The sequence below is a fragment of the Paenibacillus sp. CF384 genome, from assembly GCF_900106745.1.
Classification (GTDB): Bacteria; Bacillota; Bacilli; order Paenibacillales; family Paenibacillaceae; genus Paenibacillus_Z.
Window position 1 is genome coordinate 1 of the sequence record NZ_FNNV01000004.1, and the last position, 115,343, is coordinate 115,343.

Consider the following 115,343-nt stretch of genomic DNA (forward strand, 5'->3'; position numbering starts at 1 on the left):
CGTGCCAACCGTCGCTCGCATATTTGCCCCCGCGCCTAGTGTTTCCATGGTGCAAATACGTTGGGTTTGACAAAAACGTTCATAGCAACGGTTGTGACAGGCGTTATTTGCAGCAAATGGTTCGATTCCAGGTGGAAAACGTGCAAATAGGTTCGCTGGCAACCGTTAGAAAATACATATGGCTTTTTTAGGCTAAATAACCATTCTCACAACCGTTAGTGGTGGCATGCGACAGAGCACACGTTCATCATCGCGGTGTAATTATTGAAAATCAATAAAACAGCATTTGCTATACTAGTTGTGAAAGAGAGGGGCGGTTGCAGATATGATCGTAAATGAGCAAATTAAAGCATCCGAGGTTCTGTTAACGGGGTTAAATGGCGAGTCGCTGGGCGTTGTCTCTCGCGAGGAAGCGCTGGCGCTTGCAAGAGAGTATAAAGTTGATTTAGTCTGCACCTCTCTGATGAGCAGCCCTCCGCCTTGCACGCTGATTAGTCGCGGCGCAGCCAAGGAATCCGCGGCTGCGGCGAAACGTGAAGAGCGGAAGAAGGACCAGCCGCTTAAGGCGAAGGAAATTCGCCTGACGCCGCATATTGAAGAGCATGATTACGACACGAAGCTGCGCCAGTGCGAGAAGCTGCTCGCATCCGGCAACGCTGTTGATCTTGTTGTCCGCGTTCAAGGGAAGGAAGGACCTAAGGCGAAGGAGCTGCTGGAGCAGCTGTTGAAGGATCTTTCCGGAAGCGGGAAGAAGGAAACCGGCATTCAACTGAGCGGAAAACAAGCGGCAGTACGCGTACTGCCGCTGTAAACAATAGGGGGGCATCCGATTGGTTGGCGGATACCCCTCTATTGTGCGAGTGGTCCAATTCGGACCGCCGCCGTTAAAATTGTTGCAGAAAATGCAGCATTTACCCCACAGAGAGGTGTGGATGCGACCTATTGTTGCATAAAAGGCAACATTTGCTCGAGGAATGGCCGTTATCTCGTTATTGGAGCTGAGATTGTTGCATAATCAGCAACATTTTCTCGGTGAGAGCTCTTTTCCCAAAGAAATGTTGCAGAAAATGCAGCATTTCACAATTCTCTGCACCTGAAGCAGCTATAGCTTGCCAAATTTCAGGTTAGAACGAGTGTCCGTCTGAATGGCTGGAATAACGCTGCTCATCATTATTATCCGCGCCATCGAAGGCATGCTGGACGTTGTCGACGATTTCTTCAATGGCATGGCTGATCATGTCCAGAGGACTGGTGTCTTGATGGTCTAACGGCGTATTGATACCTGCCGCCGTGTTGGAGGTGCGGTTGTATGCTTCGTTGTCTTGGTACTGATCTCGGTTTCGCATTGCTTAGGCCCACCTTTGTTTGGAGTGTACATGTCACAGATCACTCCTATTGTGCCCCGCGATTCCTGGATACAACCAAAATAAGAAACAAGTTCCAGCTTATCGAAGAGCGATGTCATGGAACCGGTTATGGACCGTTTCTCGCATGAACTGCTTGATGAGCGTAATCGCTTCTTGCTCGTGGTCTCGCGCTTCTCGAAGCAGAGAGACTAGGCGGTTCGCATAGAAGGAGGCGCATGCACCGGCGCTGGCTTCAGCGCCAGCATCGTCTCCAGCTTCCCGGCCAGTGTTAGAAACATTACCGCCTCCACCACCGTTAGCAAGAGCGTCATCGCTGCTTCCACCGCTCCCAGAACCAGTATCATCACCGCCTCCCCCGCCATCAACCCCGTCGATTTTACTTGCCAACGCCTCCGACAGCTGCTTGAATATTTCACTTACCTTGCCATAACAAACGGCGATCGGCTGACAGCCGGGCCAGATAAGTCCGAGCGCGTCCGTATATGCTGCGATATCTTGCTTGGCTGCGGCATACGTGCGGATCACCGCCATTGCTTCGGCTGTATCGTATTCACCATACTCCAGCAACTCAATCAGCGCGAGGTAAGCCTGCTCACCGCAGGCATATTCGTTTGCCGGTAGCAAAGCATCATGCGACTCCCAGTAGTGTATCGCTTGCATGAGCGACTCCCGGTAAACCTCAAGCGTATCGAGCGCGATGTGGTTTTCGATGAGTTGATAGTACCAGTAAGGGGAGTGGCCGCTGCGGCCGAAATCCGCATAAGGCAGCCGACTAAGCTCTCCATCTTCTTCGGAGCCATCGGCAACCAGCAGAACTTGGGCATCATCGTCGTACCCGGCGGCGATGACGAAGGCATCCTTCCAGAAGATTACTCCTGCGCCGCGATTAATGCTCTCTTTAATAGCCCGGAGTGTATGCTTCTGATAGAGAGGGAAGGCATGATCAAAGTTGAAGCCCGCGTGCTGGGAGCTGGTCATCCCAATGAAATCGGCAGCGAGAAAATGCTCCGCGAGCCAGTTGTAAGCGGTAGTGGAGGGAGCGGCCAGCCTGCGATGGACCGTAAACCGAAATCCCATCGAGGTCATTCCTGCCAGCATCGACTTGGATAGTGCAAAAAAACCTTGATGGACGAGTACAGCGTGCATCGCATCTATGTAGGAATGCGATTGCCGAATGAGCTGTAAATGTGCAAGTTGTCTTGTCGGCGTCATGTGCAGCGACACCTCCTTCCTTAATTATCGCGGCGTGGCAACGCCCCACCTGCGAATCGTGGAACGGCTCAAATCCGGATAGCGCTCCGAGATGGCACGGAATATCGTGACGGCACGCTCCTCAAGCTCCTCAGCTTCACGCAGCAGAGCGCATAAGAGATCACGGCTCAAAGGATCAATATGTCTGCCTTTGATGCCATTCTCCACGATACAGGACTTCATGCCGGGAACTAGCAGAAGTAACGCCTCGTAAGCGGCGGAAGCCTCCTCCAGCCCGCTGAACTCACCGGAGACATCGCGCAGATAAGAGGCGATTTCTTCTCGCGTGTACATATAGTTATCCATGATATAGACGGCGCCGCCCTCATCGTAATCTCCACTTTGCAGCCCATTTCGCAGGAAGGTGTAAGCGAGCTTCCCTGAAGCGATATCGGTATTTGGCAAGGTCTTATAGGGCGTATCCCAGTCGTGAATGGCTAGTCGAAGCGATTCCAGCACCATATCAGCGAGTGAGGGCTCCATCCTTTCGCCAAATATCTGACAGTACCAGAAGCCGGTGAAGTTTAAGCCAAGATTATCGTACAGCACGATTGTATAGTCGGAGGAGTGTCCGTCTTGGATATAAAATACGGCATCTTCATCATCGTAACCGCAGATGACGCCAAACTCTGGAATCCAGTAGATGACCCCAATCCCAACGTCAAGCGATTGTTTGATCCAGTTGACAGCATCCTGCTGATAATAAGCAAAGGTAGGGTGGCGGGTACGACCTGCGTCCCAAACGGTATAGAGACCGAGATTGCGAATAGCCGGGGAATGCTCGTCGCCCCATTGTCCATACGCGGATACCGATAATGGCAGCAGCCGCTCATGGACCGTGAATTTAAAAGCCATTCCGGTGAGGCCGGCAAGCCTATATTTAGGGCCTTCAAACAACCTCGCCGCCGATAATATCGCATGCAGGCTGTCGATGTAGGACTTGGATTGGCGTTTCATAGTGATGGCTTCCAGCAATACACGTGTCATGTTTTCGCTGCGCCTCCTTCTCCTAATCGTTCCAGTGTACGTGTGCAAAGAGCATCCAGCTGTTCTCGAAGCCATCGCGGTGCGAGCAGCGCCTCCCAATCGGACACCATCAAATGATGCAGGAATGATTCAATTTCATGAAATTCCACGGTGTATAAGGCCTGTTCAGGCGTAGAGGAGCGTATCCGATACCCGTGCCAAGAATCCGACGAGGCAAGGGGTTGAGCCAGCTTCACTTGGGCGGTGTAAGGCTTGCGCTGGGGCGATCCCGCAGATGTACCGCCTGCACCCCATTCCAGCGTTTCTGCATCCATAGGCTCGAACTTAGCAGTAGTCACATCCACACTGTTGATGCTGCCAAGTCTCAATAAGCGCTGCTTGTCAGCTTCTTCGCAATAGGCAATGACATAATCGCTGTTGTATTGACTCATCAGCTTGAGCGGGCGTATGGATAACTGCAGCAGCCCCGATTCATCCCGATAGGTGATCCGTACGACCAAAAGCTGCGAGATCGCATAAGAAAGTCGCTCAAAGACGTGAATGAGCTGCGGATTCGTTTCAAAGATGGGAAGTCGCTGCCCCAGCTCTTCGGTCTCCTCCTCCGAGAAGCGTTCAAGCAAATGCGCGACACGGTTGACCGATGCCGCATTATCATAATTGTACTGGCGGTAGCGGTAGGCTAAATATTTTAACACCTTCTTCTCCTCGTCGGTCATATAGAGCAAGGGAAGCGCGTATGTTTTATTCTCGTAGCAATATCCGCGGTATTTAGCGACATAAAGCAAGGGGGCTGAGAGCGAGTAGGTCAAATACTCGATATCGCGCTGCGCCTGGCGCTTCGAGATTTCGAATTGCTGAGCCAGCTGCGTGCTGCTCGGGTACTTGCCCTCTCTGATCTGACTATCGAACCACCTGATTCGGTGCATGTTGCTCAAGTCGTACCCTCCTTTAATCCAAGCGTGCGTATGCTGCATCTGTATGTATTACATCATCCGGGGCCTTCGACTGACAAGCACTGTTTGCGTCCTCAGTAGCGCCCGTTCCCCTGCTTGGAGAACGGGCAGCTCGCTAGCCGGTAATGCGGTCGACGGATTCCTGTGGAGAATGGATGCATTGTTTGCATACTTTTACGGTAGATCCGTCTGTTTTAGCCCGAGGATAGAGAAGTTTGATGCGTGTTCTGCTGCAGACCGGACAAGTGCCGCGGCCGCGAGACGGTAGGCTCCACAGCGCACGCCCGCGTTTTGTTTTTGCCATTGGTAATGACCCTCTTTCGAAAACTGAAGTGAATACAGGATTAAGTATAAAATAACTGCTGCGACATAAAATGTCGTATCAGTATGAGGTGCAAGTTTTGTCTTGCTCAGCTGCTGTGGTATAATCACAGCAAATATTACCGTTTCCCGGAGGCGATTATGCTCAGTTTTGACCAGAAGCTTTCTATTTTGGAGTCCTTTCCTGAGCTCAAGCGGAAGGACGTGTCACTCGGCCGTGTGAATTATCAGTATGACGAAAGTTTGTACGATAAGAAAAATGTGGCGTTCCACCTGCACCCGAACGGGAATGGTTTCGTGTATGCCGGACATTTGCGTGGCTATGATACGGATGAGAAGGGGTTTGTGAACATCCGCGGCTATGAAGCCGATGCGTTCCGTCAGTTGGTAGAGGAATCGATTCGCTCTCTATCTTACCGTGCGCCGGAGCCGACTTCGAAGAGCGCCAAGGCTGCTGCTGCCCCGCGCGGTGAGGTACATGCCTCGACTTGGTTCGGACCTGAGAAGCAGTCGCTGATTCTGAAGCATGAGGATGACCTGTGGTACGTGTATGCCGGACCGAACCTCGAAATGGTGCTCGAAACCTATGAAGAGGCTGAACAATATCTACAGGAAGAAGGCTTCTTCCTGCTATAATTGCCGCAAAGAGAACCGTCAGCTGTGGAGGCTGGCGGTTTTTTGATTTGTGCGCTGACTGTGGGCGACGTGGCTCGCGGCGCGCGATCGTTTTATTTTTGTGAAGTGGCGCTTCGCTATTTACATAACGGAAGCCGTTCGACTACGATCAGGGTAATGGGAATGGGGGAGATTCGATGTCGTCATCGACAATACGGGCAATTGTATTTGATTTCGATGGTACGCTGGTGGATACGGAGTCCTGCGAGTATGAGGTGTTTTGCAAGATTTATGAGGAGCATGGTCATGTGCTGGAGCTGGAGAAATGGGCAGTCTGCGTAGGTACAATAGGCGGACCATTCAATCCGTATGATGATTTGCAGGAGTTAACGGGGAAAGTGCTTGATAGGAATGCACTTAGGGAGCGCTTCAAAGTTCTGCATGAAGAATCGCTTCGCGAAGTAAAGCTCCGCCTTGGTGTGCTGGGGCTTCTGGATGAAGCGAAGCAGCTCGGGCTGCGGATCGGTCTTGCTTCGAGCTCCGATCGGAAATGGATCGACAGACATCTGAGGGAACAGGGCATCGCTGATTATTTCGAGGCGATTTATACAAGAGACGATGTCGAGCTTGTGAAGCCTGATCCGACGCTTTACCGGTTGGCCGTTGAAGCGCTTGGTGTGCAGCCGTTTGAGGCTGTTGCGGTGGAGGATTCTCTTAACGGATTGAAGGCGGCGAAAGCTGCAGGGATGAAGGCAATCGCGGTTCCGAATCCGATCACCTCGCACATGGACTTATCTCAGGCGGATATTCAGATTACGGGTTATGAGAATCTGACATTGGCGGGGCTGCTTGAGCGATTGTAGTCGCCATCAACTTGCCGCAACGCAAAAAGGAACCTGTCCCCTGAGTGTAGGGAGGTTCCTTTTTTGCGTGCGACTGCCTTACTCCGTTGGCAGCTTTCTGCGCAGCTGTTCCATTTGTTCATTGATCAGCGCATCCTTAGCAGGTATGCCTGTTGTACCCGCAGCAGGCGATGCACCGTAAGAATCGCTGTAGCCTGCTCCGTATGGTTGGCGGGACATGGCCACATGGGCTTCCCATTGCGCGATTTTCTCTTCGATCCGTTGGAAGCCGCGTGATGCGGATCCGCCTTCTAGACTGGCACGGCCAACGCTGAAGCTCGGCATACCGGAGCGGGACTTCGCTGCTGTTTGTTGAATGCGTGCAAGCAGCTCTTCACGTTTCTTAAGCAGCAGAGGGAGCTCTGCGCGGGCTTTCTCCAGCCGCTGTGTCAGCTCAGCGATAGTAAGCTTCGCCTTCTCGATCCACTGCGAATATTCCTGTACTTTATCGGTGTAATGCAGCTTCGCGGTCAGTGCCTCGCGTGCCGTTGCTTCATTGCCGGCTCTCATGGCATCCAGCGCTTTGGTTTCGCTGTGTTCTGCCATTACAGCAGCTTCGCTTGCTTGCTGCTGCAGCCCTTTAATCATGGCTTCTTGTTTGAACAGCTCTTGTTGTGCATTGGCGATCTCATCTTGCATGCCGCGTACATATTGGCCCAGCATCATGGCCGGATCTTCCAGCTTGTCGAGCAATTCGTTGGCAGCTGCCTGTGTAATGTTGAAAATTCGGTTTAACAATCCCATTGTTGAACATCTCCTAGTTTTGGTTTTTTATGAATTAGGCGTGAAAACGGAAGTGGCTGTCTGGGGACAATACCTCGAATGGTGCTTTCGGTACAAGTAAACTTGCGATAATGTACACGAGCAGTGTGGTACCGAGGCTAAACACACCGGATACGATCAGAACAAGTCGGATGATGGTCGGATCAACGCCGAGCCAATCGCCAATCCCGCCGGACAGCCCCGTTAATTTGCGGTTCAAAGTGGATCGGTAAAGCTTCTTCATGTGATTACATCTCCTTTAGGTTTGTGTTTGTTGTAGTGGTAAGTCATTGCCGTCTATTGTGAAGTGATGTGTTGTGCTGGCGTATGGTGATGTCGTTTAACTGATATCCTTAGTTTAAAAGAGGACGGCCTTCCTCGAAACCGTCTGGCGGCTGTTCTTGATGCTGGCCTTAAGGCGGGGGACGCCTCCGACCTTAGGCGGCATAGACGACAAATAAGCACTCCTCATCCAGCTGGGCGCAAGGCCGAAACTGTAATCAGAGTGCTTATAATCATCGTATTGCTACTGCTACATCATCAGCGATGCTAAGGCAGCAATTTAACGACATTAAAATTATCTTCGATTAACAACCAGTTCTGCGGGAAGCTAAGACCGAGCTTCCAATAACTAATGCCGCGCAGATGAAGTTGTTTCAGCAGATTGAATTTCGCTTGAATAGAACGGGCATCCTCAAACCATACCTTATGCTCCTTGCCATTTGCATCCCAATAAGAGAAATTCGGTGCCTGAGCGGTGTTGTCGTATAAAATTTCAGCGTTGTATTGTCGCGCGAGAGCGATAGCCGCTTGCGGACTGATAGCCCTGGCATAGGCGCCGCCTGGCACATAAGGCAGTGTCCAGTCATAGCCGTATAAATTTTGCCCCATGACGATTTTGTTCGCCGGAATCTCCGTGAGGGCGTACTCCAGCACCGTTCGAACCGGACCAATCGGTGAGACGGGCATTGGGGGTCCACCGCTGTAGCCCCACTCATAGGTCATGATAATGACAAAATCGGCGATCTCCCCGTGAGCCTTATAATCATGGCCGGAATACCATGCGCCTTGCTGGGTAGCGCTTGTTTTGGGAGCGAGCGCCGTGGACATTGTGAGTCCTGCCTTGTGGATCGGGACGACAGCTTTGCGCAGAAATCGGTTATAGGCTTCCTTATCTTCCGGGCGGAGATGCTCCAGATCGAAGTGGATGTCCTTGAAATTCAGGCGTTTCGCTGTGTCCAGAATGTTGGCAATCAGCTTATCCTGCAGCGCTTTATCGTTTAGAATGAGCTGGCCGAGCTCTGCGCTGAACTGATCGCCTTCCAAATTGGTGATCGTCATCATCATCGCCGTGCGGTTACGCCTTGCAATGGATTCGAGATCGCCGAGCGGAGGCGGGACGAGTGTACCGTCACGCTGGATGCGAAAGCTTGATGGTGCCAGATACGTAAGGAGTGGAGCTGCACTTCTGGCCGCTTCCGTTAAGGCTGGGGAGACTGTCGTCCCACGCGGATCAATATAGGCGTTGATTAAAGCGTTTCGCTTCGGAATAGGCGGGATATAGAGGCGATGGCCTACCTGTAATGGACTATTGATCCCGATGTCGTTAATTGAAGCGAGCGTGGCAGCAGTAGTACCGAATTTACTCGCGATAGTAGTTAGTGTGTCCCCCGGAAGCACCCAATAATATTGCCCGACAATCGGAATGACAAGTGCCTGTCCGATAACCAGTGTATCGTTAGGTGAAATCTCGTTAGCGGAAGTGATATCAGAAACGGGTATCCCGTACGCCTGTGACAGTCGGTAAAGTGTTTGTCCCGCCTGCACGACATGAATTTGCATTGTTTCCCCTCCTCAAGTTCAACGCTAAGAAAGCAGAAGCCGGAACTCTCCTCTTACAATGCTATTCCCTTCTATTGTCGCGCATGTCAGGAGCGCAGTCGTTATTTGGCCGGAATTTCGGCGTTCGTTGCACGGGTAATTTCGGAAATGCGCGCTTCAAACGTACTGACTCGCTGTTTCTGCTCCACAATGGTGCGAGTAATGGATACGAGCGTGGTCAGCGATTGCAGCGTACCCTCATAGGAGTTAGCTTTTATCGTCTCGTTAAGGGTTTTGACGACGGGGGATATGTTCTTCTTCGTGCCGGAAATAACCGATTGGACCGATGTAATCTGGCTGCGCAGCGGGTCTGTTTCGGCGAGTTTCCCACGCAAATGCTTAATCGTGGCAGAAGTAGCTGCCTTTGCATTCTTAAGGAGCTCTTCTTTGATGCGAATTTCAGTGCGGGCAAGCTGGGTGGAAGGCTTCAGCAGATCCGCTTGAATTTGGAGCAAGGCAGCCAAATTCTTCAGCTTGAGGAATTTGGCGTCTTTAATTTGCGTATTTAACGACGCGTACATCGCGAAGAGCGGTTTATATCGTTCTTTGGTCTGAGCTACGTCCTGCGTAAGCTTGGCGATCTTCGCAGCATCAATCTGGGTGATTCGCGCGCGTAGCGCGGTCATTGCATTGCCATTGTAATAGTGGAGGGAAGCGATCGATGTATCGAGTGTGTCTTCCTTCTGCTGGAGAGTCCTTAGGCTCAGCAATTGAGCGGTGAGATTCTGCTTCATGGCATAATTGGCAGTGGATATTTGCTTGGATAGCTTGGTTTGGGCAGATTCGGTCAGCTTGACGGATGACGCGGAGACGGCGGAAGGCATGGAGATCAATAGTGCGAGCAGAGCAAGTAATACGGCTGAAATCGGCTTTCTCATCATAGAATGTAGCATAGTGATAAACTCCTCCTTGGACGGGTTCCCTTTGTAAACGCAAAAACACCCGCAAGAAAGGCATGATTGCCTTTGCTTACGGGTGCTTCCAACGTAAGAGAACTTATTTGTTTGTTTTGTAAAATGTATCCTATTCGCCAAAAAAAGTCAATGATATTGTGAAGTCGACGATTGCTGGATTTTAATGGTTTAAGCTATAATGGAATAACAGATTCAAAGCCTGAAGTTTTCGCCCTGCTAGACCCGAACGGATAGACCAATCCATGAGTTCAGGAGGCTGTGACGATGAGTGAACAGAAGGATCGAGAGCTGATTTTCGTTTTTACGGGACCGGATGGCTCCGGACGCAAGACAGTAGCAGATAGTGTAGGCACAACGCTCGGTATTACCAAAGTAATCTCGTATGCGACACGCAGACCGCGTCCGGGTGAAGTGAACGGTCAGGATTACCACTTCATCACCCCTGAGCTGTATGATCAGTTCGATGCCGACGGCGATTTTATTGAAAGCGTTACCGTCAATGGGAATCGCTACGGGTTACGGGGCAAAGACATTGCGTATAGTTTGAAGAAGGGCGGCAGCATCTATCTGATTCTGAATCACGAAGGTGCTCATGCGCTGAAGGATATGTATGGGGAACAGGTAGTTCGGCTGTTCATTTATGCAGATCGGCGTACCGTTCAGGATAGGCAAACCCAAGAGGGAATAGACCCCGATATTATAAAATCTAATTTGGATCAATATGAAACGGCGATCCGCTATCAATCACGGTGCGAGCACGCTTTCGAGAATTATGATCTTGCACATACCGTATTTGAAATCTCCAATGCGCTCGAGAGCTACCTGGAGCGGAATTTGGAAGAGCGTGATTAATAGATGAACGATGGTTGAGCTCGTCCCTTCACTTGAAGGGGCGGGCTTTTATAGATTAAAGAGGCTGCAAAAGTTAAATATTATCTCAGTTGAAGATCAATTCACCGGAGGTTCATCAGCGATTTTCCCGCCGAGATCAACTGATAGTCTCGTATCTAGAGGAAATGTTGCTTGTTAGGCAGCATTTCTAACGAAAAAGGAGGCTATTGGAGGAAATATTGCGCTTAAATCAACATTTTCTCCGAAACTAGCCTCCTGACTATCGTTACATAGCTAAATGTTGCATAACGCGCAATATTGGGCTGTTTTTGCTCGTGCTGAGGGGTAAATGTTGCCTATTAGGCAGTATTTGTTCGAAGTTTCCCGCGTTTGCGCCGAGGTATCCCTCTCATGTCCTCCTCTTCCCACAATCCAAACAAGAAGCTGCCAACACAGTCATACTTGTTGGACAGCCCCTTTTATTCATCTCGTTACCTCATCCGGGAACGATAGGTCGACGGTGCCGTATCCGCCAGCTTCTTGAACAGACGGGAAAAGTAGAACATGTCCGCGTAGCCCAGAAGCGACGCGATTTCCATGACGGTTTTGTCGGTGTTGAGGAGCAGCTTCTTGGCTTCGGCTACTTTAAGCCGGTGAACGAATTCGCCGAGCGGATATCCCGTATAGTCATGCACGATTCGTCTTAGCGTCGGAATCGAGATATGATGTCGTGCTGCAAGCGCGGTGCTGTCGAGCGGCTGGTAGACCGTGCCGGACAAATCGTCCAGCAGGCTATGCACGAACAAGGCGCGGCTGCTTGTCTGCGTCTGATTGAAGCGCAGCGACATGTCGAAGAGCAGCGATTCCAGCGCGAGTGCGGCCCGGTCTTGATTGGCGGGAACGGCGCTGTCCATGAGCTGGAAGATGAGCTCGATTTTGCTCAGGAAGCTCTCGTCGGTTCCGACGAATTTCACGAGCTCCGGATGCTCGTACCAGTTCGCGAGCCATTCCTCTACCCGTTCTCCATCGAGCGCAAAATAATACTCGTCCCAGTATCCATCCGTCTCCGGTCCATACTGAAATACCGCGCCGGGATACAAGCAGAACAGCGATCCCGCCTCGACAATTTGCCGATCCCCGGAGTCGGTTTGGTAGTATCCTCGACCTGCTCCGATATATACGAATGACCAACTGTCGAATTCGGCGTCTTCCCGCCTAGAAGTGCGTCCGGGCAAATGACCGGCATTCGTGATCATCAACGACTTCACGCGAAGCTTCTTCACATCAACCATGCAGTCGAACAGCCGAAATGGAAGTGGACTGATCATATTGTCCATGTAGGTTGGCATGGTGTGCATTCTCCCATCCTTCATCACAAGGTAAACTCATTATAACGAAACCGATTACAGAAGGGAAAGGTTGATCAAATCATGACAACAACGGAAAAGAAATTAAACATAGGTGTTATTGGTGCAGGTTCGATTTCGGGTGCGCATCTGGGGGCTTACGCTACCAATAAGGATGCTGTTCTTGTAGCGATTTGCGATAAGAATGAAGAGCGCGCTCAAGCGGCGGCGGAGAAGTATGGTGCTGCTAAGATTTACACCGATTATCGTGAATTGCTTGCTGATCCCAGCATCGATGCTGTAAGTATCTGTACTTGGAATAACACGCATGCTGAAATTACGATTGCTGCGCTGGAAGCGGGCAAGAACGTCCTGTGCGAGAAGCCGCTTTGCAAAACAGTCGAAGAAGCGGAACGTGTTCAAGCCGCGGTTGAAGCGACAGGCAAGTTGCTGCAGGTTGGTTTTGTGCGTCGTTATGCTTCGAGCATTGAGGTTCTAAAGCGTTTCATCGATGCAGGCGATCTTGGCGAAATCTATTATGCCAAAGCAACATGCCTGCGCAGACTCGGCAATCCGGGCGGCTGGTTCTCCGATATCGAGCGCTCCGGTGGCGGTCCGCTGATCGATCTTGGCGTTCATATTATTGATATTTGCTGGTACCTCATGGGCAAACCGAAGGTGAAATCAGTAAGTGGCAATACGTACCGCAAGCTGGGCAACCGTTCGCATATTAAGAATCTGGGCTTCTATAAAGCAGCCGATTATGATGCGGAGAAGAACGATGTGGAAGATCTGGCGAATGCGATTATCCGTTTCGAGAACGGCGCTTCCTTGATGGTCGATGTCAGCTTCGCGCTGCATGCGCAGAAGGATGAGCTGTCCGTGAAGCTGTATGGCGATCAAGGCGGAGTAGAAGTGGAGCCGGCGCTTGTTATTATGGGCGAGAAACACGATACGATCGTGAATATGACGCCGCAGGTTGATCACACTACGTTTGATTTCAACGATGCGTTCGGACGCGAAATCGGACATTTCATCAACAGCTGCCTCGGCCGTACAGAGACGCTGAGCCCTGTTCAAGATGGCGTAGAAGTGACACGCATGCTGTGCGCGATCTATGAGTCGGCGGCAAAAGGAACCGAAATTCATTTTTAATCAGAAAGGTTGATTTAATCAATGACGATTCATTTATCCAATAAAATAGGCGTTATCGTGGACAGCTTCGGTATTGGCGTTCGCGAAGGATTGTTGAAGGCCAAAGAAGTCGGCGCGGAAGGCGTACAAATCTATGCGGTATCCGGTGAGATGGACCCTGCGAATATGAATGCATCTGCAAGACGCGAGATGCGTTCGTATATCGACGGACTAGGGCTGGATATCTCTGCGCTATGCGGCGATTTGGGCGGACATGGCTTCCAGGATGGGGCTGCCAATGCGGAGAAAGTTGAGCAATCCAAGCGCATTCTTGATTTGGCTGTCGAGCTCGGCACCAACATCGTGACGACTCATATCGGTATTGTGCCTGATGATAAGAACGGCGCAATCTATGCGGCGATGCAGCAGGCCTGCGAGGAGCTTGGCCAATATGCGAAGAGTTTGAATGCTTATTTTGCGATCGAGACTGGCCCGGAACCCGCGGCTCACTTAAAGAGCTTCCTTGATACGCTGAGCACGAACGGCGTTTCCGTCAACTTCGATCCTGCCAATATGGTTATGGTAACAGGCGATGATCCGGTACAAGGCGTCATTACGCTAAAGGATTATATCGTGCATACCCATGTGAAGGATGGTCGCAGGCTGCGAGTTGTCGATCCGCGCCAAGTGTACGGGTTCCTCGGCTATCAGAAAATGACGCATGAGCATATTGCGGAGATGGCTGCCGGCGGATTGGATTTTGAAGAGGTTCCGCTTGGTGAAGGCGCTGTTGATTTTGACGCTTATTTCGCTGCCCTGCAGTCCATTGGGTATACAGGTTATCTAACGATCGAACGTGAAGTCGGCGCGAAGCCGGAGCTGGATATTCGCAGAGCCGTGGAGTTTATTAAACAGTACCGCTAGGGTGCTGATTGGAGGATTTTTTAGGATGAAAATCGCGATTAGTGTATGGAGCTGCCATAAATATTTGTACGATGGATCATGGAAAAATGCGGACTTTATCGATTACGCGGCTTCGGTAGGCGCGCAAGGCGTCGAACTGCTCAGCGTGTTCTGGAATAAGGAGAGCGACGTGCCTGCGGTTCACGAGGCTTTGGCTCGTACGGGCATCAAGCTGGCGTGCTTCGGGGCTTGCAATGATTTTGTGAAAACGACGGCTGAAGAGCGTGAAGTGCAGCTGCAGGATATCATCTTGGCTGTTGATATGGCAGTCGAGTTCGGCGCAGAGGTTGTTCGCGTGTTTGCGGGCGATCGCAAAGAAGGCATCAGCTACGAGGAAGCAAAAGGCTGGATCGTGGAAGGGCTGGCGAAAGGCGCTGCTTATGCAGAGAGCAAAGGTGTTGTGCTCTGCTTGGAGAACCACGGCATCTTCGCTGGCAAATCGGAGCAGGTGCAGGATATCATCACTTTGGTCGGTTCGCCGGCACTGCGCAGCACCTTCGACATGGGCAATTTCTTGCTCGTCGACGATGTGCCGGCGCAAGCTTTCGAAGCGCTGCATCCGCTCATCCGTCACGTGCATGCCAAAGACTTCGCGCGTGTGGGCGAAGAGCAGAAGGATGGCGTGTATCGTTCGCTTAACGGTCAGCCGTTCATCGGCGCGGTACCGACCGAAGGCGACGTTGGCGCTGCCTCGATCGTCGCTAAGCTGGCGGGCATTGGCTACGACGGCTGGATGAGCGTCGAGTACGAAGGTCTGGAAGAGCAGAAGAGCGGCACAGCCAGAGCGGTAGAGAAGCTGGCGCAAGCGGTCGAAGCTGCTGCTGTGAAGTAAGATTGAAGCCCCGGGTTACCATGCATGGTTGTGCATGGGGCTCGGGGCTTTTTTGTTGTTGGTCGCATAGCTGCTCCATCGTGGGCTGGCTTGCCAGCTCCGATGCGGTTTTGCTGAGAGTTCCAAAATGGAACTCTCAGCCCGAAATCGGAGCCGAGAAGAGGCTGAGAGTGCGGGAATGGAACTCTCGGGCTTGCGAATGGACGTAGAACACATCAGCAAGAAAGTGGCGCAATTGGTGGAAAGAGTAGCCCTAGGGGCAACACACCGGCGAGAAAGTGGCAGGATTGGAGGAAGAGTAGCACTGGGGGCAACACATCGGCGGAAAGATGGCAGAATTGATGGAAGAGTAGCTCTAGGGGCAACACATCAGCGAGAAAGTGGCAGATTAGGAGGAAGAGTAGCACTGGGGGCAACACATCAGCGAGAAAGTGGCAGAAATGGTGGAAGAGTAGCACTAGGGGCAACACATCGGCGAGAAAGTGGCAGGATTGGAGGAAGAGTAGCACTGGGGGCAACACATCGGCGAGAAAGTGGCAGGATTGGAGGAAGAGTAGCTTTGGGAGCAACATAGCGACGGAGCAGTAGCGGCAGCTGCCCCTCCGCTCGACTTAGTCAACGACGTTAATAATCGCGGCGTAGCTGCAGTTGCCTACCGACCATTTGCCGCCTGCGACGAGGATGTATTGGCCCGGTTCAGATGGAAGGAGGAACTTGCCGTCTTGTTTCGTTAATGGGGTGAAATTCTGATTGACCCATAACCCCGCCCAGGTTTCCGTAGGCTCTGGCCCGCTGCGAAACGAAATCGAAAATGCCGCATGAGATTTAACGGTATAAACCTTCGAATCCCGCACCAGCATGTCGGGAGTTGGAGCATCCGCAATGGCAATGTTCCATTGGTAGGAGCCTTTAATGAGTGCAATCTCCGCTTGAGCAACAATCCATTAGGGGGTTCAGACGAGTTCTCTTCTGAAATCGACGCTCCACCTCCTTTTGAGCAGCCGACACTAAACATGGACATAAGCAGCAAGCAAACGACCAGCAAACCCCGCGTTTTCTTCATCGCACTCACCTCTATCCCTATAACGCGCTACACCTGCTTATTGTTGCCACTCAAATCCAGCACGAAAAAAAACCGTAACCCCCGCGCTGATCAACATCCCAGCGGTGGTTACGGCTCCTTCATCATTCCATTAATTAATCAGCTTTGCCTCACGCAGCAGGCTGTAAATTACACTTGCCGCAGTTTCGCGAGTGACGGATACAGTTGGCTGGAAGTTAGCCACGCCATTCACATTAATGCCCTTCATCAGACCGTTGTTCGTCACGAGGTCAATGCTATCCGATGCATACGCAGCGATATCGGCTTTATCGTGATACGCAACATGCGGTGGAAGTGTCGGCGCTGCTACTTGAAGCAGCTTCAACGCGCGAGCTAGGATGACAGACAAATCCTGTCTGCTTATAGGAGCGTTCGGCTGGAACAGTCCTTGGCTGTCGCCCTTGACCAATCCAGCTTCAACAGCCGCGGCTACTCCGCCCGCATACCAAGCATCCTGAGACACATCGGCAAAAGCAGCTTTCGCGTCAGACGATTGCAGGCCAAGCGCCCGAGCGAGCATAACGGCAAATTCGGCTCGCGTTACTTGCTGCTTCGGCGCAAAGGTTGTAGGTGTCGTGCCATTGAGCAGGAACGTATCCGCGAGTGCTTGAATGGCCGATTGGGCCCATGAGAACTTAATATCCGCAAATGCGGTGTTCCGGTAGGCAGCCGCGTAAGTGGATAGACCAGGGCGGCTCACTACAACTGTAACAGTGCCGTCGGTATGCTTCTCAGAGGCGGCCGGAGCAGGGAAGAAGCTGCCATTCTCTTCGAATAATACGCCTAGTCGATTGACGGAATTGCTGCCAGTCACGGTAAAGCTGCGTTTAATCGTCGTCGTGATCGGTACCGAGAGTGGTGTCGCTCCTTTATTTGTTACGATATCCACTTCGAAGGAAATCGGCGTTCCTACCACAACGGCGCCAGAATTCTCTGCCTTGAAGGCATCTGCAGCAGTTCCGTCCGCTGCGATTGTCACGCGAACGGAAGCATCTGCTGAGAGATTCGAGAACAGGGATACCGGAAGCGAAATCGACGATGACCCTGTCGTCAAAATAACGGTGCTGCCCGCAGGTGCGCCAGCCAGCAGCTTCAATTGTGCAGGTGTTAACTCCAGCACCGCCTGCTGCTTCTCATCGACGTTCACTTTTAGAACGAGTGCGGCAGGAGCAGGGGAGGCTTCTTGCAACGCTTTTTTCAGCCCATCATCCGTAATGGTTACTTTCACCGTTGTTCCTGTCTGCGAGGAAGAAGCATTAAGGAAGGAGGCATGTTGTCCTTGCTCCAGTAATTTCGTGATCGATGGGCTATCATTTGGAATCGTTGGGGTGCTAGGAATGAACCCGCCGCCACTTCCGTAATAGGGTCTGTCAAGCTCAATGGATACAGTCTTACTGGTGTTAACTTCAGGCATGATCTCGGAAGCAATCGTGACGGTAAGATCCACTGTCTTCAGCGAGTCAGGCAGTGCCTTAAGAACGCCAGCATCGTCAATGAGTGTAGTGTCACTGCTCTTCGTAACCTGGTAGGTAACGCCTTCCGTTACCGGGAAAGTCAGAACAGCTTGATTCAAGACAGTCTTGTTGGAGGCAGTAGCCGCAAAATTGCCCTCAGCTGCTTGAACGAGAGCTCCGTAGGCGTGAACCGCGAAGGTCGTGACCGTGGAGTAGGCATAACCTATATTGTTCTCGTCCACGAGCGGTTTTCCATCTTTGCCCAGCACCGGCGCAGCAATTTCTAAACGATAAGTACCGTCGGCAAGCTGACCGAAGACCGGTTCGTCTTGATCATCGAACTTGATATTGCCTTTTTCATCGACGGCCAAATAGGTTGTAGTCAAATCCGTAACCTCATAGAGGTCGGGTTCAAGGGGAACCAAATTACCTGCTTCGTCGGCATTAGTGTACAGCATGAGGTAGCCGATGAATTGCTCGTCCAAATTGTACACGCGGACATCGATTCCGTAAGCATCAGGCGCACGCAAGTCAAAGCTAAGCTTCATCGTTTCAGGTACACCGTTAATTCCCTCGAAGGGAGGGGAGATGACTTTAGGCGAAAGCTCGACATCTTGTACGCCATACCCATTATCCGGTGTTTGCTCGCCTACATGTACCACAAAAGGAAGATGCATGGTAGGCAGTCCAGCGCTTTCAAGCACTACTTCGCCTTCATAAATCCCTTCCGCAGCATCCGCATGAGGTGCGAGGGTGAGCGCAAAAGGCGTCGCAGAATTAGCAGACGCAGTTACCACTTCGTCTGTCAATCCTGTTAGTTGAACATCAATAGCGCTTGGGTCAGGCGTATCGAGATACGAGTCCACTTCATGCATCTTAATCGAAGCATGGTAAGTCACTTCTGCATTTGAGGTGTTCTTCAACTGCAATTGTTCAGTCGCAGCTTCATCCCCGGCCTGCATCAAACCGAAGCTTGCAGAGTCCCCGTAGTTTGTCACTTGGACAGGCTGCAGGTTCTTGTCATAGATCGTCAGCTCGTCAATGGTCTGCAGCAAAGCAGGCGTTTCGATCGCTTTTGCGACATTAACGCGGCCCGCGCCTTGCGTGTACACGTCATATTGCGCGCCATCCTGATCGTAGAGCGTATCTGCCGTATTAGCCAGTGCAGAGCGCACATCGAAAGGAGTCCAATCCGGATGCTTCTGCAGAAGCAGCAGCGCGAGGCCCGCTACATGCGGGGTCGCCATACTAGTTCCGGAGATTCGGTTGTAAGCTTCCTCATAGGAAGCATCCGGGTCATACTTGGCATATTCCGGCCATGTAGACATAATGCTGTTGCCTGGTGCGGCAAAGTCCGGTTTAATACCGTACATGCCGTCTGAATTCGGACCTCTGGAGCTGAAGGACACCATGTGGTCACCGCTTGCCATAGCACTTTCAAATCCGCTGAAGGTCAGCGTAAGCTGCGTAGCGCCGTTATCGGCTAGAATGGCACGGGCAAGTGCGCGGCCCTCCGCCCCGGACATATCGTAGGTCGGGATGAAGTCGAAGCTGTCTCCAAGGAAGCCATCTTCACCAATATATCCGTCACGATCCGTAATAGATTCCGAGAGATCCGCCACAGTGTCGTCATCTTCTGTGGCAATGCCATTAAATATAACGGCTGCTTTAGCACCATGACTCTTGGCAATCGCGATTTTGTCCACGAATGCAAGTGTGCCTCGGGAAATCACAACTACTTTGCCGGTGACATCCTTGCCAGAATAATCTCCATCAGCACCAAGGCCGACATAAACCGCATCTAGCGGTCCAGCGCCAAGGGTCACGTCGAAGTTCTCTTCGGCTGTCCGCCAGCTCATGGCATGCAGTTCATAGGATGTGCTGCTCAGCGAGCTTACAGCGTCTGCCGCAAAACGGCTTCCCGGGCTGTCCGCCGCACCGACAGAGATGCCCAGCTGTGAGGAGGCAGGCGTACCCATGGTGTAATAGCCGTAATCACCGGCGTTGCCGTTTGCGATAACGACTACGATGCCAGCGAGGACAGCGTTGTTAACCGCAATGGCATCCGGTGAATTCGGATCCAAGTCGCCATCGGCCCCCAAAGACATGTTAATAACGTCCATACCATCCTTAACAGCATGTTCGATGCCGTCAATAACGGTTGCTGTTGAACCAGTGGCATTGCCGCTGGCATCAGCCGATAATACTTTATAGACATACAGATCTGATTCGTACGCAATCCCCTTCTGCACAACACTTGAGGTTGTATTGGCCGCTCTACCGACTATCGTGCCGGATACATGCGTTCCATGCTCCGATGCTACTAAACCATTATCTTCGTAATCCTCATAAGGATCATCGTCCCCATTGGCGGAGTCATAACCGCCTTTATAGGCTCCGGCTAAATCCGGATGTAAATAATCTACACCGGTGTCGATAACACCGACTTTAAGTCCTTTACCGGTTAGTTCCTTCGCCCATGCTGCATCAGCACCGATCTGATGGATCGGGTTGATGTCATAAGGCGTTGCTTCTTCAGCTGCCTCCGGCTCCATCACCGGAATGCTTGTATACGTACGATTCTCGAAAACGGACAGTACGCCAGGCAGCTTGGCCAGCTGTGGAATTTGATTAGCAGGCACGGATACTTCCATTCCGTTCAATACCGTAGTAAAGCGGTAGTTTACCTTAAGGTTGATGCCTTTGCTAAGCGCAGTACTGATAAAACCGGATTGCTCAGCGCGAAGCGAGCTTTCTGACGATTCGGCGGCCAGTGAGTTGTTGCCTGACTTTGCAGCGAATTGACCTGCTGCAGTAGGTTGACTGCTAAGCTGAACGATGACGCGAGTGACTGCAGATGAATTGGTTTGTAATTTAGGAGAAATGAATGCAGGTTTGAGGGCAGTTGACTTAGGTGAGAGGGTTGCGGGCAGGATGCTTGACTGGCTGTTGAAGTGAATGAGATTGGGGTTAATTGTTGTGGCTGATAACGATTGTGCAGATGCAACTTGTTGTAAGAGTAGAGTGGCGAGAAGTGTTGAGCATAAGCTGACTGAAGTCGTTTTGATCAGTCTCTTGAATGACAAATAGCGTCTCTCCTTCATAATCTCGTATACAAAATGTATCGTATCAAGATTCTAGCACGACTCTATCAGGATGCCTATTCAAATTTTCCTAAATTGTAGTAGATTAGGAGAATAGGCAAAATACTCGTATGAACGGAAACGGGGTTTGTTGAGCGTGCAAAGAGAAGCGCTGGGGAGCTATATTTCGAACCTGCAAATGCATATATCAGAGGCGGCATTCTTCACCTGCACCTCAAGCTGGTACCATATGGACGTGTTATCGGACTTCAATCGACTCTATTATTTTTTGGGAGACGGGGGCCATGTTCGAATTGGCGATGAGGAGCTGTATCCGAATCGCGGACAGCTGGTCATTCTGCCAGCCGGAACGATGCTGTCGGTACGAACACTGGAGGATCGAATATTTAGCAAATTCTATTGCCACTTCAATGCAAAAGCCGGAGATCAGGAGCTCTTTCAACTGCTGGATGCACCAAGCTGCGTCGATGTTCCGGATCAGGCAGCGACATCGGAACGTTTCGGCGAGCTCGTGCGCCATTACCACAACCGGGAGAATGGACTGACCTCGATGCTTCGGGCCAAGCTGTTGCTGCAGGAGACACTGTGCGAGTTTCTGGAGCAGGGTGGCGAAGTGCGCCTACGGCAATCCGAGGCTGGCGGTTCACTGGATAAAGTCAGTCAGGTGCTCGCTTATTTGGATCATCATTTGGCCGATGACGTGAGGCTGGATCAGCTGGCGGAGCTTGTCCATTTTCACCCGAACTATTTCATACGCGTGTTTAAGTCGGTAACCGGCTGCTCTCCGATTCAGTACCTGAACCAGCGGCGGATGGAGAAAGCGAAGCAGTGGATGCAGTCCACGGACATGTCCGTCTCCGAAGCGGCGGAGCGGATTGGCAGCTCGTTATATCAATTCTCCAAAATGTTCAAGCAGCACACCGGCGTCAGCTCGAGCGATTACCGCAAAGTGATGCGTGAGCAGTCGCAGCAGCTGTAACCAAGCAAAAAGCCCTCTACGATCGCCGAACCAGCGACGGTGGAGGGCTTTCGTTTAATAATCGGTTACTTCGCTGCCCACCTGATTCCAAGCAGTTCCGAACGGTCGATACGTTCCGGACTTCGAGAGCGGCTGATGGCGCTTCGGCAAACGATAAGTCGCAGGCTCGCACCGTACCAACTCCTTGCGCTCGCCGCATACCATGAGACCCGTGTCGTTGAACAAGTTATCCGCCAGCTGATAGGCATCATCGGCCCGGTATGAAATCACGATGCCTCTGCGTTCCTTACCGGATAGATTGACAGGCGAACCGTGCAGCGTCAAACAATGATGAATGCTGATGCCTCCCGCCTTCGGCGTAATTTGCACGGTCTGCTCCGCCGATGCATGCTCCCAATACTGCGGCTCCTGGCAGCCGGCGACAAAATAACCATCCATCGAATGATCGAGCAGCCCGAGCCTATGGCTTCCTTTGACCATTTGCATGCATCCGTTCTCCGGCGTCGCATCGTCCAGCATGATCATAACCGACAGCAGATCCGTGTTGGTATGCGGGTAGAAAGCGAAATCCTGATGCCATGGAAATTCGCCGAGTCCCTTAGCAGGCGGCTTCGTAGCCAGCTTCGAATGCTGAATTTGAATGTCCGGGCCGAGCAGCGGGATGATTTTGGATACAATGGCAGGATGTCTTGCCAAATCCAGCAGCGCGGGATGCATCGTCGTTAAGCCGAGCAGATGAACCGTTTCTTGCTTATACATCGATTGCGAGCGGTTGGATACAACGGCATCACTTGCACAAATCGTCCGGTAGAGCTCGACCTCTTCCGCCGTAAGCGCATCGTCATACACTAGAAATCCATCCTCCCAATATTGCCGTACCTCATCTTCAGTAAGACCGTCACGCCATGCACTCATGCCCGCTGCACTCCTTCTCAATACTATTAAGTGGTTGTATAATGAGCTTCGAATACATTAAATGTAAACGGAATACGCGACCACAGCGATAATCAAACGGTTCTTTTCTAGCACGAAATGGTTATGAGGGAGGTGGGGCGAGCATGCAGTGTCAATTCGACTTTTTGTTCTATGCCACGCATAAGCAGGGTACTTACGTGGACTTGCATAAGCATAATTGCTACGAGCTCGTTTATTATGTAAGCGGCTCCGGTATGATGAATTTGAACGGCGAATGGTACCCGTATAGCGCCAACACGATTACGTTAACGAGACCGGATCATCTGCATGACGAACGGCATGATACGGAGACGGAAGTGATTTTTATCGGATTTACGTATGATGACTATCCGGTTCCGCTCGCCAATGGCATTTATATGGATGATGAGCATAAGACCCTATTAACGCTGCTGCTGCAGATGAAGCATGAAATGCTGGAGAAGAAGCCGCTGTTCAGCGTCAAACTGGATGTCCTCACGCAGCTTGTCATTATCGAATTAGAGCGCACTGGCAAAAGAGTTTCTGCATTGCCGGACAGCGAGAAGCTGCTGCATTCCAGGTTGTATATCGACGAGAACTACAGCCAGAAGCTGAATATGGCGCAATTGGCGCAAATCTCCGGATACAGCTACGATTATTTCCGGCATTTGTTCAAGCGCAGCACGGGGCTTTCGCCGGTGCAATATTTGATCCAGCGCCGTGTTAATCAAGCGAAGCTTGCGCTCGTCAATACCGACAAGAAGCTCGCTGCCATCGCGATGGATTGCGGGTTCTCGACAACGTCGCAGTTCAGCAAATTGTTCAGGGAGCTAACCGGTGAGCAGCCCGCCCTGTATCGGAAACGGACGAAAAGCCTTGTCGCGCAAGAATCGACTCCATGATAAAAGCCCTCTCTTTCGCCGATAAGCGAAAGTAGAGGGCTTCGTTTGTTTAAAGCTAGCTGGACGCTAACTGCCAGATGCTAGATGCCCATGCGAGTCAGCGCACCTTCGAAGGACACATCGACAGTGTCGTCGCCGGTTACATAACGCCATAATTTAGCCCGCTGCATATGATCGAGGCGGTCTTCGTTGCCCTGCCAGCGTTGGTAGCCCTGCTGGATAATACGGCCCACTTCCGGATCGCGGTAGCCTTCGAGATTGAACAGACCGCGCTGTTCTTGACCCGGACGCAAGCGGAGCTTGAAGACGTAGCGGGTCTTGTCCGTATAGTTAGGCTGCGCGCAATGCCAGATGCCGTGGTGAAGAATGGCGAGCGAACCGGCATTGCCTGCGAGCTGCCGTTGACCGGTAATATTTTTGTACCTTGCGAGACTGAAGGTGTTGATCTTGCGCAAATGGGAGCCCGGCAGAATGAGGGTCGGCCCCATCTCCGGCGGAGCGTCGTGGGAGAAGTAGAACAGCTGGATATCGAAGGCATGCGGGCGGACATCGATGATGGAATCCCCATGCCAATCCTGCGCGATCGGGTAGTTTGCAGGCACGATATGCTGAAAAGAATGGTCGTACACCGGCTCGAGTCCGACCAAACTTTGAATAATGCCTTGTACCTCTGGCAATTCGAACACGCTGCGGATATGCTCGGATTCGTTCCAGAACTTATGGCCTTGGCTGTGCTGAATTTGCTCTTGATAAACCAACTCATTCAGATGCTGGGGGATGAAGGCATCCAGGAGCAGGAATCCGTCCGTGACGAACTTCGCCATTTGCGCAGCAGTGAGCAGATGTTTCGGATCTGCCGGTGTCATGTTTAAGCTACTCATGTACGGGCACCTTCCTCTCAAGTACATATTCGTAAGGCAGATGGCCGGTATCATGCTCCTGGCCTGCGGGATAGTGCGGAAGCGTTGGGACTTGAATGACATTCCAGCCATCTCTCATGGCATGAAGAACGGATTTGTAAGGCGGTTCGTTGGAGTCTCCTGTATTCATAGGCAGTGCATCCTCGGGCGCTGCGCCGTCGTACAGGGACCAGGCGATCGTGGGGGATTTTAAATCCGGAGTAGTTAAATTCAGAAACAAGATCTGTTGTCTCATGGCAACCAAGTGTGACGCCTCCTTCAATGGGTTCGGGCTCTGATTTCATTGTATGGATTTGAAAGTTTGATGAGGATATGCAGAATTAAGAACGATTTGTGCAATATTAATAAGGATGGGAAAACATGCTTTTCAAACGCCGATAAATTGTTTACAATAATATTGTATAAAATATAAAAGAGGTGACGTGGCATGAACGTATACGACTTTAAGGTGCAAACGGTTAAGGGCGAGGAGAAATCATTGTCCGATTACCGCGGCCAAGTGCTGCTTATCGTAAATACAGCGACCAAATGCGGGCTGGCGCCTCAGTTCAAAGAGCTGCAGCGACTGCACGAAACGTATAAGGATTCGGGTCTGACGGTGCTGGGTTTCCCTTGTAATCAATTCCAGAATCAAGAGCCTGTGAAGAATGCCGACATGGAAGAAACCTGCCAAATTAATTTTGGCGTCACGTTCCCGCTGCTTGGCAAAATCGACGTGAACGGGCCGAACGCCGACCCGTTATATAAATATTTGAAGAAGGAAGCATCAGGGATGTTCGGCTCCGGGATCAAGTGGAATTTCACGAAGTTTCTGGTGGATGCGGAGGGGCGCGTCGTGAAGCGTTACTCGCCGACGACCAAACCGCTGAAGTTTGAGGCGAATATTAAGAAGCTGTTGGAGAAAGCGAAGGCTCCAGTACATTAGAGGGATTTGCGGAATACGGCTGATTAAAGATAGTTTAGCGAGGGAGCAGCTCGATGAAATGTTGCATGTTGTGCAACACTTCTTGGGGAAAACGGACCAACTAGAGTAGATGTTGCTGTTTATGCAACAATTTCTCCTCGAAAAGTCCTTTTGCAGCCTGTTCGCTTAGAAATGTTGCACATCATGCAACAAAAGGCAGTAATAGGCCAACCAGAGAGGTAAAATGTTGCCTATTCTGCAACTTTCCGTTTTGAGCTAAATAAAAGCTGCTTCAAAAAGCGTTGTCAGCGCTTTTGAGGCAGCTTTTGTTGTATAGGGGGAGTTGCCGCTTCTCTGTTACTCCACAATCCGATGACCGTGTGTATACACGTTCATTTCATGGCCGCGGATAAACCCGACGCATGTGATGCCCAGATCCTCGGCGAGCTTGAGCGCGAGGTCGGTCGGTGCTGACTTCGAGAGCAGGATGCCGACGCCGATCTTGGCCGCCTTTAGCACGACCTCGGAAGAGAGTCGACCGCTGAAGGCGATAATTTTATCGGTGATTGCAACACGCTGCTGGAGGGAGTAGCCGAACAGCTTATCGAGCGCATTATGGCGGCCGATGTCGGTCCGTACGGCAAGCAGCTCCGTAGCGGTGCACAGGGCTGCATTGTGCACGCCGCCGGTCAGCTTGAATTCTCCGGAGCTATTTTGCAGTAATCGAATAAGTGCGCTGCACTGGGCCGGCGATATGGTCATGCGGCTCATCGACGTACGTGCGGTACGGGCATCGTTGTGAAAATAAAACTGGCGGCTCTTCCCGCAGCAGGAGCCGATGAATCGTTTGGAAACCTCGTCTTTACTAGTCGAGTGTTTATTAAAGAGCTCGACGTAGACGAAACCGCGCTCCTCGTCGATACGAAGCGATTCGATCTCGGCCGCTTGTCTGATGACCCCTTCGGAGGCCAAGAAGCCGATGATCATTTCCTCCAGATCGGTCGGCGAACAGACGATGGTGGCGAATTCTTCGCCATCCAGCCGCACCGTCAGCGGATACTCCGTCGCGATGTCGTCCTCCTGCAGGGAGGCTGCGCCGCAGCTGTATTTGCGAATGCGCCACTTGGCTGTGATGCTTGGCAGCATGTATTGTTCCTCCCTATCGTAAGAGACTTCTTCGAGCCATTATTACTCCTCATCCGCGATTTCCTGATCCAACTCCGCGATGCGTTTCTCCACGTATCTCGTATCCTTCAGCGCATGATACGTTTCCGCTCGCTCCATCACGACTGCTGTATTGTACTCCGGTATCCCGGCATAAGGTTCATAGACTTTCTTCGGCAGCAGTGCATTGCACTCCGGCCAGTAAAGCTCCAGATTGCCGGAGGCGATGTCGGCGAACTTCGCTCGACCATGGAAGCTGCCGCTGCTGTTGTAGAGGACGACAGCCTCGCCTTCCGTAATGCCATGCTTCGCCGCATCGCTCTTGCTCAGCAGGACATCGTACCGATCAGCAGCATTGAACGGGTCTTTGTTGCTGTAGATCATGGAGTTGAACTGCTTGCCGCGGCGCGACGTGATATAGAAATGTCCTTCCGGCTTGCGCAGCTCCGGCAGTTCAACCGGGATGAGTCGTCCGCGACCATCCTTGGTCGGGCAGACGCCGTCCTCGCACAGCCACGCGCCGCCCCACTGGAACACGTCGCCCTTGTTCTTCAGATGCTGGACGCCGTCGTAATTCGGGGAAGCTTTGGCGATTTCGGCGCGCAGGGCATGCGCGTCCTTGAATTGCACGAGCGCGGCGCGCTCCGGATCTACGCGTGCCGCAAGATCGCAATAGATCTGCCACTCCGTGCGCGCTTCCTCGATGCGAGGACCGGCGATTTCCGGCGAGAAATACACCATCCGCTCCGTCGAGGTGGATGTACCGCCGCCAGGCTGCTCATAGCGTGTCATTGCCGGCAGGACGATGACAGCTTCCTCCGCATCAGCCAGCGTGGAGGTGTTGAGCACGATATCCTGATGGACACGGATCTGAATGGATTCCAAACAATCGCGGACAAAATCCGGCTCCGGCATCGTTTCCAGGAAGTTGCCGCCGGACGTATAGAACAGCTTCAGCTTCCGCTCATGATCCTCGGGAAGCAGTGCGTTCTCCAGCGTGACACCGACGATGTCGCCTTGCCACGTTGGCAGCTTAAAGCCCCATACATGCTCGACGCGAGGAATGTCGTCGCCCTTGAATTCGCCGCCAGGCAAGCTGAAGGGGTCGGCGCCCATTTCGCCGGAACCCTGTACGCCGCTATGCCCGCGAATCGGCATCAGACCGCAGTATTCGCGGCCCAGAAAACCGCGCAGCAGGGCAAGATTAGCCACCTGCGAAATGTTGTCCGTGCCGAAGCGGTGCTGCGTGAGTCCCATACTCCAGACGAATACGCCGGACTTCGAAGCAGCGAGCAGCTCCGCGAATTCTTCCATCCGCTGACGCGAGATACCGGAGGAACGCTCCAGCTGTGCCCAGTCTTGGCTCTTGACGTGCTGCCTCAGCTCCTCGTAGCCATTCACATGCTCATTGACGAATTTGCGGTCGATGGCTGAGCCTGGTTTCTCCATCTCCATGGCGAACCAATGCTTCATTACGCCGTGCATGAAGGCGATATCGCCGCCGATGTTCACTTGATAGAAATCATCGGCGAGCTTCGTGCCAAACAGCGCGGATTCCGCGATGGAAGGGACCCAGTACCCGTCCATGGCCGGCTCGCGATAAGGATTAATGACGATAATTTTCGTCCCTTTGCGTTTGGCCGCGTACATATATTTGGTCGATACCGGCTGATTGTTAGCGGCAACGCTGCCCCAGAAGACGAGCACATCGGTCCCGATCCAATCCTTATAATTGCAGCTCGATGCACCTATGCCGACGGAACGCTTAAGCGCCGTCTTGGAAGGGGAGTGGCAGATGCGCGAGGCATTGTCGATGTTATTCGTTCCGAGGAAGCGAGCGACCTTGGCTGCGGCGTAGTAGGATTCGTTCGTAATGCCGCGCGCCGTTAAATAGAACGCCAACTGCTTCGGATCGATTTGGCGGATTCGCTCCGCGATCATGTCGAGTGCGGCATCCCAGGACAAGCGGCTGAACTTGCGCTCGCCTTTACGCCTTATTAGCGGATAAGGCAGCCGGCCTAGCTTGCGCAGCTCGGTGCTGTCCATCTTACGCAGCTCGTCAATGTCGGCGTGCAGCACATTAGGCTTGATCGCCGGCATCGTGTTGAGCCGCAGCAGGTTGAGTCTGGTCGTGCAGACATGCGGTCCCGCGAGCGTCTGATCGTAGAGCCCGGAAACGCCTAGCGCGCAGCCATCGCACACGCCTTGTGTCAAGATTCTCATCGCATACGGGAGATTGTCCCGGTTATCGGCCATCACTTTAATCGTGTCGCGAATATGCTTCGGCTTTACTTTGCCGAGCCCGAAGGGGACTTTACTCACCCATAGCTTCGGATCGGGTTTGCCGGGGAGCTTGATTGGCCCGGTGTGTTTGGTTTTACCCATTAGTGGTGCCTCCTTAGAAATAAAAAAACCGCGCCGAGTCCGACATTTTCTTTTCCAAGAAAAATCGTCTCTTCGCGGTTAGTCTCTTGCAGGTTCGCTGCCAAGCGCCAACACGTATCGTTAACGGCTGCTGCCGAATTTGCGTTCAATGTCTTGATCGAACACAAATACGGACATGCCGAAATCCTTGTCAATATCGATATCTACATATAACTCCAGGTATCGTGCGCCGAGCAGCTGCTCCATCTCCGTTGGGGGATGGTTGCGGTAAATATCCTTTACCCACTGCGTTCGCGCTTCGCGCAGCATCTGTTTGCCGTCGCTCGCGGAGGCGATAAATTTCTCGACCGGCGATAGATTGCCTTCCATTTCGCAAATGGCCCAGTGCTTGCAGAAGGTCGTCGAGATGCGGCCGGGTCCTTTGCCCATATGCCGTTTGCGGTACGCTTTGACCAGATTGCTGAATTCCGCTTCCGTTTGATTCATAATTACTTACCCCTCTTTTACCCGCTTAATCGGTGGCAGGATCGCTGCTCCGTACCGAGCGGAACAAGGTGAAACGGCTGTTGCTTCTGCTATTATCTTAGCAAGAAAGCGTACTCATGGCAATGCTGATATGGCTTATCATGCGTTTCGGTGGCAGTTATGGTACTCTTTTCTCATATAGAGTGCACTAAGGGGGAAAAGGTTTCATGAATACATTGTCATACGGACTGCTCGGCATGCTGGCACGCAAGTCTTGCACGGGGTATGAGCTGACAAAGATGCTCAAATTGTTCTGGCAGGCCAAGCACAGCCAGATCTATCCGCTGCTCGCGATGCTGGAGCAGGAGAAGCTGGTAACCTGCGAATTGATCGGGCAGACGGGGAAGCCCGACAAGAAGCTGTACACCATCACCGAGGATGGCGCTGCGGTGCTGCGCTGCTGGATCGACGACGCACCGGCAGGAGAGAGCATCGAGCGCGATGAGTTTCTGCTCAAAGTGTATGCGATCGGTCTAGTGGAACCAGCCATCGCAAGCAGGTTGTTTCAAGAGCGGACAGCGGCGCTCATGGAACGATTGCAGCGAGTGGAGGCGGAACTCGAGATCATGGAGGCCGACCCCACAATTGTGAAGGACCCAACCTCCAAGCAATTCGGCCGTTACCTGCTGTACCGGCGCAAGGTGGGTTTATTGAGGGAAGAGCTGTCCTGGATCGAATGGGTAATTCCACTTATTAATGTGAATGCGGAAGTGTGAGTGGTGGAGGCTCGCGGTGGTGGTTTGCTAAAAGCGGATAAAGGCGGCGTGTCGGGGAAGGTGTAAGAGGATATGCCGCTTACAAGTGCCAATCGGAGGCGAAAAGGGAAGTGTAAGCGGCATATCCGCTAAAAGTGTGTCGAGAGTGCCGAATTTGTCAGGTAAAGGCTCGTAGCGGAAGGTGTAAGCGGATATTTCGCTTACAGGTGCCAATCGGAGGCGAAAAGGGAAGCATAAGCGGCATATCCGCTAAAGTGTGTCGAGAGTGCCGAAATAGCAGATATACAGGGTTCTCCCACCTGACTAATTTGTGCTTCATGGACTCTCGTCGCCAAAACCACCTCTAATAAAGACTGTGAGACGAGAAATCCGCCTCTTAATAACCAAACTAACTAATCCGAACCCACACTTGGGACTGAGCGTTCAAAAAACGGACTCTCAGCTCCAAAACAACCCCAATAAAAGGCTGAGAGTCGAGAAATCGAACTCTCAGCCTTTTAACTAACCAATTCGAACCTTCCCGAGAAGCTGAGAGTAGGAAAACCCGACTCTCAGCGCCAAAACACCCCGAAAAAAGGCCGAGAGTCGCGAAATCCGACTCTCAGCCTCCAAACTAACCAATCTAGACCTTCCCGAGAAGCTGAGAGTAGGAAAACGCGACTCTCAGCGCCAAAACCAGCCCGAAAAAAGGCCGAGAGTCGTGAAATCCGCCTCTCAGCCTCCAAACGAACCAATCTAGACCTTCCCGAGAAGCTGAGAGTAGGAAAACGCGACTCTCAGCGCCAAAACCACCTCGAAAAAAGGCTGAGAGTCGAAATATCCGACTCTCAGCCTCAAAACTAACCATTCCAGGCCTTCCCGAGAAGCTAAGAGTAGGAAAACGCGACTCTCAGCGCCAAAACCACCTCGAAAAAAGGCCGAGAGTCGCGAAACCCGCGTCTCAGCCCCAACCAGCCTAACCAATCACCGTAAGTTCCTTCGGGAACGTCGTCAATACCTCGACGCCTCCATCCGTGACGAGGACGTCGTCCTCGATTCGCACCCCGCCGATGCCCGGCACGTAGATGCCCGGCTCGATCGTGAAGACCATGCCGCTGCGCAGCACGTCCTGGTTCTGCCCATGCACGGATGGATACTCGTGCACGTCCATCCCAAGGCCATGGCCGAGCCGGTGCATAAAGTACGGCCCATATCCGGCCGACTCAATATGCTCGCGGGCCGCGCGGTCGAGACTCGCAAGCGTAGCACCGGGGCGCGTGGCTTCGATCCCGCGCAGGTTCGCCGCCAGCACCGTGTTGTAGATCTTCGTTTGCTCCGCCGAGATGTCGCCAACCGCGAACGTCCGCGTAATGTCCGATGCATACCCGTCGGCATAGACGCCAAGGTCGAACAACAGCAGCTCACCTTCGCGCACCACGCGCGAACCCGGCACGCCGTGCGGCAGAGCAGAATTCTCGCCGGCCAGCACCATCGTGGAGAAGGAAGGGCCGCTCGCACCGAGCTTCTTCATCTGGTATTCCAGCTCGGCCACGAGTTCGATTTCGCTGACGCCCGGTTTCACTTGCGAGATACCAGCGCGCAGCACGTCCTCGATAATGCGGACGGCATGCTTCATGCGCACCACTTCGTCCGGCGTCTTAATGACGCGCATGTCGCGGAGCGGCTCGTCGATATCCGCATAGACGCTCGCGCCGACGGCACGGCTGATCGCCTCGAAACGGCTGACCGTCATATAGTCCTTCTCCAGCCCAAGCGACTGAACGCCTGCGGGCATAAGCTTAGTTAACACCTCATACGGATTGTCGGTGTCCGTATGCGTATAAATGCTCTTCACAGACGATGCGGCCTGCGCGGCTTCCAGATCAAGAGCCGGCACGATCAACAGCGGCTCCGCCTGCCGAGGAATCAACAGACCGAGAAACCGCTCATGCGGATCGGTCGCAAAACCGGTCAAGTAATAGACATGCTTCGGCATGGTGATCAGTACGGCGTCAATGGCATGCTGCTCCATATAGGCAACCAGCTGCTCAATACGATGATTCATAACATTAATCGTCCTTTCTTCTTCAACTTCGTCTATCGCGACTCCGTCTACTTCGTCTTCATCGTCATTTAAGGATAGTAAATAATCGCATCATAACGCACGATGTCTTCACCGGGATTACGATACAAATGCGGCTGATCCGCCGCGTAGCGAACAGCGCTGCCTGCGCCTACTGTATAGGAAGTATTCTGAATTTCGATGATGAGCGTCCCTGTGGAAACAAGAATATATTCTTCCACGCCGGGGCTGTGCGCCTCGGATTCGTGCGTGCAGCCGGCATCCATTTCGACCGAATAGACCTCGAATTTCTTCGTCGGCTCGAACGGAAACATCGGATAGACGCGATAGTGGCCGTCTGCTTCGAGCAGTGGGTCCAAGTCTTCTTTTGTAATGACCGCAACCTCAGAGGGAGGCTCCTCAATTAACGTGGTAAAAGAAAGCCGAAGCCCATTGGCAATCTTCCAAATGATCGAGATGGTCGGGCTTGTCTCCCCGCGTTCAATCTGACCGAGCATCGCTTTGCTGACGCCTGTAAGCTCGGCAACCTTGTCTAGGCTGAGTCCCCTCGTTTGACGGATCATTTTCAAATTCCGCCCCAGTTTGATATGAATCTGTTCCATATAAAGCCTCCTGCTTCGCTCTCCTATTTAACCTATTGTAGCCCATGCGCGAATAAAAGTCGAAGACACGTCGTGCGTTATAACATACAAAACTATTGTGCGTGATAACATACATATGTATAATATAAGCAAATGGATGTCTAAACCAATTGAGATGGGGATGCCGACTATGTCTAGTTCATCATTGACCGCTTATCTGCAGCGTAATTTGGAAGAAATGAAGAAGAACGGGTTATTTAACGAGATTAACGTCCTGCAAGGCGGCAACGGTCCGCTTATTCATATTAACAACCGAGCACTGATCAATCTTTCCTCCAACAACTACTTAGGTTTGGCAGGCGATGAAAGACTCATTCAAGCGGCAGAGGCTGCCCTTCGCAAATACGGCGTAGGCGCCGGTGCCGTGCGTACGATCAACGGAACGATGGACATTCACGAAGAATTAGAGACGAAATTAGCGCGTTTCAAGCAAACCGAGGCCGCTATAGCGTACCAATCCGGTTTCAACTGTAATATGGCAGCGATTTCAGCGGTAATGGAGGCAGGGGATGCGATTCTCTCCGATGAGCTCAACCATGCTTCTATTATTGACGGCTGCCGGTTAACCAAAGCGAAGGTCATTCGCTTTAAGCATTCGGATATGGAAGACCTGGAGAAACAGGCGAAGGAAGCAAGAGAGTCCGGTCATTATAACAAAATCATGGTCATCACGGATGGCGTGTTCTCGATGGATGGCGACATTGCGAAGCTTCCGGAAATCGTGGAGATTGCGGAACGATACGACCTTATCACCTATGTCGATGACGCGCACGGCTCAGGGGTACTTGGCAAAGGGGCAGGCACGGTTAAACATTTCGGATTGTCGGATCGGGTTGATTTTCAGATCGGTACGTTGTCCAAAGCGATCGGTGTCGTTGGCGGATACGTGGCCGGCAAACGCGAGCTCATCGAATGGCTGAAAGTTAGAAGCCGTCCGTTCTTGTTCTCAACAGCAACACCGCCGGCAATTGCCGCTGCATGCAGCGCTGCACTGGATATCCTATCCGATAGCGCAGAATTACAGGAGAAGCTGTGGAGCAATGCCGCATATTTCCGCAATGGCTTGCAGCAGCTCGGCTTCGATACCGGACACACGGAAACGCCGATTATTCCATGCATTATTGGTGACGAAGTGAAGACGCAGCAGTTCAGCAAAGCGCTGTTCGAAGCCGGTGTATATGCCAAAGCGATCGTATTCCCGACTGTTGCCAAAGGCGCAGGGCGAGTCCGCAACATGCCGACGGCAGCGCATACGACCGAGATGCTCGATCAGGCACTTGCCATCTATGAGAATGTAAAGAAGCAGCTCGGCGTGTAGGGACAGCTCATCTTAGGATTCGGAGGCGAAACGGATATGAAGAAGATACTAGTAACCGGTTCATCGGGCCAAATCGGCAGTGAGCTTGTCGCCGCGCTGCGCGCCCGTTATGGAGTAGATCAAGTCATTGCGACCGATATTAAACCAAGCCATGCTCCTGCAGCGGCAGACGGACCTTTCGAGCTGCTCGATGTGAACAATCGGCAAGACTTCCTCGATATCGCGCGCAAATATAATGTAGATACCGTAATCCACCTCGCCGCACTTCTGTCAGCGACGGCCGAGGCAAACCCGCTGTTCGCCTGGGAGCTGAACATGGGTGGACTCTTGAATGCGCTTGAAGTAGCCAGAGAACTGAAATGTCAGTTCTTTACTCCAAGCTCAATCGGCGTGTTTGGACCGGATTCTCCGAAGGATCTCACGCCGCAACTGACCATACAGCGTCCCATCACCATGTATGGCATTAACAAAGTAGCGGGCGAGCTGCTGTGCGACTATTATTATCGCAAATTTGGCGTGGATACACGTGGTTTGCGGTTCCCCGGATTGATATCGTACCTCACGCCTCCTGGCGGCGGAACGACCGATTATGCAGTAGCGATGTTCTTCGAAGCCATTCGCAGCGGCGAATACAGCTCTTATATCGATAAGGGAACATTCATGGATATGATGTATATGCCTGATGCCATCGACGCCATCATCCAACTGATGGAGGCCGATTCCGCTAAGCTGATCCATCGTAACGCCTACAATGTTTCTGCGATGAGCATAGATCCGGAGCAGTTGGCTGCCGAAATCAGAAAGCTGCTGCCCTCGTTCAAGCTTACTTATCAGATTGATCCGATCAGAGAGGGAATCGCCCAGAGCTGGCCGAACTCCCTCGATACGTCTGCCGCCCGGAACGAGTGGGGCTTCAAGCCGCGCTACACGCTGGAGACGATGGCACAGGATATGCTGTTCCAAATTGCCGCCCGCAATCTCGAATCAAGTAGTGATTCACCCCTAAGCAGCATTATGAAAGTCTCCTAAACGTAAACGAGTGCAGCCACTAGCAAAAACGTTCCTTCGCCGTAAATGTGCGGCTGAGGAACGTTTTTTTGTTTCATCATTTAGCAACCGGATATCGCAAAATCGTCCGAAGCGACTCCGCCGCCGTCTTCCGGAAGTCAGACAAATAAATCTCATGATGCTTTCCGCTGATTGCGAGTCCTTGCTGTTCTATGTACGCATACATGATCGCCAGTGTTTCCGGCTCCGTGCTGAACGGGCCGACATGCAGCATTTGCACGCATGTTCCTTCTGAGAGCGTGCCGAAGCTTACGCTGCTCACCGGTATGAGCGGTTTTTTGTTCACGGCAATCCGCAAGCCCTCTGCAGCAATAGCCTCTGTAACATAATCCGGCTGACGGATAAGAAGCGTCCACTGCCACAGCTCGCGCGGCGTTTCGAGCGGATCCAGACTCATGTCCTCCACCCACCATTGTCCTTCCAGCTTGGCAACCGTAAAGTCCTGCCCCGCTTGCTTGCACAGCGCCTTAATGCTGTAAGCCGCCGTATACATCGCCTCGATCGCTGCCTTAAAAGACTCGCTTTCAGGAGCGCCGAAACCTGTAATCTGCAAATAAGGCAAGTCAGGCAATGTAATCAACTCTGGCTTCTTACGGGCGCCATAATAGATTTTGTCTGATTTCGTTAAGTCGAGTTTATCCAAATTACTTACCTCCCGAACGTTTCACTACGGACATTATACCCCAGACAAGCGGGAGCGCCGATTATTTTTTTGTTGTATTTCAACCCTAAATCCGTCAAACTGTTGGCAATGGAAACTTACGGGAATGGGGCTCGAATAAGCTAATGAAGCAAGATCGCAAATGGATGTTTTACCTCGGCTTGGTGCTGGTTTCGGCGATCTGGGGGGCTAATTTCGGCGTATCGCGCAAAGCGATGGAGACCTTTGATCCGATTCTGTTCGCTTTTCTGCGTTTCTCCATCGCTACGCCGTTCTTCTTCCTCTTGCTCTATCTGAAGGAAGGCAGCGTTCGAGTACCGATCAAGGCAGCGTTACAGTTGGCGGCAATCGGCTTGGTGGGCGTAACGGGACTTGAAATTGCCGTGATGTACTCGATTAAATTAACGACGCTCGCTAATGCATCGCTGCTCAATGTGGCACCTTGGCCGATTTTCGCAGCATTGCTTGGACCGTTATTTATGCGGGAGCGGATGTCGGCTCGTCTGATCGTTGGCGGCGTGGCGGCTATGGCGGGGGTTTGCTTAGTTATTCTGGGCGGATCGGAGGGTTTTGACCTCTCCTCTGATAATATGGTAGGCAATATGCTGGCTCTTGGCGTTAGCGTCATCGGTGCTTTGTATAACCTCGCGTGTATGCCGCTGATGAAGACGTATTCGGCCTTGCGCGTCAGCACATGGTACATCGCCTTCGGCATGCTGTTTATGTTCCCGTTCACGTTAGGCTCGTGGAGCAAGGTAGAATGGGGCTCGCTAACGTCCAGCTCGTATACGGCTATCGCTTTTAACGTCCTGGTTTGTACGATATTCTCGTTCATGGTGTGGAATGCGAGCATGTTCAGGATCGGCGCGACACGGGCGAATTTCTTCCGTTATGTCGTACCGGCTTCTGCGGTTGCGGTAGGTTACTTCTTCTTCAATGAGCAAATCAGCGGCTGGCAGCTGGGCGGTACGGTGTTCATGATTGCCGGATTGGTGTGGATTAGCTTGGAGAAGAAACCGAACTTGGTCCCGATTAGTTAAATTAGGCTTAGAAATTGGACGACCCCCGCTTCATGATAGAAGCGAGGGTCTTTTTGGTTTGAAGAGACGTACAACGCGCTTAATGCGGCATCATTCGTTCCTTCTTGTATAGTTCACTATGTGCAGGCGTCCGTAACTTGGCGCCGCAAAATATGATAAGCGTAACCGCTAATGTCTTCCTACTTTCAATTAAAAAACGTGCACGAAAGCAACGAAAGCCCTAACCTCTCTAACGTCCTTGCGGTTCCTCGACCGCGCCAGTGTGAATCCGTGTTCCTTAAAGCAGCCGTGAATAAAAGGAATTTGAATGTGTGGTGATTTGAAGGGTAATCACAACGAATACGAGGAAAAAACCAGAGGTTACACTTGATACAATTCCTAATTATACACAGAACCCAGATGGAAAACAAGTCCCATTCATTGCTTTTCTTTGGAAACTACAACGATATGACATTTGTCATGCGAAACAGATTACATTCATGAATGTCGGATAGGTCCTGCATTCGGTACACTAAGGACATCAGAGAAAGCGATATGAGGAGTGAACGATCATGAAAGCTGCAATACAGTTAACCGGCGTCAGCAAGGTGTACAAAGACAAAACGGCCGTAAGCGATTTGACGTTATCCATTGCGGAGGGAACCGTCGTGGCACTGCTCGGTCCGAACGGTGCCGGCAAAACAACGACCGTATCGATGATTCTTGGCATGCACAAGCCCACCAAAGGGACAGTGAAGCTGCTTGGCGGCGATCCCCGCGATCAGCAAGTGCGGGATCGAATCGGTGCGATGCTGCAGGATGTCAGCGTGATTGATGGACTGAAGGTAGGCGAGAGCATCGAATTGTTCCGCAGCTACTACAAGAAGCCGCTGCCGCTCGATTACCTATTGAAGGTTTCCAACCTGACAGAAGAGAAGAACAAGTTCGCAACCGCGTTGTCGGGCGGGCAGCAGAGAAGGCTGGGATTTGCGCTGGCGCTTGCCGGCGATCCGGATGTTATTTTTCTCGATGAACCGACTGTGGGGATGGACGTCACTTCGCGCCAGCTGTTCTGGGATACGGTCAAAGCGATGGCAGGCCAGGGCAAAACAATTGTGCTCACGACGCATTATCTAGACGAAGCTGACAGTGTTGCGGACCGCATTATCGTGATCAATAACGGCAAGCTGATCGCCGACGGCACGCCAAGCGAAATTAAAGCCGAGACGACAGGACGGGTAATCTCGTTCATCGCAGGTGACAGTGTTACTACGGAATCGCTGCTTGCCCTGCCGGATGTGACGGATGTGGAATGGAGCGGTCGCAAAGTGAAGCTGTACAGCTCTGACACGGACCGACTTATTGTAGCGTTAGTTGAGAAACGTTTTGATATGCGCGACATCGAAATTCAAACCGGCGGGCTCGAAGATGCATTCCAAGCGCTCGTGCTGCAGTCGTCGAATTAGTCAAATAACCCCTGAGCAATCGGGATAAACTAGTGGGAGTGAAAATAATGAATGGAACTATGGTTAGGGCGACACTTGCCCAGTGTAAGGCGGAGCTGCTGCGTACGGTCCGCAATAAACGATTTTTTATCTTCTCGATTGTCATGCCGATTATCTTCTACTTCCTGTTCTCCAACATCGTTGGCGACAATAAGGTTGTCGGCGGCGTGGACTGGTCGGCTTATTACCTCATGTCGATGACCTGCTACGGTATTATCGGGGCCAGCTTCTCGACCTACAGCATCCGTTTGGCGCGAGAACGCTCGCAAGGATGGATTCGCATGCTGCGCATTACCCCGCTCCCATCATGGGCCTATATCGTATCGAAAATCGCATCCCAAGCCATCATTAATCTCTTCATCGTTGTTATGATGTTTCTGATTGGCGGTATCGCTAAGGGGATCGACTTGCCGGCTTCGACCTGGATCGCCAGCGGAGCATGGATCTGGCTTGGCGGGTTGTCTTTTATGACGCTTGGCACCTTGTTCGGCACGATGCGCAATCCGGATGCCGTACAGGTATTGAGTACGGTGGCTTATATGGGGCTGTCTGTTGTGGGCGGTCTGTGGATGCCATTTGAAACGATGTCCTCCACCATGCAGAAAGTAGCGGAGGTAACGCCAACCTATCGGCTCGGGCAGGGCGCTTGGAACATTATCGGCGGCCAAGGCTTGAATTGGAACGGAATCGGCATTCTGGCGATTTACGTAGTCGTTCTAATGGTGGTATCATCATGGATAATGAAAAAGCAGGAAGCGGTGTAACGTTATGCGGAACATGATGAAGCGGCCTCAAGCCGGACCACCTGTGTTATTTGCAATGATATGGTTAGTCTATCTTGTGTTCCCGCTTTATCATTTATTCAATCAGCCGCCAGTCAGGGTTGTGATGGGGTTGACGGCTGTTCTCGTATTTATCGCCTTATATGTGTACAGCTACGCATACGAGCGTGGGCGACTGTACTGTATACTTGGCATGCTGCTCATCGTAGGCCTGTTCTGTTACAGCGATGAAGCATCCGTTTATATGGCGTTCTATCCGGCGCCGGTTATCGGGATGCTGAAAGGCCGCAGGCAGTTTGGAATTGCGATTGGCGGACTTGCGGCGCTGTTTGTCTCGACAATATGGTATTGGTCGCTCTATGACGATACCGATGCGCTGTTGCAGTTTATCCCGGCTATGGTTGTCATGTTATTTATCCCATTCGCTTTAATCGTTGGTCGAAGGTCGAAGGAGCTGCGGCAAAAGCTGAACCTTGCTAACGAAGAAATCTCACGGTTGTCCAAGAACGAGGAGCGCCAGCGCATCTCTCGCGATTTGCACGATACGCTCGGTCACACGCTTTCGCTTATTACGCTCAAGAGTGAGCTCGCAGAGAAACTCATTCTCAAGCAGCCGGAGCGGGCCGTGCAGGAGGTACGGGATATTCAGGCAACCTCGCGTGCTGCGCTGCGTCAGGTAAGGGAGCTGGTGTCGGGGATGAGCGCGGTGAAGCTGCGCGACGAGGTCGATCAGGCGAAGCGCATCTTGGCTGCTGCGGGTATCGTATTGGAGCGCGGGGAGAGCGATTGGGAACGGGAGCTGCCGTCGCCGCTGCTCGATAATATTCTGGGGATGTGCTTGCGGGAATCGGTGACCAACATCGTCAAGCACAGTCGTGCGCGTGTATGTACCGTTCGACTGGAATGGGAACCGGGCAAGCTGAAGCTGATTGTGATGGATGACGGGATCGGAGTGAGCAAGAGCAGTGAGGCTGCTGGTCCGAGGCCGCCTGATATAGGAGATGGATTAGTTGGCGGCAATGGTTTGCGCGGCATGAGAGAGCGTCTTAAGTTAATCGATGGCGATCTTGTCTTGGAGTCAGTAGGCAGAGGCACGGTGCTGACGTTTACGGTTCCGCTGGTGGAGAAGTCGGGCAGCAAGGGAGTAGGATGAGCGGTGAAAATTGTAGTAGCTGAAGATCAAGGCATGCTGCGCGGCGCGCTGAGTGCGTTACTGGACATGGAGGATGACATCGAAGTAATCGGTCAAGCGGAGAATGGCAAACAAGCGCTGGCTATGATTCGCGAGCTGTCTCCCGATCTGTGCGTCATGGACATCGAGATGCCGGAGATGAGCGGCCTTGATGTAGCGGAGAAGCTGAAGGAGCTAGCTCATCCTTGCCGGGTGGTCATCCTGACGACCTTCTCTCGCTCGGGGTATTTCCAGCGGGCGATGAAGGCGGGAGCGCGCGGATTCCTGCTCAAGGATTCGCCGATCGACGAGCTTGGCGCCGCTCTTCGCACCGTGTCGCAAGGCGGCCGCGCGGTTAGTCCGGAGCTTGCGCTGACGTTCTGGGAAGCGGAGAATCCGCTCACGGAACGGGAGCAGGAGGTACTGCGGCTTGCGGCTTCGGGTCTAACCGCAAGCGACATCGCAGGGCGGTTATTCCTCTCCGCGGGAACGGTCCGCAATTACTTGTCCGAAGCGATCCAAAAGCTTGCGGCGAAGAACCGCATCGACGCGATTGGGATCGCGGAGAAGAATGGGTGGATCTGAGAAGTGGTCCACCCAATCCTCCTATCCATCCCGTTCCCGGTGCCAATTATTTCGCCGGATGAGGGTTGGCGTCAGACCGGTATAGTTTTTGATGGATCTGGCAAAATGGTAGGAGGTTTTAAATCCCACGCGGTACGCAATTTCCCCGATTGATAAACCCGAATGACGAAGCAGCTCGATTCCTCTCTCAAGCCGATAATTCCATAAGTATTGCATAGGCGTAATGCCGAGTTCCCGACGAAACAGTCGAATCAAGTGATCCTTGGATAGGTTGGTCGTGAAGGCGAGGTCTGCGATGGTCAGATCTCTCTCATATTGATCCTTAATGGTCGCTTTGGCTATTAGTATAGCTGGGTGTGTGCTGCGGGAAGCATCATGGTGCGCGCATTCGGCTGCATAGAGGTCCAGAGCGGTGAGACCAAGCTTACGAAGTGCGCCGTTGAATTCTGATTTCTGAATCTGTTTGATGGCAATCGCGAGGTCGGTTAATTGGGTCATTTCTTGGGAGAGAGGAAGGTAGAGCGGCAGCGCATGCAGCCGGTCGAGCAGCTCCGGCACGGGGAACTCCGGCGTTAAGGTGATCCAGCGATGCCAGGTGTCCTGATCTTCTGCGAAGCGGAAGGTTTCCCAGTGGCCGGGCTTGAGCAGAACGACATGCCCCGGCGGAATCACTTGCAGATGTTGATCGAGAAGAAGGTCGATGCTGCCGGAATGCAGCATAACGAGCTGGTAATCGGTTTGATAGCGGGGTCCGAATTGGCTGCCCGGCGGGTATACAATGGAGCCTGCGCTTACTCTTGTCACTTGCAATGCCGGAAGCAATTCGGGTCCCACAAGCGCATCCATCCGAGCATCCTCCTAAGCCCTTAGATTAGAGCTGGAAATATCGTTCTCAGACACAAGATGATCGACTACAGAAATTTATTTTATCACGAGTTGCACTATAATGGTGGGGTGAAATGAAAGCGCTCTATATTATAAAGGAGGCATCGTGATGTTAAAGGGATTGCTGTTGAAGGGAATGGCGATTTCGCTCGTTTTATCACTGCTGATTGTAGGGTTGTTTGGTGGTGTGTATGTGCCTTCGGCCCACGCGGCGGTGCAGTACACGTTCTATGCTTCGCCTTCAGGAAGCGGAACGACCTGCTCGCTGGCGTCTCCGTGTTCGCTTACCGGAGCAAGGGATAAAGTTCGTACGGTCAATAGCGGCATGTCGGGCGACATCGAGGTGATTTTAAGGGGAGGCAAATATTATTTGTCTTCCACGCTGACGTTTAACGAGAATGATTCAGGGAAGAACGGCTACCGCGTCTATTGGAAGAATTACACCGGTGAAACACCGGATCTCATCGGCGGGCAGCTTATAACTGGGTGGACACTTGATTCTGGCAACGTATACAAAGCTAATGTCGGCACGAGCCTGAACTTCCATACGTTGTTCGAGAACGGCGTACGGGCGAACAAAGCTCGCTATCCCAACACCGGCTACTTACAGGATGAGAACGGCAGCGGGGGTATTGGTGAAGCCACTTATTTGGATGCCTGGCTCACCTTCAAGAGCGGAGATATCCCGAACTGGAGCGACATCGTCGGCGGTGAAGTGAACATATGGGGGTATTGGGACTGGCACAATTCTACCTTGCCAATTACGGGATTCAACTACTCCACTCGCAAAATCACCCTGTCCAGACCGCCGATGTGGGGAACGGTCAATCCGAACACGACGCCCTACGGCTTCAAGCAAAATAATTATGACCGCTACTTTATTCAAGGCGTGAAGTCTGCTTTGGATACGGCCGGCGAGTTCTATCTGAACACCTCTACCGGTTATTTGTACTATTACCCGAGAAATACCCCGATTGCCAGTCAAGAGATTATCGCGCCTACAGTGAAAAACATCATCGAATTCATAGGTTCATCCACGACGAGCTTGGTTCAAAACATCCAATTTCAAGGCATTAAAGTGAGAGTGTCGGATTTCACGAATACCCTGGACCCTTGGGCAGATCCGGCCAATCCGATGGTGAGAGGCGCCGGAGGAGCGGGAGCTCAGTATGAGAATAATGAGCCGCTTGCCAATCGTTACGGCAACATCTACATGCGCAATGCTGCGAATATTACGCTCCACACCTTGGATATCTCAAACAGCGGTTATAACGGGGTTATGCTGGATCGTTATGTCCAGAAGGTCGCGGTATTTAATTCGCAAATCCATGATATCGGGTATACGGGCGTATTCCTATCGGGAGGCACCAATAACCTGACAGACACGCTAATCAGCCGGGATAACCTCATCCAGAACAATCATATTTACGACATCGGCAAGCTTGCCGGCAACGGTGTCGGGGTTTCCATCGAACAAAGCGCCTACAACAACGTCAATCATAACGAGATTCATAACGGGCCGCGCCATGGCATTAATATTTTGGGCTCTTATGACAATTCCTCCTCCGTCAACCTGGCCTCCAACAATCTCATCAATTACAACCGCTTATACAATCTCAACAACGACAGCTCGGATACCGGCAATGTCTATCAATTCGCGGCGGGCAAATACAACGTCTACGACCATAATTTCTCGTACGACAGCAACTCGATCCACTCCGTTAATGCGGTTTACTATCTCGATAATCATACCGATTACGCGACATTGTCCAATAACATCGGCTACGACCCGGCGATTATTAACCGCAACGACAACTTTCCGACAATAACGCTCATGAACAATGTGCTGAGCAGCAACTCGGCAGACTGGACTGCGGCCGGCCTCGACAGCTCTCAGATGGGCATCGTGACGATGGCGAATCCGGTATGGCCGGCAGTTCCTGTAAACTTACCTTATACGGATGATTTTGAAAACGGAACGATCGGTCAGACTGCTGCTAATTGGACGACGGCATACGGGACTTGGCAGATCGTATCAGGCAAAGCTTATTACAGCTCCGGCGGCGTGGGTGCAGGGGGACTTACGACGGTAGGAGACGCCACGTGGTCGAACTATACCGCGAAAGCGAAAGTGAAGGTCGCCTCCTGGAATACGACCAGTTATCGCAGCGTCGGCATTCTGGGCCGTTATCAGGATGCGTCGAACTATTATTATTTTCAGTATTACAACAACGACGGCAAGCTCTATCTGTCAAAGTTCGTGAACGGGGTTTGGACGCACCTTGGCAGCACGCCGTTCACCTTCAATACGAATCAATATTACGAATTTAAGCTGGACCTGAACGGATCGAGCATCAAAGCTTCCGTAGACGGCACGCAAATTTTCTCGGTCACGGACAGCCAGTTCAGCGCAGGCAAATTCGGCATGCTTGCCAACGAGAACGCCGCAACGTTCGATGATGTCGGCATCAGCGCGATCTCGCTGCCGTTCAGCGATGATTTCGAAGGCGAAACGGTCGGCACGATAGCCTCGAAATGGAGTAATGTGTTCGGCAGCTGGCAAGTGATTGCGGGCAAGGCTTATAACTCGACAGGAGGCGTAGGGGTAGGCGGGCAAACGGTAGTGGGCGATTCGACTTGGAGCAACTACACGGCGGAAGCCAAGGTGAAGGTAGCCTCTTGGAACACGACCAGCTATAGGAGCGTGGGTCTGCTAACCCGTTACCAGGACAGCAGCAACTATTATTATTTCCAGTACTACAACAACGACGGCAAGCTGTATATCTCCAAGTTTGTGAATGGCGTTTGGACGCATCTGAACAGCGTGGCGTTCACGTTCAACACCAACCAATACTACACGTTCAAGGTTGTGTTAAGTGGCTCCAGCATTCAATGCTACGTGGATGGCACCTTGAAGTTCAGCGTGACGGACAGCCAATTTGCCTCCGGGAAGGTCGGCTTGCACGCGAACGAGAACGCCGCGATCTTCGATGATGTGAGCATTTATTGATGCTTGGCCATCGGATGCTGATGCTGATGCTGAAATTTCTAACGAACCACAGAGCCCTTATTTCAGCGAAAAGAAGGGGTGTGAAATTCTAACGAACCCTACGGGTGCTATTGCGTGTTGAGTGCTCAATTTGGAGCCGGTTTTGCCGAAATAAGACCTATACGGTTCGTTAGATTCGCAGAACCGAGAAATTCGGAGCAATAAGACCTCCAAGGTTCGTTAGCGGCGGTCGGCGGCAGCCGAGAACAAAAAAAAGCCGAGTCCTATTAATGGGGACTCGGCTTCTTTCTTTTCTAGGCTTCGTCCATCTCCGCTTTCGCCACGGTAAAGTAGAACTCTACGCCGCTGCCGTGGTTGCGCACGCCGAAGGTGCTGCCGTGCAGCAGCAAAATATGCTTCACGATGGCGAGCCCGATGCCGGTACCGCCGAGCTCGCGGCTGCGGGAATGGTCGGTGCGGTAGAACTGCTCCCAGATGCGCTTCAGCTCGGCTTCCGGAATGGCTTCGCCTTCATTCCAGAGCGAGAGCAGCCAGCGGTCCGGCTCCGCGACAATGCGCAGCTCGATCGCTCCGCCTTGCACGGTATGGCGGATGGCGTTGCTCATGAGGTTCGCCAGCACCTGCTCCAGCCGGAAACGGTCACCGTACGCCGGCATCTCAGCCGGTTCCTCCGGCAGCAGGGCATTCAACGCAATCGCCTTGCGCTCCAGCGGCTCCGCGTGACGCTGCAAGAAAGCATGCGCGCAAGCGCGCAGATCGAAGCTGCCGCTTACGAGCCGGTATTTGCCGGATTCCAGCTGCGCCAAATCCAGCATATCGTTGACGAGACCGGACATCCGGCTGGTCTCGTCCATGATAACGCCGAGATACTGCTCGCGTTTCTCGGCGCCTCCGATCCCATCGCGCAAGCCCTCGGCATACCCGCTAATGAGACTGATCGGCGTCTTGAGCTCATGCGAAACACCTGCCACGAATTCACGCCGCATCGCTTCCAGCTGTTTTTCTTTCTCGAATTCTTCCTTGAGCTGTACATTCGCCGCCTGCAGCTCGCCAAGCGCGTGCTGAAGATTATCCGATAGAAAATCAAACGTTCGCGACAAACTCCCAATCTCATCATTACGCTTAATCCCGCTCTTAACCGAGAAATCCAGCTTCGAGAGACGAAGCGCTACCTGATTCAGCCTCCGCAGTGGCTTCGTAATCATGCCGGAGTAGAGGAAGGACAGCAGCAGGATGAGCACAACCGCAAGTCCGTAGAAATACATATAGAAATCCTTGAACACATACCCTGCATCACTGACCGGCTGAAGCGAAGACACCGCGAACAGCACCTGTCTGGCACCATCCGCTGAAGGTAGCGCAGCTACTGCGATGAGCTGATTGTTGCCGACCTTCTCCGGACCGAAGCCCGGAGCGCGATACACGACCGTTTCTCCGCCGGTAAACACCCGCTCAACCTGCGCCGAATCCTGCAGCCACTGCGCAACACCGGTCATTAAATTATCGACCTGCTCCTGCGAGAGCGGATTTTGAATCATGCGCAGCACATCGCCCCCGAGCTGGTCGATGCTGATAAAGATGCGCTTCTGCTTCTGGCCGGCCCCGATGGCGATTGCCCTGATGCCTTGATCGTCGAATTCGAACTTAGCGGTTAACGCAAAGTAGCGGCTCTCAAACGGTGCAAAATAGAGCGGCAGTCCGCTGCCCATCGTCGTCGTCTCGCCTTGCAGCTGTCCCGGCAACGGGATGGTGAAATCCCCGATAAACGGCTGGCGATTCACGCTTTCATCGCCTTCGAGAAGTGGAGTTGCGGGAGAAGTGGAAGGCGAAGTCTCCTTGGCCATATTGCCGGTATCCGCCTGCGATTCCGACCCGCTTTTGACGCGAAGAACCGCGCCGCCTTCGACCGTCTGCCCCTCGGCCGAGCCATCCGTTCCCGGGACGGGCCTCGACATCCCCGCCCTCGTTCCGGTCCCTGCACCTGATGGCATCGTATCGCCAACCACCATATACTTGTCCCGCAGCTCCGTAAACTCCTGCTTGATCGCTTTGATTTTCTGCTTCTCATAATAGCTCTCGAAGAAGGTTAGCTGCAGCACCATCATGAGGGTTGTGAAGGCGATGAACACCACGGCCGTGACGGTAAACAGCTTAAAAGCAACGCTCCGCCCGCGCTTCATCGTTTCACCTTGAGCTGATAACCGTTGCCGCGCACGGTACAGATCAGCTCCGCCTTGCTGCCGAGCTTCTGCCGCAGACGCTTAATATGAGTATCGACCGTTCGCGCATCACCGAAATAATCGAAGCCCCATACATGATTGAGCAGCATGTCCCGCGTTAACACGATGTTCCGGTTGCGGTACATATACAGCAGCAAATCGTATTCCTTCGGCGACAGCGTCAGCTCCTCGCCATCGACCTTCACCTCGTGCGAGGCCTCTTTGATCGTCAGCCCATCCAACGTGATCAGGCTGGCATCCGAACCATCTCCGGCCTTCGAGGTCGAAGCCGAAGCAGCCGCGGCCAAGAGTTCTACCCGTTTCAGCAGCGCCTTCACCTTCGCAGTCAGCTCCTTCGGACTGAACGGCTTCGTCATGTAATCATCCGCGCCCAGATCGTAGCCAAGAAGCTTGTCGTCCTCGGCTGACCGGGCCGTCAGCATAATAATCATCACATCGGACCGTTCTCGAATCGAACGGCAGACGCTATAGCCGTCCAGCTTCGGCATCATAATGTCCAAAATGACCAGTGCGACCGGTTCTGCAGCGAACCGGAGCAGTGCTTCCTCGCCGTTGGCCGCCTCGATAACCGTAATATTTTCCCCATGCAAGTAATCGACAATGAGCTGCCGCATAAGGGGCTCATCCTCGACAAGTAGTACATTTCCGCTCACAATACCGTTTCCTCCTTCATTGTCACACAGCTGTCACATCGCGCTTTTACAGTTACAAGTGAGAAGAAACGGTTCATGCCGTTCTTTAGCTGGGCGTTGCAGAGAAGGATCCCCAAATCGATTATCTGCACGTCCGAAGCAAAAGCATTCGCTCTCACTATCGTATAGGAGGTCGTTATGAAATTCAATCGCTTGCTGCAGCGAGACAGCAGTGCGGCGGTCATGTTCCTGCTGCCGAGTCTGATCGGCTTCGGGCTGTTCTTCCTGATTCCGTTTGCGGCAGGAGGCTACTATTCGCTGGTGGACAGTCCGGTGAACGGCAGCTTCGTCGGCCTCTCCAATTACGTGGAGCTGCTGGAGAGCAGCTCATTTCGCAAGGCGGCGTCGAACACCGCGTTGTTCACGGCCGTAAGCGTCCCGCTGCTGATGGTCATTTCGTTATTGCTGGCGCTTCTGCTCATGCGCGATGTGTATGCCCGAAACTGGATACGCACGTTCTATGTCATGCCGCTGGTCGTTCCGGTCGCTTCAATCGTGATGCTGTGGCAGATTTTGTTCGATGGCAACGGTTTTCTGAATGCATTCCTGCAGGAGCAGGGGCTGGCAACGAAGGACTGGATGGGCTCGGGAACGGCAAGAGCCGTTGTATTGCTGATTTTCCTGTGGAAGAACACGGGCTATAACATGGTGCTTTATCTGGCAGGTTTGCAAAATATTCCGGAGGACTATTACGAAGCCGCTTCTGTGGAAGGTGCAGGCTGGTGGTGGAAGCTGCGCCATATTACGCTTGTTTATTTAACGCCGACGGCGTTCTTCGTCTTCGTCATGTCGGTTATCGGTTCGTTCAAGGTGTTCCGCGAGACGTATCTGATTGCAGGGGAGTATCCCGATGAGAGCATCTACATGCTGCAGCATTATATGAACAATATGTTTCTGTCCTTGGATTACCAGAAGCTGACCTCGGCCGCGTATGTGATGGCGCTCGTCATCACGGTGTTTGTTGCGGTGGTGTTCAGGCTGGAGCGGGCGCTGAGGAGGCGGATGGAATGAGGGACAAGCCGCGAGCTTTGGCCAAAATCATGCTTACGTTCATGCTTGCCCTATTCGCTGCAGGTATGCTGTTTCCGCTTGTATTCACGATCAGTAATTCCTTCATGTCGGAGGATGAAATTACGGCAGCCTATGGCATTTTGTCGCCGAGTGCAGAAGGTGATTCCGGTGGCTTGTCCGAATCGAAGGCGGATCAGTTCGCCGTGCTCAAGCTGATTCCGGACAAGGTGACGCTTGAACAGTACGGGGAAGCGCTCTACCGAAAACCGCAGTTTCTGGCCATGTTCTGGAATGCGGTTGTGATGACGGCGCCGATTATTGCCGGGCAGACCCTCGTTGCCGCACTGGCGGCTTATGCGCTTGGGAAGCTGCAATTTGCGGGACGGGACAAGCTGTTCTTCATCTATCTCATTACGATGCTCATGCCGTTCCAAGTCACGCTCGTGCCGAATTACATGATGGCAGACCGGCTTGGGCTGCTCAATAGCTTCGGTGCGATCGTATGGCCCGGCATCTTCGCGGCATTCGGCGTCTTCTTATTGCGACAGTTTATGCTGCAGATTCCGACGGCTTACGTGGAAGCAGGCAAAATGGACGGTGCAGGCCATATGCAGCTGTTCTTGCGTATCGTACTCCCTATGTGCAAGCCGGGACTTGCTGCGCTGGTAATTCTGCTCTTCATCGACAACTGGAACATGGTCGAGCAGCCGCTCATCCTGCTGACCGATGCGGTGAAGCAGCCGCTGTCGGTCTATCTGTCCCGGATTCGGGAAGGGGAACAGGGCATCGCTTTTGCCGTTTCCGTGCTCTATATGGCGCCGATGCTGTTTATTTTTCTCTATGGCGAGAACGATCTCATAGCCGGCATTCAGCTATCCGGGCTGAAGGGGTAGGCCGGGTCGGGCCGGCGCGGCACGCAAAAAGTACATAACAGTTTAGGAGTGAAGAGGATGTCCACGATGCTGGACGATAATCGCTTGAAGCGGCGCAAACGGCTCATGGGCACAGTGCTGATACTCTTCTTCGGCGCGCTAGCCGTGCTCACGTTCTTCTCGAACACGATCGCGGGCATGGCGCTGCCGAAGGTGACGGTGACGAAGCCTGATTTTGGACAGTTGGAACGTACCGTTTCCGGTGAAGGCGAGCTGGAGGCGGAGAAATCGGAGGAGCTGTACGCCGAAGGCGACGGTAATGTGACGAAGATCTATGTCGAAGAAGGCGACGCCGTTAAGAAGGGGCAGACGCTGATTTCCTATGATACGACGGAGGCCAAGCGGAATCTTACGGATGAAGAGACGCGATATGCGCAGGCGAAGCTGCGGATGGAGAAGCAGCGGGAAGGGATCGTCGATGCGCTGCGGCAGGGTAACGAGTCGTCGGTGCGTGATCTCAAACGCGACTTGAAAATTGCCGAGTACGATCTGGATATACAGCGTCGAAAGCTGGAGACGATGCGCGAAGACATTGCGAGCAGCAGCGCGGTTCGGGCGCCGTTCGACGGCATCGTTACCAAGCTGCAGGCGACGGAGGGGCTCCCTTCTTCGCGTGGGCAGGCTGTGGTGGAACTGGCGGATGTGAGCGAAGGGCTTATTTTCACCTTTACCGATGACGCAGACGATGCGGATAAGCTTCGCATCGGTGAAACGGTGTCGTTGTCGGCCTATATCGGCGAGAAGCGGAAGATGGTGAAAGGCACGGTCGACGATATCGAGGACGCAACAGACAGCGGAGCTCTCGGCGGTGGCGGATCGGGCGATGCCGATGATGAACAGAAGAAAATTACAGTGAAGCTCACCGGTCAGGAGCTGCAGCTTGGCGACCAAGTGAAGCTTTCCGTGAAGAAGACCGGGCGGATCGGCGGCATCATTCTAGCCAGCGATACGGTACAGCAGGGTTCAGAAGGGTACTACGTTTGGGTGGTGAAGGAGAAGAAGGGACCGCTCGGCAGTATCTATACGGCAGTGAAAGCAGCGGTCACGATCGGAGATTCGGATGAGACCAATACGGAAATTGTGGACGGGATTATGCCGGATGAAAAGGTCGTTGATGAGATGAGCGAGCCGCTAAGCGAGGACCAGCGCGTGCGTTTGAACTAATAGAATAGATAATTTATTCCAAGGAGTGTGTGTTCAGAATGAAGAGGAAAGCGAAATCTGCGATTACAACGGGCTGTGTCAGCCTTGCGCTCATGACGGCGATAACAGCGTGCTCAAGTGGAGGCGGCAACGGCGGGAACGCAAATGCGGGAGAGCAGCCGCCGGCCCAAACAAAGGATGGCAAGACGGTAGTGACCGTATCCGTTCTGGAGAATGACCGTTTCTTGCAGACGGCGGAAGCGAATTTCGAGAAGGCGCATCCGGATATCGATATTCAGATTACTGCTGCGATTGCCACACCGGAAATGGGCAAGAAGGTAGTCAGAAGAGCGGGCGGCCAGGACGAAAACTCGGCGGACAAGGAGAAGTTTGTGAGCACCGTCAACACCGAGCTGATGTCGGGCAAAGGCGCGGATCTTATAGCGGTGCAGGATCTGCCATTCAATAAATATGCGGAGAAAGGATTGCTTACGGATCTTCGGTCTGTGATGAAGGACGATAAAGATTTTAACCTTCAAGATTACTATGAGGGCATTATGGATGGGGTGACGGTCGAAGGCAAGCAGGCAGCGCTGCCGATTCGATTCTCGCTTGATGTGCTGCTCGCGAATACAGAGGAGCTTGCTGGGGCAGGTATTACTGTCGACGATAGCATGTGGACATGGAAAGATTTCACGGATATTGCCCATAAGCTCGTGAAAGATGAAGACGGTGACGGCAAGCCGGACAAATATACGATGAGCGGGATGTCGAAGGATCAGATGCTTCGGTTGATGGTGGAATCCAGCTATGAGCATTACGTGGATGCGGCTGCGAAGAAGGCGTCCTTTGACCAAGGTGATTTTGCGGCGATGCTGGAAAACTTGAAGGGACTCTACGACGACGGCTTGGTTAGCGATGGGATGCCGGCTCCCGGTCAACAATCATTCGGTCATATGAATCTGATGATGCCGATGGATCTGGTTATGCTCCCGGAGATGATGTTCCAGGGCAAAGGTCAAGTATTCCAGACGCCATCCGGCGGCGAGGCGAAAGGCATGACTTACGACAGTGATCTTATGCTTGCTCTGAACGAGAAGTCCGGCGCGAAGAAGGAAGCATGGGCGTTCATGAAATACTTGTTGTCCGCCGAGGCACAGGGAACACCGGGCATAATGGGCTTCTCCGTGCGCAAGGATATGACGGCGAAACAAGTGCAAGAGTCGATGAAAATGCTGGAGAGCGGCAAGATCAAGATAGCGGGACCGGAGGGTGAAATTTCGCCGCCAACGGTAACGGAGGAAGATGTCAAAGCGATCGTCAATACGATTCCGCGCATCAAGCGATTTAGCGGCGATGACAGCGCCATTATGGACATGGTGAAGGAAGAGGCTACGGCGTTCTTCGAGGGCCGCAAGTCGGCGGACGAAGCGGCAAAGCAGCTGCAGAACCGGGCAACGATTTATTTGAACGAATAGCGAGACAGCGCGAGAGAACCTCTTTGGGAGGCCGTCGGAGCCACGGCATCCCAAAGAGGTTCTTTTTGTCACTTCTTGGTGTCAGAATATAGTTTTTTATTCCTTCCATTGTCGAAATGATCAAAAAGTCCTATTAAAATAATAGAAGTGTAAACGATATGTAAACTAAAATATGGTATGATAGTACTAAATTAATCCAACGGAGGGATCAAACGTGAATGTTTTAATCACAGGTGGCTGTGGATTTATAGGTTCTTTTGTCGCGGAGCGCTTTCACAAGGAAGGCCATGCCATATATATAATCGACAATTTATCCACTGGCCAGAGATCGAATGTCACTGTACCGCACAAGTTTTATGAAATAAGTGTCGAAGATCGTAAATGCGAATCGATTTTTCAAAGTATTGCCCCAGACATTGTTATCCATCTGGCAGCGCAGGTTGACGTCGTGACATCGGTAGAGCGTCCGCATATAGACACACAATCCAATATACTTGGGCTCGTAAATATTTTACGCTGTGCGCAGCATGCAGGCGCATCGAAGCTGATTTTTGCATCCTCGGCCGCTACATACGGTCCTTATGACCAAATTTCCCTTACTGAAGATCTTCCTACTAACCCGGTTTCGCCATATGGGATTAACAAGAAGCTCGGTGAATACTACTGCGAGAAGTGGAAAGAACTCTACAACCTAGATACCCTTTGTTTCCGATTCTCAAACGTATATGGTCCTCGTCAAGGCAGCGTCGGAGAAGGCGGCGTTGTCTCCATTTTTATGGAACGGCTTCGGGACGGCAAAGAATTATCCCTATTCGGCGATGGTGGACAAACACGCGATTTTATTTATGTAAAAGATCTGGTGGATGCAATTTATCGCGGTTCCAATAGCAGCGTGACAGGCGTCTACAATCTATCGACGAATACGGAGACGAGTGTAAACCGTTTGATTGAAGTGCTGGGCAGCAAGACGGGAGAGATGAAAGTAACTCATTTGCCGCCGCGCGATGGTGATATCTATCGTTCGAGTCTGGACAACACGCGGATTAAACGCGATCTGGATTGGGTGCCCATATACAGCCTTGAAGAAGGCTTAGACGAGACCTACAATTGGTTCTTGCAGTCGAAGAATGAGAACCAGAAGATCGTTAAGAAACAAGAACGTAAGATGCAGTCCAAATTATGGAGAATGTTAAAGCCGTTTGGAGAGAATCTGCTTGCTTTTGCACTTGTTGCCGTCATCACCTTAAACAGCTCGGAGTTGCTGTTGCACACGGGCATGGATTTTAAACTAATCTATGTTATCGTTCTTGGCATCATATACGGAACAAAACAGTCTTCACTTGCAGCCGTGCTTGCTTCAACCTTGTACTACTATGAAAGTTTAAAAGACGGACGTGACTGGGTGTCCCTACTTTATGATCCGGATGCACTTTTTGTTATTGCTATGTATCTGTTTTTCGGTCTGATTATTGGTTATGTTTCGGACAAAGCTCGCCGAGACAATAAGCGTATTAGCGCGGAGCTTAAGGGTGTAGAGAATAACTATCAATTTCTTAAAGACGTTTATGCGGATACGCGAAAAGTGAAAGAAGAGCTGCAGCGTCAATTAATCAATAGCAAGGACAGCATTGGCCGGATCTATAGTATTATCAAAAAGCTTGAGAGCATGGAACCGGAAGAAATCGTTAACTCTTCGGTCGGTGTGCTGACAACGTTGCTGGAATCGGATAGGATTTCCGTATATTCCGTTAATAATTCGGATTTCATTCGCCTGATGATTAAATCGAATGCACCGCAGTTTGATCTGCCGAAGACGATGCGATTGTCCGAATATCCTTCAATACAGGAAGTCGTGCGCACTGGGAAAATGTTCGTGAACAAAACGATGGATGCATCGCTGCCTATGTTAATTGCTCCAATTGTGCATGATGGACAAATTGTAGCTTTAGTCTCTGTATATGATATTGCTTTCGAACGTATGAATTTGAATGTGGAGAACTTGTTCCGGGTGAGTGTGGATCTTATTTCGGGCTCCTTATCTCGTGCTTTTAAATATGTAGGTGTTACCAAAGGTGATCGTTTCATCGACGATACGGCTGTATTGAAAACAGAGGTATTCTTACAGCTGTTGGAAACGAAATCAAGTGCGAAGCTTCAACATAATGCGGAATATGTGTTGCTAGATGTGGAAACCAACAATCTCCCAGTTAAATCCATATCGGAACGACTCGCTTCTTCGTTACGAGACTCTGATTATGTAGGCTTAATTCGTGAAAAAATCGTACTGTTGCTCTCCAATTCGAATTTGAAGGAAGCGGATTTTGTTATGCAACGGTTGAGCAAAAACGGTATCACTACTCGCATAATAAGTGAGGACGAGGTCTATGGTTAATTTTATAATCGGGTATTATGTGGTCTCGGCGATATACCTTGCAATAACCATGAAGAGGCGATTACGTGACGGTTGGTATACGCTGATACTTGTGACATGTCTTCCGTTTTTTGGGCTGCTGTTCTCCTTGCTGCAGGATGCCGCTGCATTTATGAAGACCAAAGGCGGAGACGATAGATTTAAAGAATTGACGGATATGAATGTACAGGAGGATCGAATCTATCAACGTGTCAACGTTGATAAAGAGACGAACCTGTTGCCGCTTGAAGAAGCGCTGGTTGTCAATGACAACACAACACGAAGAAGGCTGCTTCTCGATATACTCAAGGAAGATATGGATGAGAAGATGATCCCGCTTCTTGAGCAAGCCGTCAACAATGAAGATACGGAGACGTCTCATTACGCCGTAACCGCGGTAATGGAGATTAAACGCAAACTACTCTTATCGATCCAAAAATGGTCTGTCCGGCACGAGGACGATAAAGAAAATCCGCAAGTATTGCTCGCCTATGCGAATGCAATCAAGAACTATTCGACAAGCGGATTTATGGACAAGCGGACGCAGATGACTTATAAGCTCACTTATGTGAACTTACTACGCCAACTGCTTCAGACGGATGCTGCCAGCGTAATGCTCTACCAGGAAATTATAGAAAGCGAGAAGGCGCTGGAGCGTTATGATGAAGCACTTCGCAACTGCGATCAATTCTTGGAGAAGTACCCCCAGAGTGAGCAAGCTTATCTTTCTGCGCTCGATCTTTATTACACGCTTAAGATGAGAGAGCCGTTCTACGCTATATTGGAAGATTTGAAAGCCTCAAAAATAAGTGTGTCCAATCGAGGGTTAAATATCATTCGATTCTGGTCCGTAAAAGGTGCTTAAATAGTGAAAAAGTTTAAATTGAATCGCCAGGTTTACGTGATTCTATTATTCGTATTTATTTTGACGATCGGGCTGCAGCTCACGCGTTCTCAGTCGATTCTGTCCATGGGCGGCAAGCTTAATGTTATCGAGGAATCCGCAGAAACGGTAGACGCGCTCAGCGCGGATGAAGTTTCTGCTCTGCATGAGGGAAAGACATTGATTCTCTACGATGCAGACTCTAACCCGGAAGCGCTATCCAGTCAAGCTATCAAGTACAATACCGAACAAACCTTGCAATATATGAAGAAGCCATTCACTACATACGCGGTTCAGAAGTATACTGGTCACGGCGAAGGGTATAAGAGTGTCATCGTGACATTAAGTGGACTGAACAAAATCAAAAATGCAAATTGGTTGACCGATTTTGTGGAGAGCGGCGGTAAGATCCTGTTCGCCGAAACGCCAAATATTGATGATGTTTTGAATACCATCTACCGTAAACTCGGCATCAATGAGCTAGGTGAGTATACAACGTCTGAAGGCATGACGCTCAAAACGAATATTCTTATTCATAGCGGTGGAGAGTCCTTTGAAAAGGAACTCATCGAGAATACGTCGCTGCAGGTGCATCTTGCGGATCAAGCAAGCATACACGCAGTTGATTCCAATGGCATGCCTTTGCTCTGGGAGATGCCTTATGGCAAAGGGAAGTTTGTTGTTTTCAATGGAAACATTATGCAAGAGAAGGCTAGCCGAGGGATACTTTCCGGTTCGATCAACTTATTGCAAGAGGACGATATTTATCCGATCATCAACACGAAGTTGATGTTTATCGATGACTTTCCTGCCCCGATGCCTACTGGATTTACGAAGGAACTGTTCAACATTTACAAACGAAGCCTGCCTCGGTTCTTTAAAGAAGTCTGGTGGCCTGACATGCTGATGCTTCAAAGCAAATATAACCTGAAGTACACAGGCATGGTTATTGAGTCGTACGATGACAGAGTCACTGCTCCATTTACGCATGCTCGTGAGGCGGATCCCGTAAACCTTGTCACATTCGGCCGCGAATTGATTAAACGTGGTGGAGAAATTGGTATTCACGGTTATAATCACCAATCGCTGACAATGGACCCTGCTATAAGTAAAGTGTACAGCTACAAAACGTGGAAGTCTTCTGCAGATATGATCGCATCGATTGAAGCGGTGCGTGCGTTTATTCAAACGTCATTCCCAAATTACAGTCTGCACAATTACGTTCCGCCTTCAAATGCTCTGACTGCCGATGGCAGAGAAGCACTGAAGAAGGGATGGCCGGATCTGAAGTCAATATCAGCCGTATATCTGGAGGATCCATTACACGCGAGCTATGAGCAGGAATTCTCCTTATCCGCAGATGGAATCGTAGAAATGCCTCGTATTACCTCAGGATTTAAGAAAGACCGGTTTTCAGAATGGACTATGATGAATGCCGCTACATCAATTGGTGTATTCTCGCACTTCGTCCATCCTGATGATATTTTGGACCGAAATCGAAGCTTCCCTTTTACATGGTCGGAACTAGTCATGATGACAGATGATTTTTTATCTATGGTTCAGGATAAATACAGTTGGCTGCGCAATATGACTGCAACGGAAGGCAGCATAGCAACGGAACGGTTTCTACTCAGCGAGCCGCATTTCGTGCATAAGCCGGATCGCATAGACGGATTCATTAATCACTTCTATGAGGGCTCCAAATTATACTATATCGTTCGGACGGACAAGAAGATTACCAAAGAGCAGAATTGTACAGTTAAGCGGATTGATGACAATGTGTACCTCGTTGAAGTGCGCAGTGAAAAATTCTCGATCGGATTGGAGGCATAGCAGGTGAGGATTTGTTTAGTAGCCGAGGGCTCCTACCCCTATATTACCGGCGGTGTATCAAGCTGGATTCATGCACTTATTCGGAATATGCCGGAGCATGAATTTGTCATCTATGCTATCGCTGCGGAACGCAAGCAGAAAGGAAAGTTCAAATACGAGCTGCCAAGCAATCTTGTGGAGGTTCATGAAGGCTTTCTTGATGATTTCCTACGGATTGATGGCGAGTGGGGGCATCGTGTTCGTTTAGATAAAGAGGAGAAAGCAGCACTGAAATCACTGATTGGCGGCGACGAGCATATCGATTGGAAGCCGGTGTTAAGCGTACTTGGCGATCCGAAGCTGAAGAATGCTGCGGATTTCCTCATGAGCAAAGACTACTTTGATATTATGAGCGAGCTTTGCTTAGAGAAATACAGGCAAATTCCGTTTACGGAGATGTTCTGGACAGTTCGGTCTATGATTCTACCGCTATTGCTAACCGTGAGAGCGACGCTTCCTGAGGCCGATATCTATCATTCCGTATCGACTGGATATGCCGGCGTCATCGCAAGTTTAGGGAAGCACAAATACCAGAAGCCGATGATTCTTACGGAACATGGGATTTACTCCAGGGAGCGCGAGGAAGAAATTATTAAGGCGGATTGGGTGAAGGGCTACTTCAAGGACGTATGGATTGAATATTTCTATACGCTTTCCGCATGCGCCTATCAGTACGCGGATCAAGTGATTACGCTCTTCAATAGGAATAAAGAGATTCAAATTGAGCTTGGCTGCGCGGAAGAAAAGATTCAAATCATGCCAAACGGCGTGGGGGTGGACGATTTCAATTCTCTCCCAACGAAGCCGGAAGGTGAGCCGATGTGGATTGGCGGTCTTGTCCGTGTTGTTCCGATCAAAGATATTAAGACAATGATTCAAAGCTTCCAGATCGTGAAGTACGAAGTGCCGGATGCGAAGTTTTTTATCATGGGGCCGTATGAGGAAGACCTTGAGTATTATCAAGAATGTCTTAGTCTAGTCGAGTCGCTGCAGTTGAAGGATGTCATCTTTACAGGCAGCGTCAATATTAAAGACTATATCGGCAAAATGGATGTTCTGGTCCTCTCGAGTATCAGTGAAGGTCAGCCGCTTGCAGTTCTTGAGGGAATGGCTGCAGGGAAGCCTTTCGTGACGACCGACGTTGGCAGTTGCAAAGAATTGTTATTCGGTGTAGATGATGATTACGGCAGTGCGGGTTATGTAGTGCCGGTTATGAATTATGAGCAGATTGGACAAGCGGTAATCACTCTTTGCCGAAGTGAGCGTCAACGCAGGGAGATGGGAGCGAATGGACTCGAGCGTGTCCGTAATCGCTATACGAATGCAGCATTCATTAATAACTACAAGAATCTATATCGATCCTATGGGGAGGAGAAACGATAATGGCTGGTATTGGATTTGAATTGAAAAGACTGTTTGATAAAGACGGTCTCGTTAATAAGTTTAAAGCCTTCTCGTACTCCTCCTTAGTGACGATTGGGCCTATGCTTGCCTGTATTATGCTCGTGCTTGTCGTTCAAGTCATCATGATCAAGAAAAATATTGATTTTATGGATCGTGAGCTGTTTATTGCTTGCACCGTATATGCCTTTACTTTTTCTTATATCTTTTCTAATTTATTGACGATGTTCATTACGCGCACAGTTTCCGATTTCATTTATATGGGTTATATCGACGCGTTGCTGCCATCATTTTATGGAAGTATTATCGTGAACTATGCGGTCGGCGGCATTCCTGCAATTTTGTTCTTATGGATGATCGGGTTGCCGTTTGCCTTGAAAGTCGCGTTGTTCATTCTGTTTATGATTCTGGTCACGATTTGGAATATGAACATATTCATCTCTGCAATGAAAAACTTCCGTTTTATCAGCTACGCTTTTGTGACGGGTTCCATTGTGGCGGTGCTTCTCGTTATGGCCGTCGTGTATTTCATGGACTACGAAGATATCATTACTAAAATCATCTTTGCTATGGATATCGGCTTCGCCGTTACAGCAGGAATGCTACTGGTACAGATCGAACGATTCTTCCGAACAGGTAGAGCAATGCCTAGCTTCTCGTTCTTCGCTTATCTGCGCAAATACCCTTCGCTTATTGTCATTGGTACCTTGAATGCAATCGGGCTTTACTCGCATCAATTTGTGCAATGGTATGGCTCAGCAGGTGAATGGGTGGGCGGATACTTCAGAATGGCGCCAGAGTATGACATTGCGGTATTCTACAGCTTTATTTCGGCGCTGCCAACCATGATTCTGTTTACGGTTGCACTGGAGACGGCGTTTTATCCACAATTTAAAGCCTATTATTCGGCAATTCTTTCACGTGGCTCAATGCTGGAAATCGACAACTCCAAGCGGAGTATTTATCAGGTAATCGCGCAGCAATTGTCAATTATAATGGGTGTGCAATTGTTTTTCTCCCTCATGGCGATCGCAATGGGAATTCGGTTTCTTCCGATTATCGGTTTTTCTTCCGCGCAAATCGATGTGTATAACATCCTTGTAATGGGCTTCTATACGTACATTATTTTTAACGTTATTATGCTAATTCTATTGTACTTTGACGATCGTAAAGGCGTGCTGGCACTTTCAGCAGCATTTCTGGTTCTGAACACGTTCTTGACAATTATTTCGGTGGCACTCAGTGAACAAGGGTTCTCCTTCTTCATAGCTTCATTTATTACACTCTTGCTTGCGTTGGCAAGATTGATTTATTTGCTTCGTAATTTGAATTATTATACATTCAGCGCGCAGCCGCTAATTGCCAAAGAGTATGACAACCGTTATACGCGTATGCTGGAGCGCAGCCGCGAAGACTAATTTCTGCGGCTGTGCTCTGTTGACGGAAAACGGGTAGGAGGACGACATGAAAAGAAGGAATACAGGCATATTCGGCGGTGCGGCCTTGGCCGTGCTGCTTGCTGTACTTAGTGGCTGTACAGATGCAGGAGATAACGACTCCATCGAGCAGTCCGCCGCAAGTAAAATTGAGCTTTCGGCAGCGTACAGCACAAAACTAGTTGAGGATCGTTCGGTGTACAAGGATGATCAGCCTAATTCAGTTGTGGATTTCTATATTACGGTTTCTGCTTCAAACAAGACGGCAGAACATCCGATGACCTGGACGCAGATGAACAGTATTATGAATAAAGCCGAAGTTACCAATGAGAGTTCGATGGAAATCATCATGCAGGAAGGTGATGAGCAATCACCTAAATCCGGTATGTTTGGTTATGGAGCCATCCACGCTAATGCACAGATCAGTTTGCGAGGTAATTCATCCATCGCAGCAAGGTCTGATCAGAAAAATTATAAAGTACAGCTCTTTGAGAAGGCTGGACTTTGGCGTAACCAGCGAACCATTAATCTGATTAAGCACTCTTATGATTTTTCTCGACTGCGGAATAAAATTTCGTTCGATCTGTTCAAGAATATCCCTGATTTTACTAGCCTGCGGACCCAGTACGTTCGGTTGCATGTCAAAGATTTGACAGGTGGCGTGAGCAACTATCAGGATTATGGACTCTATGAACAAATTGAACAGCCGAATAAAGCTTTTCTTCGGTCGCACGGTCTTGATCCGAACGGCCATCTTTACAAAGCGACTAACTTCGAGTTTCAGCGTAGCGAGGAAGCGTTGAAGTTGAAGGATGATCCAACCTACGACGACGCCAAGTTTCAATCTATACTGGAGGTCAAAGGGAACGACGATCATACGAAGCTGCTTAACATGCTGACGGATTTGAATAATCTATCGTTGGACATCGATGATGTTGTGGATAAATATTTTGACCGAGACAATTTTCTAACCTGGCTTGGCATCAATATACTCGTTGATAACAACGATACGAACTCGCAGAACTTTTTTCTATATTCGCCATTGAATGCGGAGAAGTGGTTTTTCTTGCCGTGGGATTATGACGGTGCATGGGGCTATGATAGCTTCAAAGGTGCTGAAAGTAAGACTCGACCCCCATGGCAGCATGGCATTTCCAACTATTGGGGCGTGAAGCTGGAGAATCGTTTCTTCAAGAAACCTGAGAACGTGGAGGAGCTTAAAGCCAAAATCAAGGACTTGAGGAAATATATTAATACAGAAGAAGCAACGAAACTGATTGACATATACAAGCCGATCGTCAGCCAGTTTGTCAGCCGACCACCGGATCTTTCATCCTTGAGGTATCCATACTCGGACTGGGTTTCGGAGCTGGAACGTATGAAGAAACTGCCTGATGAGAACGAGAAAAAGTTCATTGAATATCTGGAGAGACCGATGCCTTTCTTTATGGGAGATCCTGTGCTGAAGGACGGGAAACGAGATTTTGATTGGGATATTTCTTATGATCTGCAAGGTGACGACATTACGTACACGTTCCAGATTGCGAAGGAACCGTCATTTGCGCATCCCATTTTGAAAAAGGAGCAAATCACATCCAATTCGGTAACAATAGAGGAACTTCCACAGGGCCATTATTATTACAATGTTATCGTGCGTGACAGCAAAGGCAATACTGCTCCCGCTTTTGATACCTTCACAGATGTCGATAGTAATAACTACTTTGGTGTAAAAGAATTTTATGTGGATTAAGAAGAATCCGATTGCCGCAGTGACTCTCATGCTTGCCTTTGTCGCAGTTGTTCTATTGGGCTACAGATTGGCGGGGCAGCAGAACAGCCCAAAGGCGAAGTTAAATGAGCCTCAGCTGGATGTAGTTGGCGCTGCGGATTCTGCACCGCCAAGCTTTTCCTTGCAACCAGGCTGGTACGACGCGGGAACGACGCTTTCAATTGAGGGAAGCGGACCAAGTGGAGCACATGCTAAACTGGTCTATACGCTCGACGGATCTGAGCCAACAATAGATGCAGCGCTGTATCGCTCACCGATTTCGCTTAACAAAACAGGGCTTGTACGCGCTAAGGAATTCTATGACGATGGTACGGCAGGGGCGGAAGCAGTGGGGTTCTTCGGCTCGGGGGTAAAGCCCGCCTTGCCTGTAGTCGTTGTTATAGCCAATCCTGATCTGCTCTGGTCTGACGAGTCAGGCATTATGGTGATCGGAAAGCATGGAAACCAAGAGCCGCCGTATAATGGGGCAAACTTTTGGGGGGATACGGAAATTCCGGCTCGCTTCCAGTGGTTTGACCAAAGCGGGAAGCTTTCCTTTGAGAGCGGTGCGGGCATGGAACTGTTTGGCGGCGAGTCACGAATGCAACCTCAGAAGTCTCTGGAGCTAAAGGCGAAGAAGAAGTTTGGTGAGAAGAACTTTCAATTCCGATTCTTTGAGCAGCAAAAGCGTGAGGTCTACAACTCCATCATCCTCCGAAATGGCGGTCAGGATTTTCCGCTTACACACATGCGCGATAGCGTTTCTTCGCTTATTGCTAAACCGATATTGGAGGATGTACAAGCCTATCGACCCGTTGCTGTCTACTTGAATGACCGTTATTTCGGTATTTATGATTTGCGAGAGAAAATGGACGAGAAACTATTGGCTGATCGTCATGACATTAATGCAAAATCAATTGATTTATTGGAATCAGACGGAGAAGTGAAGGCAGGCGGCAATAAAAGATTTAAGCAGCTGTTGGAAGCTCTGCATGAAGCACAGTCCTCATCCAAACCGGATGTTGGGAAGCTGGAAATGATGGTTGATACGCAGAGTCTTTTCGACTATATGATTGTTGAGGCTTACATCGGTAATACGGATTGGCCGGATCATAATATTCGATATTGGCGCTCTGATGAACAAGATGGCAAATTCCGATGGCTCTTATATGACGCTGACCTCAGCTTCGGAGAGGCAGCTGAGCCGTCTCTCAGTAGACTGTTATCTTCTAAGCTAGCGAAGCATCCTTCCGTAGGTTTGCTGCAAACCTTGTTGAAGGATTCGAGTTTGCGCGAGCAATTTCTGAGCCGATTCGGCTTGCTGCTGAACGGTCCGCTCAGCCCGGAGTCAGTTACTGCTGCCATTGTTCAGGCACGAACTGCGCTCGAGCCCGAGATGGCTAAACATCAAGAGCGATGGGAAGGTTCTATGAGCAGGTGGCATGCCGAGACGGATAAGCTGCTTGACTTCGCATCCAACCGCCCGGCAGCACTAGCGGAACAACTGCAGCAGATGTTCCAGTTGACGGACAAGGATATGAGCGTATTGAGACTGAAGTGAGACCGGATAAGAAAGGCAGGACAAGTTCATGCAATTTGCTGGAAAAAAACTGAGACATGAGATGAAATATTATATCCATTACCATGAATACTTAGGGCTTCGTGAACGACTGGCTTCTGTGCTTAAGATGGACAAGAATTCTATCGGCCGTGAAGGCTATCATATTCGCAGCCTGTATTTTGATAATGTACAAGAGAGCGCGCTTATTGATAAGAATGATGGCGTGTTTCAGCGGAAGAAGTACCGAATTCGTGTCTATAACAAGAGCGATGCGGTTATCAATCTTGAACGGAAGAGCAAGTTTAATGAGTTCATTGCGAAAGAATCGGTTAGCATGACCAGGGAGCAATTTGATCGGCTTGTTGCAGGAGACGCGGAATTTCTGCTGCAGTTGGATCATCCGCTGGCTAGAGATTTCTATTTTGACTATAAGCATGGTTTTCTTAAGCCGGTTGTTGTCGTGGACTATGTACGGGAAGCGTACGTCTATCCGGTTAGCGATGTCAGAATAACATTTGATAAGCGCTTGAAGGCGAGTGTACAATCGTTGGATATTTTCGACGTGGACCTACCGATGGTTGAGTCAATTGAAGGTCCCAAGACCATTCTGGAGGTCAAATATAATCAATTCCTTCCGGATTTCGTATATGGACTTTTGCAAATGTCGGCCGCGAACAGGTCTACAATTTCGAAATATGTAATTTGCCGTGAACGAAGAAAGAGTTTTGCAGAATAGCTTGAGGGGGAAAAGGGTTTACATGGGAGATACAATTAATTTTCAAGAAGTGTTAAAAAAAAGCGTTTTAGAGCTTGAGGCGTTTAAGCAGGTATCGATAACAGAGATCATCATCGGCTTGCTTATCTCTTATCTGCTCGGGATGTTCATTTACTGGACATACTACAAGACGTTCCGGGGCGTAGTCTATAGTCACAACTACAATCTGACGTTTGTTATTATGACCATGTTGACGACGATCGTTATTATGACGATTAGCACCAATATCGTGCTATCGCTGGGGATGGTAGGCGCGCTCAGTATCGTTCGTTTCAGAACAGCTGTCAAAGATCCACTCGATATTATGTTTATGTTCTGGGCCATTACGGTGGGGATAGCAACAGGGGCGAAAATTTACCCGATTGCGATTATAGGTTCCATTGCGGTCAGTGCGGTTCTATTTATGCTGGCAAAGAGTAAGAGGAAGGATTCACCATATCTCCTGATTGTTAACTTTGAGGAGCGGGCGAGCGATCAAGTTAAAACTGCGCTTCGCAAAATGAATCATGTTTTGAAATCAAAAACTGTACGCAAGGATATGACAGAAATGACGGTTGAAATTCGTTTGCGTGATGATAACACTGCCTTCGTCAGCGAAATCTCTAACTTTGATGGTGTTAAAGATGCTGTACTTATTAGTTACAATGGTGACTATGCGCCGTAACATCACGAAAGAACTCTTCTGATTAGTCAAAGCACCCGGATTATTCAAGGGTGCTTTTTTTATATGAATTATAGGAGCTGCAGCAAAAAAAAACCCTCTAATGTGAACGGTAAGAGCGGTGCTCTTCTCTGTCTACTTAGAGGGGGTATCTATCAAATTAGGCTGCCATCACTGGTTGACATCGATTATAGCTGACGATAATTCCACCAGTGGGAGGATGGCTCATTATGAAGCTTGAATCCGGCACGAGCGAATTCGGTTTGTGCTGTATTAGCGGTATATCCGGGAAATTTGGAAAGCAGATTGTTGTAGTTAGTGTTGTAGGCGTGATCGCGGACGATAAAGCGATTCGCTCCACTTGCACTGTAGTAAGAGCCAGTCACGCCGTATCCGTCTAAACCGAAGATTAGCGAACCGACCTCAGCCATTTGAAAAAATTTAGCAATTTGATCATTCGTGTAAACCGAATAGTCAACAATGTTGATAGCTAGCATTTTGACACCAAGCTGCTTTTTGTATTGAATAACCTTGTCTCCACGCTGCTTCATCGCTGAGCTTAGAGCATATCCGCCATTAGACTTGTAGGCTGTGTTGGAAGTAGCTGTATTAACTACAAAGCTCTCAAGTAAATAGAAGTCGTTTCTGCCCATATGCGTCGGCGCTCCGGTTGGGTTCATCGAGGTGACTGCACTGCCCAGGACATCATCTGGCTTCCATGCATTTACAAATCCACTTAATTGATTATTATGGATAAAATCCAATGTAGTATTCAACCGTTCACGGGGAGTCAGGAAGTCGTAACCTGAGTCATCAAGGAAGATACCATTAACACCCATTTGTTTCCACTGCATGATTTTTGTTTGTAGTACTCCGGTAGGGAAATTGTTAGTTGACACGCCAAGGTCAACATAACCGAAAATTTTTGTGGATGGATTAAGCGAGTGAATGAGCTGAATAATGTTTTGTGTCGAAACATGATAAGAATGGGTTGGGCTATCTAGACCTGCACCGAATACAACGTAATCGTATTTGGCGAAAACGGCTGCAGCTGCAGCGTCGTTGCCCAGATTGTTAACCAGCTTCGGGGTTGCATAGTAGATGAGTAGTTTATTTCCAGACTGCGTAGAGGTTGCAGTGTCTTGTGCGAATGCGGATAAGGGAAGTGTGAGTGAGAGAAACATTGCGAGTACCAAAATGCACCAACTGCGGTTCCGTTTTTTCATAACCTGGCACCTTCTTCTATAGTGTTATAGAAAGAGAAACAGATCCCGGAAGTGTCCAGGATCTGCTGAGTGCAGGTCTCGTGTAACGACTTCGGTAACTGGCTGACCTTGCCTTATAAGGCGGAGGTCCCTGTAGTTTTGCGTCGCTGGATTTCTCCAGTTTTGCCTTTTCGATTTCTATAGGATTAATATAGTATAACTACTAGAGTTGTGACATAGGCATAAAGAACTCCATAGACACAAAATAGGCACATATTTACTAGTTACAAAGACTCATCTTTACATCTTTTTACTTGAATCTACTTTTGTTTACAAATTTTCACTTGTCATATATGTTCACTGTACCTAGAGGATACCTACCGTCGTCACGTTTTTCGTTAATCGCCATTTGGACACCTGGCAACCCTGTCTCTGGATCTAATATGGCTGCGGTCACGCGGTAGCTTCCTTCTGGTAAATTAGTAGGGATAGGTAGTTCGGCAAATACTTGTGATCTACCGGGCAGCCAAGAACGAATATCAATATTCGTTGTAACAGAGGTGCGGACAGTTCCCGTCTCGTCCACTAAACCAAGCTCCAGCGGCCATTTGAAGTAGAATGGAGCTATACCGCGATTGTTCACCGTTAATTGGACGTGCAGCGGCTGGCCTGCACTCATCTCTTCTTCATGTGACTCCTCAGTAATAACGAATCGGTAGCCGATGGTATTCAAGAATCGATTGATGTTGTTTTGCATTGGCCCACCCACAGGCTCTGATAATGGAGCATAAGGCCCCATCCAGGATACATGTGTCAATTTGGCCTCGAGTAGGGCTTCTTCAATATTTTGGTCAGACAGCAGGGTGCTGCTGCTGGAAAACTCTCCGCCGCTAGGTGCCTTAGTCCAGAAGTTAGGCATCGCAGGTTCCTCTTCTTGCGTCAGCCAATTCGTATAGCCATTGGTAAACCAGTCCAAAAACCCATTAATAGTTTCCGATCGCTCGGCGAATGCATCATTGAACAAGCCCATTCCATGCTCCTTAGCGATGGCATGCGGTCTGCGCATCATAAGCGGCTTCTTCGTGAAGAAATCAATGTAAGGCTGGACATACTGGTCAGCGATCACACGTTTTGGAAAAGGAATATGTTTCTTCGTTTCTTCACCGTCATATGTATGCCATTCTCCCCAATGTCCTAGGCTCCCAAGCTCGACAAAGGCAACGGTAGAATCATTATTGTAACGCTCAGCGAGCTTCTTAATGAGCTGACGGTGATATTGAATCAACAGAGGATTGTTGTAATCAGGACTAAAGCCCTTTCCATAGCTGGTGTTGTAAATCGTCCCTTTCTTGCCGATCTCCTCGTACAGCCATTTCGGGATATCCTTATGGGCTTCGTCACTCGGATAATCCAATATAACGCGAATGACAAGCTTGACGTTACGCTGCTTCCAAAGAGAATAATTAAACGTCTGCTCTACTTCTTCGAAGGCATAGTTGCCCTTCGTTGGTTCCAAGTCTGCCCATTTTAAGTTGACATGCGCGAGTCGGAAAGGCTGAGTCGCATCGTCGTATCTAGCGTCAGTTACGAACCCCGTATAAGGGTTGTCCAGCACCTGTTCATTTGTTTCGACAGGAATGAACGATACGCGCTGCGGTTCTGAGGAGGCGAATAATTGCTTCCAGGTGAAGAAGGATAGTACGAGTACACCTGCTAAGATGATTACGAGAATTAAGGGTCGATATGTCAAGGGATAGCCTCCGCTTCAATAGATTCGTTGAGAGGTATGAGTTTATGAAATGATTTGAATGGCTGCTATAGGGCTTTCCCATATGACGATTGCGCCAAGCGATTCACTGATGAAACGGAGCGGCACAAAGGTGGTTCCGTTTATAATGATCGGCGCTTTACTCAGCGTAATAAGTTCATTGCCGACTGTAGCTTGTTTGCTGCCCACGACAATCTTAATCGTCTTACCTGATTTGCTAGCCTTGATCGAATGATTAGTTTCGTCCCATTTGACAGCTGCGCCGAGCTGCTCGAATATGCCACGCAGCGGTACAAGTGTTGTGCCATTCAGAATCAACGGTTTCTGCGCATAGAATTGCTCCAAGCCATTAATAAAGACACGTGGAGCTGTGGTTCGCTCGCGGATGCCGATCATGCCAATCAGCTTCGATGCGCATATCGCATCGCCGGAAGGCGCAACCCTGCAGCGAATGAAGTCGCTGTCTGCGCCGGGCTCGGTTGAATCCAGCTGCAACATATACCGTATTTTTCCCGTTTCATAGTTCAAAGCGTACCATCCGCCGTGATCGTCATGGATGTACAAGTGGCCGGCTAGATCCGTCTGGAGGGAGTCCGGGAGAAAGCTCTTTCCTTCGGGAGGGCTATAGGTCCAGGAGCGTTTCGATAAGGAAGATGAAATCCTGCTGCCTTCGGCTTGGATGCCGGGAGGGATCGGAAGGTGAACCTCTTGAGCATTCGCACGAGGTTTGGTTATTTCGCCTGACGGAAGAATGGCGACTCTACTTCCTGCTTGTTTGTAGTAAAATGTGCTGTCAGTAGCTGCGTATAAATTGCTGGGCCATTCTCCGCCATCTATATGCCAAGAGATGTCAAAGTGCTCAGAGCCTGTTAGCGAAGCATGGATTGTACGATCGGCACTCGGAAATTGAATTGATTTTACCTGTAGGGAAAGTCCTTCTTCCCTAGCTGTTGCAGGTGAGGCCTGCAGCAGCAGAACGGGTAATGCTAGTAGTAGAAACAATTGTTTTTGTCGCAACCGGATGCCTTCCTTCAGTAAATAATCTAATATCATATATCTTCTACTTTATCACATCAATAGGTAAAAAGAACCGATTCGACAATTCGGAATTTAAGAATTAAGTACATTTAAGAAGAATTTAAGAGTTGAAATTTGTAAATCGCAACCATATTTATGATAATATTAGAGTCTGGTTTCGCTAGTGTATTGAATCCATAGATTTCTAATCGCAGGAGGGTTAATAGAGTAGTATGAGAAGATTCTATTATATTGCACTCATCATTGTCATAAGTATTGGAGCAAGCCAGATTGGGTTTGGTTCAAGCCGAGCGAATGCAGCAACAGCAGCAGTAACCGGTTCACCGAGCGAGTGGGCGAAGCAAGAAATTCAAGATGCAATTACGAGCGGACTTATCCCCTATGGGTTAACGAATAGCTACCGATTGGCATTGACGCGGCAGGAGTTTTGCGAGATGGCCGTTCAGCTCTACGAAGTGCTGACGAATACGAAACCGGCGGAGCCGAAGCAGAATCCGTTCCGGGATACGACGAATTATCGAATTGGCCAAGCTTACGAGCTCGGCATTATTAAAGGGACAAGCCCGAACACTTTCTCGCCTAAGGCGAATGTGACGCGTGAGCAGCTCGCGCTGATGCTCTATAACACGCTGACCAAAGCGGGCTTCCAAACGAAGCTCCAAGAGGGCAAAGGAACGCCGCAGAAATTCGCGGACGACAAGCAGCTTGCCCAGTGGTCACGCGATGCGATCAGCATGCTGTCCGGTAACGGCATCATGAAAGGCAATGTGAGCGGCAGCCAACTGCGATTCCAGCCGCGTGTGACGACGACACGGGAGCAGGCTATCGTATTGGTGTACCGGATTTTCTCGCGGTTCGGGACTTATTTTGTGAACGACGAGGAAGATCTGCTGAGGGCGGCCAAACAATCGCTTCCCGTCGTCATCAAGGATGAGCAGCTCCAAGAAATCGACACCCGAGCGAGAGCGGTGCTTGCGGAGATCATTCGACCTGGGATGACCGAATATGAGCGCGAGCTGGCGATTCATGATTATATTTTGCAGCATACCGCCTATGATTACGAGAATTACAAGAATGACACCGTTCCGCCGGAATCGTACTCCGTGTACGGGGTGCTGGTGAATGGCGTTGCAGTATGTCAAGGCTATGCGGGAACCGCTGATCTGCTGTTAAGCATGGCGGGCATTGAATCGCATATCGTGATCGGTACGGCAGACGGCGGCAGCCATGCGTGGAACAAAGTGAAGATAAACGGAGCGTATTACAACCTCGATGTCACATGGGACGATCCTGTTCCGGATGTGGCCGGGCGATTGAACTACGGCTATTTCAACGTGACGGACGATGCGCTTCGAGAGGATCATGCGTGGAAGGACGATCTTCCGGTAGCTGCGGCCAATACGTTTAATTACTACGTAATCAACGGGCTCACGGTGAACAATCAAGCAGAGTTCGAAGCGAGAATCGGCAGCGCCGTTGAAGCGCGATTGTCATCCATCACCATTAAACGCACCTATAAGGACGAGCAAGGACCGAGCGGCTGGGAAGCGCTGCTGAAGAACTATGGCGATTTTCTCGCCTCCTACTCCTACACGATGGATAATAGCGGTGTGGTGAGCTTCAAGTTCAAGTACCGTTAATGCTACAATAAGAACAAAAATACGGACGGAGCCTCATGATCCATGATTCGAATTCTTGCCATTACGAACGATCACCATATCAGGCAGTTGAACAAACTGGAGGATTTAAGCGGCGTAGCGCATCTAAAATGGTACTGGGTTGATTTCTGCGAGCCGACAGGAGAAGAAGCGAAGCTGCTGGATGATTATTTTCATTTTCACCCGCTGGCTATCGAAGATTGTCTCTTGTACTTGCAGCGTCCCAAAATGGACCACTACGACGATGTGCATTTCTTCGTGCTTCACGCGATTCACGAGCAGACGCTTGAGGCGTCTGAGGTGGATTTGTTTGTCGGTCCGAATTTCTTGGTGACTTACCATCAACTGCAGCTTCAGGAGGTCGACCGAGCCTGGGAGAAAATCATCCGCAAACCGCACACGGAAGCCCATGGCAGTCTGCATGCCGCTTATACCGTGATGGATGAGCTGGTGGATCAATATTTCCCGGCGCTGCAGGCGATCGAGGATCAGCTGCTGGAATTAGGCGGCTCCGATCAAGGATTCCGAACGGACCTCAGCCATGTGTTCGAAATTCGAAATAAGCTGCTCCGGCTACGCAAAACAATCGTCCCTATGCGAGACTTATTGTATCGGATCCTCAATACGCAAAGGATCGAGGCTCTAAAGCATTACCTTCACTTCTTCACCGATATCTACGATCATCTGCTGAAGCTGGCGGAGATGGTCGATTCCAATCGCGATATGACCTCGGATCTGCGCGATCACTATATGTCGCTGAACTCCAATCGGATGAATACCATCATGAAAACACTGACGGTCATAACCGTCATCTTCATGCCGCTGACGTTTATTGCGGGTATTTATGGCATGAATTTCTCCAATATGCCCGAGCTCGGGTGGCATGCGGGCTACTATATCGTGCTGGTGTTTATGGTGCTGCTTGCGGCGGGCATGTTTGCTTGGTTTAAGCTCAAGGGTTGGTTTGAATGATGCATGAATAGAGAAATTATCCTTAGGGAACGGTAAGGGATACGACTCACCCCTAAGGAGGCGGCACAAAGAATGGCAAGAAGAAGTCGGAGAAAACATCTGGTACCGGGCGCCGAGGCTCAGATGAGTGCATTTAAGGCAGAAGTGATGCGCAGGGAAGGCTTTGTCGTGAACCCGAGCAGGCCGGATGATGTCAAATATGAAGTAGCCAAGTCACTCGGCATTCCACTGGAACACGGTTACAACGGCGAACTATCCACGGAATCGGCCGGTCAGATTGGCGGCCAAATCGGCGGAGCAATGGTCAAAGAGCTTGTACGGATGGCGCAGGAGAAGCTGGCACGCCAGAATACGGACCATTAATGAAGGCCATCAATGATAAACGTGCTTAACGAAACCATCAGCAGGACGCTGGTGGTTTTTTTGCATTGCACTAACGGTTTTCAGTATTTTTTTAGAAATGATTCATACTGTTTTCATCTTCATCGGTTAAGCTGGACGTAACATGCTTAAGTAGGATGGAGGATTGGACGATGCCTGCTGCAATATTGGTCATCGAAGACGATTATTATATACAAGAGCTCATCGCTGAGTTTCTACGGGCACAACAATATGAGGTGGATGTAGCGGGGGACGGATTGGAAGGCTGGGAGAAATTTCAGCAATCGTCGTATGACCTCGTCATCTTGGATTTGATGCTGCCTTCCATGCATGGCTACGAGATATGCCGCAGCATTCGCGAGCGTTCCGATACGCCGGTTATCGTACTGACGGCACTGGGCGAGGAGAAGGATCAGCTGCGCGCGTTCGAGGAAGAAGCGGATGATTACGTGACGAAGCCGTTCTCGTTCCACGTATTGATGAAACGGGTGGAAGCGGTCCTTCGGCGCACGCGAAGCGGGCTGTCGGGGGAGCAACTGTTCGACGGTAGGCTTAGGCTGGATGCCGATGCTTACAAAATCTACGTCGACGGCAAGCTCATAGATACGACGACGAAGGAATTCGATATTCTGCATACGCTCGTACATAACGCCGGACGGATTATGACACGCGACATGCTGCTGGACAAAGTGTGGGGCTACGACTTCTACGGCGATTCCCGGATCGTCGATGCTCATATTAAGAATATTCGCAAGAAGCTCGGCATCTCCGTCATTCGCACGGTAAAAGGAGTCGGCTACTCGCTGGAGTCTGAGCTGGCATTGGTGGAAGGATGATTCGGCGCAAGGGAATACGGTTCAAAATCTTCATGGTTACGGCGGCGCTGCTGGTCGTATCGGCCTTGCTCATCTATCTAACCCTTTACTTCATGCTGCCCGGTTATTACAAGACCATCAAGCAATCCCGCCTGGAGAGCAGCTTCAGCGAGCTAGTGAAACAGATCGACGGCGAAAGTGCAGCGGATGCCATTCCGCTGATGGCGAAATTTGGTCAAGAGCATAATGCGGCTCTCATGATTCGTGATAAGGAGGGGCAGGGGTATTATATCCCGCCGAGTTATCGGGGCATGAACGGCTGGCTGTCCCGGAATGCGAGTTACCTGGGCATGCGCAAGCAGCTTGAAGCTGGGCGGGTGATCGATGGCCGTGAGATTACGAAAGGGCCGGGCGACGGCAATGGCGGCGGCCCGAACATGCAAATGCTGAGCGTCGATAAGACGATTAAATTCGCGGAAAGCGATGATCCTTATACGCTGTCCGTGGATGCCCCGCTGCAGCCGATCGGGGAGGCGGCAGATGTGATCTTGCTGTTCCTGCCATACATGCTAATCCCGATTCTATTGATTGCGGTCGGCGGAGCGCTTATCTATTCCCGGCTAATCGCGCGGCCGCTTCTCTCGCTTAATCGAGTGGCCAAACGGCTGGCCAAGCTCGACTTCTCCGTTACGAAGCCTGCGCTGAACACGAAGGACGAGTTGGGCGAGCTGTCGTTTAGCCTCAGCAAATTGGCGGTTAATTTGCAGCTGACGATGGGGGAATTGCAGGATGCGAATGCGCAGCTCAAGAGTGATATCGAGCAGGAACGCGAGCAGGAAGCGAAGCGTCGAGAATTTGTGGCGACGATTTCCCACGAGCTCAAGACGCCGATTACGGCAGTGAGCGGTCAATTGGAAGCGATGATTGCCAATGTGGGCTCTTATCGCGATCGGGACAGATATTTGCGCCAATCCTATACGATTATGCAGGATATGGATAAGCTTGTTCACGAGATCCTGGAGCTGTCGAAGCTGGAGAGCCGGGATTTCCGGCCGCTTATGCGGAAGGTGGATCTGTCCGAGTTGATTCGGGAATCGATGAATAATATGAGCTACTTGGCAGATGTCAAACATATGCAGCTGGAGGTCGAGCTGCCGGAGGAAGCGATGATTACGGCCGATGAACGACTCATGTCGAAGGCTGTGGCGAACATTATTACGAATGCCGTTCAATATTCCGGGGATGCGGAGCGGGTCGTTGTGCGATTAACGGAAGAATATTGCGCTGAAGATACAGGGAACGAGCAGCCGGAACAATCGCTTCATCCATGGTATAGACTCGAAGTGCTGAACACCGGCGTGCAGGTAGAGGAATCGAAGCTGCCTCGCTTGTTCGAGCCCTTCTACCGGGCAGAGCAGTCACGCAGCCGCTCAACCGGCGGCAGCGGACTTGGTCTCTATATTGTCAGCAAAGTACTGGATGCACATGGCGCTGAATATAGCATTGCCAATACGGCTGAAGGAGTGCGCTTCAGCGTAAGGTTGCAAGGAGCAGCTTGATAGTTGAAAGATAGCGGGAACCGGACATTAGATTCTGTCGCGAACGACAGCTAATGTCCGGTTTTTGAGTTGTTCAATTTCGGCGATAAGGGCGGTCCGTTTCGCTGCATAATGAGCCTTAATCCCTTCATCCTTCAGCGCTGCTAAATTGATTTCTACCGTTAAGAGCGCAGATTGCGCGGCGGCTTCAAGCAGCAAAGCGCCGATTCCCAGGTCTGAGATGACATGCGCATTCGTGCAGGAAGCGATACTTAGCGTCGACTGCAGCGCCGCACCGCATACCTCCATCAGCCGAAGAGGCACTTCGATCGAGGCGATAGTTGCGTTATGGATGGCTTCATGGCGAAACGAACGCTCAGCTTCTTCCTGCTTGGGCAGCTTCAGTGCACGCATATAACCGTCAAAGGCCGAAATGTCGGAGGCGAGCAACGCCTCGCACGCGGTAGATAGCCGGCTCATTTCGTTCAAAGCCGCGTTAATTTCAAGCTGAGCATCCGCGTACTTCTCCCCTTGCGAGAGATGGGCTGCCATTGCCGTCATGGCTGTGCCGAGCGCTGCGGCAAGGGCGGCGGCGCTTCCGCCGCCCGGCGTCGGGTCGCTGCTTGCCGCCTTCTCTAAGAAGCGGCGAATGGAATCATCCCACGTGACAGTAGACATTATTACACATCCCCTTTCAGAGTCATCTGGATATCGATTGCTTTCATCAGATTGCGATACAAGATCGCCGTCGTTAAGGTGCCAACGCCGCCGGGAACCGGCGAGACGGCCGCTGCCGCATCACCTAGATCAGCCGCTGCATCACCGGTGATCTTGCCATCGGCAAGCTCGTTAATACCTGCGTCGATGACCGTTAAGCCCGGATGCACCATGTCCTTCGTGATCATGGCAGGCTTGCCAACCGCAACGATGGCGATTTCCGCATGCTTCAAATGAGCGCCTAGATCGGGCGTCCTGGAATGACAAACGGTGACGGTAGCGTTCTCGCGTTGAAGAAGATGGAACAGCGGAAGTCCGACCGTCTGCCCTCGGCCTACTAAAACCACGTTACGTCCTTCCAGAATATAACCATAATGCTTAAGAAGTTCGATGCATGCTTGAGGAGTAGCGGGATAGAGTCCTTCCCCCTTGCCGGTGTAAACCGCAAGTTTATTCGACGGTGTGACGCCGTCGATATCCTTGGCAGGAGCTATGCAAGCCTCGATTGCGGCTGCCGATAGATGCGCAGGCAGAGGGAGCTCCAGCATGATTCCGTGAACAGTGTCATCTGCATTAAGCTCCGTAATAACGCGCTGCAGCTCCTCTTCCGAGACATCGCTCCCGAAAGAACGGAGCCGAAATGCTATGCCCAGCCTCTCGGCAATCTTCTGCTTGGAGCGCGCATAGTAAGCTGAAGCAGGATCTCCCTCGACTAGCAGTATCGCCAGAGACGGCTGCTTTCCTTCCTTCTTCCATTCCTCTACGCGGGCCGCTATTTCCGAATACACAAGCTCCGCCGCTTCTTTTGCTTTCAAGACAATGGCCATAGAGATCTTCTCCTTCACCTTGGAATTGAGTGACCTGCATATACGAAAAAAAGCATTCGCGGGCAGGCTCGTCGCAAGACATAGCCAGCCGCAAATACTTCTCCCCAGGCGAACGGTGTGTTTCGATCCGCATGCTCCCTCGTGGTTCATTCCACTGATTTCGCCAGTTGCATGCAGCGTTATTTTCCTAAAGTGTAGCATGCAGAGGTGTCTTTGAACAGGGCTGTGCTATAATGTTGCTGGATATTGGGAACAGGCGAAGGGAGCAAAGCAACTGTGCAGATAAAGGGGTTCTATCCCAATTGGCTGCGGAATCAAGTGATTCGCAACAAAATCATCGCTATTTATATTCCGCTTATCATTGTGCCGCTGCTTGTGCTGGGCTTTGCGTCCAACAGCATTTATACGAATGCCATCGTCGATAAGACGATCAGCAACGTGAGCGACAACTCCTCGCTGATCATCACGCGAATGAACGGCATTCTCACGAATGCGGAGAGCTGCGCGAATATCTTGACGATCAACTTAAACCGCGTCATTCAAGACCACAACAAAGGCGAAATCGGCCCGGAACGCTCTTTGCAGCTGTCGACTCTGATTACCAATCAGCTTAGTTTTGCGCTGCTCGTCTTCCCGGATGTGGAGAGCGCTGCATTCATTGATACCTATGGCACGATCTATGGCACCTCGGCTGCGATTGAGAATGCGGGAGAGCTGCAGCCGCAGCCGGACACACTGCTGCAAACCGCGATGCTCAAGCGCATTGGGGAAACGACCGGTCAGAACATCTGGTTTCCGATGGACAAGAGAGACTTTCTTACGCTCGGGGCAGACGAGCCGGTCCTTACGGTGGGGAAGAAAATCAACAACATCTACACCGGACAGGAACTTGGTCTGTTGGTGCTTAATGTGAAGGAGCAATCGCTCTCGGCGATTTACAACAACATCGGTACAGACCTGAGCGGCAGTTACATGCTGACCGATCAAGCCGGAACGATCGTCTCCTCGACAGACAAGGAACAGCTGCTGAAGCCGGTTGGAGACGAAGCGCTGCGGCAGTGGATCAATGAGACGAACAGCGGCTCGACAATCGATCGATTCCAAGGGGACAAGCTGCTTGTGATCAGCTCGGAGATGCCGAAGTTCGGCTGGAAGCTGATCTCCATGGAGCCGTTTAACGCGCTGACAGCAGATAATCGCAAGATCACGGCGCTCATTATGACGATCGGCTTCTTCTGCTTCTTGTTCGCGCTGATGGGTGCCGGCATTCTGAATCGCCTCATTGCCAGGCCCATCGTGCTGCTGACCAAGTATATGAAGCTGGTGAAAGAAGGGAATCTGACCATCCAGCTGCCGGTCAAATCCAATGATGAGCTTGGGCTGCTCGCATCCGGCTTTAATACGATGCTTACTCGCATTAATCAGTTACTGGATAATGTGCGATTCGAACAGAAGAAGAAGCGGGAGTATGAGCTTGCCCTGATTCAATCTCAAATCAAGCCCCATTTCTTATACAATACGCTGGATGTCATCTATACCCTCTCGGAGATCGGGCGGGTCAAGGATGTGCAGCGCACAACCAAATCGCTTGCCGACTATTACCGGATTGTCTTAAGCCAAGGCAGGGAGGCGATTCCCCTTCAGGATGAGCTGCAGGGGCTGCGCGATTATTTGGCCATTCAGCGGATTCGATACGCCGATGTGTTCGATTACCAAATCGACGTGCAGCCGGAAGTGCTCTCCTGCACGGTGTTGAAATTGACGCTGCAGCCGCTCGTGGAGAACGCCATCTATCACGGCCTGAAGACGAAAGGGGAGTTTGGCCACCTTGTCGTGACGGGCCGGATTGAAGGGCAGAACCTGCTGCTCACCGTGCAGGACGACGGGGTCGGTATCCCGCCGGAACGGCTGGAGACGCTGCTGCAGCCAAGCGAGAATACCGCCGCCGCGAAGACATTGCCTGTCGCGCCGCTGTCCGCTGCTGGCAATACCGGTAGCTCATTCGGGTTGCGGAGTGTAGACAGCCGAATTAAGCTTTATTTTGGCGAGGGGTATGGACTGACGCTGGTAAGTAGGCTCGGCGTGGGAACAGAGATACAAGTACGATTGCCAATGGAGCAGCATGAAGAGACAGGAGGCGGCAGACATGTTGAATTTACTGATCGCGGATGACGAGTCGATCTTCCGGGAGTATTTGCGCACGGTTCTGGACTGGGAGTTATATGGCTATCGAATCATTGGTGAAGCGAAGAACGGGCTTGAAGCGCTCGAAATCGCGCAGAAGATAACGCCGGACATCGCGCTTGTCGATATTACGATGCCGTTCATGGACGGGCTGGAGCTGGCGCAGCGGCTCAAGGAAGACTACCCCGGCATCAGCATCGTGCTGATCACGGGACATAATGAATTCGATTACGCGAGGCGCGCGCTCAAGATCGGTGTCGAAGACTATATCTTAAAGCCATTCTCCAAAGATGAGCTGACATTAACGCTGCTGAAGCTGCAGGAGCAGCACCGCAAGCAGCGGGAGGAGCAGTCGACGCATCTGAAAAATTTGCAGATGATGAAGGAGAGCGTGCTGAACCGACTGGTCAGCGGAGAATTAGCTGAACATGAGGATGTGCTGCTGCAGCGGCTGGGCTCTTATCAACTGCGGCTGGATGCCAAGGCTTACGCGGTCGCTTGTATCGAAATTGATGAGATTGATCGCAAGTGGGGCGAGGTCAGCGAACGGTTGCTATGGAAATATGCCGTGACCAACATTCTGGCCGAAGCGATGGAGGATTCCGGCGGGAAGCCGGTTATCTTCAATGGACCGGAAGGGCGAATTATCTGCTTGTATGGCTTGGCGCACGGCGCCGGGGCTGCTGGAGCTACTTCGCCATCGCCGCAGCCGGAGCTTCCGAAGCTGGAGCCGTTCGAGAAGCTGTGCATGCTAATCAAGCGATATTTGAAATTAACGATTACGATCGGCGTCGGCCAAATCTATAGCGGGATTAGCGGCATTCGCTGCTCTTACGATGAGGCGCTAACGGCGCTGCAGAACAAGTTCGTGCTGGGCAATGATCGCGTCATCGCCTTCGGGCAGCATATCTCGAAGGAAGGAACAGGCGTGCAATATCCGCCTGAGCTTGGCGATGAGCTGCAGCTGCTGCTGCGTGCGCAAGATGATGTGAGAATCGAGGCTAAGCTGAGCGAGCTGTTCCGGCTAATTCGGGAGCAGAAGCTGTCAATCGATTACACCTACGTGATCTGCATGAGTCTTGTATCCGTCTGTCTCGGTTATGTCAGTGAAGCGGGTCAGCCGATTGAAGATTGCTTCGGTGAGCATTTCTTCCCCTATCACGAAATCCGCGAGCTGGCTTCCATAGACGAAGCAGAGCGGTGGATGAAGGAGCTGTTCACCAAGGCCGTTCACTATACGAGGCGGTACAAGAAGACGCGGTCGTCCATTATTGCGCAGGCGGCCAAAACCTTCATCGAAGAGCAATACGGCGATGCCGAGCTTGGCGTAGAGAAGGTAGCCCAGCATGTGTTCATCAACGCCAGCTACTTGCGCGCCGTATTTAAGAAAGAGAACGGGATGACCGTCACGGATTACATTACGCATATTCGAATGAATAAAGCGAAGGAGCTGCTCGGAGCAGGCAACCGCAAGCTGTCGGATATCGCGGAGAGTATCGGATTCAGCGATGGCAGCTACTTCAGCAAGAGTTTCAAGAAGTTCTTCGGTTGGTCGCCAAGTGAATACGAGAATCGGATAAAAGGGAATGAAACGATGCGCGGATAATACAAAACGCCATCGTTTTTTCCATTATCGGGGGTGAAAGGGCATTTTATAATGAGAAACGTAAGGGATGCACACAGTATTAGGGGAGGGTATTAAAGATGAAAAAATGGACACTAATGCTTATTTCAGCTGTGATGGTAACAAGTTTGGCAGCCTGTGGCTCGAATAACGACGACTCGGTGAAGAACGCCAATACGGGCGGCAACAACAAGCCGGCAGAAGAAGGTACAAACGCGCCAGCCGAGAATACAGAGCCGGTTAAGCTGCGGATTTACGCGCAATATGCGGATGACGATACGAAGAAGCCTTACGATTATGCAGTTGCTGAACTGAAGAAGGAAATGCCGAATGTGGAGCTGGAGCTCGACGTGCAGGCGCAAGATGACGGACAGAAGCTCAAAACGTATGCAGCGACAGGCAATCTGCCGGATATTTTCCAAGCGGGTCTCGATATTATCAATACGATGAAGAAATCAGGCAACATTCTGGAGCTTGACCAATATGCCGACAAGTTCGGTTTCAAGGACAAAATGCAGCCTAGCGCCATGAATACGCTGGTCACGGAAGACGGCCATATCTACGCCTTCCCATATGCCGGCAATGAGCTTGCGCTGATGTTCTACAACAAGGAGCTCTTCGAGGCGAATAACGTGAAGGTGCCGACAACCTACGATGAGCTGATGACGGCAGTTAAAGCGTTCAATGACAAAGGCATTACGCCGCTCTCCCTATTCGCCAAAGAGAAATGGCCGACCGTTGCCCTGTTCGATATGTTCGCGACTCGCACGGAGGCGGCAGGCATTACGAAGCTGGACAAAGGTGAGGCCAAAGCAAGCGATCCGGCGTTCAAGCAAGCAGCGGAGCAAATCGTAACACTAGTACGTGCAGGCTTGCTGCCGAAGGGCGCAACGAACCTCAACTATGACCAAGCGGCAGCGCTGTTCCATGAAGGAAAAGCGGCGATGTTCGTCAACGGTCAGTGGGAAATCGACGCTTCGACCAAAGCGCTTGGCGACAAGCTGGGCTACATGTACATCCCTGGAGCAGATGCAGCTGCGTATGAAGGCGCGAAGCTGAACTTCAGCGGCGGCGGCGGTCCTGGCGGCTACGCGGTCAGCTCGGCAACGAAGGATCCGGAGCTTGCGGCAAAAGTAGCGGCGTTCATCTCGGAGAAGTATGCGGAGTACAAGTACACCGAGCGCGGTACGCCGTTCGTGGCAACGAAGGTCGACAAAGCGGTCATCAATAAATTCCCGCCGATCATGGAGCAGCTGGCTAAAGATATTCCGAACATGAAAACAACCTCGTTCGCATGGGGTCTGAGCAATCCGAAGTTCAAAGCAGCCATTGAGGATGCTTCGCAGAATCTAATGACAGGCAACTATACGGCAGATCAGTTCGTGCAAGACGTTGACAGTGCAATCGAAGCTTCGAAGTAAGGAACAAGCATGAGGTTTGAGGCGCCGTCCGATAGCGGCGCGTAAGCTTAACCGGAAAAACCCATGCCGGCCTCCCGGTATGGGTTTTTCTTCTCTAAACGGATGATTTCATAACAAAGGAAGTGGCGGCATGCGAAAATACCTGGGCAACAAGACGGCAATTCTACTGTTTATTTTACCGGCCCTTTTACTATATACCGTTGTTGTGTTCTATCCTGTCGTGCAGGTCTTCTACCGAAGCTTGCTGGATTGGGACGGTTTGACCCAAGGGAAGTTCATCTTCCTCGACAACTATAAGCGATTGTTCCATGACCGCATATTCCGAACTTCCGTGTATAACGGTGCGATGTTCGCGGTAGTCATTGCGGTTGTGCAAATTGTGATCGGTACACTGCTTGCTTTCGCCGTAGCGGAAATCGCAATGCGCGGCCGTAAATTCGTGCGGATCAGCGTCTTTATTCCCGTCGTGCTGTCCATCACGGTAGTTTGTCAGCTGTGGCTTGCGATGTACAACGGCGAATACGGCTTGCTGAACAAGCTGTTCGAGGCGCTTGGCCTCTTGTATCGACAGGATTGGCTGACCAATGAGAAGACGGCAATCTTTGCACTGGCGGCCGTAAACGCTTGGCAGTATATGGGGTATCACTTTGCGCTGCTGCTCGCGGCAGTCAAATCCGTACCGGAGCATTACATGGAAGCGGCGCGGATCGATGGGGCCAACAAGCTGCAGGCTCATGCCCGCATTACGATTCCGCTGCTCTCTGAAACTTATAAATTCTGTCTGGTGCTGGCGCTCACAGGGGGCTTGAATGCTTTTGCCAACATGTTCATCATGACTGGCGGCGGTCCGGGTACGACTACGTATACGCTCACCTACATGATGTATCGTTCGGCGTTCCGAGTTGGCGAGTTTGGCTACGGAAGTGCTTCGGCGGCGTTTCTCGTCATTGAATGTTTGGTCATTACGCTGCTGATTAACCGGCTTATCGCGCGCGATCCTATCGTATACTAGGAAGGAGATGTCACCTATGAGAATGTTCAAACTGAAGCACCCCGTATCCAATCTGATGATTTGGCTCTACGCCTTGCTCTCTATCTATCCCTTGTTCTGGATGATCGCGTACTCGCTCAAAGACAATAATGAAATCTTCGTCACCAATCCGTTCGGATTCCCGACGCATTTCCGTTTCGAGAATTATGTGACCGCTTGGCGAAGCTTCAATGTCCCGCAGTACTTTACGAATAGCGTCATTGTATCGATCGCTACGGTTGTCGGAAGTTTATCGCTTGCGGTGCTGTTCGCGTATGCGGTGGCGCGCATGAAATGGCGGTTTAGCGGAGCAGCCAGAGTCTATATGACGATCGGGATGTTCGTGCCGGTGCAGGTCATCATGATTCCGCTCGCGATTCTGATGCGCGACTTTCATCTGGCGAACTCTTATGCCACGCTGATCGTTCCTTATATTGCGTTCAATCTTTCTTTTGCCACCTTGGTGTTCTACGGTTTCTTCCGCAGTATTCCGGTTGAGCTCGAAGAATCGGCTTGCATCGACGGGGCATCGATCTATCGGGCGTTCTTCAGCATTATGCTGCCGATCATTCGGCCCGCGGTCGCGACGATGATTATCTTCGTATTTCTGGCTGCGTGGAATGAATTTCCTATTGCGCTTATACTGATAACTAAAGAGTCTTTGAAAACATTGCCGCTTGGCTTGCTCTTCTTCCAAGGTCAATTCACGACGGACTGGGGTGCGATGGGCGCGGCGATGACGATTGCCAGCTTGCCGACATTGCTGATGTATATGCTCTTTAGCGAACAGGTGGAAAATGCGCTTACGGTCGGTTCGGCGGTTAAAGGGTAATAATATGAGGATGGATGTACGGTAAAGGAGGAATGAACGGCATGGGCGAATCTTTCTCGGTGGAGCACCGGGCAGCGCGTCTAGAGCGAATGTCATCGGAGCTGCTCGATGTGCTGATCATCGGGGGCGGCATTACAGGGGCCGGGATTGCGTGGGATGCATCGCGGCGCGGCCTTCGGACAGGTCTTGTGGAGATGGGCGATTTTGCGCAGGGTACGAGCAGCCGCTCGACCAAGCTGGTGCATGGCGGACTGCGATATTTGAAGCAAGGTGAAGTCAAGCTGGTTGCCGAGGTAGGTCGCGAACGGGCGCTGCTGCACAAGCATGCGCCTCATGTCGTGACGCCGACACCGATGCTGATGCCGGTTTATAAAGGCGGCACCTACGGGTATTTGGCATCTTCCATTGGCTTGTATATTTATGACAGACTTGCAGGCGTTAAGCGTGCGGAGCGGCGTAAAATGTATGGGCGCGAGCAGACGGAAGCGCTGGAGCCGCTGCTGAAGCGGGAGGGACTGCGAGGTTCGGGCTACTATTATGAGTACCGGACCGACGATGCGAGGCTGACGCTTGAGGTGATGAAGACCGCTCATCGGCATGGCGCGGAGATCGTGAACTATGCCAAAGTGGAAGAGATGCTGTACCGAGACGGTGTCGTGTGCGGCGCTCGAATTGCGGACGTGCGCAGCGGCAAGCATTATGACGTCTATGCGCGGAAGATCGTGAATGCAGCTGGACCGTGGGTTGATCATGTGCGCAAGCTGGACGGCGAAGTGACGGGCAAAAGGCTGCTGCTGACGAAAGGCGTACATTTGGTTGTGGATGGCAAGCGGCTTCCGGTGCAGCAGGCCGTCTATATCGATGTGCCGGATGGCCGGATGATCTTCATCATTCCACGGGATGGCAAAACCTATATCGGAACGACGGATACGTTCTATCACGGCGAACCCGGTTCTGTTGTGACGACGCGCGCGGACCGCGATTATCTATTGCATGCGGCGAATGCCGCTTTTCCTACGGCGAAGCTTACGGAAGCGGATGTAGAGTCATGCTGGGCAGGAGTTCGGCCGCTCATTCACGAAGATGGAAAGAGCCCCTCGGAAATTTCCCGGAAGGACGAAATGTTCATTTCGGAGAAAGGGCTCATCACGATCGCAGGCGGCAAGCTGACAGGCTTCCGCAAAATGGCCGAGAAGGTCGTGGATCTCGTCGCAGACGAGATTAAACGCGGTACCGGACGGAAGTTTGGCCGCTGCACGACAGGGGATGAAATGCTCTCCGGCGGCGATTATGGCGGCTATCGTTCGTTTGACGAGCTTCGTGCGGAACTGATGAGCCAAGGATTGAAGTTAGGTGTGCCGCTGGAGGATTTGAAGCTCTGGATTGCGCGATATGGCAGCAATGCAGCGCATTTATTGGCGCGTTATGCCGCGCTTCGGGAAGCGGAAAGCGGAGACTCCGGCGTTGCTGCGGGTTCGGCGGCTGCTAAAGCGGTGGCCGGACGCATTACGGTGGCGGTTGGCACTGCAGGCTCGGCTGCTTCCATGCATGGAGGGGTATCTGCTGCGCCGAATTGGGATCGTACTTTACGGGCGGAGCTCGATTACGCGATTGAGGAAGAGATGACCTGCAGCGCAGTTGATTTCTTGCTGCGGCGGACGAGTATGATTTTGTTTGACCGCAAACGAGCGGAAACGTTGATACAGCCTGTCCTTCGATTGATGGGGCATCGCTTTGGCTGGAATGATGCACAGGGCAAGGCGGAATTGGCCCGCGTAAAAGCAGAAATTAAGGCGGTTACGGAATTTCCCGAATTGGTGCAGGAATAAGTTGAGGGTGAAGGCTTGTAACGGGGAGCGAAGACAATGGAGCGCTATATATTAGCTTTGGACGAGGGAACGACCTCCTGCCGAGCGATCCTGTTCGATGAGCAAGGGCGTGCTGCCGGATCGGCGCAGCACGAGTTTGCCACTGTATTCCCGCAGGCTGGATGGGTGGAACAGGATGCGAATGAGATTTGGCAGAAGCAGCTGCAAGTGATGCGTGATGCGACGGCCGGCGTAGGTGTGGAGCAAATTCGCGCGATCGGGATTACGAACCAGCGTGAAACGCTTGTAGTCTGGGATGCGCAGACCGGTGAGCCGCTTCATCCTGCAATCGTATGGCAGTGCCGCCGGACGAGCGCGCTATGCGAAGCGCTGAAGGAGGGTGGCTGGGAGGATGAGGTGCGCGCGCGAACCGGCTTGCTGCTCGATCCGTATTTCTCCGGCACGAAGTTGAAGTGGCTGCTGGACACCGTGCCGGGTCTTCGCGAGCAAGCGGAGCAGGGTCGAGCGCTGGCCGGAACGATCGACAGCTGGCTGATCTGGAAGCTGACGGAAGGTGCCGTGCATGCAACGGATGTCTCCAATGCGTCGCGAACGATGCTGTATAACATTCATACGCTGGAATGGGATGCCGACATCTTGGCGAAGCTCGGTATTCCGGCTGCCATGCTGCCGGAGGTGAAGCCGTCCAGCGGCATATTCGGGTATACGCGTTTGCTTGGCGATGGAGCCTGTGGAGGAGCTGAAGGTTTGCCGGCGGGGATTCCGATCGCAGGCGTGGCAGGCGATCAGCAAGCCGCGCTGTTCGGGCAGGGCTGCTTCGATACCGGCATGGCGAAGAATACGTACGGGACGGGCTGCTTCCTGCTCAAGAACACGGGCGACGCGCCGGTAGCATCGGCGAAAGGGCTGCTCACGACGATTGCGTGGCAGATTGACGGCCGGACTACCTATGCGCTCGAAGGCAGCGTGTTCACGGCAGGCTCCGTCATGCAGTGGCTGCGCGACGGACTCGGTCTGATTGCGCATGCATCAGACAGCGAAGCGCTGGCCGCTTCGGTCGCGGATACGCTTGGCGTCTACTTCGTGCCGGCGTTTACCGGGCTTGGCACGCCGTATTGGAACGCGGATGCGCGCGGCATGATTACGGGCCTTACCCGCGGCGCGACCTCGGCCCATCTAGTGCGCGCGGCGCTCGAGTCGATCGCGTATCAGACGGCGGACGTGCTGAACACGATGACCGAGGAGTCCGGATTGCCGCTGACGGAGCTGCGGGTTGACGGCGGGGCAGTCGCGAACGGCCTGCTTATGCAATTCCAAGCCGATTTGCTCGGCGTATCGGTGATCAGGCCGGTGCTGCTTGAAACGACTGCGCTTGGCGCAGCGTATCTAGCCGGGCTCGGTGTTGGATTCTGGAGCGGTGTCGATGAGCTGCGCGAATTATGGGCGCTCGATCGTACTTTCGAACCGGAGCGGGATGAAACCTGGCGCGCTGAAGTGTACGGAGGCTGGAAGAAAGCCGTCGGCTATCAGCTGTAGGTGTAGTGGAGTATATGTGGTGTGGAGAACTGGGCAGGCGCTCGGTTCTTTTTGTTTTGTGCGAGGTTGGTCGCTTTAGCGGATTACGCTAAGCGGGATCAAATGTTGCACAATATGCAGCATTTGATCCCAATTCATGCTCGAAACTCGAAAATGTTGCACAGGCTGCAGCATTTCTAGTCCAAAGTAGACTAAAACGATCATTGAGCGCTCAAATGTTGCATTTCGTGCAGCATTTGAGCTTGATGGTGCTTGAAGGGGACTGGAATGTTGCATGTTATGCAGCATTTCACCTCTACAAGGAAATCCGATGACTTCCTCGAATGTATTATCCATGCACACGTTTGAAGTCTAAGGAGGAACGAACGATGGAACGATTGCTTTCATTACCGAAGCTTCTTGTCAGTCAGAGCGGCCTTGCCATAGATACTGCAAAGCAATGGTCGGAGCAGCGCAGACATGAGCTCATCGACTTGTTTGCCGAGCATGTGTATGGCAGGCAGCCGCTGGAGCGACCGCCCGGCATGACTTTCGAGGTTGTCGCATCTGAACCTTGTTTGGATGGCAAGGCGATTTGCCGAAGCGTTCATATTGATTTCGCCGAGGGTCAAGGGCGTATTCGCCTGACCTTGTATTTACCTGCAGCGATAGTCGCATCGACGGAGCGGTGTCCGGTTTTCCTATTGTTTGACCACGGGCGGCTCTCTGCGGCGGCAGATCAGCATGCACCTTCCTCCTCGTTCTGGCCGATCGAGCAAATCATCTCCGGCGGATATGGAACCGCCATGATTGCTGCAGAGGATATCGATCCCGATGAGCATGATGGCTTCGTGAATGGCGTGCATGGGTTGTTTGATTCGCCGGATCGTCCGCGGGCTTCGGACGCATGGGGGACGATTGCCGCATGGGCGTGGGGATTAAGCCGAGCAATGGACTATTTGGTGACGGACCCGGACGTGGACGGGGCAAGGGTTGCCGTTATTGGTCACTCTCGCGGGGGCAAAACAGCACTTTGGGCCGGCGCGCTCGACGAACGTTTTGCAATGGTCGTCAGCAACGAGTCCGGCTGCACTGGCGCGGCGATATCGCGGGGAAAGGTCGGGGAGCGAGTTCATCAGATTAACTCGTACTTCCCGCATTGGTTCTCGGAGAACTATAAAAGCTACAATGAACGCGAGGATGAGCTGCCGGTTGACCAGCATATGCTGCTTGCGCTGATTGCACCGCGGCTGCTCTATGTTTCGAGTGCGGCAGAGGATGAGTGGGCGGATCCGGCCTCTGAATATCTTTCGGTGCAGCAAGCAGAGCCCGCGTACCGGTTGTTTGGGGCTGACGGACTGGCGGCAGAGCCGTTTCCGGCGCTGGATACACCGCTATACACCGAGCGCTGCGGCTATCATATTCGTGCGGGTAAGCATGATCTGACCGAGGTGGATTGGACGTATATTTTAGCTTTTGCAGACGGTCGTTTATAGATGAAGAACAGGCGGGTACTTCGTGGTTCGAAGTACCCGCCTGTTTTTTATTGCTGCTGCTATTCGTTACGCCAGCTTAAGTCGAATTACATTCCATGACGCTTTGCCGAGAGATGCTGCCACGCCGCTGCCTTCAATAACTGCATTGCCTCCGGTATGTGGAGCGACGCGGTTTGGCGCTTCTAGTGTATTCGCGGCTTTGAGGTCATCGCTTTCCAAGACGATGTGCTCAAGGATTCGAACTTCGCCGAAGCTGCGCAGATCGATTTCGAGCGGCAGCGATTCGCTTAAGTGGCGGTTAACGGCAAACACCGTTACTTCGCCCGCCTCTGTATTGTGGACGGCAACTGCATCGAGGTACGGGACGTCGGTGTAATCTTTTGCATCATATTTGGGCGAAGAATTCAGAGGTACGAGGACCGTACCGCGTCCGAAAATACTAGCGTGCATATAAGGATAATAGATGGTTTGCTTCCAAGCGCCGCCGCCGTTTGCCGTCATAATTGGTGCAATCACGTTGACGAGCTGCGCGAGGCAGGCCATTTTGACGCGATCGGCGCGCTTTAACATACTGATCAGCATGCTTCCGACAAGCAGCGCATCCTCGTGATTGTAAACATCTTCGAGCTGCGGCGGTGCAATGGACCAGGGCTCGATACGGGAATCGGCCTCGTTGGAGTGATACCACACGTTCCACTCATCGAAGGAAAGATTGATCCGTTTCTTGCTTCTTTTCGTCGCTTGCACGTAGTCGCAGGTCGAGATGACGGTATTAATGAAGGAGTCCATGCCCATGGATTGGGCCAAGAAGTTCGACGTGTCTTTGTCCCTGTTGCCGTAGTATTGGTGCAGGGAGATATAATCGACCTCATTATAGCAAAGGTCCAGCACCGTGCGCTCCCACTCTGGGAACGTAGCCATGCCGAGGTTGGAGCTGCCGCAGGCAACCACTTCAATGGAAGGGTCCACCCATTTCATGACCTTCGCGCTCTCGGCGGCGATTCGACCATACTCTGTGGCGGTTTTGGCCCCGATTTGCCAAGGTCCGTCCATCTCGTTGCCCAAACACCAGGTTTTGATGCCGTGCGGTTGTTTATATCCATGTGAAATCCGCAGGTCGCTTAATTGCGAGCCGGATGGATGGTTGGCATATTCCACAAGCTGACGGGCTTCGTCTGGACCGCGCGTGCCCAGATTAACGGCCATCATCGGCGCCGTGTTCGCTTTGCGGCACCAGTCCACAAACTCATTGAGCCCGAACAAATTCGGTTCAATGGTCCGCCATGCAAGCTCAAGGCGCTTTGGTCGCAGCTCGATCGGCCCAACGCCGTCTTCCCAGTTATATCCAGAGACGAAGTTTCCTCCCGGGTATCGAACGACCGGTACATCGATGCCTTTGATCAGCTCCAGCACATCGCCTCGGAAGCCTTGCTCATCCGCGGTCGCATGGCCAGGCTCATAAATCCCCCCGTATACCGCACGCCCCAGATGCTCGACAAAAGAACCAAATATCCGTTTATCCACCTCGCCAATCGTAAAATCCTTCTCGACAATCATTTTCGCTTTCAGTGACATGCGGGGATACACCTCTTTGTCGTTTAGTTGGATTAATGAATAAATTAATTGATTAATATAAAATAGATGCGTATAGTGCAATTAAACCGCAATTGAGGGAGTACGTGCAAGCTTTTCTTTTTGCAGGAATTGAATTAATATATCTGTTAACTAAGCGAGACGGAAGGAACCGTGCATAATGATAAAAGCAAACCTCGACCGCAGATGGCTGCCGCTCTACGAAGCGCTTGCCAGTGATGTGCGCCTGCGCATTCTGGAGCTTCTTGCGGTGCAGCCTATGAATATTAAGGAGCTCGCGGCTGCTCTCGGCTTAAGCAGCGCGATCTTGACCATGCATGCGAAGAAGCTGGAGAAAGGCGGGCTCATTGAGACCAAGCTTGTTCGACGAGGGGGCGGTACGCACAAGATTTGCTCACTTGCAGCTGGTCATGTGGAGATTACCATTCCGCAGGCATTGGAGCCGAAGCGTGAGTATCACGAGGTGTCGATTCCGGTTGGGCACTATACCTCTTTTGAGGTGCACCCTACTTGCGGTCTTGCAACCTCCGAGCATATGATCGGCCAGTTCGATGATCCGCGTTATTTCATGGAGCCGGAACGTATGCATGCTCAAATATTATGGTTCGGCAAAGGGTATGTGGAATACCGCATCCCCAATTACGTGCTGCAGGGACAAGCGCTGGAGGAGATCGAGATCTCGGTTGAGATCGGCTCGGAGTACCCGGGTGTCCGAGTAGACTGGCCTTCAGATATTCACTTTTATCTCAACGATACGCTGCTTGGCGTCTGGACCAGTCCCGGCGATTCCGGCGAAGGACGCGGCCGATTGACCCCGTCTTGGTTTAGTGTCAATCAATATGGCTGGCTGAAAGTGATCCGGGTCACGGACCACGGGACCTTCATCGATGGTCAACGCTTGTCGGACGTATCCCTCGTGGATATTGTTATGACGCGCAATGATTGGCTGCTCCGATTGGCCGTGCCCGAAGGTGCCAAACATGTCGGCGGATTGACCATCTACGGCGAAGGCTTCGGTAATTACAACCAATCGATCGTATTTAGAACCTACCGCAGTTTGGGGCGTTAAAGCCTCGAAGCAGCTAGATAATGAGGGTGTAAATGTGCAAAAAGTGGTAATGGATTCAGAGTTGGGCGATACTCGATACGCGGGTAGGTTTTATTATTCAGTCACAGCTCATGAGGAAGAATCGGACTTGTGTGGTATGGAAATGCGTTCGTTATTCGGTTGTAATCCGAATAATGGTTGTGTGATAAGCGATAAAAACATCGATCCGGGGAGAAGTCCGTTTATCCGCGGAAAGCTGACTATTCAGCTTCTGGGCGATGACGCTGCCGGCATTGCTGCGCAGGTTGCGGACGCTGTCCGGCTTGATGGGCGGACGTTCAAAGTCGTGTTTGTTGGGGGCGGCGACGCGTGCGAGTCGTTTGATTTCGACCGCCAGCGAGCGATCGAGAAGGAGATCGGCTGGCAGATCGTTGGCAAAGCGGAGATGCGGCGTCCGGATCGGTTATTCGGCGTAGCCTATGCAGATGGACGCTACCTATTCGGGGAGTATGAGAAAAGCGAAGCGCTGTGGCTTAAGTACAACGATAAGCCGCAGCCGTATTCCACGGCGCTTAGTACGCGCGTAGCACGGGCGGTCGTGAATATTGCTGCACCAACGACGAAAGAGCGGGTAATCGACCCTTGCTGCGGCATCGGCACGGTCATTATCGAGGCGTTGTCGATGGGCATCTCTATCGTTGGCTTCGATAATAACCCGCTGGCGTTGAAGGGAGCTCGTATCAATCTGGCTCACTTCGGGATGCCGGACGTGGTCAAACTTGCGGATATGACGACACTTGAACCCAGCACTCTACTCTTGCGGGAGGATGGAGGCGGGGCGTCCGGCAGCGTAGGGTCTGACGGCGCGGTGCCGATCAATCGGCGTGTCTTCGATTCGGCGATTATCGATCTGCCCTACAATCTGTGCTCGAAGCTGCCATCTGCAGAGCGATTGGCTATGCTCCGCAGCGCAGGCCGCTTGGCGGAACGCGTCATCATCGTCACAACGGAACTCATCGACGATGACATTGCGGAAGCCGGCTTCACCATCACCGACCGCTGCATCGTCCGCAAGGGCAAGTTCGAGCGCCAGGTCATTGCCTGCCGAATGCACTAGCTCAGGCAGTGCAAGATGTTGGTGCTGCCGTGAAAAGAAGCTATTGCGAAGTGGTGGAAGTTAACATTCGGAGTAGCTCCCAGGGCAACACATTGGTGTTGAACTGGTGAGTGAGGGGAAAGAGTAGCTCCCAGGGCAACACATTGGTGGCGAAATGGTGGGTTCGGCGAAAGAGTGGCTCCTAGGGTAACACATTGGTTGAATGCAGGTGGGATTAGAGAAAGAGTGGCTCCCAGGACAACACATCGGTGGAATAATGGTGAGTTCGGCGAAAGAGTAGCTCTCAGGGCAACACATCGGTGGAATAATGGTGGAATTAGAGAAAGAGTGGCTCCCAGGACAACACATCGGTGGCGAAATGGCGAGTTCGGTGAAAGAGTGGCTCCCAGGACAACACATGAGTGGGAATAGGGCGAGTTTAGAGAAAGAGTGGCTCCCAAGGCAACACATGTCCGCCAAACTAGCTGATTTCGAGCAAGAAGCGAGCCTAGAGGTCTACATGCCCGCCGAACTAGCTAAATTCGAGCAAGAAGCGAACCTAGAGGTCTACATGTCCGCCGAACCAGCTAATTTCGAGCAAGTAGCGAACCTAGAGGTCTACATGTCCGCCAAACTAGCTGATTTCGAGCAAGAAGCGAACCTAGAGGTCTACATGATCGCCGAACCAGCTAATTTCGAGCAAGAAGCGAACCTAGAGGTCTACATGATCGCCAAACTAGCTGATTTCGAGCAAGAAGCGAACCTAGAGGTCTACATGTCCGCCGAACCAGCTAATTTCGAGCAAGAAGCGAACCCAGAGGTCTACATGGTCGCCGAACCAGCTAATTTCGAGCAAGAAGCGAACCTAGAGGTCTACATGATCGCCGAACCAGCTAATTTCGGGCAAGTAGCGAACCTAGAGGTCTACATGGTCGCCGAACCAGCTAAATTCGAGCAAGAAGCGAACCTAGAGGTCTACATGTCCGCCGAACTAGCTAATTCGAGCATGATACACACCCGGAGTTGTTAGCGAGAGCGATGTGAACGGCATGGTTAGTTGAAGAGCGGCAATTGGAATAGCTTTTGGCAGGTGTGCATGAGGTGAGAGGGAATAGGTACCGTTCATGAGCAGAAATGGTGGTTTTTGTGCTAATGCAAGGTATCTAATACCGTTCATTAGCATCAAACTGTGATGGTTGGCGAATGAGAGGTACGTCATACCGCTCTTGAGTCGTGCAGCCGCTGCTAACAAGAAGACGAAGGGCCAGACATCCTCACGATGTATGGCCCTTCGTCTATTATCGAGCGCCGCAGCGGTCGGCGAGCTCGGACAGCTCGCGCTGCTCGTCGCGGCTGATCGCAAACGTCATGGCGCGCACGTTTTCCTTCGCATGATGCGGCTTGGAAGCGCCGGGAATGGCGAAGACGGTTTCGCCATTGGCGTGGATGAGCCAATTTAAGGCCACTTGGCTCGGTGACGCGTCGTACTTGCCGGCCAGCTCCTGCAGCCGGGCAATCAAGGGTCGCGTGCGCTCCAGCGCGGCGGGCTTGAAGTCGCCGGAGAGCTTGCGCATGCCGCCTATGCCGGCGACTAGCGCGGGATCGGCATGGAACTTGCCGCTCAGAATCCCTTGCTCGAGCGGCGAATAGGCGATAATGGCTACGCCGAGCTCCTTGGCGGTTTCCATGATGCCGTTTCGCTCGACGCGGCGGTCCAGCAGGCTGTATTTCACCTGATTGGACGCAAGCCGCAGCCCGTGCTCGCGAAGGGCACGGTCCGCCTCGCGCATCCGCTTGGCGGAGAAATTACTGACGCCGATGTGGCGGATTTTGCCTTGCTTCACGAGCCCGGCCATTTCCTTCATCTCCGCTGCCGCCGAGGAGAAAGAGAAGGGCTGATGCACCTGATGCAGGGCAATCGGCCAGCCCTTCAAGCGGCGCAAACGCTCATCGATGGTCCGAGTGATGCTGCCGGCGGTGCGCATCATCGGCCACCACTTGGTCGCGACATAGGCATCCTTGGCTTCATCGCCAAGGGCAAGCAGCGCTTCCGCCAACACTTCCTCGGACTTCCCGCCGCCATAGATTTCAGCCGTATCGAACCAATTGATGCCGCCTGCGAGGCTTGTCCTTACAATATCCCGAATCACGTCATCGCTCAGAACAGGCCAGAATTTCCCGATCATGCCGCTGCCCTTGCTGAACTGCCAGCAGCCAAGGCCGAGCGGCGAGAGCATCAAGTCAGAATTCCCCAATCGCCGAAGCTGCACCTGCTGCATCGTTTGCTCTACCATATCCCACACCTTACTTTCCCTATGCTCTGAATCGATGGCCTATGCGCTGTACCCGATCTTCACGAGCAGCTCCATTTTGCCGCCGGCCTCTAACATTGGCAGCTCTTCTCTGCTCGCCAGCGCGCCGTTCAGCGCCATCCATGGTTCGACGCAGACGAACGGGGAGCCGTTCACCTGCCACAGCACCACATACTTGAACGCATCACTGTAAGCTAACGAAACGGTGCCACGGCCATCCGGGCCAGGGAACGAAATGGAACGGGAACCCGCATTCAGCAAAGCGACGGATTCCTTCAAGCCATCGAGTGCAATCGCGCCATCGACGGGCTTTACAACGTTATCGTTGTAGTCCAGATAGGAGGTGGCATCTGTGCCATACACCAGATCCTTCGACTCCGAACGGAAGTACGGATGGAATCCCGCATAGAACGGCATCGGAGAGTCCGACAGGTTGCTGTAGGTCTGGCGAATCTCAAGCTCGCCTTCAACTAGCGCATAAGTAAACAATAGCTCGAACAGCCATGGATACTCGGCCAGCGTGCTCTCGCTGCTGCGCAAACGCACCGTCACAGCGGCTTCACCCTCATCGGAGTGGCCAACAACTTCCCAAGCGCGATTCCGAGCCACACCGTGATTACGCATCGAATAAACCGTGCCATTCCATTCATATTGTCCGCCGGGCAGCTGACCGCAAATCGGGAAAAGAATCGGATTGCCGCCGCGGATATTCGCCTCCGGATCAAGGTAGGTCGCTTTATCAAGGTAGAACAGTTCCTCGCCGCCCAGCACGCAGCTGGTTGCAATAGCTCCTCGCTCAGGACAGATGATGACCGAAGAATTCGTAACGGAATCCGTCAATGTAAATAGCGTATATGTACCATCATGATGTGATTTCACTTCATAGCGATTCTGACTCATTGTAGAAGCCTCCCAAGTATGGTTTTCTGCGAACAAGCATACCATATTGCGGCAGTGTACCCAAACAGCAAGGCCTCTCCGAGGGCGAACAACTATTTTTCTAACGCTATATTGCATAAATGAATACTGAACGATATACTATAGCAGCAGGGACATTTTTTATTTGACCAGCTATTCTACATTAATGAATACCTAACGATATGGTATAGGAGCGTTGACTATGAATGTACAGTTTAAGAAAGGTGTGCTCGATTTGTGCGTTCTGGCGTTGACCGCTTGGGAGGACCGATATGGATACGAGCTTGCGGTCACCATGTCCGCGAAATTCGAGGTCGCTGTCGGCAGTGTTTATCCGCTGCTTAGCCGCTTGACGCAGGAGGGGTATTTTTCAACCTATCTCAAAGAATCAACGGAAGGACCCCCGCGCAAATATTACAAGCTCACGCCCAAAGGACACACGCATCTCATGGGGCTAATCAGTGAATGGCGGACATTCTCCGTCGCAGTGGATGAATTGATTAAGGAGGGTGTCGAACGATGATTAGAGAGCAGTATTTGGGACAGCTGTGGGAGCTGCTGTCTCCTGTGCCGGAGTCGCTTCGCAGGGAGTGGATGTACGATTATGAAGAGCATTTTCGCATGGCGGCCGAGCATGGTCGATCGGAAGCGGAAGCAGCCCATGAGCTTGGCGATCCGCGTCTGATTGCAAAGGAGCTGATGCTCAATTATCGCGTCGATCAAGCGTCGAATAAGAACGGAAGCATCACACTCGTATCACGAGCTGTACTCGCCGCAGTCAGCTTAGGTTTCTTCAATCTCGTCTTCGTGCTGGGTCCTTACGTCGGACTGCTTGGCGTGCTGGTTGCGATATGGGCGACTGCTATTGCAGTCGGACTCTCCTCCATAATGGCGATCTATGAAGGCGCATTTGGAGGCGGAATTACGCTTCTGCAAGGAACCTTCCTCTCCATGGTGCTCATTGCGCTCGGGATGCTGATAGGTGCAGGCGCGCATTGGTTGACACGAGCTTTTGCCAAGATGACGCTGAGTTATTTGAAATTTAATTCCAGAGTGATAAGGGTGAAAAAAGGATGAGAAATTGGATCGTTGTCGCGTTGATACTGCTCGTTGTCGGTTTGATCGGCGCCTTCGGCACATTCCGCAAAGACGGAGCGCTCTCCCTTGGAACGGAGAAGGTGAACCAGGAGCAATCGGTGGCCGGTGACGGCATTGAAGAGGTTGAGATCGATACAGGCAGCTTGGATATCACCGTCGTTCCGAGCTCGAATAATGAAGTGAAGGCAGAGCTGACAGGCCGCGCCAGCAAGAAGTACCGGGATAAATTAAAACTGGAGCTTCAGAGAGAAGGCAATGTCCTTCGAGTTTCCGTCCATGATGGTGTCGGCTTTACGATTGGCATTAACATTCTTAATCTGGATTTGCGGTTAGAGCTGCCGGAGCAGCAGTATCGGAAGCTGATGTTTGATGGAGGCAGCGGAGATATTGATATGGCGCAGTTGAAAGTGGACCGAATTAATCTGCATACCGGCTCAGGGGATATGACGCTCCAGCAGCTGAACGCGCAATCCATCGAAGCCGAGATCGGCAGCGGGAACATAAGCTTTGCTGATGTTACGGCAACGGATCTTATTGCGGTGAACGCTGGCTCGGGCAATGTTTCTACGGAAGGCCTGAAGGCGAAGAAATTCACGGTTGACGTCGGCAGCGGTGATGTCGAAATAACGGATAGTGCGGCAGAGCTTCAAATTGAAACGAACAGCGGCGATATCGATCTGATTCAGAAAGAACTCGAACAGCCTGCGGAGCTGGAAACCGGCAGCGGCGATGTTTCGATTGAGACAGATGATCAGCCGGCATCCGCACGCATTACGTTTAGTCACGGCTCTGGCAGCCTCGATAATGATTGGGATGGCGGTGAGCAGTCGACGGACAAGGACGATCGCGATGTTCTGCTCTTCGGCAGCGGATCCGTTCCGATGCATATTCATACAGGATCCGGCGATTTATCGGTTGGGCCTAAGTAGAACATGAATAGGGTTCCTATTGCTTATTTAAGCAAGCGGAGCCCTATTTTTATTATGTCTGTAAATTTCCAGCAAATTCTCTGTAAATTGTCTGCGAAACTACAATTTTTTTGTCGAAATACCGATATGCTGAAAGAAGGATAATAGACCTATCAGGAAGAAGTCATATTCTAGCACTTCCCGGCATAAACTTCGTTGTTTATGAATAGGGGGAGATGAGTTTGGTAGAATCGCCGGATTTGCCGCTGCTGCCCTATCGTGTGATTGGTGGGGTAAAATGCTTTGAGTTGTTCGCCGGTGTGGTTCATCAGGAGCTTCTGCCAGGAGTATTTATGCAAGGCTATGGATATAACGGATCGATTCCCGGACCGACCATCGTAGTGGAGCCGGGGGATTTCGTTCAGATTCGAGTCATCAACAACTTGCCGGAGCCGACGAGTGTTCATTGGCATGGACTTGACGTGCCTAATGCGATGGATGGTGTGCCGCCGTTTGAGCCTTCACCTCTTATTCAGCCGGGTTACGGGTTAGATTACCGATTTCAGATCGTGAATCCGCCCGGCACACATATGTATCACAGTCATTATGAATCCATATGTCAGGAAATGATGGGGCTTGGCGGATTGTTCATCATTGCGAATCGGCAGGAGAAGGCAGTCACCAGAGACTTTGCTTATATGCTTCAGGAATTTCATTTGAACGGCCTTCCGAGAGGTGAACTCCACCCGGGGATCTATCAGATTGACCCTCTATCGGATGGATTTAATTTCTTTACCATGAATGGGCGCTGCTTTCCGAATACGTCGCCGCTTCATGTGCGGGTGAGGGACCGCGTTCGAATCCGGCTCGCTAATTTGGGGATGCAAGGGCATCCCATGCATCTGCATGGCGTGCAGATGCTGGAAACCGCTTATGACGGTAATGAGGTACCGCCTTGGAACCGACTTCGGAAGAATACCGTATTCGTGGCGCCAGGTGAGACGCGCGATATTCAATTCGACGCATGGAACCCGGGCCGCTGGCCGTTTCATTGCCATATCCCGCATCATACCTCGAATAATTTCACGCTGCCCGCCGGCGGAATGTTTACGACCATTCAAGTCGGCGACTGAATATTGCGTTTGCGTTACTTGGAGAGGCAGAACTATGAGAAGGAGCTTAAACCCATGCAGATGAAAGAAAAATCCGCCATCGGACCGATTCTGAGCGTCTTCCTGCCGATTTTATTGTTTGAAGGGCTGCGCTCCTTGAAGACACTCGATATTTCTGTAGAAGCGCCGGAGCGGCATTTTCAAATTGTAACGCTTGTGGCTGCGCTGGCAATTGTGGCTGCCATCGCTGTTGGTATTGCCGGACATCGTCTGCGGAATATTAAGGTTGGATTCATGTCGCTTGCGTATGTTTCACTAGCCGGCATGTTCGTGCTGCATGGACTGACTACGCCGGGATTCATCATTCATGCCGGGCATTTGCCGAGTGTATTAGCGCAGCTTAGCGTAATGATTACCTCCGTGTGGCTGTTCTTATCTTCCCTATCGACCGATCGATTCATCATTAGGCAGCTCTCCAAAATGCGAACGTGGCTCATTCCCATATGGCTGATACTGCTTGGCATCGTGTTCTTGCTTGCTCTGCAGCAGCCGCATCTCATCGACAATATTCCGCTTAATTTAGATCCCTACAAGTGGATCGCCGCGTCGATCACCTGTATAACCTGTGTATGGACGATGTATCGGTATTGGCAATCGTACCGAAGTGCCGGCTTCCCGCTGCAACGCGCCATCGTCTATAGTGTCGGACTTATTATCGCAGCACAATATATTATCGTTATGGGCACGTCTTGGAAATTAAGCTGGTGGCTCTATCACGTATTGCTATTGTTCTCTATGGTGATCATGTTAGTGGGGCTGCTCCGGCAGTATTTCTCGCAAGGGTCCTTCAGCAATTCGCTGAAAGTATTGTTTCAATCCGATCCGCGTGCATGGCTGGAAGCCTGCAAGACGCCAAGCGTTCAGGCTCTTATCATGGCAACGGAGGCGCGCGACGCCTATACAGCCGGCCATAACAATCGCGTAGCGCTGTATGCGCTTCGGCTTGGCGAGGAGATGGAGCTGAATAAGCATCAGCTGCGCGCTATTGCGCAGGGGGGCGTTGTGCACGACGTTGGGAAGCTGAGAGTGCCGGATGCGATCTTGAACAAGGCAGGGAAGCTGGCGCCGGAAGAACGGCTGGTCATCGAACGTCATCCGGTTTCCGGCTATGATATGTGCAAGAGGCTGGGGTTCCTGAAGGACGAGCTGTCGGTGATCCGTTCCCACCATGAGAAATGGGATGGAACCGGGTATCCGGATCGGCTGAGCGGCGAGAGTATTCCGCTGCTGGCTCGGATAACGGCGATCGCGGACGTCTACGATGCGCTGACCTCTTCACGCTCTTACCGTCAGGCTATGACGCACGAGGAAGCGATGGATATAATCATTCAAGGCAGCGGAGCTCACTTTGATCCTGCCTGTGTCAAAGCATGGCGCCGTTTGGCTGCTGCGGATGCGGAATTTTTCGAAGAGATCGCGGCGAACAGTCGCAGTCTGAAGCTCGTACATAAAGCAGCACAATAATAACAAGCGGAGATCCTTGGGATCTCCGCTTTTGTGTGATTATAAGTAGAAAAGCACCTTGATTAAGGCCAAATATCTTGAGGCGTCACGTTCAGCTTGGATGCAATGAGCATCGCGGTTTGCCGCTGCGGCTTGCCGATCTTGCCATTGCGAAGCTTCGAAATTGTCTGCAGCGAAATACCGGTTTCAATGGATAGCTGCTGAGCTGACATATAACTGCGCGCCATCAGCACTTTTAACGTAACCGACGGGTCGACGGCCTCCGAAATCGTCTGGACATCGGTCACAACAAAACCGAAGTGCTTCAGTACACCATCGCCGCTGTAGAAGGGACGGAAGGTGATGTGCAGCTCCAACTGAGCGGTGTTGGCGGCCAGCTTGGTTTGTACGACGATGCGGTCCATTCGATTGTGAAGTGTCGCTTGCTCTAGTGCGTAGATAAGGCGTTCGCGATCATGGTTATTGAAGAATTCATGCAAAGATTCTTGTTCGATGCGGAAGAGGCGGCCATACAGCGGCGCAGAATCATGTTGATAATAGCGCTCTATGACATAACGATCGTTTAATATGCCAGAGAACATCACTTTCTTCGAGCTGCACATCGTGTCGATCCAGGTCTTAGCAGTAATATCTTCGGCTGTGAGCAGATAGGCTGGCTCTTCCGTATCCTTCACGGCTTCCCAGGTGAGGAGCAGTCGCTGCGGCTCATCGGGTTTCGGCCTGTCTAACAGCACAGTCTCAGAACTAATGGACGTGAGCAGATTGTTATTGTTCCAGGCGGAGAACAGTCTGCTTGGCGGCAAGCCCGCCAGTTCTGCTTCAGAGCAGCCCACAAGATTGGAGAAGGCCTTGTTTGCGCTGTTAAACCGTATGTCGTCACCCCGTCCTACAACAACAGCTAATGGCGTTCGTATGGTATGAAATATAGCGGTCAATAGTGTCACTTTGGCTATCCCTCGCAATCGGCTTTGGCTGTTGTGTGCATATACAATCTACCTAAATGTAAACACAATCCATTCGTCGTTTATAGAACAGTATAAGAGCGCAAAACTGAATTATCAACTGATTATTTATAAGTATTTATGATTATTTATGAATATTTTTATTATTCGGTCTTCCTAATATCATGCAAGAGGTTCGTGAAATTCTACAAATACCAGCAAAATTGCGAGATTGTTAACTTTCCAAATGAAGCATTTTCACTCATAATAATACATAGAGCTACATCATTGTATTTACATCGAGAGGGCGAATTTGTATGCGAAATTGTACCATTCATGAATGTGACAAACCGGTGAAGGCGAAGAACATGTGCTCCATGCATCATCAGCGTTGGCGCAGACACGGAGATCCGGTCGTGACCAAGGTCCGTCAATCGGCAGAACCAACGCTGTGCAAGTGGGTGAACTGCCAGAAATCGTCAATCAGTAAAGGGTATTGCTCCAAACATTACTACATTCATCGCATGCAAGTTGTGCAAACGCAATTAAATTCCTAGGGAGATACCGAACGTAAGGCTCCATCATGATCTATGAAGCTATTTCCTCTAAAGGTATAATAGGGGAATTACGACCATTGTTCCTTACTGGAGGGCTTAGATTGGGAAGTTTCTCATTGCGAACCAAAGTTCTTGTCCTTATCCTCGTTGTGACCTCAGGAGCGCTGACCATTGTCGGCTATGGCAATTACTCAGCAGCCCAGCAGACCATTATGGAAGCGCTAATCGAGAAGGCGAATACGAAGGTTCAAAATACAGCAAGCAATTTGTCATCATGGATCGATACCCGCCGAGCAGAGGTAGAAGTGATGAGCCGAACCGATCAAGTCCGTTTCGGTGCGGATTTTGAGCGGGAAGCTTACTTCTGGAATGAGACGCGCAGAACGGGTTCGCCGTTTGAGACGATTGGTTATGCCGATCCAAGCGGCAAAGTGCTGCTCAGTGACGGAAGAATCATCGAATTAGCCAATGATCCCTCCTTTCCCATAGCCATGAGCGGTCGGGTCGTCGTGACCGATCCGATGACAAACGGCAGCACGAAGAGCAAAGTTATTGTGATCCAAGTTCCGGTATACGGCACGACGAACGAGGTCATCGGCATTATCTACGCCTCCTTGCTCGCCGAGCGTATGTACAGTGAACATTTGAATATTCGGGTGGGAATAACCGATAGATTATTCATGTACAACGATAATGCAGAAATCATCGAAGCGCCTAAGGATAGCGGGCTGCTTGACTTGTCCTCGAAATCGATACTGTCCGAAGAGCTGCCCTTCCATCCGGCTGCGCTGGATATGCTCGTTAATGATAAGGGTTATTTTGAGTTGGATGGGCAATCCGATCCCTCCATCTTGTTCTTCTCCGCTGTAAAAGGTACGTCCTGGCATATTGGATTAAACGTATCCCTATCCGAAATTAGACAGCCGCTGGAAGCGATTAAGTGGCGTTCTGTTCTCTCTATTGTTATTGCGGAGGCTATGCTGACGATTCTGTTCTTCTTGTTCTCCGACCATATCATCAGACGGATTAAACGCGTAATCAATGTAACGGAAGCGGCTGCTGCTGGTCGATTTGACGTGAATAACGTGCTGGATGACAGCGGGGACGAGATCTCGCAGCTGTCGCATTCGGTCAATGAAATGAAGGTGCAGCTGAGTGGCATGTTCGGACGCATGGATGCGATGATCAACCAGAATCAATTTGCCTTCATCGTGCTGGACGATCAATATCGCGTGACATACTTCAGTAAGGCGGCAGAGCTGATGCTAGGGTACAAGGCAGAAGAGGTCATCAATAAAGCAACAGGGCTGTTGTTTATTGATCCGGCGGATATTCAGCGAGAGTCTGAGCGGCTTTCTATACGTCATGGCTATCCGGTTCCTGCTGATCTTACGGTATTCGAAATGCTTCGATCGGAACGATTCTCCTATGAACGGGAGTGGAACTATCTTCGTAAGGACGGAACGAGCTTCCCGGTTGCACACAGCTCGAATGGGATGAGGGACCGAGAAGGCCGGTTTATCGGTGTAGCTGCGATTGCCCGTGATATTACGATGCAGAAACAAGCAGAGAAGGCGCGCAACAGACAGTTCAAGGTTATGGGGGCTGCGAAAGACCTTATCGCGATGTTCGATGATCAAGGTCGTCTGCTCTACATTAATGCGGCGGGTAGAGCGCTTCTTGGCATACATAAATCCTATAATGACAATGATGAAATGCCGATGCGCACCATCGGGGAACTGCTGCAAGGAATCGAGGATGCCCAAGCTTACGGCTACCAAGAGGACGAGGTGCTGCTGCGGACGGTACAAGGGGAGTTTATTCCGGTTTCCAAGATTCTTGTCGTTCACCGTGACGATGAGACGGGCGAAACGTTCTATTCCTGTATTGCCCGTGATATCTCGGAGCATAAACGGGTGCAGTTCGAGCTGGAACATGCCAAGCGCGAGGCGGAAAGCGCCAACTTGGCCAAGAGCCACTTCTTGGCTCAAATCAGCCATGAGATCAGAACGCCTCTGGCCGGTATTATCGGTCTAACGGGGCTGATGCAGAAGACGGAGCTGACTATGCTGCAGCTGGATTATCTCCATAAGACACGAGATTCCTCCGAAGCGCTGCTCTCGATTATTAACGATATATTGGACTTTGCTAAAGTAGAGGCCGGCAAAATCGAGCTGAACGAAATGCCTTTTGACCCTTACGGTATGATCCACAAGCTGACCGAGCTGCTTAGCATGTTTGTAGGCGGCAAGGAACGATTCCAATTTATCATTGATACACCGAATGATTTGCCGGAGCAATTAATCGGTGATTGGCTGCGAATTGAGCAGGTACTGCTGAATTTATGCGTAAATGCGATTAAGTTTACGGAGCACGGCCATGTCAAGCTGAAAGTCCAATTGCAATCGCGAGGACATTTAGAGAAGAATGTGCGGCTTGCTTTCCTTGTGGAGGACACCGGAATCGGCATGACGGAAGAGCAGCTTTCCAAGCTGTTTAAGCCGTTTGTTCAAGCGGATGCTGCCACGAATCGCAAATACGGCGGAACAGGCCTTGGCTTGGTCATTGTGAAGCGTTTAGTTGAACTGATGGGCGGCACCATTCAAGTGAAGAGCGAGATCGGCAAAGGCAGCCAGTTTACCTTTACGATTGAGCTACCTGTAGCGGAGGAACGGCAGCAGGGCCGATTCCTACTGGGACAAGGCGAAGAGTATTCCGTCTGGGTTGTCGAGGATTACGAGCTGCTCAGCCAGCGGCTTTGCATCGGACTCGAAGATAGCGGATTGACGCCAATAGTGATTTCGTCATGGAAAACAGCCCAGGAGAGGCTGCTTCGGTCGGGTATAGGTGTACGACCATTCGCGCTGCTGCTTGACTTTGAAATGTCCGATATGTACGGGGAAGAGACTTGGCATGACATGCATGAAACGGCGAGGGATGCCGGGGTTAAAACGATTGCGCTGACCACAGCCTATGGACGCGAGGAGCTGCTGAAGCTACCGGAGGAGAAACGTCCGGATTCGATTCTGGTGAAGCCGGCTACTCGGGTCAGTCTCTATCAATCGATATTGACGTTGTGTGAGCGTACGGAGCAGGTTGTGACGGAGGCTAATGCCGAAGTGGCTGCTGCCGCAATAGAGAAGCCGAAGCGGCCAAACGGCGCTATTCTGCTTGCTGAGGATAACGATATCAATCAGCTGGTTGCTGTGGAACAGCTGCGCGAATGGGGCTTTACCGTGGATGTGGCGGAGACGGGCACCGAAGTGCTTCGGAAACTAAACACAAGACGTTATGATCTTATTCTTATGGACATTCATATGCCGGAGATGGACGGCGATGAGGCGGCGCGAATTATTCGTCTCGACTCGAAGTATGATCGACTGCCAATCGTGGCGCTGACAGCGAATATTATGCAGGAGGACCATGATCGGTATATGCAGCTGGGCATGAATGATGTGCTGACGAAGCCGATTCCTCCTCATGAACTGCTGCAAATCATATCGAAGTGGATTCGGTACGGAGGGGAACTGCGCGTCGAGCCGGTCAAGACGAAGTCGAGAGAACGTGATGCCGTAGGCGCTGTCTATGTGCCTGTTCAATCCTTGGATGACGAATGGCTGCACAAGGGGATACCGGGCTTGCAACTGGAAGAGGCGCTGCAGCGAGTGAATGGGAAGCGGGATATTTTGAACCATATGTTAAAGCTGTTTGTGAAGGATTACCTGAGTTTCGATGAGCGGCTGCATGAAGCGCTGACAACCGGGGATTTTACACTGGCTCGCCGGATGGCACATACGCTCAAGGGAGTTGCGGGTAATTTGTCGGCAGTCAAGCTGGCCAGAGCCGCGCAGGATCTTGAGCAGCTGCTGAAGGTGTCGGAAGAATGGCTGGATATTGACGCGGTGTATATAGCCGCAGCGGAAGTGAATGAGGTTCTGAAAGAGCTTGTCTTTCATTTGTCAGAGTTGACAGAATTCGACAATAAAACCTAACGAATTTCTAACAATCTATTGTTGGGTTGATCTTCCTATTGTATATTAGTAGTAAGAATATTAGTCGATTCATGAATCCCTTCATGAGGTGAGAAACATGTACAAAATACTGGTTATCGAAGATGATGTGATGATGAGCGATATGCTGTCCATGTACATGTCTGAAGAGGGCTATGAAATTAAACAGGCTGCTACCGGCGGGGACGGATTGAAGCTGGTGGAACAGTTCGAACCTGATGTCGTTCTACTCGATCTCATGCTGCCCGACTGGGATGGTACAGAGCTGTGCCTCCAAATACGCCAGCACTCCTCGGTTCCCATTATGATTGTTTCTATGAAGTCTGAAGTATCTGAGCGTGTCCAGGCACTGCGTGCGGGCGCTGACGATTACTTATGCAAACCCTTCTCCATGCACGAGCTGAGTGCCCGTGTAGAAGCGCTTATTCGCAGAGCGAAACTGATGCAATCGTCAGTCGCTGAAGGTGCCCTTCAAGCAGAGAACGACAACGAGAAAGCAGAGACGACAATCAGGCTGGATTCGGAGCGGCGATTATTGCTTGTGCGCGGTACGCTTGTCGAAACGACCTTCTCCGAGTTTGAACTGATGAAGCTGTTTCTTACACATCCCGGTAAAGTATTCAGCCGAGAAGACTTAATTAATGCGATTCGAGGGTTTGACTCCTTTGTTACGGATCGAGCAATCGATGTACATATCGTGAATCTACGACGCAAACTAGAGAAGAACCCGAAGGAGCCGCACTATATCCGCACCGTCTGGGGAGTCGGGTATAAGTACATTACTGAGGTGGAATCGGTATATTGATCATGCAGGAGGCAAGCGAGATAGTATCGTGCTGCCCTGCATGCAAAGTGATCAAGAACAGCGCTTCATTGAAGCGCTGTTTTTTTATGGAACAAACCATTAAATGACAGAAATTACAGAACTCTGTGCCGGGGCACGAAACTCATGCGGCAGAGAGCTTTTTTACGCATATTTTTAGCTAAAATTAATGCAAGAACCTTACGCACCTACTTTATTCCTACTGCTTTTATGTGATATTTTACCTAGTATAGCTATGCTAGGGTTAGGTCGAAAGGATCGGTGATTGGTGATGGAAGTCAGGGATCCATTCTCTCAGCGGGCTGCTTCGCAGCGTCGTGGGAATGCGCCTGCTGATCAGGTATATGATTCACTAACAGGCTTGCCGGGGCGGAAGGCTGCATTTGCGATGCTTGCAAGAGCGGTTTCCTTGGCAAGAAGCTGCAATAGAGGCGTGCTTACAGCGCTAGTAGATATGGATCGCTTTTATCTCATCAATGAAACCAGAGGAACTGCATTCGGCGACGAGGCACTTCGTCAGATGGCCAATCGACTGTGCGAGCTTACGCATTGGTCAGGTTCGGTGTTCCGGCTAAGCGGCAATACATTTCTCTTATTCCGACTCGTCAAGATGGACGATGCGCCTCTAGAATCGGACAAGCTCATCGAGGAGCTGAAGAAGACTGCAGAGGATTGGCTTGAGGTCCGCGGACAGGATCTGCAGCCATTATGCAGTATCGGTGTAAGCAGCTATCCTGCGGACGGTGAGACGGCAGAGAGGATCGTTCGTCATGCCGAAACTGCACTTCAGCAAGCGAAGGCAGCAGGCGGTAACCAGGTGGTTGTATATGCGGAAGACGATTCTGCGCAGATTCTTCGGACAGAAGCGATCAGAATCGCGCTGCGCACCGTACTGCAGAGCGAGGAGCTGTCGCTCTATTATCAACCTCTATACGAGGTGAATGGGCGGTTGAGAGGGTTTGAGGCGCTTCTGCGCTGGCAGCATCCGCAGCTCGGCTTACTCTTGCCTGAGGAATTTGTTCCGCTTGCTGAGCTAAGCGGTCAAATTGTAGAAATCGGCGAGTGGGTCATCCGTGAAGCTTGCGGGATGCTGAACAGGACCGGCGCCAGAGGGCTGGCGAACATGATCGTTTCTGTTAATCTATCGCCGAACCAGCTTGTTCTGCCGGAGTTTGTCCAATCGTTGCAGCGCATATTGGAAGAAACGGCGACGCCGGCAGAAGGCTTGGAAATCGAAATTACCGAGAGAAGCATGATCGATTGTGGTGAGAAGGCGTGCGCGGTTCTGATGCAGCTGAGAGAATTAGGCATTCGCATTTCACTTGATGACTTCGGCAGCGGTTATGCGTCATTGACCTATTTAAGGATTCTTCCGCTCCATACGCTGAAGCTGGAAACCTCGTATATTAGGCATATTTGCGACCAGCAAGCGGATAGTGCGATTGTGAAGGCATTAATCGCACTTATGCATGAACTTGGTCTTGAGGTGGTCGCAGAAGGCGTAGAGTACGAAGGACAGCTGGAGCTGTTGAAGCAATGGGGCTGCGACTTCTATCAAGGGTACCTGCTCGGCATGCCGATGCAAGAACAAGCCATCGGTACACATCTCCTTCAACTGCATTCCGTGTAATCCATTAAAAAGGCAGTCTGCACGAGCGCACATTCGACTCATCGAATGTACGCCAACATGCGGACTGCCTATTTCGTTTACGTGTATGCAAGGCGGAGAGGACGTCCGTTAACACACTTCCAGATATAGCTTTGTACCGTCACTGTATTGTAAAATAGCGACGTCACGAATCATTTCAACCGACTTAATACGTTTCCACTTCTTACGGAAATCAAAGTTAAATTCCATTTCCAACAATTTATTGTGCAGGAGCTCCATGTAGGATAGTTGCTCGGATGGGTAGTGTACCGGTACGGAACGGTTTTTGAAGGTAATGACCTTTGTCATTTGGAATGCGCCTCCGTTTACTTTAATAACGACATTGTATACAAAATCTTTTAGTCACTTATAAAATCGCAATGAGGCTTTTGTTTGATTTGCTTAACCTTTTCTAACAAATTACAACAAATTTCGGCAATCCGAACAGGGAGTAATGGTATTATTTGCGAAGAGGTACAATATTAATCCACTCGTGTGTCATTCCACCAAATATAGGGTAATAACCAACAATCGGAAGGCAGGGGGATCACGTTTTGACTAATGCAAAAGCATTGTTCGCCAATATCAGTTTGCTCATCGCTCTTGCTTATTTGTTTGATTTGGGGTACAGGTACCTTTTTCAATATGCGTCGAATCGTGTCAAATACGGTCTGACGATAGCGATGTTCATAGTCGGCGGTTGGTGTGCGATGGCATTCGGGCCGCGGATGGGCGATTTGCACCTGCTCGATCTGCGCATAGCGCCGCTAATTATTGCTGTACTTGTCTTTCCATCTCCTTACGTCATCGCTCTGATCGGCGTGGGAATCGGTTTCGGCCGGCTATTTCTCGACTTCGATGAAGCGGCCGTAGCAGGATTCTTGAATATGGTTATCGTGGGTCTTGTCAGTGCTTGGCTGAGCAATTGGCTGAAATGGAAGCCGTGGCGATTCATCTGGAAAAGTACAGCCACCTTACTTGTAGTAAATGTCGTGTATGCCTTAATTGTGACCCTGACCTTGCTCCATCTGGATCTCATGAATGTGCGTTCGTATTGGCTGGAGTTTGGCATCTACGCGCTGCCGCTGCGGCTCTTGTTATGTGCGCTGTTGATCTTTATTATTCGTGATTTCCAGAAGGAGCAGCAGCGCGTTGACGAGCTGCGTACCATGAATATGCTGCTGCGCAGGCAGACACGCGAGCTGCGGGAGGCTAAGCGTGATGTGGAAGAAAAGGCTCGCGAGCTGATGCTGGCGAGTAAATACAAATCCGAGTTTCTCGCGAACATGTCGCATGAGTTGAAGACGCCGCTGAACAGTATTATTCTGCTGTCTCAGTTAATGCAGGAAGAGGATACGGATCGGTATAGTGCGGAGGATGTCCGATATGCGGAGCTGATTAACGGAGCAGGAAACGATCTGCTGCAGCTGATCAATGACATTCTCGATCTCTCCAAGGTGGAAGCCGGTAAGATGGACGTCAACATCGAGCCGCTGTCGATCGAGGAGCTTGTTCAGACGCTGCATCAGCAGTTTCTCCCTGTCGCAGGACAGAAGAAGCTGCTCTTCGAAACCGAAATTTCGCCGGCTGTACCGGAGGCTATGCAATCCGATGCGCTGCGGGTCAATCAGATCTTGAGAAACTTGCTGGTTAATGCCTTCAAATTTACGGAATCGGGTTCTGTTAAGCTCGTAGTCAAAGTTGAGGGAGGCATGCCGATCGAGCCGTCAGCGCTGAAGAAACGGACGCTTCGGAACTGGAATCCGGTGTCGTGGGGCCGCCCCGCCGTGCGAGTGGTGTCGCCGCAGCGAATTTCATTCTCCATCATCGATTCCGGCATCGGCATCGAAGCGGAGAAACAACAGCTGATCTTCGAGGCGTTCCAGCAGGAGGACGGCTCCATTAACCGCAACTATGGCGGGACGGGGCTTGGCCTGTCGATCAGCCTGCAATTGGCCCGGCTGCTCGGCGGCACGCTGTCGCTCGAGAGTCGCAAAGGCGAAGGCAGCAAGTTCACGCTGCGGCTGCCGGTCGCGCCGTTTGGCGTGCCGACGGTGGCTCAGGAGTAGGAGCTGCGTTGCGGGGATGCGAAAGAATGGGGTTGTCTCCAGCTCAAATGTACTCATAGCTCGCAGCATTACTTGCTTCTGTGCAGCTAACGGATCGTACAGGTCTTATTTAGCCGGATTTCGCGGTTCTGAGATTCTAACGGATCGTAGGGGCCTTATTTCGAGGAAATTAGCTTCAAATTACATGCAAACAGCCAAATAAGACCTCCACGGTTCGTTAGAATATTTCAGGAGCTATTTTGAGGCAAATAAGCCCTCTACGGTTCGTTAGAGTTTTCTGCGGTAAGTTAACGACCCGTAGAGGCGTTATTTCAGGGGAATTGAGCGAAGAATGGTGCAGCATTGTATCAGAAACGTTAAAAAGTAATGCAACTTCCAAGTTTTCGGGGTTGCATTTTTTTTGTTAAAAGCGATATTTAAATCCACCAAATAAAATGTAAATATATGTTGATTCTATAGATATATTGTCGTACTATTATTTTTTTTGTAAAAATATTACATAAATAAGGAGGTTTCGGAAATATACAATAAGCTAAATATAATTATAGTGAGTAGCTTGAGGGATTGTCCTTAGCTACTCTTTTTTGAGGGGGAATATTATGAAAAAAAAGAATGCGATTGGAGCACTATCCTTTAAGTACGAAGGATCTTCTTCGTGTAGAGCGTTTATCTCTAAGTGGGATCGGCTTGAAAGATTTGAAGGGCCTAGACTCATTATCCAATCTTAATGAGCTTAATCTCACCGATAATAAAATTGAATCTTTATCAGGTATAGAGTCATTAACTAAGCTGAAAGTATTGGCTGTTAAGAACAACAATATTACAGACCTTAGCCCAGTTGTCGGACTTAAGAATTTAGTTTTTCTGGATATAAGCACGAATCAAATTACGAACATCGAGAGTATTCAATCGTTAACTCAATTAACTACACTTGATATGGTGGAAAATCAGATTGAAAGTATAGATCAACTGGCAGGTCTCACGAATCTGGAAGCGTTTTGTGTGGATGAAAATAAAATCAAAAATATTGATGTAGTTAACAACTTTAATAAACTCACAATCCTTGGAGTTGGCGGTAATCCAATATCGGACCTTTCGCCGCTCTTGCATTTAAAGCAGCTTCAATGGCTGATGGTTGGGAAACTGAATATTAAAGAGCTTACCTGGATCGAACATTTCCCTAATCTCAGCGTTCTATATGCTCATGATAATCAAATCACAGATCTTAAACCGTTAACGAAACTGGCTCATTTAAATTCATTAAAAATTGATAACAATCCCGTAACCAACTATGAAGTGTTGGATCAAATGAAGCTTGAGAAACTCATTAAATAGATTGCAAATAACTAGGCGAATCCCCCGTGGTTAATCACGGGGGATTCTTGCTCGATAGGAGACTCTAAGCAATGCAAGATAGTTGTTAGAAAGAGGATTGACGACGAGATATCGATGCAGTATATTGAAAAAAGTTATAGTTTTACACAGAAGTAGCAGACTCATGCTGGTGTAGCTCAGGGGCAGAGCAACGCACTCGTAATGCGTAGGCCGGGGGTTCAATTCCCTTCACCAGCACCATAACAATCCAATAAGGGCGCGGTTTCCGAGGTTTCGGAGGCTGCGCTTTTTTTGATGTTCGTATAGTCATAGAATTTCTGTTCGAATAGGCATCCCAGCACTCGGAATAGCAGGCTGTTGTACCGTCATGACACTAAATCGGCTATAAGAGGTAGGCTGATAGAGGGGAAGGCGATCGACTACGCGGAAACAGCGGCTTGTAGGTTATGCGGTTGCCGCGGGAATCTTGTCTTATACTAGAACACCTCTCCTTTCATAGTGTATTGTAGTTCGTTTGAAAGGAGGAAATCAGGTGTCAATTAAATTGAAAGTGAAGAGTGTTCAAAAGGTGGCTTCCAAATCCAGGAAATCTCGCGGTGCGCGTGTTTCCAACGAGCAAATGATGGGAAACAGAAGCGGCAGCCATTGTTGTAACCAACGTGATGGCGCTGTTGAAGGTATCCAAGAGGCAGGTGCGGATCTATCCGATTTGTTCTGTCAGCTTCGTTCGCCGGTAGCAGCTGCTAAGCTTGTGCGTGCTATCCGCTGCAGAAACCGTAAAGTCATTGAAGAGTTGATCGGCTCCAACTGTAATGTTGTCTGTTTCTTCCACCAAGGCCGTATGGCTTGTGTACGCATTTCGTGTGTGTTTGGTAATTGCTGCGACGTCCGCATTACATTCGACATTTGCGTATCGATGGGAAATTGTAACAACTTCTAAATTTGATTGGCGAACCGTCTTCCTCTGTAAGGGCTGTCTTCACTTCGGTGAGGCAGCCCTTATTTGTGACGAACCCCTACCGGGACACCGGCATAGACTAACTGGTAATGGACGTTTGGCATAGGAGGGGACAGGTATGCCGTTTATTCAGAATTTTCCGTCAGCGCTTCTGCAGGAGCATGTGCAATGGCACCATGCCAATCATCACGATGATCCGTCGCAGCTGCCGGCGGGTTATGGTGCTAAATTTATGCAATTCCATCGTTATTTTATCAATAAAGCGCTGCAGTGGTATTATCAACAAGGGTATGACCCGCAGCTCGTCGCGCCGTGGCAAAGTGTGCCTGAGGCGATCCGCAACACCAGCTGTTACAACAGAAACGCCGAAGCGCGCCTTATGAATAACCTGCAGTCGTTCAGCACGCTGGATCAGCTCGGGTTGTTTATCGAGGGCTCGAATTTGCATGGATGCATTCATCAAGAGGCGTCGAGAATTTTTGGCGAGAACTTCCTGAATGATTTCGATTTGGCACCTCAGAGCACGTATTTCTATCAAATACATGGCATGCTTGATCAGTGGTATAAGCGGTGGGAACAGCTGGCTGGGCAGAACGGTTTCGTAGGAGGCGGCAGAGGTGCGAGTCAGACACGGAAGTCAGCTTCTACAGGCAACCGAGGGCAGGTCAGCTCAGCAGTGAGTTCGTCCAGAAGAGGAAAAAAAAAGGCGCAGTTCCGCCCTACTGCTCACAAATGGAGCAGCAAAGCGCGGAATACGCCTGAATAATAGCTTAAAGGCCGTGTTACAAAGTCGGAGGTCTTCACTTGCACCGTCGAAGGGAGCTGCTGATGATCGGGGCCAAGTCGGAAACCGGCCGCCGCTGCAAGATCCTGCTTCCCATCAAACAGGGCAATCATCTCTTCGAGGTCGGCTTCGTACACCCCAGCCACTTCTTCGGCTTGCAGGGTCAGCGACCCGAGCGGCGCGTCATAGACGAAACCGTACACCCCGCTGACCTCGCAGTCGACAAACGCTGTGCCCTTGGCGAAGCCCGCAGCTTCATGACGCGCTTCGCCAAGCGGTATAAGCGCTTCGAACGGGATGGATGCGCCGAGCTCCTCTTCGATTTCGCGCGCGGCATCACGCATCGACTCGCCGGCCGACAGATGCCCAGCCGCTGTGATGTCGTAGAAGCTCGGGAACGTATCCTTGTCCGAGCTCCGCTGTTGAAACAGCACCAGCTTGCGACTGCCTTCGCGCCGCACGAGCCAGCAGTGAATGGAACGATGCCACAGACCTCGCGCATGTACTTCACTGCGAGGAGCCGTTCCGAGCCAGACGCCGGCTTCATCGTAAATGTCGAAGTGCTCCTCTTCAGAACCGGATACGTGCGCAGAAGTTGTCATCGGCTAGGATAAGCCTTCCTGCAGCTCAGCAGGCTCATCATTCAGATGAGACGTGCAATGACCGCAGCGGGTAGCTTTGACAGGGATTTTGGACAAGCAGTATGGGCATGTCTTATCCGTCGGCTCAGCCGGTTTGGTTTCGGCCTCCTTGATACTCAGGCGGCGAAGGCTATTTGCTCCTTTAACGATCATGAATATACAGAAGGCTACAATTGTAAAATCGAGAATGACGTTAAGAAAATTACCGTAAGCGATTTTTACAGAATCATCTGCGGATAGACTAATAAATTTATCAGCCAGGTTGACGTTGCCAAGCAGCTTGCTGATCGGCGGCATAATGATATCGTTGACCATGGAAGTTACAATTTTGCCGAAAGCACCTCCGATGATAACGCCGACTGCCAAATCCAGCACGTTGCCGCGGACGGCAAACTCTCTAAACTCTTTTAAAATTTTAACCATATAAGGTCACTCCTTTACTTGCAATATTATAGCGCACCTCCCAGTTTAGGAACAGTCTAGATGTCATAGGAAGGGGATTCCTACACTTTCCTAGCGAAGAAAAAAGGATAATTTGGGAATATGTCGAATTCCACAGCGAGTAGACTTCCCAAAAATCTATCGTTATCGGAGAATCGTAATGAGTGAACTTATGATCGGCGATAATTGGATGCTGTTGATGCTGGCACTCACAATCAATTTATTTGCCTCCATCACGATGTACAGCATGATTGGTCACCTCCAAATGCTCCGTGTCATGCGGCAATATTGGCTGCTTAGCGGTGCGCTTGTGTATGGTCTCGGGTTGTGGGTGAGCCATTTCATCATATTATTAACATCAGACACCATGATTCTCATTGACTGGACGATCATTGTTAAGCTATTCAGCATAATGGCAAGCGCTTACGGTTCCTTCCGGCTGCTTGGTTCCAGGTTATCGCATATGGTTCGTCTACTGGGCAGCAGCTTGCTGATGGCACTGGGAACGAGCTCTTTGATTTATTCCACGCTGCTCAGCTTGCAGGTGGAAGGCTACAGCCTACATCTCAATTTGGCTTGCCTCTCGTTTGTGTTCAGTTTCTTCGGGACGGCGTGCTCTTTCTATATCTTCGAGCGGAAGAACGGCTCCATGCTGATTGCGGGCCTGCTACTCGGATTCGTTGGCATTATTATGCAGCTGTTAGGGCTTGAAACGGTTACCGTGATCTATTCGGTTGTGCTTACCGCAGATCGACTGAATGATTATATGCAGCTGCTCTCTGTTGTACTTGGTTTGGCTACGCTGGTCATTTTTGTATTCAGCTTGGTAGCCCGTTATGTAGACCGCCGTTATACCTCGATGAATGAACGCTATAAGCTGCTGGTTGAAACGTCCATTGATATGATCGCCATCATTCATGATGAGAAATGGGAATATATCAATCGTTCCGGACTCCAAATGTTCGCGGCGGACAGCGAGGCCGATATGCTCGGCAAACCGGTCTATCAATTTCTGCAGCCCAAGTTTCATACGGTGCTGAAGCGAATGCTTCAAGTGACGAAGCAGCGGGTTCGGCAGAGCCCGATCGAGCTGGATTGGTATACGGTGCAAGGAAAACCGCTTCATACGGAAGTCATTGAGACCAGCACGAAGCTGTCAGGTAAATCTGTTTTTCAGATCATTATCCGCGACATCTCGGAGCGCAAGAAGAACGAAGAGCTGCTCATTAATTCCGAGAAGCTCTATGTGGCCGGCCAGCTGGCGGCAGGAATCGCGCATGAAATCCGCAACCCGCTCACCTCCTTGAAGGGATTCCTGCAGCTCATCGCATCCGGGCGCAACAACAGCAAGAACTATTACGACATTATGAAGTCGGAATTGAATCGGATCGAATCGATCGTGAGCGAGCTGCTGATGCTGTCCAAGCCTCAAATCTACGAACTGGCGTACAAAGATATCCGCTCCATTATGGCGGATACGATTACGCTGCTGGAAGCACAGGCGATCCTGCACAATATAGAGATTGAATCGAATTTAGGCCAGGAAGCGCTGTGGGTGCG

97 protein-coding genes, 1 tRNA gene and 2 riboswitches (1 of these 100 running past the window's edge) are annotated in these 115,343 nt (G+C 51.1%); of the genes, 63 read left to right on the top strand and 35 right to left on the bottom strand.

Translation table 11 applies throughout. The annotated features are described in order from the left end of the window. The first annotated feature begins 325 nt into the window (after positions 1 to 325). Complete coding sequence (infC, locus tag BLW29_RS09160) at positions 326 to 811, top strand: translation initiation factor IF-3 (RefSeq protein ID WP_090978498.1); 486 nt, start codon at positions 326 to 328, stop codon at positions 809 to 811. Positions 812 to 1,124: 313 nt separating this feature from the next. Here infC and BLW29_RS09165 read toward each other — a convergent pair whose 3' ends face one another. The 5 genes from BLW29_RS09165 to BLW29_RS31705 all read right to left on the bottom strand — a co-directional run bounded on the left by BLW29_RS09165 (position 1,125) and on the right by BLW29_RS31705 (position 4,862). Next, positions 1,125 to 1,346, bottom strand: a complete 222-nt coding sequence (locus tag BLW29_RS09165) for a hypothetical protein (protein ID WP_090978501.1) — start codon at positions 1,344 to 1,346, stop codon at positions 1,125 to 1,127. 99 nt (positions 1,347 to 1,445) lie between these two features. Continuing rightward, on the bottom strand, positions 1,446 to 2,579 hold the full coding sequence (locus BLW29_RS09170) for a hypothetical protein (RefSeq protein ID WP_090978503.1): 1,134 nt from the start codon (positions 2,577 to 2,579) through the stop codon (positions 1,446 to 1,448). Positions 2,580 to 2,603: 24 nt separating this feature from the next. After that, entirely contained in the window at positions 2,604 to 3,605 is a 1,002-nt protein-coding gene (locus BLW29_RS09175) for a hypothetical protein (RefSeq protein ID WP_090978505.1), read from the bottom strand. Continuing rightward, entirely contained in the window at positions 3,602 to 4,531 is a 930-nt protein-coding gene (locus tag BLW29_RS09180; RefSeq protein WP_256208507.1) for a helix-turn-helix transcriptional regulator, read from the bottom strand. Before BLW29_RS09180 ends, BLW29_RS09175 begins: the two co-directional genes overlap by 4 nt. 142 nt (positions 4,532 to 4,673) lie before the next feature. Beyond that, the gene (locus BLW29_RS31705) at positions 4,674 to 4,862 is read right to left on the bottom strand and encodes a hypothetical protein (RefSeq protein ID WP_090978509.1); all 189 of its coding nucleotides are present in this window, start codon (positions 4,860 to 4,862) and stop codon (positions 4,674 to 4,676) included. A 158-nt stretch (positions 4,863 to 5,020) separates the two neighbouring features. On the opposite strand from BLW29_RS31705, the gene BLW29_RS09190 reads away from it, so the two are divergent. Both BLW29_RS09190 and BLW29_RS09195 read left to right on the top strand, forming a co-directional pair. Next, entirely contained in the window at positions 5,021 to 5,515 is a 495-nt protein-coding gene (locus tag BLW29_RS09190) for a hypothetical protein (protein ID WP_090978511.1), read from the top strand. Between the two features lie 176 nt (positions 5,516 to 5,691). Further along, positions 5,692 to 6,357, top strand: a complete 666-nt coding sequence (locus BLW29_RS09195) for an HAD family hydrolase (protein WP_090978514.1) — start codon at positions 5,692 to 5,694, stop codon at positions 6,355 to 6,357. Between the two features lie 78 nt (positions 6,358 to 6,435). Here BLW29_RS09195 and BLW29_RS09200 read toward each other — a convergent pair whose 3' ends face one another. From BLW29_RS09200 to BLW29_RS09215, 4 genes are all read right to left on the bottom strand, one after another. Beyond that, positions 6,436 to 7,140, bottom strand: coding sequence for a PspA/IM30 family protein (locus tag BLW29_RS09200; RefSeq protein WP_090978516.1), 705 nt, complete (start codon positions 7,138 to 7,140; stop codon positions 6,436 to 6,438). A 34-nt stretch (positions 7,141 to 7,174) separates the two neighbouring features. After that, positions 7,175 to 7,402, bottom strand: coding sequence for a PspC domain-containing protein (locus BLW29_RS09205; protein ID WP_090978518.1), 228 nt, complete (start codon positions 7,400 to 7,402; stop codon positions 7,175 to 7,177). A 305-nt stretch (positions 7,403 to 7,707) separates the two neighbouring features. Then, complete coding sequence (locus BLW29_RS09210) at positions 7,708 to 9,000, bottom strand: glycoside hydrolase family 18 protein (RefSeq protein WP_090978520.1); 1,293 nt, start codon at positions 8,998 to 9,000, stop codon at positions 7,708 to 7,710. A gap of 101 nt (positions 9,001 to 9,101) precedes the next feature. Then, the gene (locus BLW29_RS09215; RefSeq protein ID WP_090978521.1) at positions 9,102 to 9,932 is read right to left on the bottom strand and encodes a hypothetical protein; all 831 of its coding nucleotides are present in this window, start codon (positions 9,930 to 9,932) and stop codon (positions 9,102 to 9,104) included. 285 nt (positions 9,933 to 10,217) lie between these two features. Between BLW29_RS09215 and BLW29_RS09220 the strand changes: the two genes are divergently transcribed. Further along, positions 10,218 to 10,805 carry a guanylate kinase gene (locus BLW29_RS09220; RefSeq protein WP_090978523.1) on the top strand — a complete coding sequence of 196 codons (588 nt, stop codon included), beginning with the start codon at positions 10,218 to 10,220 and terminating at the stop codon, positions 10,803 to 10,805. 470 nt (positions 10,806 to 11,275) lie between these two features. Here the strand turns inward: BLW29_RS09220 and BLW29_RS09225 are convergent, their stop codons facing one another. Next, positions 11,276 to 12,133 (bottom strand): helix-turn-helix domain-containing protein, encoded by an 858-nt coding sequence (locus BLW29_RS09225; protein ID WP_090978525.1) that lies wholly within the window; start codon positions 12,131 to 12,133, stop codon positions 11,276 to 11,278. Between the two features lie 81 nt (positions 12,134 to 12,214). Between BLW29_RS09225 and BLW29_RS09230 the strand changes: the two genes are divergently transcribed. From BLW29_RS09230 to BLW29_RS09240, 3 genes are read left to right on the top strand one after another with little or no spacing between them, the layout of a single operon-like run. Beyond that, positions 12,215 to 13,285 (top strand): Gfo/Idh/MocA family protein, encoded by a 1,071-nt coding sequence (locus BLW29_RS09230; protein ID WP_090978527.1) that lies wholly within the window; start codon positions 12,215 to 12,217, stop codon positions 13,283 to 13,285. Between the two features lie 21 nt (positions 13,286 to 13,306). Continuing rightward, a complete protein-coding gene (locus BLW29_RS09235) occupies positions 13,307 to 14,188 on the top strand; it encodes a sugar phosphate isomerase/epimerase family protein (RefSeq protein ID WP_090978529.1) in 882 nt (293 codons plus the stop codon). A 25-nt stretch (positions 14,189 to 14,213) separates the two neighbouring features. Further along, complete coding sequence (locus BLW29_RS09240) at positions 14,214 to 15,059, top strand: sugar phosphate isomerase/epimerase family protein (RefSeq protein WP_090978531.1); 846 nt, start codon at positions 14,214 to 14,216, stop codon at positions 15,057 to 15,059. Between the two features lie 611 nt (positions 15,060 to 15,670). Here the strand turns inward: BLW29_RS09240 and BLW29_RS09250 are convergent. Together BLW29_RS09250 and BLW29_RS32005 are read right to left on the bottom strand one after the other, a co-directional pair. Then, positions 15,671 to 15,919, bottom strand: a complete 249-nt coding sequence (locus tag BLW29_RS09250; protein ID WP_090978537.1) for a hypothetical protein — start codon at positions 15,917 to 15,919, stop codon at positions 15,671 to 15,673. A 333-nt stretch (positions 15,920 to 16,252) separates the two neighbouring features. Next, entirely contained in the window at positions 16,253 to 20,701 is a 4,449-nt protein-coding gene (locus BLW29_RS32005) for a S8 family serine peptidase (RefSeq protein WP_177186555.1), read from the bottom strand. 154 nt (positions 20,702 to 20,855) lie between these two features. Here BLW29_RS32005 and BLW29_RS09260 point away from each other — a divergent pair, with 154 nt between their 5' ends. Beyond that, the gene (locus BLW29_RS09260; protein WP_256208509.1) at positions 20,856 to 21,698 is read left to right on the top strand and encodes a helix-turn-helix transcriptional regulator; all 843 of its coding nucleotides are present in this window, start codon (positions 20,856 to 20,858) and stop codon (positions 21,696 to 21,698) included. A 54-nt stretch (positions 21,699 to 21,752) separates the two neighbouring features. Here the strand turns inward: BLW29_RS09260 and BLW29_RS09265 are convergent, their stop codons facing one another. After that, positions 21,753 to 22,613 (bottom strand): phytanoyl-CoA dioxygenase family protein, encoded by an 861-nt coding sequence (locus tag BLW29_RS09265; RefSeq protein WP_090978544.1) that lies wholly within the window; start codon positions 22,611 to 22,613, stop codon positions 21,753 to 21,755. Positions 22,614 to 22,756: 143 nt separating this feature from the next. Between BLW29_RS09265 and BLW29_RS09270 the strand changes: the two genes are divergently transcribed. Beyond that, on the top strand, positions 22,757 to 23,533 hold the full coding sequence (locus tag BLW29_RS09270) for a helix-turn-helix transcriptional regulator (RefSeq protein WP_090978546.1): 777 nt from the start codon (positions 22,757 to 22,759) through the stop codon (positions 23,531 to 23,533). Positions 23,534 to 23,613: 80 nt separating this feature from the next. On the opposite strand, the gene BLW29_RS09275 is transcribed toward BLW29_RS09270, so the two are convergent. Continuing rightward, positions 23,614 to 24,414: a phytanoyl-CoA dioxygenase family protein gene (locus BLW29_RS09275; protein WP_177186556.1), complete on the bottom strand. Its 801-nt coding sequence runs from the start codon at positions 24,412 to 24,414 to the stop codon at positions 23,614 to 23,616. Next, a complete protein-coding gene (locus tag BLW29_RS31380; RefSeq protein ID WP_177186557.1) occupies positions 24,407 to 24,697 on the bottom strand; it encodes a hypothetical protein in 291 nt (96 codons plus the stop codon). The genes BLW29_RS09275 and BLW29_RS31380 overlap by 8 nt, the downstream gene beginning before the upstream one ends. 183 nt (positions 24,698 to 24,880) lie before the next feature. Between BLW29_RS31380 and BLW29_RS09280 the strand changes: the two genes are divergently transcribed. After that, entirely contained in the window at positions 24,881 to 25,378 is a 498-nt protein-coding gene (locus BLW29_RS09280; RefSeq protein ID WP_090978550.1) for a glutathione peroxidase, read from the top strand. Positions 25,379 to 25,714: 336 nt separating this feature from the next. Here BLW29_RS09280 and fdhD read toward each other — a convergent pair whose 3' ends face one another. The 3 genes from fdhD to BLW29_RS09295 all read right to left on the bottom strand — a co-directional run bounded on the left by fdhD (position 25,715) and on the right by BLW29_RS09295 (position 29,392). Further along, positions 25,715 to 26,503, bottom strand: coding sequence for a formate dehydrogenase accessory sulfurtransferase FdhD (gene fdhD / locus BLW29_RS09285; RefSeq protein ID WP_090978552.1), 789 nt, complete (start codon positions 26,501 to 26,503; stop codon positions 25,715 to 25,717). A gap of 42 nt (positions 26,504 to 26,545) precedes the next feature. Then, the gene (locus tag BLW29_RS09290; protein ID WP_090978554.1) at positions 26,546 to 28,906 is read right to left on the bottom strand and encodes an FdhF/YdeP family oxidoreductase; all 2,361 of its coding nucleotides are present in this window, start codon (positions 28,904 to 28,906) and stop codon (positions 26,546 to 26,548) included. Positions 28,907 to 29,026: 120 nt separating this feature from the next. Further along, positions 29,027 to 29,392 (bottom strand): Na-translocating system protein MpsC family protein, encoded by a 366-nt coding sequence (locus BLW29_RS09295; protein WP_090978556.1) that lies wholly within the window; start codon positions 29,390 to 29,392, stop codon positions 29,027 to 29,029. Positions 29,393 to 29,598: 206 nt separating this feature from the next. Between BLW29_RS09295 and BLW29_RS09300 the strand changes: the two genes are divergently transcribed. Next, complete coding sequence (locus tag BLW29_RS09300; RefSeq protein WP_090978558.1) at positions 29,599 to 30,147, top strand: PadR family transcriptional regulator; 549 nt, start codon at positions 29,599 to 29,601, stop codon at positions 30,145 to 30,147. 955 nt (positions 30,148 to 31,102) lie between these two features. On the opposite strand, the gene BLW29_RS09310 is transcribed toward BLW29_RS09300, so the two are convergent. Then, positions 31,103 to 32,191 (bottom strand): M24 family metallopeptidase, encoded by a 1,089-nt coding sequence (locus tag BLW29_RS09310; RefSeq protein ID WP_090978562.1) that lies wholly within the window; start codon positions 32,189 to 32,191, stop codon positions 31,103 to 31,105. 68 nt (positions 32,192 to 32,259) lie between these two features. Beyond that, entirely contained in the window at positions 32,260 to 32,811 is a 552-nt protein-coding gene (locus tag BLW29_RS09315; RefSeq protein ID WP_090978564.1) for a helix-turn-helix domain-containing protein, read from the bottom strand. 169 nt (positions 32,812 to 32,980) lie between these two features. Here BLW29_RS09315 and BLW29_RS09320 point away from each other — a divergent pair, with 169 nt between their 5' ends. Both BLW29_RS09320 and BLW29_RS09325 read left to right on the top strand, forming a co-directional pair. Beyond that, positions 32,981 to 34,168 carry a glycine C-acetyltransferase gene (locus BLW29_RS09320; RefSeq protein WP_090978566.1) on the top strand — a complete coding sequence of 396 codons (1,188 nt, stop codon included), beginning with the start codon at positions 32,981 to 32,983 and terminating at the stop codon, positions 34,166 to 34,168. Between the two features lie 36 nt (positions 34,169 to 34,204). Further along, positions 34,205 to 35,197, top strand: coding sequence for an NAD-dependent epimerase/dehydratase family protein (locus BLW29_RS09325; RefSeq protein WP_090978568.1), 993 nt, complete (start codon positions 34,205 to 34,207; stop codon positions 35,195 to 35,197). Positions 35,198 to 35,273: 76 nt separating this feature from the next. On the opposite strand, the gene BLW29_RS09330 is transcribed toward BLW29_RS09325, so the two are convergent. Next, positions 35,274 to 35,879 (bottom strand): GyrI-like domain-containing protein, encoded by a 606-nt coding sequence (locus BLW29_RS09330; protein ID WP_090978570.1) that lies wholly within the window; start codon positions 35,877 to 35,879, stop codon positions 35,274 to 35,276. A gap of 143 nt (positions 35,880 to 36,022) precedes the next feature. Here BLW29_RS09330 and BLW29_RS09335 point away from each other — a divergent pair, with 143 nt between their 5' ends. From BLW29_RS09335 to BLW29_RS09355, 5 genes are all read left to right on the top strand, one after another. Then, positions 36,023 to 36,937 (top strand): DMT family transporter, encoded by a 915-nt coding sequence (locus BLW29_RS09335; RefSeq protein ID WP_090978574.1) that lies wholly within the window; start codon positions 36,023 to 36,025, stop codon positions 36,935 to 36,937. 551 nt (positions 36,938 to 37,488) lie between these two features. Then, positions 37,489 to 38,382 (top strand): ABC transporter ATP-binding protein, encoded by an 894-nt coding sequence (locus BLW29_RS09340; RefSeq protein WP_090978576.1) that lies wholly within the window; start codon positions 37,489 to 37,491, stop codon positions 38,380 to 38,382. A 47-nt stretch (positions 38,383 to 38,429) separates the two neighbouring features. Then, positions 38,430 to 39,185: an ABC transporter permease gene (locus BLW29_RS09345; protein WP_090978578.1), complete on the top strand. Its 756-nt coding sequence runs from the start codon at positions 38,430 to 38,432 to the stop codon at positions 39,183 to 39,185. 4 nt (positions 39,186 to 39,189) lie between these two features. Next, a complete protein-coding gene (locus BLW29_RS09350) occupies positions 39,190 to 40,356 on the top strand; it encodes a sensor histidine kinase (RefSeq protein ID WP_090978580.1) in 1,167 nt (388 codons plus the stop codon). 3 nt (positions 40,357 to 40,359) lie between these two features. Beyond that, entirely contained in the window at positions 40,360 to 40,959 is a 600-nt protein-coding gene (locus BLW29_RS09355) for a response regulator transcription factor (protein WP_090978582.1), read from the top strand. Between the two features lie 21 nt (positions 40,960 to 40,980). Here the strand turns inward: BLW29_RS09355 and BLW29_RS09360 are convergent, their stop codons facing one another. Continuing rightward, positions 40,981 to 41,805: a helix-turn-helix transcriptional regulator gene (locus BLW29_RS09360; RefSeq protein WP_090978584.1), complete on the bottom strand. Its 825-nt coding sequence runs from the start codon at positions 41,803 to 41,805 to the stop codon at positions 40,981 to 40,983. 148 nt (positions 41,806 to 41,953) lie between these two features. Between BLW29_RS09360 and BLW29_RS09365 the strand changes: the two genes are divergently transcribed. Continuing rightward, a complete protein-coding gene (locus BLW29_RS09365; RefSeq protein WP_090978585.1) occupies positions 41,954 to 44,854 on the top strand; it encodes a right-handed parallel beta-helix repeat-containing protein in 2,901 nt (966 codons plus the stop codon). A gap of 293 nt (positions 44,855 to 45,147) precedes the next feature. Here the strand turns inward: BLW29_RS09365 and BLW29_RS09370 are convergent, their stop codons facing one another. Both BLW29_RS09370 and BLW29_RS09375 read right to left on the bottom strand, forming a co-directional pair. After that, the gene (locus tag BLW29_RS09370; RefSeq protein WP_090978587.1) at positions 45,148 to 47,034 is read right to left on the bottom strand and encodes a sensor histidine kinase; all 1,887 of its coding nucleotides are present in this window, start codon (positions 47,032 to 47,034) and stop codon (positions 45,148 to 45,150) included. Continuing rightward, entirely contained in the window at positions 47,031 to 47,747 is a 717-nt protein-coding gene (locus BLW29_RS09375; RefSeq protein ID WP_090978589.1) for a response regulator transcription factor, read from the bottom strand. Before BLW29_RS09375 ends, BLW29_RS09370 begins: the two co-directional genes overlap by 4 nt. A gap of 177 nt (positions 47,748 to 47,924) precedes the next feature. Between BLW29_RS09375 and BLW29_RS09380 the strand changes: the two genes are divergently transcribed. From BLW29_RS09380 to BLW29_RS09440, 13 genes are all read left to right on the top strand, one after another. Then, positions 47,925 to 48,797, top strand: a complete 873-nt coding sequence (locus BLW29_RS09380) for a carbohydrate ABC transporter permease (RefSeq protein WP_090978591.1) — start codon at positions 47,925 to 47,927, stop codon at positions 48,795 to 48,797. Continuing rightward, a complete protein-coding gene (locus tag BLW29_RS09385; protein WP_090978593.1) occupies positions 48,794 to 49,690 on the top strand; it encodes a carbohydrate ABC transporter permease in 897 nt (298 codons plus the stop codon). Before BLW29_RS09380 ends, BLW29_RS09385 begins: the two co-directional genes overlap by 4 nt. A gap of 57 nt (positions 49,691 to 49,747) precedes the next feature. After that, positions 49,748 to 50,893, top strand: coding sequence for an efflux RND transporter periplasmic adaptor subunit (locus BLW29_RS09390; RefSeq protein WP_090978595.1), 1,146 nt, complete (start codon positions 49,748 to 49,750; stop codon positions 50,891 to 50,893). A 38-nt stretch (positions 50,894 to 50,931) separates the two neighbouring features. Continuing rightward, entirely contained in the window at positions 50,932 to 52,350 is a 1,419-nt protein-coding gene (locus BLW29_RS09395; protein WP_090978597.1) for an ABC transporter substrate-binding protein, read from the top strand. 214 nt (positions 52,351 to 52,564) lie between these two features. Then, entirely contained in the window at positions 52,565 to 54,742 is a 2,178-nt protein-coding gene (locus tag BLW29_RS09400; protein ID WP_090978599.1) for an NAD-dependent epimerase/dehydratase family protein, read from the top strand. Further along, positions 54,735 to 55,625 carry a hypothetical protein gene (locus tag BLW29_RS09405; RefSeq protein ID WP_090978601.1) on the top strand — a complete coding sequence of 297 codons (891 nt, stop codon included), beginning with the start codon at positions 54,735 to 54,737 and terminating at the stop codon, positions 55,623 to 55,625. Before BLW29_RS09400 ends, BLW29_RS09405 begins: the two co-directional genes overlap by 8 nt. 3 nt (positions 55,626 to 55,628) lie before the next feature. Continuing rightward, complete coding sequence (locus tag BLW29_RS09410) at positions 55,629 to 57,476, top strand: DUF2194 domain-containing protein (RefSeq protein WP_090978603.1); 1,848 nt, start codon at positions 55,629 to 55,631, stop codon at positions 57,474 to 57,476. Between the two features lie 3 nt (positions 57,477 to 57,479). Then, positions 57,480 to 58,898: a GT4 family glycosyltransferase PelF gene (gene pelF, locus BLW29_RS09415; protein ID WP_090978605.1), complete on the top strand. Its 1,419-nt coding sequence runs from the start codon at positions 57,480 to 57,482 to the stop codon at positions 58,896 to 58,898. After that, complete coding sequence (pelG, locus tag BLW29_RS09420; RefSeq protein ID WP_090978607.1) at positions 58,898 to 60,334, top strand: exopolysaccharide Pel transporter PelG; 1,437 nt, start codon at positions 58,898 to 58,900, stop codon at positions 60,332 to 60,334. The genes pelF and pelG overlap by 1 nt, the downstream gene beginning before the upstream one ends. 46 nt (positions 60,335 to 60,380) lie before the next feature. Beyond that, positions 60,381 to 62,102 (top strand): CotH kinase family protein, encoded by a 1,722-nt coding sequence (locus BLW29_RS09425; protein ID WP_090978609.1) that lies wholly within the window; start codon positions 60,381 to 60,383, stop codon positions 62,100 to 62,102. Continuing rightward, a complete protein-coding gene (locus tag BLW29_RS09430) occupies positions 62,092 to 63,681 on the top strand; it encodes a CotH kinase family protein (protein ID WP_090978611.1) in 1,590 nt (529 codons plus the stop codon). The genes BLW29_RS09425 and BLW29_RS09430 overlap by 11 nt, the downstream gene beginning before the upstream one ends. 28 nt (positions 63,682 to 63,709) lie before the next feature. Then, entirely contained in the window at positions 63,710 to 64,417 is a 708-nt protein-coding gene (locus BLW29_RS09435; protein ID WP_090978613.1) for a polyphosphate polymerase domain-containing protein, read from the top strand. A 22-nt stretch (positions 64,418 to 64,439) separates the two neighbouring features. Next, on the top strand, positions 64,440 to 65,120 hold the full coding sequence (locus tag BLW29_RS09440) for a DUF4956 domain-containing protein (RefSeq protein WP_090978615.1): 681 nt from the start codon (positions 64,440 to 64,442) through the stop codon (positions 65,118 to 65,120). Positions 65,121 to 65,305: 185 nt separating this feature from the next. Here BLW29_RS09440 and BLW29_RS09445 read toward each other — a convergent pair whose 3' ends face one another. From BLW29_RS09445 to BLW29_RS09455, 3 genes are all read right to left on the bottom strand, one after another. Further along, on the bottom strand, positions 65,306 to 66,343 hold the full coding sequence (locus BLW29_RS09445) for a hypothetical protein (RefSeq protein WP_090978617.1): 1,038 nt from the start codon (positions 66,341 to 66,343) through the stop codon (positions 65,306 to 65,308). A 90-nt stretch (positions 66,344 to 66,433) separates the two neighbouring features. Beyond that, positions 66,434 to 66,520: riboswitch (cyclic di-GMP riboswitch) on the bottom strand. Between the two features lie 142 nt (positions 66,521 to 66,662). Next, positions 66,663 to 68,072 (bottom strand): DUF4832 domain-containing protein, encoded by a 1,410-nt coding sequence (locus BLW29_RS09450; RefSeq protein ID WP_090978619.1) that lies wholly within the window; start codon positions 68,070 to 68,072, stop codon positions 66,663 to 66,665. A gap of 42 nt (positions 68,073 to 68,114) precedes the next feature. Beyond that, positions 68,115 to 69,107: a copper amine oxidase N-terminal domain-containing protein gene (locus BLW29_RS09455; protein ID WP_177186558.1), complete on the bottom strand. Its 993-nt coding sequence runs from the start codon at positions 69,105 to 69,107 to the stop codon at positions 68,115 to 68,117. A 233-nt stretch (positions 69,108 to 69,340) separates the two neighbouring features. Between BLW29_RS09455 and BLW29_RS09460 the strand changes: the two genes are divergently transcribed. The 5 genes from BLW29_RS09460 to BLW29_RS09480 all read left to right on the top strand — a co-directional run bounded on the left by BLW29_RS09460 (position 69,341) and on the right by BLW29_RS09480 (position 74,513). Further along, entirely contained in the window at positions 69,341 to 70,768 is a 1,428-nt protein-coding gene (locus BLW29_RS09460) for an S-layer homology domain-containing protein (RefSeq protein ID WP_090978623.1), read from the top strand. A 42-nt stretch (positions 70,769 to 70,810) separates the two neighbouring features. Beyond that, complete coding sequence (gene corA / locus BLW29_RS09465) at positions 70,811 to 71,758, top strand: magnesium/cobalt transporter CorA (RefSeq protein ID WP_090978625.1); 948 nt, start codon at positions 70,811 to 70,813, stop codon at positions 71,756 to 71,758. Between the two features lie 72 nt (positions 71,759 to 71,830). After that, a complete protein-coding gene (locus BLW29_RS09470; protein WP_090978627.1) occupies positions 71,831 to 72,121 on the top strand; it encodes a small, acid-soluble spore protein, alpha/beta type in 291 nt (96 codons plus the stop codon). Positions 72,122 to 72,291: 170 nt separating this feature from the next. Continuing rightward, on the top strand, positions 72,292 to 72,975 hold the full coding sequence (locus tag BLW29_RS09475) for a response regulator transcription factor (RefSeq protein WP_090978629.1): 684 nt from the start codon (positions 72,292 to 72,294) through the stop codon (positions 72,973 to 72,975). Then, on the top strand, positions 72,972 to 74,513 hold the full coding sequence (locus tag BLW29_RS09480) for a sensor histidine kinase (protein ID WP_256208478.1): 1,542 nt from the start codon (positions 72,972 to 72,974) through the stop codon (positions 74,511 to 74,513). Before BLW29_RS09475 ends, BLW29_RS09480 begins: the two co-directional genes overlap by 4 nt. Positions 74,514 to 74,540: 27 nt before the next feature. On the opposite strand, the gene BLW29_RS09485 is transcribed toward BLW29_RS09480, so the two are convergent. Both BLW29_RS09485 and BLW29_RS09490 read right to left on the bottom strand, forming a co-directional pair. Continuing rightward, positions 74,541 to 75,170, bottom strand: coding sequence for a cyclodeaminase/cyclohydrolase family protein (locus tag BLW29_RS09485; RefSeq protein WP_090978631.1), 630 nt, complete (start codon positions 75,168 to 75,170; stop codon positions 74,541 to 74,543). A 2-nt stretch (positions 75,171 to 75,172) separates the two neighbouring features. Then, positions 75,173 to 76,036: a bifunctional 5,10-methylenetetrahydrofolate dehydrogenase/5,10-methenyltetrahydrofolate cyclohydrolase gene (locus BLW29_RS09490; protein ID WP_090978632.1), complete on the bottom strand. Its 864-nt coding sequence runs from the start codon at positions 76,034 to 76,036 to the stop codon at positions 75,173 to 75,175. A 95-nt stretch (positions 76,037 to 76,131) separates the two neighbouring features. Then, positions 76,132 to 76,217: riboswitch (ZMP/ZTP riboswitch) on the bottom strand. A gap of 95 nt (positions 76,218 to 76,312) precedes the next feature. Between BLW29_RS09490 and BLW29_RS09495 the strand changes: the two genes are divergently transcribed. The 8 genes from BLW29_RS09495 to BLW29_RS09535 all read left to right on the top strand — a co-directional run bounded on the left by BLW29_RS09495 (position 76,313) and on the right by BLW29_RS09535 (position 87,967). Beyond that, the gene (locus BLW29_RS09495; RefSeq protein WP_143044371.1) at positions 76,313 to 78,208 is read left to right on the top strand and encodes a sensor histidine kinase; all 1,896 of its coding nucleotides are present in this window, start codon (positions 76,313 to 76,315) and stop codon (positions 78,206 to 78,208) included. Continuing rightward, on the top strand, positions 78,183 to 79,826 hold the full coding sequence (locus BLW29_RS09500) for a response regulator (protein WP_177186559.1): 1,644 nt from the start codon (positions 78,183 to 78,185) through the stop codon (positions 79,824 to 79,826). Before BLW29_RS09495 ends, BLW29_RS09500 begins: the two co-directional genes overlap by 26 nt. 98 nt (positions 79,827 to 79,924) lie before the next feature. Then, positions 79,925 to 81,265 (top strand): ABC transporter substrate-binding protein, encoded by a 1,341-nt coding sequence (locus BLW29_RS09505; RefSeq protein WP_090978637.1) that lies wholly within the window; start codon positions 79,925 to 79,927, stop codon positions 81,263 to 81,265. 130 nt (positions 81,266 to 81,395) lie between these two features. Then, on the top strand, positions 81,396 to 82,277 hold the full coding sequence (locus BLW29_RS09510) for a carbohydrate ABC transporter permease (protein WP_090978639.1): 882 nt from the start codon (positions 81,396 to 81,398) through the stop codon (positions 82,275 to 82,277). A gap of 16 nt (positions 82,278 to 82,293) precedes the next feature. Beyond that, positions 82,294 to 83,127, top strand: a complete 834-nt coding sequence (locus BLW29_RS09515) for a carbohydrate ABC transporter permease (protein ID WP_256208481.1) — start codon at positions 82,294 to 82,296, stop codon at positions 83,125 to 83,127. Positions 83,128 to 83,168: 41 nt separating this feature from the next. Then, a complete protein-coding gene (locus BLW29_RS09520) occupies positions 83,169 to 84,956 on the top strand; it encodes a glycerol-3-phosphate dehydrogenase/oxidase (RefSeq protein ID WP_090978643.1) in 1,788 nt (595 codons plus the stop codon). Positions 84,957 to 84,992: 36 nt separating this feature from the next. Further along, positions 84,993 to 86,492 carry a glycerol kinase GlpK gene (gene glpK / locus BLW29_RS09525; protein ID WP_090978645.1) on the top strand — a complete coding sequence of 500 codons (1,500 nt, stop codon included), beginning with the start codon at positions 84,993 to 84,995 and terminating at the stop codon, positions 86,490 to 86,492. Positions 86,493 to 86,860: 368 nt separating this feature from the next. Beyond that, entirely contained in the window at positions 86,861 to 87,967 is a 1,107-nt protein-coding gene (locus tag BLW29_RS09535) for a glucuronyl esterase domain-containing protein (RefSeq protein ID WP_090978649.1), read from the top strand. A 66-nt stretch (positions 87,968 to 88,033) separates the two neighbouring features. Here the strand turns inward: BLW29_RS09535 and BLW29_RS09540 are convergent, their stop codons facing one another. Continuing rightward, the gene (locus tag BLW29_RS09540; RefSeq protein WP_090978651.1) at positions 88,034 to 89,542 is read right to left on the bottom strand and encodes an arabinosylfuranosidase ArfA; all 1,509 of its coding nucleotides are present in this window, start codon (positions 89,540 to 89,542) and stop codon (positions 88,034 to 88,036) included. Between the two features lie 178 nt (positions 89,543 to 89,720). On the opposite strand from BLW29_RS09540, the gene BLW29_RS09545 reads away from it, so the two are divergent. The 3 genes from BLW29_RS09545 (at position 89,721) to BLW29_RS09555 (ending at position 92,734) form a co-directional block, all read left to right on the top strand. After that, positions 89,721 to 90,629 (top strand): ArsR/SmtB family transcription factor, encoded by a 909-nt coding sequence (locus BLW29_RS09545; RefSeq protein WP_090978653.1) that lies wholly within the window; start codon positions 89,721 to 89,723, stop codon positions 90,627 to 90,629. Positions 90,630 to 90,765: 136 nt separating this feature from the next. Further along, positions 90,766 to 91,725: a TRM11 family SAM-dependent methyltransferase gene (locus tag BLW29_RS09550; protein ID WP_090978655.1), complete on the top strand. Its 960-nt coding sequence runs from the start codon at positions 90,766 to 90,768 to the stop codon at positions 91,723 to 91,725. 448 nt (positions 91,726 to 92,173) lie between these two features. Next, the gene (locus BLW29_RS09555) at positions 92,174 to 92,734 is read left to right on the top strand and encodes a hypothetical protein (protein WP_143044372.1); all 561 of its coding nucleotides are present in this window, start codon (positions 92,174 to 92,176) and stop codon (positions 92,732 to 92,734) included. Positions 92,735 to 93,002: 268 nt separating this feature from the next. Here the strand turns inward: BLW29_RS09555 and BLW29_RS09560 are convergent, their stop codons facing one another. Beyond that, positions 93,003 to 93,998 carry an aldo/keto reductase gene (locus BLW29_RS09560; protein ID WP_256208484.1) on the bottom strand — a complete coding sequence of 332 codons (996 nt, stop codon included), beginning with the start codon at positions 93,996 to 93,998 and terminating at the stop codon, positions 93,003 to 93,005. A 39-nt stretch (positions 93,999 to 94,037) separates the two neighbouring features. Then, positions 94,038 to 94,916, bottom strand: coding sequence for an aldose epimerase family protein (locus tag BLW29_RS09565; RefSeq protein ID WP_090978659.1), 879 nt, complete (start codon positions 94,914 to 94,916; stop codon positions 94,038 to 94,040). Positions 94,917 to 95,136: 220 nt separating this feature from the next. Here BLW29_RS09565 and BLW29_RS09570 point away from each other — a divergent pair, with 220 nt between their 5' ends. From BLW29_RS09570 to BLW29_RS09590, 5 genes are all read left to right on the top strand, one after another. Continuing rightward, complete coding sequence (locus tag BLW29_RS09570; protein ID WP_090978661.1) at positions 95,137 to 95,457, top strand: PadR family transcriptional regulator; 321 nt, start codon at positions 95,137 to 95,139, stop codon at positions 95,455 to 95,457. Beyond that, positions 95,454 to 96,011 carry an HAAS signaling domain-containing protein gene (locus BLW29_RS09575; protein WP_090978663.1) on the top strand — a complete coding sequence of 186 codons (558 nt, stop codon included), beginning with the start codon at positions 95,454 to 95,456 and terminating at the stop codon, positions 96,009 to 96,011. The genes BLW29_RS09570 and BLW29_RS09575 overlap by 4 nt, the downstream gene beginning before the upstream one ends. Then, positions 96,008 to 96,961: a DUF4097 family beta strand repeat-containing protein gene (locus BLW29_RS09580; RefSeq protein ID WP_090978665.1), complete on the top strand. Its 954-nt coding sequence runs from the start codon at positions 96,008 to 96,010 to the stop codon at positions 96,959 to 96,961. The genes BLW29_RS09575 and BLW29_RS09580 overlap by 4 nt, the downstream gene beginning before the upstream one ends. 215 nt (positions 96,962 to 97,176) lie before the next feature. Then, complete coding sequence (locus BLW29_RS09585; protein ID WP_143044373.1) at positions 97,177 to 98,073, top strand: multicopper oxidase family protein; 897 nt, start codon at positions 97,177 to 97,179, stop codon at positions 98,071 to 98,073. A 54-nt stretch (positions 98,074 to 98,127) separates the two neighbouring features. Next, positions 98,128 to 99,576, top strand: coding sequence for an HD-GYP domain-containing protein (locus BLW29_RS09590; protein ID WP_090978669.1), 1,449 nt, complete (start codon positions 98,128 to 98,130; stop codon positions 99,574 to 99,576). 62 nt (positions 99,577 to 99,638) lie between these two features. Here the strand turns inward: BLW29_RS09590 and BLW29_RS09595 are convergent, their stop codons facing one another. Next, positions 99,639 to 100,520 (bottom strand): helix-turn-helix domain-containing protein, encoded by an 882-nt coding sequence (locus BLW29_RS09595; protein ID WP_143044374.1) that lies wholly within the window; start codon positions 100,518 to 100,520, stop codon positions 99,639 to 99,641. A 314-nt stretch (positions 100,521 to 100,834) separates the two neighbouring features. Here BLW29_RS09595 and BLW29_RS09600 point away from each other — a divergent pair, with 314 nt between their 5' ends. The 9 genes from BLW29_RS09600 (at position 100,835) to BLW29_RS09645 (ending at position 112,683) form a co-directional block, all read left to right on the top strand. After that, complete coding sequence (locus tag BLW29_RS09600; protein WP_090978672.1) at positions 100,835 to 101,074, top strand: hypothetical protein; 240 nt, start codon at positions 100,835 to 100,837, stop codon at positions 101,072 to 101,074. Between the two features lie 116 nt (positions 101,075 to 101,190). Continuing rightward, entirely contained in the window at positions 101,191 to 105,066 is a 3,876-nt protein-coding gene (locus BLW29_RS09605) for a response regulator (RefSeq protein ID WP_177186560.1), read from the top strand. Positions 105,067 to 105,163: 97 nt separating this feature from the next. Then, positions 105,164 to 105,889 (top strand): response regulator transcription factor, encoded by a 726-nt coding sequence (locus BLW29_RS09610; protein ID WP_090978674.1) that lies wholly within the window; start codon positions 105,164 to 105,166, stop codon positions 105,887 to 105,889. A gap of 289 nt (positions 105,890 to 106,178) precedes the next feature. Beyond that, positions 106,179 to 107,537 carry a putative bifunctional diguanylate cyclase/phosphodiesterase gene (locus BLW29_RS09615; RefSeq protein ID WP_256208510.1) on the top strand — a complete coding sequence of 453 codons (1,359 nt, stop codon included), beginning with the start codon at positions 106,179 to 106,181 and terminating at the stop codon, positions 107,535 to 107,537. A 572-nt stretch (positions 107,538 to 108,109) separates the two neighbouring features. Beyond that, entirely contained in the window at positions 108,110 to 109,624 is a 1,515-nt protein-coding gene (locus BLW29_RS09625; RefSeq protein WP_090978680.1) for a sensor histidine kinase, read from the top strand. A gap of 612 nt (positions 109,625 to 110,236) precedes the next feature. Further along, positions 110,237 to 110,959, top strand: coding sequence for a leucine-rich repeat domain-containing protein (locus BLW29_RS09630; protein WP_090978681.1), 723 nt, complete (start codon positions 110,237 to 110,239; stop codon positions 110,957 to 110,959). Positions 110,960 to 111,124: 165 nt separating this feature from the next. Next, positions 111,125 to 111,199, top strand: a tRNA-Thr gene (locus BLW29_RS09635). A gap of 292 nt (positions 111,200 to 111,491) precedes the next feature. Beyond that, on the top strand, positions 111,492 to 111,899 hold the full coding sequence (locus BLW29_RS09640) for a hypothetical protein (RefSeq protein ID WP_090978683.1): 408 nt from the start codon (positions 111,492 to 111,494) through the stop codon (positions 111,897 to 111,899). Between the two features lie 136 nt (positions 111,900 to 112,035). Then, the gene (locus tag BLW29_RS09645) at positions 112,036 to 112,683 is read left to right on the top strand and encodes a hypothetical protein (protein WP_090978685.1); all 648 of its coding nucleotides are present in this window, start codon (positions 112,036 to 112,038) and stop codon (positions 112,681 to 112,683) included. Here the strand turns inward: BLW29_RS09645 and BLW29_RS09650 are convergent. Beyond that, positions 112,644 to 113,303: an NUDIX hydrolase gene (locus BLW29_RS09650; RefSeq protein WP_090978687.1), complete on the bottom strand. Its 660-nt coding sequence runs from the start codon at positions 113,301 to 113,303 to the stop codon at positions 112,644 to 112,646. The genes BLW29_RS09645 and BLW29_RS09650 overlap by 40 nt on opposite strands. Positions 113,304 to 113,306: 3 nt before the next feature. Continuing rightward, the gene (gene mscL / locus BLW29_RS09655) at positions 113,307 to 113,765 is read right to left on the bottom strand and encodes a large-conductance mechanosensitive channel protein MscL (protein WP_090978689.1); all 459 of its coding nucleotides are present in this window, start codon (positions 113,763 to 113,765) and stop codon (positions 113,307 to 113,309) included. Between the two features lie 178 nt (positions 113,766 to 113,943). Between mscL and BLW29_RS09660 the strand changes: the two genes are divergently transcribed. Beyond that, positions 113,944 to 115,343: the 5' portion of an ATP-binding protein gene (locus tag BLW29_RS09660; protein ID WP_090978691.1), read on the top strand. 406 nt of this gene lie beyond the right edge of the window; the window shows 1,400 of its 1,806 coding nt (coding positions 1-1,400); its start codon is at positions 113,944 to 113,946; its stop codon lies off the right edge, out of view.

Coding starts and splice junctions, on each gene's coding strand:
- infC (WP_090978498.1), top strand. CDS start 326: ATGATCGTAAATGAGCAAATTAAAGCATCCGAGGTTCTGTTAACGGGG.
- BLW29_RS09165 (WP_090978501.1), bottom strand. CDS start 1,346: ATGCGAAACCGAGATCAGTACCAAGACAACGAAGCATACAACCGCACC.
- BLW29_RS09170 (WP_090978503.1), bottom strand. CDS start 2,579: ATGACGCCGACAAGACAACTTGCACATTTACAGCTCATTCGGCAATCG.
- BLW29_RS09175 (WP_090978505.1), bottom strand. CDS start 3,605: ATGACACGTGTATTGCTGGAAGCCATCACTATGAAACGCCAATCCAAG.
- BLW29_RS09180 (WP_256208507.1), bottom strand. CDS start 4,531: ATGCACCGAATCAGGTGGTTCGATAGTCAGATCAGAGAGGGCAAGTAC.
- BLW29_RS31705 (WP_090978509.1), bottom strand. CDS start 4,862: ATGGCAAAAACAAAACGCGGGCGTGCGCTGTGGAGCCTACCGTCTCGC.
- BLW29_RS09190 (WP_090978511.1), top strand. CDS start 5,021: ATGCTCAGTTTTGACCAGAAGCTTTCTATTTTGGAGTCCTTTCCTGAG.
- BLW29_RS09195 (WP_090978514.1), top strand. CDS start 5,692: ATGTCGTCATCGACAATACGGGCAATTGTATTTGATTTCGATGGTACG.
- BLW29_RS09200 (WP_090978516.1), bottom strand. CDS start 7,140: ATGGGATTGTTAAACCGAATTTTCAACATTACACAGGCAGCTGCCAAC.
- BLW29_RS09205 (WP_090978518.1), bottom strand. CDS start 7,402: ATGAAGAAGCTTTACCGATCCACTTTGAACCGCAAATTAACGGGGCTG.
- BLW29_RS09210 (WP_090978520.1), bottom strand. CDS start 9,000: ATGCAAATTCATGTCGTGCAGGCGGGACAAACACTTTACCGACTGTCA.
- BLW29_RS09215 (WP_090978521.1), bottom strand. CDS start 9,932: ATGCTACATTCTATGATGAGAAAGCCGATTTCAGCCGTATTACTTGCT.
- BLW29_RS09220 (WP_090978523.1), top strand. CDS start 10,218: ATGAGTGAACAGAAGGATCGAGAGCTGATTTTCGTTTTTACGGGACCG.
- BLW29_RS09225 (WP_090978525.1), bottom strand. CDS start 12,133: ATGCCAACCTACATGGACAATATGATCAGTCCACTTCCATTTCGGCTG.
- BLW29_RS09230 (WP_090978527.1), top strand. CDS start 12,215: ATGACAACAACGGAAAAGAAATTAAACATAGGTGTTATTGGTGCAGGT.
- BLW29_RS09235 (WP_090978529.1), top strand. CDS start 13,307: ATGACGATTCATTTATCCAATAAAATAGGCGTTATCGTGGACAGCTTC.
- BLW29_RS09240 (WP_090978531.1), top strand. CDS start 14,214: ATGAAAATCGCGATTAGTGTATGGAGCTGCCATAAATATTTGTACGAT.
- BLW29_RS09250 (WP_090978537.1), bottom strand. CDS start 15,919: ATGCTGGTGCGGGATTCGAAGGTTTATACCGTTAAATCTCATGCGGCA.
- BLW29_RS09265 (WP_090978544.1), bottom strand. CDS start 22,613: ATGAGTGCATGGCGTGACGGTCTTACTGAAGATGAGGTACGGCAATAT.
- BLW29_RS09270 (WP_090978546.1), top strand. CDS start 22,757: ATGCAGTGTCAATTCGACTTTTTGTTCTATGCCACGCATAAGCAGGGT.
- BLW29_RS09275 (WP_177186556.1), bottom strand. CDS start 24,414: ATGAGTAGCTTAAACATGACACCGGCAGATCCGAAACATCTGCTCACT.
- BLW29_RS09280 (WP_090978550.1), top strand. CDS start 24,881: ATGAACGTATACGACTTTAAGGTGCAAACGGTTAAGGGCGAGGAGAAA.
- fdhD (WP_090978552.1), bottom strand. CDS start 26,503: ATGCTGCCAAGCATCACAGCCAAGTGGCGCATTCGCAAATACAGCTGC.
- BLW29_RS09290 (WP_090978554.1), bottom strand. CDS start 28,906: ATGGGTAAAACCAAACACACCGGGCCAATCAAGCTCCCCGGCAAACCC.
- BLW29_RS09295 (WP_090978556.1), bottom strand. CDS start 29,392: ATGAATCAAACGGAAGCGGAATTCAGCAATCTGGTCAAAGCGTACCGC.
- BLW29_RS09300 (WP_090978558.1), top strand. CDS start 29,599: ATGAATACATTGTCATACGGACTGCTCGGCATGCTGGCACGCAAGTCT.
- BLW29_RS09310 (WP_090978562.1), bottom strand. CDS start 32,191: ATGAATCATCGTATTGAGCAGCTGGTTGCCTATATGGAGCAGCATGCC.
- BLW29_RS09315 (WP_090978564.1), bottom strand. CDS start 32,811: ATGGAACAGATTCATATCAAACTGGGGCGGAATTTGAAAATGATCCGT.
- BLW29_RS09320 (WP_090978566.1), top strand. CDS start 32,981: ATGTCTAGTTCATCATTGACCGCTTATCTGCAGCGTAATTTGGAAGAA.
- BLW29_RS09325 (WP_090978568.1), top strand. CDS start 34,205: ATGAAGAAGATACTAGTAACCGGTTCATCGGGCCAAATCGGCAGTGAG.
- BLW29_RS09335 (WP_090978574.1), top strand. CDS start 36,023: ATGAAGCAAGATCGCAAATGGATGTTTTACCTCGGCTTGGTGCTGGTT.
- BLW29_RS09340 (WP_090978576.1), top strand. CDS start 37,489: ATGAAAGCTGCAATACAGTTAACCGGCGTCAGCAAGGTGTACAAAGAC.
- BLW29_RS09345 (WP_090978578.1), top strand. CDS start 38,430: ATGAATGGAACTATGGTTAGGGCGACACTTGCCCAGTGTAAGGCGGAG.
- BLW29_RS09350 (WP_090978580.1), top strand. CDS start 39,190: ATGCGGAACATGATGAAGCGGCCTCAAGCCGGACCACCTGTGTTATTT.
- BLW29_RS09360 (WP_090978584.1), bottom strand. CDS start 41,805: ATGGATGCGCTTGTGGGACCCGAATTGCTTCCGGCATTGCAAGTGACA.
- BLW29_RS09365 (WP_090978585.1), top strand. CDS start 41,954: ATGTTAAAGGGATTGCTGTTGAAGGGAATGGCGATTTCGCTCGTTTTA.
- BLW29_RS09370 (WP_090978587.1), bottom strand. CDS start 47,034: ATGAAGCGCGGGCGGAGCGTTGCTTTTAAGCTGTTTACCGTCACGGCC.
- BLW29_RS09380 (WP_090978591.1), top strand. CDS start 47,925: ATGAAATTCAATCGCTTGCTGCAGCGAGACAGCAGTGCGGCGGTCATG.
- BLW29_RS09385 (WP_090978593.1), top strand. CDS start 48,794: ATGAGGGACAAGCCGCGAGCTTTGGCCAAAATCATGCTTACGTTCATG.
- BLW29_RS09390 (WP_090978595.1), top strand. CDS start 49,748: ATGTCCACGATGCTGGACGATAATCGCTTGAAGCGGCGCAAACGGCTC.
- BLW29_RS09395 (WP_090978597.1), top strand. CDS start 50,932: ATGAAGAGGAAAGCGAAATCTGCGATTACAACGGGCTGTGTCAGCCTT.
- BLW29_RS09405 (WP_090978601.1), top strand. CDS start 54,735: ATGGTTAATTTTATAATCGGGTATTATGTGGTCTCGGCGATATACCTT.
- pelG (WP_090978607.1), top strand. CDS start 58,898: ATGGCTGGTATTGGATTTGAATTGAAAAGACTGTTTGATAAAGACGGT.
- BLW29_RS09425 (WP_090978609.1), top strand. CDS start 60,381: ATGAAAAGAAGGAATACAGGCATATTCGGCGGTGCGGCCTTGGCCGTG.
- BLW29_RS09430 (WP_090978611.1), top strand. CDS start 62,092: ATGTGGATTAAGAAGAATCCGATTGCCGCAGTGACTCTCATGCTTGCC.
- BLW29_RS09435 (WP_090978613.1), top strand. CDS start 63,710: ATGCAATTTGCTGGAAAAAAACTGAGACATGAGATGAAATATTATATC.
- BLW29_RS09440 (WP_090978615.1), top strand. CDS start 64,440: ATGGGAGATACAATTAATTTTCAAGAAGTGTTAAAAAAAAGCGTTTTA.
- BLW29_RS09445 (WP_090978617.1), bottom strand. CDS start 66,343: ATGAAAAAACGGAACCGCAGTTGGTGCATTTTGGTACTCGCAATGTTT.
- BLW29_RS09460 (WP_090978623.1), top strand. CDS start 69,341: ATGAGAAGATTCTATTATATTGCACTCATCATTGTCATAAGTATTGGA.
- corA (WP_090978625.1), top strand. CDS start 70,811: ATGATTCGAATTCTTGCCATTACGAACGATCACCATATCAGGCAGTTG.
- BLW29_RS09470 (WP_090978627.1), top strand. CDS start 71,831: ATGGCAAGAAGAAGTCGGAGAAAACATCTGGTACCGGGCGCCGAGGCT.
- BLW29_RS09475 (WP_090978629.1), top strand. CDS start 72,292: ATGCCTGCTGCAATATTGGTCATCGAAGACGATTATTATATACAAGAG.
- BLW29_RS09480 (WP_256208478.1), top strand. CDS start 72,972: ATGATTCGGCGCAAGGGAATACGGTTCAAAATCTTCATGGTTACGGCG.
- BLW29_RS09485 (WP_090978631.1), bottom strand. CDS start 75,170: ATGTCTACTGTCACGTGGGATGATTCCATTCGCCGCTTCTTAGAGAAG.
- BLW29_RS09490 (WP_090978632.1), bottom strand. CDS start 76,036: ATGGCCATTGTCTTGAAAGCAAAAGAAGCGGCGGAGCTTGTGTATTCG.
- BLW29_RS09500 (WP_177186559.1), top strand. CDS start 78,183: ATGTTGAATTTACTGATCGCGGATGACGAGTCGATCTTCCGGGAGTAT.
- BLW29_RS09505 (WP_090978637.1), top strand. CDS start 79,925: ATGAAAAAATGGACACTAATGCTTATTTCAGCTGTGATGGTAACAAGT.
- BLW29_RS09510 (WP_090978639.1), top strand. CDS start 81,396: ATGCGAAAATACCTGGGCAACAAGACGGCAATTCTACTGTTTATTTTA.
- BLW29_RS09515 (WP_256208481.1), top strand. CDS start 82,294: ATGAGAATGTTCAAACTGAAGCACCCCGTATCCAATCTGATGATTTGG.
- BLW29_RS09520 (WP_090978643.1), top strand. CDS start 83,169: ATGGGCGAATCTTTCTCGGTGGAGCACCGGGCAGCGCGTCTAGAGCGA.
- glpK (WP_090978645.1), top strand. CDS start 84,993: ATGGAGCGCTATATATTAGCTTTGGACGAGGGAACGACCTCCTGCCGA.
- BLW29_RS09535 (WP_090978649.1), top strand. CDS start 86,861: ATGGAACGATTGCTTTCATTACCGAAGCTTCTTGTCAGTCAGAGCGGC.
- BLW29_RS09540 (WP_090978651.1), bottom strand. CDS start 89,542: ATGTCACTGAAAGCGAAAATGATTGTCGAGAAGGATTTTACGATTGGC.
- BLW29_RS09545 (WP_090978653.1), top strand. CDS start 89,721: ATGATAAAAGCAAACCTCGACCGCAGATGGCTGCCGCTCTACGAAGCG.
- BLW29_RS09550 (WP_090978655.1), top strand. CDS start 90,766: ATGGAAATGCGTTCGTTATTCGGTTGTAATCCGAATAATGGTTGTGTG.
- BLW29_RS09555 (WP_143044372.1), top strand. CDS start 92,174: ATGTCCGCCAAACTAGCTGATTTCGAGCAAGAAGCGAGCCTAGAGGTC.
- BLW29_RS09560 (WP_256208484.1), bottom strand. CDS start 93,998: ATGGTAGAGCAAACGATGCAGCAGGTGCAGCTTCGGCGATTGGGGAAT.
- BLW29_RS09565 (WP_090978659.1), bottom strand. CDS start 94,916: ATGAGTCAGAATCGCTATGAAGTGAAATCACATCATGATGGTACATAT.
- BLW29_RS09570 (WP_090978661.1), top strand. CDS start 95,137: ATGAATGTACAGTTTAAGAAAGGTGTGCTCGATTTGTGCGTTCTGGCG.
- BLW29_RS09575 (WP_090978663.1), top strand. CDS start 95,454: ATGATTAGAGAGCAGTATTTGGGACAGCTGTGGGAGCTGCTGTCTCCT.
- BLW29_RS09580 (WP_090978665.1), top strand. CDS start 96,008: ATGAGAAATTGGATCGTTGTCGCGTTGATACTGCTCGTTGTCGGTTTG.
- BLW29_RS09585 (WP_143044373.1), top strand. CDS start 97,177: ATGAGTTTGGTAGAATCGCCGGATTTGCCGCTGCTGCCCTATCGTGTG.
- BLW29_RS09590 (WP_090978669.1), top strand. CDS start 98,128: ATGCAGATGAAAGAAAAATCCGCCATCGGACCGATTCTGAGCGTCTTC.
- BLW29_RS09600 (WP_090978672.1), top strand. CDS start 100,835: ATGCGAAATTGTACCATTCATGAATGTGACAAACCGGTGAAGGCGAAG.
- BLW29_RS09610 (WP_090978674.1), top strand. CDS start 105,164: ATGTACAAAATACTGGTTATCGAAGATGATGTGATGATGAGCGATATG.
- BLW29_RS09615 (WP_256208510.1), top strand. CDS start 106,179: ATGGAAGTCAGGGATCCATTCTCTCAGCGGGCTGCTTCGCAGCGTCGT.
- BLW29_RS09630 (WP_090978681.1), top strand. CDS start 110,237: ATGCGATTGGAGCACTATCCTTTAAGTACGAAGGATCTTCTTCGTGTA.
- BLW29_RS09645 (WP_090978685.1), top strand. CDS start 112,036: ATGCCGTTTATTCAGAATTTTCCGTCAGCGCTTCTGCAGGAGCATGTG.
- BLW29_RS09650 (WP_090978687.1), bottom strand. CDS start 113,303: ATGACAACTTCTGCGCACGTATCCGGTTCTGAAGAGGAGCACTTCGAC.
- mscL (WP_090978689.1), bottom strand. CDS start 113,765: ATGGTTAAAATTTTAAAAGAGTTTAGAGAGTTTGCCGTCCGCGGCAAC.